Consider the following 115343-nt stretch of genomic DNA (forward strand, 5'->3'; position numbering starts at 1 on the left):
CCAATGGCAGAAGACATTGGCTTTTTACCCGGTACAGAAGAAGAGAAAATGGCTCCTTGGTTAGCCGCTTTTGATGATAACTTAGAAATTTTACATGGAGCAGATGAGCACTCCTTTAGCAGTATTGACTATGTCAAACAAAAAGCAAACATCCAATTTAAATCATTAAACTTTATGCGAGGAAGGTCTTTTAACAACGCTCTGATTATCATTGACGAGGCACAAGGACTCACTCAATTTCAGCTCAAATCCATTATTACTAGAGTAGGTTCCAACTCTCGAATAATCGTACTTGGTAACCTAGCCCAAATAGATAACAAGTACATAAACCCACTCACATCAGGCCTCACCTATATAGTCGAGAACTGCAAAGCATTTAATTATGCCAGTGTTATGCACGTAAATGGCATTGAAAGAAGCCGATTAGCAGAATTTGCAGAAGAAAACCTATAAACACAAAAAAGCCTTCTAAACATTTAATTTAGAAGGCTTTTAATAATAAATTTATCTTAGATCATCCGTTGCTTACTGATTTCGCTAGCTCGGTAATTTCATCCCATTTTTCGGCTTTCACTAAATCTGTCGGCACAATCCAAGACCCACCAACACACAAAACATTAGGAAGAGCCAAATAATCTTGGTAATTCTTCGCGCCAATTCCACCCGTTGGACAAAAACGAATATTTGGTAGAGGACCACCAAACGCTTTCAACGCTTTGACGCCTCCATTCACCTCAGCAGGGAAGAATTTAAAATAATCATAACCGTATTCCATTCCTAATAAAATATCAGAAATTGTTGCTACAGCAGGTAGGTATGGGACTGGATACTCTTTGCCAACTGACAGTAAATCAGGCGTCATACCTGGACTAATAATAAACTGAGAACCCGCTTCGATTGCCTGAATATACTGTTCACGACTACAAACTGTTCCTGCTCCAACAATCGCCTCAGGCACTTCTTTGCGTAAAGCCGTAATAGCCTCTAAAGCCACTGATGTACGTAGCGTCACCTCTAAAACAGGAACGCCTCCAGCAACGAGAACTTTACCAAGCTCTACAGCTTCTTTAACATTATCAACAACGATAACCGGAACAACCGAAGTTGCTGTCATTACTTGTTCAGGGGTTAGATAAGTCGTCATACCATAGTCCTAATAATAGTTGGATAATTTAAGTAAAAATACTTCACTTAATAATCGTGCCAATTTTTTCCGTCTTTAATCGGTAACGCCATAGAGGCTGCGGGGCCCCATGAACCAGAAGCGTATTCTTTTGGACGCTCACTGGTTTGCTTCCAAGCATTCATAATGCCATCTACCCATTTCCATGCTGCTTCAACTTCGTCATAACGCATAAACAACGTTGCATCATCACGCATTACATCCAGTAATAGACGCTCATAGGCCTCTGGACTACGTTTATTTTGAAACGCTTCAGTAAGACTCAAGTTTAAATCGACAGGCTGAAGGTTCATACCCTCACTCGCACCAGGCACTTTATTCATTACGGTTAACGAGATTTTTTCCTCTGGCTGAAGTCGAATAATCAACTGATTTCTCTGTAACTGGCGATTACTCTCGTCGCGAAAAATACTGTGCGGTACGGCTTTATATTGAATAACAATTTCCGAGTAGCGTTGCCCTAAACGCTTCCCAGTTCTCAGATAGAAAGGCACACCGGCCCAACGCCAATTATCAATATCAGCCCTTAAAGCGACAAAGGTTTCAGTTCTTGATTCAGGATTACTCCCCTCTTCATCAAAATACCCCTGAACCGATTTTCCATTCACTACGCCTTTCGCATACTGCCCTCGAACCGTCTTGTTATACGCATTTGCACCAGAAATAGGGCGCAATGCTTTTAACACTTTAATTTTTTCATCTCGAACCGAATCCGCATCCATTCGGCTGGGGGGTTCCATCGCAACAAGACACAATAACTGAACAAGATGGTTTTGTACCATGTCTCTCAAAGCGCCAGCTTTATCGTAATAACCCCAACGCCCTTCAACACCAACCATTTCAGAAACCGTAATTTGAATATTATCGATATGCGCACTGTCCCATAAAGGCTCAAACAATGTATTACCAAAACGTATAGCCAATAGGTTTTGAACCGTCTCTTTTCCTAAATAATGGTCAATACGGAACACTTGTGGCTCACTGAAATTTTGCATTACTTCCGTATTGATTGCTCTAGAAGAAACCAAATCTCGACCTAACGGCTTTTCTAGCACCACTCGCATTCTGTCTTGATTCAATCCATGAGTAGCTAAAGATGAACAAATAGACCCAAACAAATCAGGAGAAGTTGCCAAGTAAAACACAACATCACGACCATCACTCCCAACGCCATTATCATTAAATCGCGCGAAATCTGACACTTCTTGAGCATCAACAGAGACATAATTTAAACGCTCTTTAAAACGAGGCCATGTATCATTATCACCAACACTCGATGGTACAAATTCATCTAACGCAGTGCGAACTTTAAGCTGATACTCTTCCGCCGTTAACTCTCTTCGAGAAGCGCCAATAATACGCGTTGTTGGAGCTAGCAAGCCATCCATATCAAGATGATACAGTGCAGGTAGCAACTTACGCATTGCTAAATCGCCTCCTCCGCCAAAAATCACAACGTCGCAGGCTTTTAAACTGGACTTATTCATTATTTTCTCCGAAAAATTAAGCGTTTACGACAAACCATTAAAATATAAATTAAACTATTCAGCAGCTAAATAAGACGCATAATTAGCGCATCCCATTAGACCCGGATACTCTGCTGTTATTACAAATACAGGAATGTTACCTACAAAATCAGACATCCTGCCTTTCTCTTGCATAACTTGTCGAAAATTACTGGCTTGAAATTGCGCCAAATACCTAGGCACAATTCCTCCAGCAATAAACACACCGCCACGAGATTCGACATTTAAAATTAGGTCGCCGACAACTCGCCCTAAATACATAAAGAATTGCTCAAAAGCGGCACAGGCCAATGGGTCTTGATTTAAAAATGCATCGCCGACTTCTTTAGCGGACAACCTTTGATCAATGCCTGAGCGTTTCGCCAAAGCTTCATAAATATTTTCCAATCCCATACCAGACAGCACTCTTTCTGCCGAGACACGGCCATGGCGCTCACGTAGGAATGCTAGTATGTAATCTTCTTGTGGTGTGCAACTTGCAACATCAACGTGCCCAGCTTCACCGGGTAAAATAAGATTAATATTAGTTTGCGGCACAACACAAGCAACACCCAATCCAGTTCCGGGGCCAACTACCCATGCTGGAGACATTGCATCGACCGGTTGGCCTTCTCCAATTTGGATGTATTCATTCGTTGAAAGTACATCTAACGAATAACCAATTGCATCAAAATCATTTAACAAAGCAACTTGTACTGTTTCACCAAAAAATGACTCTATGTCTTTTTTCGTAAAGCTCCATGGGTTATTTGAAAACTTGATAATTTCTTGATTTACAGGACCCGCTATTGCCAAAACAACAGCATCAAGATCCTTAATAGATAAAGAACACACATCCAAATACTGAGATGCTGCCGAAAAAAAAGAGTCAAACTCATTACAAGCAAATACCTCTACTTTCTGAGGCTGATACTCATTAAGAGAAACAACAGCAAACCGTGCATTTGTTCCACCTAAATCCGCAATTAAGGCATGAGACATATATAGGACCTTGAATAATTTAATGAAATTTTACAACAAAAATGACTTCGAAAATACTCTAAATACAATATAAACACTTTCATTTTGTAATTAAATTACAAATCAGCGTATTCTATTCAAAAATTTAAGAACTTTGGTAGGCACACTTCTTTTTCTATTATTTTTGTAGTTATAAAGGCGCTCATCAGCAAGTTTTAATAATTGCTTATAAGACCCAGGATTATCCGAATTGACACTTGCCCCGCCATAACTGACGGTAATAGAAACTAAGTTTGTTTTGTAACGAAGAGGGTTGGACTGTAAATAATTATGTAAGGATTCGGAAACTTGCAACGCTTGTTCTAAGCTTTTCCCAGGCAATACGAAAACAAACTCATCACCAGCAAAACGAAAAGCGAGCCCTTGTTTCTGAACATGCTTTAGCAAGCGTCTCGCAATGTATTCTAACACTTCATCACCGCAGTTATGACCTAAGGTATCGTTAATTGCTTTAAATGCATCGCAGTCAATAAAAATAGCCGTCAAGTCACGGCCAGTTTGTTTTGACCGAGTAAACTCCCTCTCTAGCATCAGTTCAAGCTGACGACGATTCAAAAGCCCCGTCAAAGGATCTCTCGTTGCTAAATACTCAAGCTTTTCTCTAGCGGTAACATTACTTAAACAAATAGAAATTTTTATCGCCAATTGGTCAAGAAGGAATGTATCTTTTGTTCCTGGGTTATAACGGTCTGCATTGGCATCTGCCTGACAAAAAAGCCCAACTAATGCACCATCAATAGTTAATGGCGAAATAGCAACAGAACTCACTACATCACGGTAAGATGAAGGAATAATTTCTTTGCAAGCATGGATACCTTCATTGATGAGAATGGTTTTATTAGAGGACTTAATAATATCAACGATTACGCTACGTCGAGTAAACAATACTCTGTCTTTAAGGTCTGTTGTTTTTTCAAGACTTTCAATAACATGAGATAGAGGCGATTCGTTTATTAAATTAATCCAAACATAGGGAACGTTGAATTGCTTTTGAACCTCCCTAGTCAAAGTAGAAACAAATTGATCACAACGGCCAATCGATAAGATACAACGTTCGATTTCAAAGAACTTCAGAGCAATTCGCTCGTTCTCTCTCACGTTTTCAATCAACAGTTGTATATCATGCATGAACTTAAATCCACTTTTATATAGAGGGTAGAAATGACAATGCTTTCATCTGAACTAAGTACAATTCTAAATCTCTAACGGCAACTTATCTATCACTTATAGCTGAAAAGACTTTTTATTCTTTGATAACACACTCAAAAACACCGTTAAATTACATTGAGACCTTTGCACGAAGTCATGAGCAACGATAAGACGAGGCAAAAGCAGACGAAAAAGCGGACTTTATGAGTTATAAATGAGCATTTTAAGTCTGTTTTTAGCAAAGTATTAGCAAGCGTAGTAATCATGCAAAGGTCTCACATTATCCTTAAACCATAATACGATAGATAATAACACCCAATTTTAAGCAGATAGAAATCTTTCTCTTTTATATTAAAACGAGATAGGTGGAAAGCTAAAGAATTCTTCATTTAGCTCGATAATATAGGCATATCAATAAACTATGCGGATAAGATGAATATTAGAGACGTTGCTGAAGTACAGATTACACAGGCTACCCAAAAGGGTAAATCTGTATCTGGCAACGCTCAATTCGCATTAATGATGAGTCTATTTTCACAACCAGGTCCATCCATTCAAAACACACCTGACACTCTCACTCATCAAGAGGTTCACGCGGTAAATCGACCTATCAGTTTTTCCCATAATATCTCCATCAACCCTGAAGCGAACATTGCTCTGCTAAAAGCGTTAGGAGAGGAGCCTTTAGCAGCAGGTACAGGGCTAGAGTACGACCCTGTTAAAAGTATCGACTCTCTATTACCACCAACAAAAGCTTAGCCATTTGAAGGATTATTCCTCTGCCTTATTGATCACTTGATTTAATGTAACACTGCACTTTTGAAACAATCCATTCCAAGAAAGAGCATGCCTTTTAGAAGCTTCTTGATACGCTTTCCACTTAGAAGATGACGATGTCATTGACCATTGAGCCAAGAAATCATTAAAACTCCCCGTCAACGGCTGTGTTTGGGCTTTAAATTGATTTATTACCGGTAAGACTCGAAATGCAACACTGTTTACCCTCGCCATATAGGGCTGTATTTTATTAAGATAATGGGCTTTAAATTGCTGCTTTAAAAATTGAATCGGTTTATCGCAAAACTCACCTGAAACATGAATAGATTCTAAACCTTCCGATACGTCATTCAATTTCTTCGTTAACATCAACAGAGTAAGAAGCAACTTCCCAGCATACTCGCTTTCATAAATGTTTTGAAAATGTCCTTCTAGACTATTAGATGAAACCTTCGGAACATGATGTAAATTACTCATTAGTCCAGCTAAATAATTGAGTGAATTTTGTAGTAGGGTAAACGAGGATCTGTCGGGAGACATAGAAATAAGACCATTAGATAAGCTAAAAAACGCACTGCTCTCTCTTCCTGCCCACAAACTATTTGAAAACGCTTTGATCAACTCACTTTTTTTCACATTTCGAGCAGCAAACAGTTCCGACCTCAAAGAGTCAGACTCGATATGACAGGAATCAATCGCTCGAATTAAATTCAATTCATACAATAAACGCTGGCTGTCTGGCATCACTTTGCCTAAAATACTATTTTTATGGCCAACAACTGCACCAACATCACACTGTTGCAATGATAAAAAATCCAGTATTCCAATATCAAACTGAGCCAATTCGAATCTTCTATCTCTTACAGACGGTATTGGTAACAAATCAAGTGACGGTTCTTTGATACGAATATCAACCCAAACAGACCGATTTAGATCATTAATGTAGCTTTCGAGACTGCTCTCCACCGCATTTTGAGCGCTGCACCCAAAAAGAAGAACAAAACTAGAATAGAAAATTATGTTCAAAATTTGATTTGTTTGTTTCACATAGTCAAACTTGTTTTTAAGATAAGTTTCACAAAACAATAGAATAGACCTCTTTATGTCACAACAAAATAATCCATTACACGGAATAAAGCTTGAACAAATCCTAACTGAGCTTGAACACACATTGGGGTGGGAAGGTATGGCCTCATATGTGCCAATCAATTGCTTTATCAAAGACCCTAGCATTAAGTCTAGTTTAAAATTCTTACGACGCACGCAATGGGCGAGAGACAAAGTTGAAAAACTGTATATAAACACGATTTTAAAGGCATAATGTAACTTGAATTCAAGTCACAATGGCCTTTCATTTCGATAAGAAAGAGTAAACCATAGTAGGTATGGTTTACTCTTTTTTCAGCTATCGACGACGCTTTGCAATTTCATCGGCTAATTCATCAAAACTCTTTTCAGCTTGAAACTTTTGAAACAAGGCTTGTTCATTATTCATTGACGTTCTTAATAGCTCTTTGGCAATAGAATCCACACCTGCAGGATCTAAACCCACCAATACAACAATACCACCGCTTGGCGTAGGCATTTGTCGAATAATTTTAGAACCTATTAAGGTTTGATTGGTGATTTGTTTCGTTACCGCCGTGTTTACACGATCAACGGTTTCCAAGTCACCTGCACCTGTCGTTTCAGCATACTGCTTAATCATATTTTCGATGTCTAAACTTAGCACTTGTGCCAGTTCTACACGAGCTGCTGTCGAAGCCATTTGTTTCATGAAATTAGGACCAGCACCCGATTTATCACTATAACCCACAGCTGATAACTCCACACCCTCAATTGGCGCACCACAAACCCATGCAGGCGCTTCCCTATTAGATCCATCTGCAAACAAACACTCTGCTATCGACGCTTTATCTGGTGTAGAGCTACAACCAGCTAAAATCAAGGCACCACAAAACACAGTTGCAAGCGTTGCTTTCATATTTCGAGCCATTGTTTTTCTCCTAAAAATATACTAAAACAATTAATATCATTGAAAAGGCTAACAGCAAATCACAAAAAAGGCATCAATATAAACATATTGATGCCTTTACATTATTCAAGAACAGTACTTACTCTGCCGCGGCAAAAGCCACTTTCTCTTCTTCAGTTACGTCTTTCATAGAAAGCTTGATACGACCACGTGCATCAACATCCAAGACTTTAACAATAACTTCTTGGCCTTCTTTCAAGAAATCCGAAACAGCACGAATGCGTTCATCAGCGATTTGAGAGATGTGAACCAACCCGTCTTTTCCAGGTAAAATATTAACAAAAGCACCAAACTCGGCTAAACGAGCAACCGTGCCTTTGTAAATCTTATCAACTTCAGCTTCAGCCGTAATTTCGTAGATACGAACAAGCGCAGCGTCAGAAGAAGCTTTATCAGCAGCAAAAATACGTACGGTACCGTCATCATCAAGATCGATTGATGCGCCAGTTAATTCTGTAATAGAACGGATTGTTGCGCCGCCCTTACCGATAACATCACGAATTTTTTCAGGATCAATTTTAATGCTGGCCATAGATGGCGCATTCGGTGAAACTTCAGGGCGCGCATAACCAATAACAGTCGCCATTTCACGAAGGATATGTATACGAGCGTCACGCGCTTGAATCAACGCGATGTCCATAATCTCTTCATTAATGCCTTCTATTTTAATGTCCATTTGAAGTGCTGTAATACCTTCAGAAGTACCAGCCACTTTAAAGTCCATATCACCTAGATGATCTTCATCGCCCAAGATATCCGTCAATACAGCAAAGCCATCGTCTTCTTTAATAAGACCCATCGCAATACCAGCAACAGGCGCTTTAAGCGGAACACCTGCATCCATCATAGATAAACTCGCACCACATACAGAGGCCATTGAGCTTGAGCCATTCGATTCTGTAATTTCAGAAACAACACGAATAGTGTATGGAAATTCATCTTCGCTTGGCAATACAGCTTGAACACCGCGACGAGCTAAGCGACCATGACCAATTTCACGACGGCCAACGCCGCCCATACGGCCACACTCACCAACAGAATATGGAGGGAAGTTATAGTGCAACATAAAGCTGTCTTTACTTTCTCCAATTAAACCGTCTGTCATTTGTGCATCACGACTAGTCCCTAAGGTACAAGTAACGATGGATTGAGTTTCACCACGCGTAAACAAAGAAGAACCGTGTGTTTTGCTTAACAGACCAACTTCAACCTTGATTGGACGAACTGTTTTATTATCACGGCCATCAATACGAGGTTGACCATCAATAACACGACGACGAACGATACGTTTTTCTAATTTAGAAAAAGCACCTGTCACATCCGCTTCAGTGAATTCGCCTTCTTCAGTAACCAATGCAGCAACAGCCGCATCACGTACTTCACCAAGCTTCGTATAGCGAGACATTTTTTCACTGATGCCATAAGCTTCTTCAATTTGAGAAGCGTAGCCCGTTGCCAATGCATCTGTTAAAGAAACATTCGCAGCTTCAGCTTCCCAATCCCAACGAGGCTTACCCGCTTCGGCAGCAAATTCAGCAACAGCAGAAATGGCGACTTGCATCTCTTTATGAGCAAACAAAACCGCACCTAACATTTCATCTTCAGTGAGTTCTTGAGCTTCGGATTCAACCATCAAGACAGCATCTTTAGTACCAGCAACAACCATATCCAATAACGAAGAGTCTAAATCGCTGTAACTTGGGTTTAAAACATAACCAGACTCATCATTAAAACCAACACGTGCCGCACCAATAGGCCCATTAAATGGAATACCAGATATTGTTAATGCTGCAGACGTTGCGATCATTGCCGCAATATCAGCATCTAGATTCGTGTTTGTAGACATAACAGTACAAACAACCTGAACTTCATTCATGAACCCTTTAGGGAACAATGGACGAATTGGGCGATCAATTAGACGAGAGGTCAGTGTTTCTTTTTCGGAAGGACGACCTTCACGCTTTAAGAAACCACCTGGAATTTTACCTACCGCGTAAGCACGTTCTTGGTAATGAACAGACAGCGGGAAAAAATCTTGACCCGGTTTTGCTGATTTAGCGCCAACGACAGTAGCAAGCACCTGTGCATCGCCAATCGTACAAAGAACTGCACCTGTTGCTTGACGTGCAATTCGACCTGTTTCTAAAACAACAGTATCGCTACCAAATTGAAAAGTTTTTGTCGTAATACTCACACATATTCCTTTTAAAAAATTAAATGTATTGCTCCCAAAGACAATCTTTTTAAGCCAGTACTCAAATTATTTCTTTTGTAATAATCGAACTCTCAACGTTTCGATGAAAAAACAATATGAAGTACAGGCTGCCCTCTGGGAGATCTAATAAAAAAAGGCCATAGTAAAACTATGGCCTTTTCTCAAGTCTTAGCGACGTAGACCCAGTTTTTTAATCAAACCAGTATAACGTGCTGCATCTTTACGCTTTAGGTAATCCAACAATTTACGACGTTGGTTTACCATACGGATCAAACCGCGACGAGAATGATGATCATGGATATGAGCTTTAAAGTGGCCTTGTAGACCTTCGATGTTCTTAGTCAACAATGCAACTTGAACTTCTGGTGAACCAGTATCACCTTCAGCGACTTGAAACTCTTTTACTAATGCTGCTTTTGCTTCTGCAGTTAAAGCCATAATCTTATCTCCAATTATAATATGCTATTAAATATATAGGGTGACCGAGCATATTTTCAGGCATCCTAAGGCTGGCATTATATCACTATGTTTATGTCAATTCACTGGTATTAATCAAACGATGAGGCTTAATTATAAAACCACTTATCGAACCTAGACCAAGAAAACGACGGTTATTTTGCGAAAATAAACGAACAAGACTCCCTGTTTCGTATTCTTCTTCGATAGATACAGACCTTCCAAATAACATATCACGCGTTTGTGATTCCGACAGATAGAGAGGAGCAAGATAATCTACGGCTGAATCCATAGGCAGAAGACATTGATCTAGAGCATCTTCACCTCCTTCTTCTAATACAAACTCAAACTCTTCTAACGTCATCATCTTTTCAGGCTGATACGAAGCACTTGAAATACGATGTAAACTATCAAGATGAGCTCCACACCCAAGTGCTTCACCAATATCTTCACCAATGGTTCTAATATAAGTTCCTTTTGAACACGAAATATCCAACGTTAATGAATTTTCGTTTCTTTCAACAAGGGTTAAATCACGAATATGAACAGATCGACGCTTTCTTTCAAGCACAATCCCTTGCCTTGCATATTCATATAAAGGCTTACCTTCATGCTTTAAAGCGGAATACATAGGAGGGATTTGTTCAATATCACCACGAAAACGATCTAGAAAAACATTTAAATCATCATCAGAAATAGGGTCAACATGTTGACGAGTCAAAACGTCGCCCTCCCGATCACCCGTTGTCGTACGGATACCTAAAGAAATGCGAGTTAAATAACGTTTATTTGAATCTAAAAGAAATTGTGAAAACTTAGTTGCCTCACCAAAGCAAAGAGGAAGCATACCGGTTGCTAGAGGATCTAGCGCACCGGTATGCCCTGCTTTTTCAGCTCGAAATAAGCGCCGAACTCGCTGTAATGCTTGGTTAGAACTAAGGCCTAAAGGTTTGTTTAATAGCACAATACCATTAACGGTTCGCCATTCAGTTTTTGCCATTTAGCTACTTACTCATCATTACTGTTTTCATGTTTATTATCAGCACGAACCGCTTCATCAATTAGAGCAGACATTCGAGCTCCATTTAAAACACTATTATCATAATGAAAACGCAAATGGGGCATAATACGTAATTTTACTTCTTGAGCCAAACGACGACGCAAGAAGTTTTTTGCGCTGTCTAAAGCCGCTTGATTACCTGCTAGCTTATCTGGCTTGTCATCCATTCCCAATACAGTGTAATAAATATCAGCGTATCCTAAATCTTTCGCTACTCTGACTTCATTAATTGTCACTAGACCTAGCCTTGGGTCTTTTACTTCGAATTGTATAATAGAGGCCAACTCCTTTTGGAGTTGGTCACCAATCCGACTAGTACGACTAAATTCGCCTGCCATGATCTAATCCTATTAAAGCGTACGAGCCACTTCGATGGTTTCAAAGACTTCGATTTTGTCGCCTTCTTTTACATCGTTGTAATTCTTAACGCCGATACCACATTCCATACCTTGACGAACGTCATTAACAGCATCTTTAAAACGACGTAAAGATTCAAGCTCGCCTTCATAGATAACAACGTTATCACGTAATACTCGAATTTGCTTATTACGATAAACCGTACCATCTAATACCATGCAACCCGCAATTAGACCAAACTTAGGAGAACGGAACACATCACGCACTTCAGCCGTACCAAGGATTTCTTCACGCAGATCTGGAGATAACATACCGGATAGAGCGGATTTAACATCATCAATAATGTTATAGATAATGCTGTAATAACGTAAATCGACACTCTCACGTTCAATCAATTGCTTCGCCGATGCATCAGCACGTACATTAAAGCCGAAAATAACCGCACCAGAAGCCAAGGCCAAAGAAGCGTCTGTTTCTGTGATCCCACCAACACCATTAGAAATGATATTTACACGAACTTCATCAGTACTTAAATCATTTAGGGATTTAATTAACGCCTCTAGAGAGCCTCGTACATCTGCCTTAATGACAACATTTAGAGTACGAACATCACCTTTACCCATTTCAGAGAAAAGATTCTCAAGCTTCGCAGAATGTTGACGAGCAAAACGCACTTCGCGGTACTTACCTTGGCGGAAATTAGCTACTTCACGAGCCTTACGCTCATCCGCAACAACAATAAATTCTTCACCGGCTTCAGGAGTACCATCTAAACCAAGAATTTCCACAGGAATCGATGGGCCAGCCTCTGAAATTGGCTTGCCGTTCTCATCAAGTAAAGCTCGAACACGCCCCATCTGCAGACCAGCTAGAACGATATCACCTTTATTCAAAGTACCATTCTGAATTAACAGAGTCGCCACTGAACCACGACCACGATCTAAGCGAGATTCAACAACAACACCTTTTGCTGGAGAGCTTGGAACAGCTGTTAACTCTAGAACTTCAGATTCAAGTAAAACCGCTTCTAAAAGCGCATCAATACCTTCCCCTGTTTTGGCAGATACACCAATGAACTGAATGTTGCCACCCCATTCTTCAGGAACCACTTCTTTTGCAACTAGTTCATTCTTAACACGATCAAGGTCTGCACCTTCTTTATCAACTTTAGTGATTGCAACAACCATCGGAACGTCAGCAGCTTTGGCATGCTGAATGGCTTCTTCAGTTTGCGGCATGACACCATCATCTGCAGCACAAACAAGAATAACAATATCCGTTGCTTTAGCACCACGTGCACGCATGGCCGTAAAGGCAGCATGCCCAGGCGTATCTAGGAAACTAACCATGCCATGAGGTGTTTCTACGTGGTAGGCTCCAATATGTTGTGTAATACCGCCAGACTCACCTGCTGCTACACGAGTTGTACGAATATAATCAAGTAACGATGTCTTACCGTGGTCAACATGACCCATAACAGTCACAACAGGCGCTCTTTTAATAGATTCACCTTCGTAATCAATCGCTTCGATCATGTCGTTCTCAACGGCATTCTCATCGATTAGTTTTACAGTATGACCCATTTCTTCAATTATTAATGTCGCTGTATCACGATCAATGGTTTGGTTAATGGTTGCCATTGCACCCATTTTGAACATAACCTTGATAACTTCAGCACCCTTAACAGACATTTTTTCAGCAAGGTCTGCAACTGTAATACTCTCAGGAATAGCAACTTCATGAATAATTGGTGCTATTGGTTTTTGAAAACCATGTTCCTGTTTAACTGGCTTTTTACGCTTTAGCTTACCACCTCGCCGACCAAACTCGTCATCACGAGACAGATCAACCTTGTTGGAACGTTTATTGTCATAACGCCCTTTTGACTTATCCTGCTTCGCTGGGCCTTTTTTAGCCTTAGAAGCCGAATCATTGCCTCCGGTTGGCGCGCTTACTTTTTTAGGTGCTGGCTTAGATTTTTTAACTGTTTCCACGGGCTCGTCCGCTCCTGTTTTGGAAATGTACATCTCCGGTGCATTTCTTACTTGAGATTGAGAGTTAGCTTTTGCTTTTTCGGCCTCAAGTCTAGCTCGTTCTTCTGCTTCAGCCTTCGCAGCCGCTTCCGCCACTTTCTCTGCCTCTGCTTTTTGCTCTGCCTCTTTGCGAGCTTGCTCTTCAGCTAAGATACGCACTTCTTCAGCTTGTCGCTGCGCCAACAATTCCTGTTGAATATCTTCGTCGCCTTCATTACGTTTAACATAGGTGCGTTTCTTACGAACTTCAACATTTACTGTCTTGTTATCACCGCCCTTTAATGTGCTGGTTTTTTTACGTTGTAATGTAATACGTTGTGAACCTTCGTCATGCTCACCATGTGAACGCTTCAAATAATTTAATAGTACCTGTTTTTCAACGTCAGACACTTCTTGCTCACCACTCGAATGAGGAAGACCAGCTTCCTTCATCTGAGTAAGTAGCTTCTCTACTGGTGTTTTTACCAGCTCTGATAGTAATTTTACGGTTTGAACTGTCATTAAGTTCCCCCTCTACTCAGATTATTCGGATTCCGCAAACCAAGGTGCGCGTGCTGTCATGATTAATACAGAAGCTTTTTCTTCACTCATTTCTTCAATATCGATCAAATCATCAACAGACTGCTCTGCCAAATCTTCCATTGTAATAACACCTTTTGATGCTAAAACAAGTGCTAGATGATTATCCATGCCTTCCATTTCAAGAAGGTCAGCAGCGGGTTTTGCGCCGTCTAACTGTTCTTCAGCTTGAAGCGCGATATTAAGAAGTGCTTCTTTTGACCTTGTACGTAACTCATTTATTAAGTCTTCGTCAAAACCATCAATATCAAGCATTTCTTCCATTGGCACATAAGCAATTTCTTCTAATGTAGCAAAGCCTTCACTAACAAGTTGTTCAGCCAAATCATCTTCAATATCTAAATGTTGTATAAACAAATCAACGAGTTTATTCGACTCTTCTTGCTGTTTAGCAACCGCATCTTCACTCGTCATGACATTTAATGTCCAACCAGTTAAAGCAGAAGCCAATCGAACATTTTGACCATTACGACCAATAGCCTGAGCTAAGTTATCTGCATTCACCGCCACATCCATTGAATGTGCATCTTCATCAATGACAATGGAATCAACTTCAGCAGGCGCCATTGCATTGATAACCAATTGAGCTGGATTATCATCCCATAGAACAATATCAACACGCTCGCCATTCATTTCATTTGATACCGCTTGAACACGCGCACCGCGCATGCCTACACAAGCACCAATTGGATCGATTCTGCGATCATTTGTTTTAACTGCAATTTTTGCACGTAATCCTGGATCACGTGCAGCACCGCGAATATCAATAACTTCTTCTGAAACTTCTGGTACTTCCAAACGGAAAAGTTCAATTAAGAAGGCGGGCTGATTACGAGTTAGAATAAGCTGAGCACCACGGCCCTCATCTCTAATTTCTAATAGCAAAGCACGAACACGATCATTAATTCGGAATGTCTCACGACCAATCAACTGATCTTTAGGAATAACCGCTTCAGCATTTTCACCTAAATCAACAATTAGGCTATCACGGGTAACTTTTTTGACTTGCCCATGAACTAAACGACCAACCTTTTCAGCGTATCGAGCCACCATTTTTGCACGTTCAGCTTCGCGTACTTTTTGTACGATAACTTGTTTTGCTGTTTGAGCAGCAATACGCCCAAAAGATTCAGATTCGATTTCTTCTTCATAGAATTCACCGATAAGAATAGGAAGATTACGCTCTTCCATATCATCAATCGTTAATTCATTTACCGGATCAGAATAGTCCTCATCAGCAACAATTGACCATTGACGGAACGTTTTATAATCACCCGTACGCTGATCAATAGACACTCGAATAAACACTTCGTCTGTAAAACGACGTTTTGCCGCACTTGCAAGGGCGATTTCAACGGCTTCGAAAATGACTTGCTTAGGCACATCTTTTTCATTTGAAACAGCTTCAACCACCAAAAGAATCTCTTTACTCATTCTTTCAGCCTCTCTTAAAAAAGTTAATTATTAAAATTGTGGAACCAAATTTGCTTTTTCAATTAAATCGATTGGCAATAGGTATTCTTCTTGATCAACACGAACGACAACGTCATCATTTTCTAGAGCCGTTAATTGCCCTTTAAATTTCCGTCTACCGTCAAATGGAACGCGTAAACGAAGCGATATGATGGAGCCAATGTATTTTTCATATTGACTCAAATTAAATAAAGGTCGATCAAGACCCGGAGAGGAAACCTCTAGGTTATACTCTCCTGTAATAGGGTCTTCAACATCTAAGATAGAGCTCACTTGACGGCTCACCTTGGCGCAATCTTCAACGCCAATACCACTCTCTTGATCTGTTTCTATGAAAATCCTTAATACAGAATCTTTACCTTGAGCCAGGTACTCCATTCCCCAGAATTCGTATCCCAAACCTTCAACGACTGGGCGAATCAAATCTTCTAAAACCGTGTATTTTCCAGACAATCACTTTCTCCGAAAACGAGCTAAATTCAGAAACAAAAAACGGGCTCTAGGCCCATTTATCACTGTACAGATAATAAAAAACCCCATAAAGGGGTCTCTTAATTCGCTAATAATTCATTAAATCATCAGCTTCATAAACATAAATAACAGATTTTACTCATGTTATTCATTCAACAATCACTTAACACAACGTTAACTGCATTTAAGCCATTCATTCTTGTGCGACATTATACACACAAAATGAAATTGTACAAATGGTACCGATGGCCGGACTCGAACCGGCACAGCCTTAGGCCACCACCCCCTCAAGGTGGCGTGTCTACCAATTCCACCACATCGGCATCACAGCTCTCTTTTCACGAGAGATTTACTACATGCCTAATTTACGGATGGTAAATCAGACCCTTCATTAACTTGATTTGTTTCAAGTTGAGGAATATCTACTGACTCTGTATTTTCAATCGCAACAGGAATAAAGTCCACAGCGCCAGATACATTACCCGCTTTCTCACTTGCTACAAAAGCAAGCGCAAAGCTTGTCAGGAAAAACACTAATGCACAAAACGCAGTTAAACGACCAAAAAAGCTACTTCCGCCTTGACTGCCAAATACAGTTTGCGATGCACCACTACCACCACCAAAGGCAGCACCAGCATCGGCACCTTTTCCTTGCTGAAGAAGCACAAGAACAACAATCGCTATAGCAGCCAATACGTGAACAATTAAAATTAAAGATTCCATTATATTAACCTGCGGCCTTAATAATACCAACGAATTCGTCAACTATGAGTGAAGCACCACCAACCAACGCACCATCTATATCAGGCATTGAAAACAGTTCTTTACTGTTATCGGCTTTAACGCTACCACCATAAAGGATTTGAACTTTTTCAGCGACACTAGCATTATGAGTTGCTACGTGTTTTCTAATAAATTCGTGCACATCTTGTGCTTGCTGAGCTGTTGCTGATAAACCAGTACCAATAGCCCAAACAGGCTCATAAGCAACAACTATATTTTCAAAACTTGAAACATCAACTGCATTTAAAACAGCATCAATTTGCTTTGCACAAACATCCAACGTTTGTTCAGACTGCCTTTCTTCTAACGTTTCTCCAATGCATAAAATAGGCCTCAAACCTGATTCAAGCACGGCTTTTGTTTTTTCCGCTATCACAGAATCGGTTTCGTTATAATAAGTACGTCGCTCAGAGTGACCAATTAAGACATATTCAACCGAAAAATTCTTCAGCATTTCAAGAGAAACTTCACCAGTATAAGCACCCGAAACATATTGAGATACATTCTGAGCAGCTAAAGATATTGGCGATTTTTTAATAAGCTCACTCACTTGCCCTAAATAAGGAAACGGAGAAGAGACAATCACTAAGGAATTATTAGACTCAATTTTCGCAAAAATACCTTCCAAAAGTGCTTCATTAGACTCTAATGAACCATTCATTTTCCAGTTACCTGCAATAATTTTCTTACGAGCCATCTTAACACCCTTAAATTTGAGGCGCTCATTCTAAGGAAAGGCGCGATGAGTTTCAAGCATTACTTAACAGCATTTTAAAAATGATGATGTTTAGTCATCCGATTCAACCACCATTTCAACTTCTTTAACAAGATAATCTACCAATTCATCAACCATATTCGCGTCTCTGCCTTCGACCATAACTCTGATTAATGGCTCAGTTCCTGAAGCCCTCAACAAGACACGACCTAAGCCATTCAACCTTTCATTAGCTACAGCAATTGCTTTTTGCAAAGCAAGCACCTCTGTTGGTTCAAAGCGTTTTTTAACACGGATATTTTTTAATTTCTGAGGGAATTTTGTAAGGCCAACTAACAACTCATCCAGACCTTTACCTTCCTCAACCATAGCTTGAAGAACCTGCAAGGCAGCAATAATGCCATCTCCAGTAGTCGTAATAGAACGACATACAATATGCCCAGACGTCTCTCCTCCCAAACTCCATCCATGCTGAGTAAGTTTTTCATTAACGTATCTATCACCAACTGATGAGCGACTGAACCCAATGCCTTCTTTCGAAAAAGACAGTTCAAGACCAAAATTGCTCATCAAAGTACCAACAACACCACCACTAAAACGACCCGTTGCCATTAAATGCATGGCAATAATATAAAGAATGTCATCCCCATCACGAACCTGACCATTTCTGTCAACCAAAATCAGTCGGTCGCCATCGCCATCTAACGCAATACCAATATCGGCTTTTTCAGATACAACCTTCTGCCGCAATAACTCAGGCTTAGTCGCACCACTGTATTCATTAATATTAAAACCATCTGGCGAAGCACCTATTGCAATCACCTCAGCACCCAATTCGTTAAACACCCGAGGAGCCACATGATAGGTTGCGCCATCAGCACAATCCACAACCACCTTTAAACCCGACAATTGCAGGCCAATAGGAAATGTCCCTTTACAATACTCAATATATCGACCCGCTGCATCATCTATACGTTTAGCTCGACCGATTAAACTTGACTCAACAACCTCTAATGGTTGTTCAAGGTAATATTCAATTTTCTCTTCAAGCTCATCTGACAGCTTAGTTCCTTCTGAAGAGAAAAATTTAAATCCATTATCTGTATGTGGGTTATGAGAAGCACTAATTACAATGCCCGCACTTGCACGAAAGGTGCGAGTTAAGTAAGCGATGGCAGGCGTTGGCATAGGCCCAACTAAACGCACATCCACACCAGCAGCCACAATCCCAGCCTCAAGAGCGGATTCAAACATGTAACCAGAAATGCGCGTGTCTTTACCAATTAAAATCTTTTGACCATGCTCTTTAAACGCTTTCCCAGCAGCCCAGCCTAATTTCAAAATAAATTCAGGAGTAATAACACCCTCACCCACTTTACCGCGAATACCATCCGTACCAAAATATTTACGCATACTAAGACTCTTGTTTAATTCGATACATCATTGTCAATACGTCTGCATGAGACTTAACATCATGAACTCTAAAAATAGATGCTCCACGCTCCATTGCTGATGCATGAACACCGAGTGTGCCAAAAAGCCTTTCATTAACAGGCCTATTTAGAACATCTCCAATCAAGGTTTTACGAGAAGCACCAATCAAAACAGGCCATTTTTTATTAACCAGTGTTCTGAGTTGATTTAATAACTGAAAGTTGTGTTCTTTGGATTTACCAAAACCAATACCAGGGTCTAAAATAATGTTTTCTGACAATATGCCGGAATCGATACAAGCTTGGGCACGCGTTTCTAAATACCCAACAACTTCATCCACAACAGAATCATAAACTGGGTTATCTTGCATATTCATAGGCGCGCCTTGCATATGCATTAAGCATACAGGCAGTTTAGCGTCAGCGGCGGCGATCATAGCACCACTTTTCTCTAAAGCCCTCACATCGTTAATTAACCCAGCTCCTACTGATGCGGCTTCAGTCATAACCACAGCTTGACTCGTATCAACAGACACAACCACATCAAAGCGAGACTTAATCGCCTCAATGACAGGTATTACTCGATCAATCTCTTCCGATAAGCCAACAAGTGCAGCACCCGGACGAGTCGATTCACCACCGACATCAACGATCGTAGCACCATCCTCAATCATTGAGTCAACATGCATTAATGCCCGATCAATATTTGAATACAACCCACCATCAGAAAACGAATCCGGAGTGACATTTAGTATCCCCATAATATGAGGAAGGGATAAGTCTAACGACTTATCCCCAAAACGCATCAATGACATGCGACAACCTTAAAAACACATTGCTACTGACTACTACTTAGGCTCATGACCAGTAATATTAGCCACATTTGGTGGAGGCGTTGAACTGTCTGGATTAGAAACCTCTGGGTTAACACCATCAGCCGCGCCTTCATCAGCCCTAGAATTACCTTTTTGTGACGCCTCTTGCACAACTTCTCCCCCTTCGTCCGAATCCTTGTCGACAGGATCAGACCAACCTTCAGGTGGAGACGGTTTTTTACCATCCATTATTTCTTTAATCTGCTTCGCGTCAATCGTCTCATATTGCATAAGCGCATCAGCCATAACATCTAGCTTACTGCGATTGTCTTCTAATATTTGAGTGGATTTCGCGTAACAACGACTAATAATACCCTGCACTTCTGCATCTATTATCTTCCCCGTTTCAGGAGAAAAATAATTTGCTTTACTGCCCGTCGGGGCAGCAATAAAACCACCATTATTATCGTCTTCTTCGTATGCAAATGGGCCAAGCGTTTCTGACAAGCCCCACTTAGTTACCATATTTCTTGCAATACTCGTCGCTCGCTCAATATCATTCGATGCGCCAGTCGACACACCATCAAAGCCGTGAATCATCTCCTCAGCGATACGACCTCCATACAAGCTACACACTTGGCTTTCTAAGCCACGCTTGCTTATGCTGTACTTATCTTCTTCTGGTAAATACATAGTGACGCCTAAAGCACGACCACGAGGAATAATCGTTACTTTATAAACTGGGTCATGTTCAGGCATTAAATAACCAATGATTGCATGACCTGCTTCATGATAAGCCGTATTCAACTTATCTTCTTCTTTCATTACCATGGTCTTACGCTCAGCACCCATAAGAATCTTATCTTTGGCCAGCTCAAGCATCTCCATATTCACAACACGACGATTCGAACGAGCCGCAAACAATGCCGCCTCATTAACTAGATTCGCCAACTCTGCACCAGAGAAACCAGGCGTACCACGAGCTATATTTTTTGGTTCAACATCATCATCACAAGGCACTTTACGTAAATGCACCTTTAAAATTTGTTCACGTCCGCGAATGTCAGGCAGACCAACCTGTACTTGACGGTCAAAACGGCCCGGCCTCAATAGAGCCGGATCCAACACATCCGGTCGGTTTGTCGCGGCAATAACAATGATGCCTTCATTACCTTCAAAACCATCCATTTCAACCAATAACTGATTCAATGTTTGCTCACGCTCATCATTACCACCGCCCATACCAGAGCCACGATTACGACCAACAGCATCGATTTCATCAATAAAGATAATGCACGGGGCATGTTTCTTCGCTTGTTCAAACATATCGCGTACACGAGACGCACCAACACCAACAAACATCTCGACAAAATCAGAACCAGAAATAGTAAAGAAAGGCACTTTTGCCTCACCTGCAATGGCTTTCGCCAGCAATGTTTTACCAGTACCAGGAGGGCCACACATCAAAATACCGCGTGGAATCTTACCACCTAAGCGCTGAAACTTACTTGGCTCACGTAAGAAATCTACTAACTCTTTGGTATCTTCTTTCGCTTCATCGCAACCTGCAACATCTGCAAACGTTGTTTTGATTTGATCTTCAGGTAATAAGCGGGCTTTTGATTTACCAAATGCCATAGGGCCGCCTTTGCCCCCCCCACCGCCTTGCATCTGACGCATAAAGAACATAAAAATCGCTAGAATAATTAATATAGGGAAGCTTGCAACTAACAACTGAGTCCAAATACTTTGCTGCTCAGGCATACGACCTTCAACAATGACATTATTACTTAACAAATCATCCATTATTTTAGGATCAGAAGCCGCAGGGCGAACCGTATCAAACGTATCACCACTCGTACGACTACCACTGATGGTATAACCATCAACAATAACTCTGGCAATTCGTCCATCATGAACTTCTTTCACAAACTCAGAATAAGTTATGCGATTTGTATCAGGTGTAGCATTAAAGTTATTAAACACGGTTAATAACACAGCGGCTATAACCAACCACAACAGTATATTTTTAAGCATATCGTTCAAGAGAACACCTCTTAACGGTTAGAATCAAACCCCAAAAAAATCGGGATCACATTAAATTAACCTTTGTATTGCCTTCCAAGTAAATACACTTCACGACTTCTTGCCCTTGAAGCATCTGGTTTACGAGTAACGACACTAGCAAATTCTGATTTCATCGATTTTAAATATTCATCGAACCCCGCCCCTTGAAAAACCTTCACTAGAAAATTTCCCCCGGGCCTTAACACCATTGTCGCCATTTCAAGTGCCAACTCTACAAGATACATTGCCTGAGGCTGATCTGAAGCAGCATTACCACTCATATTGGGGGCCATATCTGAAATTACAAGATCTGCTTTCATATCTCCTATTTCAGATAATATCTCTTCATAGACAGCTTCTTCAGTAAAGTCGCCTTGAACAAAGCGAACTCCAGACAAAGGCGCCATTTCTAATATATCTGAGGCAACAATAATACCATTATCGCCAATTAATTTTGCAACAACTTGAGACCACCCACCGGGAGCCGCCCCCAAATCCACAACGTTCATACCTGCTTTAATCAATTTGTCTTTTTCATTGATTTCCAAGAGCTTAAAACTTGCTCGAGAACGATAGCCATCTTGTTGCGATTTTTTCACATATTGATCGTCGAAATGCTCTTTCATCCAACGTTCACTACTTTTTGATCTAGCCACTATGTCATAATACCTAAATTAGATTATATTCCGCTATAATATCCCGTAACCTCGAAAGCCTCCAATAAAGAGGATCAACTAAATATGAGAAAATTTAACTATGAGTGTAACAAACGTACAAAAAAAGCAATATCGCTTAATTGGTCATGCTCTTAATCCTGTCGTAACGATTGCAGGTAATGGCTTAACCGAAAACGTACTGGCAGAAATCGACAGAGCATTAGAAGACCACGAACTGATTAAAGTACGTTATAGCATAGTCGATCGCGAAATGCGTGACGAGCTAATCAACCAAACCAGTAAAATAATGAAATGCGAAATTGTTCAAACAATCGGTAAAGTTGCACTTCTTTATCGCGCAGCACTAAAACCAAATCCAAAATTGTCTAATTTACTCAGATAACGCCAGTAGTTTGACAGGCCTGTACTGCGACAGCCCTATTCGACTTTTATTCAATAGGGCTAAGCTAACCAAAAATCAATTCAACGACCTCCGCGCTTCACCGCTCAGCGACATTCCTCCCTAGAAAAGAAAAAACTCAACTAGAGCGATTATGTACCGTTAACATTGTATCTGACATTAAAAAAGTAGCAGGTGCATTTATTATGATATTCATCGACCCTGTCAATAAAATGCGTCCTAGGAAAGAGTTAAAATACTTTTTAAAAAATGCACCTAGGAAAGACAACGCTGTTAGCCAAGAATCCTTAGAGCTGAGTGATCAAGTAGACTACAGCACAGAGTTCACTCTCACACCTAAACGTATGTACTCACTTACCGCCCAGATGAGTGTTACCGTACTTATCTTGCAAACGGCAATAGAAGAACTTACACAAACTCAATTCTTAGTATCATCCCTTAATGAATTAGACTGCATTACCGAAGATTGGCAGTTAATCATTCAGCCACCTCCTGTAGAAAAAAAGTCACCATCCCCCCTCTATTCAGACAAACACCCACCTAAAAATACAGATGGGCTGCACTACAATCTAATCGTGCCGATTTTGTGTTCAGATAATACCATTCATGAATTTACCGTAATCCTTCACTGTAACCGTTTCTTTGCCGAAACCCACCTAGGCAATACACAGCTTTCACCACAGATCACTACTTGCACCACTCCTGCTCCCTACACATCGTCATTTTTATCAGAATTGCCTCAGATTATGGAGTTTGCACTTGATGCGGATGGAGAACCAGACCAACTAAGGGCTCTGTCCGACACAACCCAATCAATACGCACTCAACAAAAACACAACACAGCTTTGATTAGTGGGTTAAGAATTTGGCGAATCCAAAATGGCCGGATGCGTTTACATATAATGGGAGATGAAAGTGTCGGAGCCATATTTATTGAAAACATCTTGCCTATTAAAAACACGCACCATGAGGCAACGAAAGGCGATGAGCGCTACGACAATCTAAATTCACACTTTGATATTGAAATTTAGGCCAAACAAAAAACAGAAATAAAACCCCTTAAAGGACGCATCCTTTAAGGGTTTAATATCATTGATCTATTCAAATAATCAGTACAGTTAGATGCTATATACTAAAGCTCGCACCGCAACCGCATGTTGTGGTGGCATTTGGGTTTTGCACTGTAAAACGAGACCCTTCTAAATTTTCTTTATAATCCACTTCAGAACCCACTAAGTATTGAAAGCTAAGGGGATCAACAACCATTGTCACCCCATCTTTCTTTACAGATGTATCGTCTTCTTGAAACTCATCATCAAAAGTAAAGCCATATTGGAAGCCAGAGCAACCACCACCCGTTACATAAACACGTAACATCAGCTTTTCGTTTTCTTCTTCTTCAATCAAAGCCTTAAGTTTTGACGCCGCAGCAGAAGTAAACTCAAAAGGTTCTGATGATTCAACATCACTCATTTCTACAACCACAATTGTTACCTAAATTAGTTTTACTAGAATCAAACAATCTTATCCCAGTAATTTAGTCAAGTATAGAGGCTCTTACTTATTTCAAGCAACAATAACGCAAAAGCTAGTGCTCTCTTGTTGCTCTAAAACGCACTTCTGGCCACTTCTCTTCTGCCATCATTAGATTCACACGAGTCTGAGCCAAATACGTAAGGTGACCACCACCATCAATTGCTAAGTTGTCGTAACATTTACGCTTAAACTCTTCGAATTTTTTCGTATCGTCACACTCAACCCAACGGGCGGTGTTTACATTTACCGCCTCATAAAGGCATTCCACTTTGTATTCATCTTTTAAGCGATAAGAAACTACTTCAAACTGCAACTGACCTACTGCACCAACAATCAACTCATTATTACGTTGTGGCATAAACAACTGAGTCGATCCTTCTTCAGAAAGCTGTTGAAGCCCTTTCTGTAACGCTTTCATTTTTAATGGATCGGTTAAGCGTACGCGACGATACAATTCGGGAGCAAAGTGAGGAATACCTGTGAATTTAAGGTCTTCACCCTCTGTAAAAGTATCACCAATCTGAATGGTTCCATGATTGTGCAAACCAATGATGTCGCCAGACCATGCTTCATCCACGCTATCACGGTCTCCAGCGGTAAAAGACACAGCGTCGGTTACTTTTACATCTTTACCTAAACGACTATGACGCATTTTCATACCTTTTCGATAGGTACCAGAACAAATACGCATAAACGCCACACGGTCACGGTGTTTTGGGTCCATATTCGCTTGAATTTTAAAAATGAAACCGGAGAAAGCCTCCTCTTTCGCTTCAACATGACGCGTTAAGGTATCTCTCCCCATTGGCGATGGAGCCCATTCAACAAACCCATCTAGCATTTCACGAATACCAAAATTCGACAATGCCGTTCCAAAAAACACAGGGGTAACACGTCCAGCCAAATATTCATCGAGATCAAACTCATGGCTTGCACCTCGAACCAACTCAATTTCATCAACAAAGTCGTTGTATAAATCACCCAAATGCTCACGAGCTTCATCAGAGTCTAAACCTTGAATACGAATATCATCCATCAAAGTATGACCTCGACCGCGAATAAAGACATGAATAGTATCGGTGTACAGGTTATACACACCTTTAAAGAAAGTACTCATGCCAATAGGCCAAGTAATGGGTGCTGCTTTAATCTTTAAAACTTCTTCCACTTCATCAAGCAACTCAATTGGATCACGAATATCACGATCCATTTTATTAATGAAGGTCAAAATAGGAGTGTCTCGTAAACGACAAACATCCATTAATTTAATGGTTCGATCCTCGACCCCCTTAGCACCATCAATGACCATCAACACAGAATCTACAGCGGTTAAAGTACGATACGTATCTTCCGAGAAGTCTTCATGTCCAGGTGTGTCCAATAAGTTAACGATTCGATCATTATAAGGAAACTGCATCACAGAAGAGGTAATCGAAATCCCCCTTTGTTTTTCCATTGTCATCCAGTCAGAGGTAGCATGTTTATCCCCTTTTCGACCTTTTACCGAGCCAGCTGTTTGAATCAATTGCCCTAATAACAGCAACTTCTCCGTAATGGTTGTTTTACCGGCATCCGGGTGGGAAATTATCGCAAAGGTGCGTCGTTGTTCGACTTCTTTTAAAAGTTCAGTGTTGGACATGAATTAGTATCTTCTGAGTTATCGGCAAAGGCTCTCACTAAAAAAACCTTCTAAAAATGAATTTGAATGGCGCTATTTTCCATTATCTTGGGTCGATACACAATCGATGCTTATTCAATCAAGTGTATTTTGTTAAGCGCTCTCTTCTTCGCCATCTGAAAAACACAAAAAATCACCACCTTCGATAAATATTGGGAAATTCAGACGACCCGCTTATTTGCATTAAATAGTCCTCAAAATTGAGGCCCGATCTTTGGCTTTTAATTCATGCAGGTCTATATACGATGCAACTCAACTCAGCTTTCGATGACCTCACTGGAGAAAAAATATTTACGAGTGGTTCGAACACGTAAGCATTATGCTTTCAACGCTAACACCACCCCAAATAGAATTAAGCCCATGCCACAAATCTGATTTATCCTACGACCAAATCGTTGAAAGACATCCGACGCGTAGTTAGATGTAACAAACAACGAAACAAAAGAAAACCAAATACCATGCAGCACCGCAATGTACAAACCATACACAATGACAAACGTCCCGCTGTCATTGTCCGAAGAAATTAACTGACTAAACACACTCAAGAAGAACAACATCGTTTTGGGATTTAAGACATTACAAAGGAGCCCTTCTGTAAAATAATTCAGTTTATTCGTTGTGTTTTTTTCTTCAGTTTGATCATTCACATTAAGCTTAGAGCTAAAAAACCCACTCACACCTAAGTAAATTAAGTAGGCTGAGCCTGCGTATTTCACCAAATCAAACAACACGTCATTCTGTGAAATGAAGTGACTTATTCCAACAATAGAATAAGTCACATGCACACACACGCCTATTCCGATACCAAACGCAGTGAGCAGACCGGCTTTTCTCCCATATTCCACACTGTTCTTAAAAACCAATACAAAGTCAGCTCCCGGGCTGATTACAATAAGCACCCCAAAAACAAGAACACTGATGAGTTCCATAAATCTACCTTTTAGATCGTTAGTTTCGATCTATTGTAAGGATTGACTAGTAAGTTATAATCGAAGAAAACACACACAATACGTGAGAAAAAATCACATATGAGACACCTCAAAGCATTCTATATTTTCCATATTGCAGCAGAGTCATCCAGTTACAGTAACGCCGCAGACACGCTGCATATCACTCACGGGGCGGTGAGCAAACAAATAAAGCAACTAGAAGAGCACTTGTCTCAATCCCTGTTTTACAAACAAGGAAGGAGAATGCATCTCACTAAAGAAGGAATACTGTTAAAACAACACACAGACATTGCATTTAACGCCCTAGAAGTCGGTGTTAATAAACTAAAAAGAACTCAGCAAAATCACATTGAGGTTTCTTGTGAACCCACACTAACCATGCGTTGGCTAATGCCAAGACTATCCAACTTTTATCAGTCATCAGGAATTGATGTAAGGCTTTCTACGGCAGGAGGTCCTATCGTATTAGGTGAAAATAAACTGTCTATGGCAATTAGACGAGACGATTTTGAAATACCCTCTCATTACAAAGCACACAAATTAGTTGATGAATGGGTGGGGCCTGTTTTTGCACCTGAATACTGGCAAAAGATGAAACATAATGTAGAAAAAGTAACCTTACTTCACAGTAAAAGTAGGCCCGAAGCATGGAGTGATTGGTCACACAACGTAAAGGAATTACTCCATTTAAACCAATCCAATCAATACTTCGAGCATTTCTACTTTTGCCTGCAAGCCGCTGCCGATGGGTTAGGTGCAGCACTAGGATCATACCCATTGGTCATGGACGATATAGAGAAAGGACGGCTTGTTGCTCCCTTTGGCTTTTCCCTATCAAAGAAAGCGTATGTGCTTCTGTACCAATCGATCGAACCAGAGAGCAATGAAGCACAGTTTCAGCAATGGTTAACCTTAAATATGGCCTTTTGTCGCCCTGAAAAAATCAGCTAAAGACCACGGCAAGAAACTGGCCCCAATAACTCATCTAACTGGATCTATGCCCCTCCACTGTTTCTTTCTATTCTGATCACCAAACAAAGTCAGAGTAATGCGAAAGTGGATGTAATTGAGTTATCCCTCCTCAATCAAATATGGTTGTCGTTAGAAATCACATTGGCCTCAATGATTACCTCCATTACTGGAATGGCGGGTGGCGTGCTTATGTTTGCTGCCATGAGCGTGTTCATACCTGTTCGCTCACTAGTCGCCATCCATGGCACAGTACAAATATTTAATAACGCTGCGCGTAGCTGGTTTTTACGGCATCACATTCGTTGGGGAATGTGCTTACCGTTTGCCATCGGAGCCGTCATTGGCGCCATAGTCACCACGCTTTTTATCGTTCAATACGTCGGTGAATTTTTTCCTTTATTACTGTTAGTTGGTTTGATTGCCTATACCTTGTTCAAACCCAAACGTATGCCCTCTTTTAAAATCCCTGATAAACACTTTTTCTGGGTGGGCATTGCTACGGGATCTATGGGTATTATTGTTGGAGCAATCGACCCCTTGCTAGCGGTTTTCTTTTTACGCGATGACCTTACAAAAGAAGAAGTCGTCAGTAACAAATCCATGATGCAGCTGTTTGCACACCTCACAAAAATACCTGCTTACTTATTCCTTGGTTTTTCTTTTATCGATAACGCTTACCTCATTATTGTCCTCAGCCTTGCCGCTGTAATTGGGGCTAAGCTTGGTATAATTGTTCTCCGCTATATCAATACGCGCGTCTTTTTCATTTTGATGAAACTGGCATTGCTCATCGCAATGGGACGTCTAATTTATCAACTTGTTCAAATGGGAATGTAACCATGAGCCAGACTTATTCGTTAGTCAATCCGTACAACAATGACGCCTTAGGTGAATATGAATACACAAGCTGGGAGCAGATTGAGCAGCAATTAACACTGCTCGAATCAGGACAAAAAACTCAGCGTAAAACAGCCGCCTTTGAACGAGCAAACACGCTGATGGTATTAGCGGGGTTGTTAAAAGACAACGCTGAAAAAATGGCTAAACTCATTACCATTGAAACAGGTAAGACTATTTCAGACTCACGCGTTGAAATGGTACGCGCAGTCAATGCAACCATTGCCAGCGCAGAAGAAGCACGCCAAATAACAGGTGAAAGTTTAGACTCAGACGCTTATGCATCCGCTGGTGGTAAAATTGGTGTGGTTTGCTGGCGACCACTAGGAACCATTTTTTGTATTACACCATTTAACTTCCCGATTAACATTGCGATGCATAAAATTGGCCCTGCTTATGCTGCGGGAAATGCCATTTTATTTAAGCCTGGTCCACAAAATACAGCGTCGTCTTTGTTCTTGGTTGAGCTGTGCTACCAAGCAGGCATCCCTAAAGATGTATTACAATTCTGTATGCCCGCCATGTCTGATCTTGATCGTCTGAACGGTCACTCTAAAATCAATGCAATCAATTTTACGGGCGGTACAGCGGCCGCTAATGCCATCGCCGCTGCGGCAGGGTATAAGAAATTACTTTTAGAGTTGGGTGGAAATGACCCTTTAATTATTATGGATGATGCGGATCTTAATAAAGCAGCCACTTCCGCTATTAATCACCGTTTCGCTACCGCAGGGCAACGTTGTACTGCAGCGAAACGTCTCTTTATCCACCGCTCTGTTTACGACGCTTTCCGTGACATTCTTGTAGAGAAAAGCGCCAAGTTGAAAGTCGGCAATCCAATGGAAGACGATACCTTCGTCGGCCCGGTGATTCATCAAGCGGCAGCAAATGAAATTCGTCAGCGTATTGAATCGGCCATCTCAGAAGGCGCAACCGTTGCCCTAGGCAATCAATACGATGGAGCGTTTGTTTACCCTACTATTTTAGAAAACGTTAGCGCTGACAGCGAAGTGATGATTGAAGAAACATTCGGCCCTGTTATGCCTTTATATAAATTTGATGATGTGGAAGAAATCATCCCTATCATTAACAATACAGCCTATGGTCTACAAGCGGGTATTTTCAGCAATAACTTATCGGTTATCCGTCACCTGTTTGAAGAGTTGGATGTCGGCACATTGGCCACAAACGATGGCCCTGGCTTTCGCACAGAGCATTTTCCATTTGGTGGCGTCAAAGAAAGTGGTGTCGGCCGCGAAGGCATTAAGTATGCCATCCGTGAAATGAGCTACACCAAGACACTTGTAATTTAGTCATTTCTACCTGCATCAAAACGGGGCATTTTAGAGAAAGAATGCCCCGTTTTTTTCGTTGTTCATCCTTTTATGTCCCTCAAAAAAATCTTCTTTAAATTCAATGTTCTTGGCCTCAATATTAGCCGCAATCTGGTTCTAACAGACACCTCCATAGAAGCGTAATTTTAATGGATTGATTATTGATCGTTTTTTACCTTTTGTTTTTCGTTTTGGCGGCCCTCTATTTCTTGCAATAAAGCTTAATTAGATAAACTGACAAGTATAACGAAAGCCCAGTAGGTAGAATTTGGAATTTACATTTTCACTTTTTAATGGGGCACATATGTCTTACAACGTAAATGATTTTGACTCTTTAGAAGTAACAAACAACGACCGTCAACATGTTTGGCACCACTTGACACAGCACAAACCATTTGAAAAAAATGATCCAATGGTGATGGTGAAAGGTGAAGGCATGCGCGTTTGGGATGCAAAAGGAAACGAGTATTTAGATGCCGTATCTGGTGCTGTATGGACAGTCAATGTGGGCTACGGTCGCACAGAAATTGCCGATGCGGTGCGCGATCAATTAGTCACATTAAACTACTTTGCTCAAACCGCAGGTAACGTTCCGACTGCATTGTTTTCAAAAAAACTTATTGAAAAGATGCCAGGTTTAAATCGAGTTTATTATTCTAACTCAGGCTCTGAAGCCAATGAGAAAGCCTTCAAAATCGTACGCCAAATTGCCCATAAAAAATACGGCGGCAAAAAAAATAAAATCTTGTATCGTGAGCGCGATTACCACGGCACAACCATCACGGCATTAAGTGCAACAGGACAATTTGAACGTCGTGAGCAATACGGTCCTTTTACTCCAGGCTTTGTTCAAGTTCCTCATTGCTGCGAATACCGCCCACAAGAAGGTGCTGATACAGAAAACTATGGCGTTTGGGCTGCAAATCAAATTGAAAAAGTCATTCTTGAAGAAGGCCCTGAAACCGTTGGCGCTCTTTGCTTAGAACCCATTACAGCAGGCGGCGGCGTTATTGAACCACCAGCAGGTTATTGGGCACGTGTTCAAGAGATCTGTAAACAATACGATATTCTATTGCACATCGATGAAGTGGTTTGTGGTTTAGGCCGCACAGGCAAGTGGTTTGGCTACCAACATTATGACATTCAACCGGATATCGTCACAATGGCAAAAGGTGTAGCATCCGGTTATGCCGCGATTTCTTGCACCGTTACAACAGAAGAAGTCTTTGAAGCGTTTAAAGACGATGACCCTCGTTCAGGTTATTTTAGAGACATTTCTACCTTTGGTGGTTGTACTGCTGGGCCTGCGGCAGCATTGGTTAACATGCAAATCATTGAAAATGAAAACTTGTTAAAAAATACAGAAATTCAGGGGAATTATCTAAAAGAGCGTTTGTATCAACTAATGGATAAACACCCTCTAATCGGAGACGTTCGTGGTAAAGGTTTATTTGTGGGCTTTGAGTTAGTAGAAGACCGTATTACGAAAAAACCTGTCGACGAGAGTGTTGTGATGGCCATCGCAGGTCATTGTATGGCTAACGGTGTTATTATTGGCCGTACCAACAGATGCTTCAAGGAATACAACAATACTATTTGTTTAAGCCCATCACTAATCGCAACGAAAAAAGAACTTGATATCATTATCAATGCACTTGACGAAGCGTTAACAGAATTAGGTAACGTATCGTAAATCACGCAGCATAACCAAACGCGTTATTTACTACCATTTCAACTGGGATGGCTATGCACCACTGCCCTCTATAATATCGACCTCCTACTCTTCATGCCATATAGGGGGTTCTTTGCCATTCCAGCTTTTTATTTTGTCTATATTTAAGGAAGGTGCGAATAAGTCTACTAAGACCCGCAGGCATGGTCTAAAAGCCAGTATTCTTTGTTGAGTATCTCGAAAATAGGCCAGCTATTCACATTCGATACTCGCCTCGAATAGCCGGCTTTTATCCACATGCTGAGACAAGAGGACTTATTCGCACCTTCCTTAACTATATCTGCACATTATCAATGTGGCTTAATACTTGCTTTTTGTTGCATAATGTCGAATGTCCTCGGCTTTCTTTTCCACATTAAGGCGTTTCATATGTTCCAGCTTTTTCATCTTATTCAAGGCCAAGGCAGTAGTTTACAGAAACAACTAAGGGAACAAATAGCCACCGCCATTTTGAATGGCAATATTCCATTAGACAAACCCTTGCCATCTAGTAGAAAGCTTGCTCAACAACTAGCGATTGCTCGTAATACTGTCGTCCTTGCCTATGAACACTTGCTTGATGATGGTTATTTGATTGCACGCGAACGTCGCGGCTATTTCGTTAACCCAGATATTTTGGAAGGCCAAGTAAAAGCGCTCGTTCGCCCCATCGATTTAGAAAAAAAACTGCCCAACTGGGAACAACGCTTCAAAATTCGGCCAAGCACTCAAAGCAACATTATCAAGGCGCAAGATTGGCAAACTTATGATTATCCATTTATCTATGGGCAGTTTGACGCAAAAATTTTCCCCAGCGTTAATTGGAGAGAGTGTTGTCGAGATGCGGTCAGCGATTCCGCTGTAAATGACTGGGCTGTAGATAGCCTTGACAATGACGACCCTCGACTAATCGAGCAAATTCGTACACGCTTGCTGCCACGCAGAGGGGTCTGGGCCTCATCCAATCAAATTCTGGTTACCGTAGGATCTCAGCAGTCTTTGTTTATATTAGTGCAACTCTTACTTGATAAGAAGTCCGTTTTGGGTATTGAAGACCCTGGCTATGTGGATGTGCGCAATATTGCCGAGTTGCATCAATGCCCCATCAAAACCTTATCCATCGATCAAGGTGGTCTTATCATTGATGATCAACTCAAAGACTGTGACTTAATTTACACAACACCTAGCCATCAATGCCCTACCACCGTAACCATGCCTCTTCAACGCCGTTATGAGTTGTTACGTCGCGCCTGCGATGATGACTTTTTAATTATTGAAGATGACTACGAAAGCGAAACCAACTTTGATACAAAACCCAATCCTGCATTAAAAAGTTTGGACAATAATGACCGAGTTATCTATATCGGCAGTCTGTCTAAAACCCTCGCTCCGGGTTTACGATTGGGCTATGTTGTAGCATCAGAACAGCTTATTGAAGAGGCTCGTGCATTACGACGCTTAATGATTCGTCATCCAGCGGCAAATAATCAACGCGCCGCCGCCTTTTTCTTAGAGCGAGGCTACCACGACGCGTTGATTATGAATATTGCGCGGAATTACCAATCACGCTGGCGTGCTATGGATGAAGCATTGACCAAACACTTACCAGGCAGTCATGATATTCCAACATTTGGAGGGTCTTGCTATTGGGTGCAAGGGCCTAAAGATTTAAACGCTCAAGATTTACAAAAAAGAGCAAAACAAGAAAGCATATTAATCGAACCAGGGCACATTCACTTCTACGATTCGACCAGTATGAACAATTACTTTCGCTTAGGTTTCTCCTCTATTTCTACCGATAAAATTGAACCAGGTATTGAGAAATTGGTTCGCATTATAAAAAGCATGGTTTAGCTCTCGTAATACCCCACCCTGTTTTGTATTCTTATAAATCGCCTCTTGATTGTAAAGGCACAACCAAAACAAGGATACGTGTGCGACTCAAAACATTTTTTTGCCACGCTACCAAGGAAAGTATGCATCATGCCCTTTTCATGCGTCCCCATAACAATCAAATCTACCCCCTGATAGAATTACTCAACACATGAAAACCACTAAACGTCCAACCCAACATACGAACACCAGAATCTCTGATTCTATTCGCGGATAAATCATCCCCAACAGGGGACATTACCGTTTTAGCTGCTTGATCTACGTTTTCAAAGATATACAGTAAAGAAAGAATGCCCACCGCTGTGGAGAAAGGCGCTAGGTTATCACTCGTTAATTTAGAGAAAACCAAAGAACCCAAAGGAAGTTTCATTTCTTGATCTATTATGGTGAAAACTTTAATTGGTAATTAAATACAGTACTGTATTATCTAAAAAATAGAAAAATTCCGCACCAAAAAAGCGCTATCAAAAGACGCATACAGCATAATAAGACTGATAACTGATAACTGATAACTGATAAGTATAATGAATAAACAGACTGACGTATTTCTCGTTTACGAATAACAGGAATCATTTGAAAGACGCATTCTTCTAGAAGAGGGATTAAAGGCCGTTATTTTAATTATGAATGTTAAATTGTAGAGGGGTAAAAAAGAAAAAAGCCTCTAAAAAGAGGCCAAGAATAATAGGAGGTAAAATAGCTGGCTTGGTAATTTAAGGAAGCCAGCTCTTATACACTCACATTAATGAAGCAAGAGTGAACGGTATTTCAGCTTAACGTTTCAGTGCATTAATGCCAGAGAAACGGAACGCTTCTTTTTGCAAAGCATCCAATTCACTGTTGGTCATCTTGTCATGGGCAACCGTGATACGGCCTAAGAAAACCAGAGGTAATTCATCTCGACGACCTTCAAGATCGGCTCGAATGGCTTCTGCGGTTGCTGCGCCTACATCATCACCCATACGCATAGGTGTTGCATTCAATTCACCACGGCGAATCGCATCCAACTCAAGGCCTGTTCCACCCCAACCTGTAGAGAAGATCTCTTTGTGCTTATCAGCTGCAACCAGGGCCTCAGAAGAGCCCATTGCCATCGCCGTATTCGCATTATGAATAACCGTTACTTCTGGATAAGCTTGAACAATACGACTTGTACCATCAAATCCACCAGAGTTCTGATATTCACCGTAATGTTCATACGCTGTCTTCCATCCACCACGCGTATTTACACACTCTTTAAAATCACCAGAGCGTTGGTTATCAGTAATGCCCGGAATGCCTCGGACTAACGCATAAGTAACATCGTTACCTAGACGATCTAACATGTATTCACAGATCTTGATCGCACCATACGCAGAAGAGAAATCAAACCAGCCAGCGGGTTGCTTTTCTAAAAACTTCAACGGGGTATGAAATGCCCAAACATAAGTAGAAAACCCCTCTGTTTTAGACAATTTTTCAATGTTATCGCCTTGGATAGCCAATTCAGATGGGCCAAAAATCACATAATCATAAAGATCCGCATCTTGAACAATTTGCGTTGCATAAGTTGATTGCAATGAATGCTCAACTTGACGAGATGCAAATTCAGTCGTGTTGTAGTTAATACCCAACTGATCCAAACGCTTTGTCATCGCCAAATAGTTACGTGCCCAAAAGTCAGATGTATCCGCTGACGGATAAATCAGTGCAATTTCAAGAGGCTTGTCTTGTGTACCTTGGTACTTCACCGCAGGTCTGCCTGTCACGTCTTGCAAGGCTTCAAGTCGGCCCGGTACATTCACTTGCTCTGGTAGCCAATGCTCACGATCCTCATCATCGGGTAATACTTTTAAAGGTAAATCAACCGCCATTGTAGAAACGCTGAACACGAAGACACCTAAACCAACAATCGTTGAAAGCTTTTTCATTATATTTTCCTCAATTTTTATTTTTGATGTTGCAGAAAACCACATTAAATAAAGCTGCGCTGCTACACGCCGCTGGTGGAGAAACCTAAACCGAAAAGTAAGAGTAGTGCCGCAATTAATAAACCCGAGAGTCGAAGTAGCCGCATATTGTCTGGAGTGCTCATGGCCGCCAAGAAGCCCTTCGCACCGTCACGATCTTTTTTCTGAATCCAAGTATAAAAAGCAACCGATAAGATAATCACCACACCCGATGCAACCGACTGCCAGAAGAACTCAATGCGCAACGTAACCAGAGCATTGATCATCATAGAAAGCAGTAAGACACCAATAAAGGAACCGAATATGGATGCACGACCACCAAATAAAGACGTCCCACCTACAACAACCGCTGCAATGGTATGCAGGTTAAAATACGGTGCCGATGTCGCTTGCACAGCATTTAACTTCCCGGTCAGCATTAATCCCGCCAAACCCGCCATCGCACCCATTAACATATAGGCATAGATTTTATGTCTATCAACCGCAATGCCCGTCATCGCTGCTGCATCAGGGTTTGATCCAATAGCAATCGTATAACGACCAAAGTACGTACGCTTCAATAAGAAGTAGCCAATCGCCATGGCTAGTATACCGATAACAACCGGGACAGGTAAGAAACCAGAGATTTCACCACGACCAATATCGGTGATCAAATCTGGGAATCGTGCCAGTACTAATCCTTTCGCGATCACCAGTGCAAAGCCACGGTACACAAGATCCATCGCTAGCGTACCAATCAAATCAGGCACTTTTAATTTAGTAATTACCAAACCGTTAATTAGACCAAACATACCACCTAGAAGCAGAGCCACTAACACAGCAATCAGTGGGCTAAAATGGTATTGCTTGATCATAAAGGCCATAATGATGGCAGTTAGCGCCGCAACAGAACCGATGGATAAATCAATGCCTCGTTGCGTGATCACAAAAGTCATTGCCATCGCCATTGGCATGTATAACGCCGCTTCTAGCAGAATAATATTGATATTGGACGGTCTGAAATAACGCGCTGGATCCGCGACGGCCATAAAGGCCATGATCAATCCGATCATTGCAAGAGGCCCTAATATCGCCATATACGGCTCAAGTCGGTCACCTATCGTTTTATTGTTATTTATTGCTGAAGGCATGAAATCATCTCCTCGTTATGCCGCCGCATCGTTCGATGCACCAACGATTAAACCCAATACTTCTTGCGTGGTTGACTCGCTGGTCTTAACTACACCAACACACTTACCACGACGCATCACATGCACGCGATCCGATATGGCAAACACATCATCAAGGGAGTGAGAAATTAAGATAACCGCCAAACCTTGTTCACGAAGTACTTCGATCAATTTGAGGGTACGCGCAGTTTCTTGAGGACCTAACGCCGCTGTGGGTTCATCCATCACTAACACTCGCAGATTTTCGTGATAAACCACTCGTGCAATCGCAATGGCTTGGCGCTGCCCACCAGACAGACTGTCTGTTGGTGCGTCGATATCTCGTAACACCACACCCAAACGCTCTTTTAATACCCGCTCGGCTTCGCTTTTCATTTTTTCATTATCAAGGTACTTAAAGCCCATAAATGACTTAGTTAACTCAGTACCCAAAAACATATTCGCAGCAGGGTCAAGATAATCGGCTAATGCCAATGTTTGATACACCGCATCAATACCTTTTTCTATCGCTTCAGAATGGTCATTCATCACCAAGGTTTCACCGTCTAAAGTAATCTCACCTGTTGTTTGTTGATGAACACCCGTTAATACTTTTATGAGCGTCGATTTACCCGCACCGTTATCGCCAACAATGGCCAGCACCTCACCGGCATAAGCGTCAAGGTCAACGCCCTCTAACGCTTTCACACCACCAAAATGCTTGGTAATTCCACGCATAGTGATCAATGGCTTTTTATCTGACATACCTAGTTACCTCGTTCTTATAATTCTAGTAGCACTACACTACTTGGTACGTTAAGAAGGTTTTTAGTCTTTACTCAACATGAAAACTCAATCGCTTTTCTTGTTTATCGACAACCAGATTTTCACCTACACATATCTCAGTAGGAATTAATCCGTTTAAGCTCCCTGTCATAAAGAAATACTCTTTGCCTGTGTAATCACGGCGCATGCACTCCAATACACCCGATTTTAAAAGTGCTCGTTTTTCTGAACAAAGGTCATTATCACGCAGCGTAAAGTCGTATTCTGTTGAACCATTTCCCACTTTCAAGGTGAAGCTGCCCTCTACTGGTTGCTCGGAAACAATGATTCCATAGTTAAAATAAAAATCGCACGCTAAGTAGCTGTTTGGATTAATTTGAGGTCTGAGCATTTCGATGCTGCTATGTGGTGATTGGTTCTCAATCGCCGCATCTAACGCAGCATCGGTTTCAAACGCTTCGTCTGTAGTCGGAACATAGAATGGAAAACACAGCTCCATTTCGATGCCCGATATATCTCGTTGTCTGATTTGCGTGCTGTTAGGAGAAAAAACTTGAAAGTCAAAGATCGGAGACAAAATAACAACACCACTGTCTTCCACTATTTTCCATCCAGCGATTTGCGCACCTTGTTGGCAAATATCTGCAATCAAATGGTCTTGAGACTCACAAATTGCCTGATAATTTTCTCGAATTGACGGGAAAACACCAAGTTCAAAGCGAGTTAATGCCTCAGAATATTTTTCAAAATTCATAAATTAAATACCTATTTTATAAAACGCTAGACTGCTAAAAACTAACGACTTGCCAAAGAGGCTTTGGTGTTTAGTCGAATACGATAAATAGAGGTAGAGGCGGTCACATACAAAGTATGTCCGTCATGATTACTAGAGTGATCTGCAGCAAATGTGCAGTTAGAAACTTTTTCAGGTACGTATATTTTGCCTAATAAAGTACCATCCTGATGATAAATTTGGATGCTGTCTTCTGAAGAGGTGTATAACCAACCCTCATTATCCATTCTGAAGCCATCCGCTAACCCAGGAGATACGTCAGCGAACCGTCTTTCATTTGTTAATTGATACCCATGCACAACATCAAACACATTAATATGGTGGTTGCCAGAGCCATCTTCTCTTAATGCCGCCGACGTATCGGCAATGTATAACAGAGATTCATCTGGAGAAAATGCTAAGCCATTTGGCTCTTCAATGCTGGAACAAACAACCGTCAATTCTTGCGATTGAGGATCAAAACGAAAAACAAAATTTCCCTCTTGCTCCGACTCCGCTTTAAAGCCCTCATCATCCGATAAAATGCCATAAGGTGGGTCTGTAAACCAAATCGTTCCATCGGATTTAACAACTAAATCATTAGGTGAATTCAAACGTTTACCAAGATACCGATCAACTAAAGTAGACACTTCGCCAGTTTGCAGATCTGTTTTGATAATAGACCGCCCACCATGACTGCAATGCAAAAGATTTCCATCTAAATCTAAATAATGCCCATTGGTAAAATTAGAGGACTCTCGCCACACGGCCATACCCTCATTCGCCGTCCAACTTAATATGCGATTATTTGGGATATCACTCCAAAGTAAAGTTTGTTGTGACTCTAGCCAAACAGGGCCTTCACTCCAGATAGCTCCTGTGCATACTTTTTCAAGTTTAGAGTCAGGAAGTAAGATCCGCTCAATTCTTGAATCAAATGTTTCAATCGATAACATCACATACCTTCTGTATTTGTCTGTTATAGAAAAGCTTCTGACACGCTTTACATCAGCGTAAAACGTGTCTTAGTGAAGGGCTTAGATTATTTCCAAATTGCTCGATAATGTTCACGATACTTATTATCTGGATCGAAAATATCTTGATCACCACCATCAAATTGGATGTTCTTCGGTGTGACTAGATGTACAGGTGTTGAGAAACCACTATGATCAACACCCGCAAAAGCACGATTAAGCTCATCCACAATTTGCCATCCATGTAGATTCAATGGCTCTGGCACGGTACCTGTTTGATTGAAATTTGCACGGATACGAGCGTACGCTGATTGGCTACCATCACCTGCTGATAAGTTTCGTGGCAATTCATCCATAGGCAAACCGGAAGAGTTTAACGACGATCCAATGTAGTCAAAATACAGATCGTTAATCCCTAAAGAGTGTGTCCATTTTCCATGGTTACGTTGCAACAAGGACGTCGTTAACTGAGGCATACGAGTAGACGTATCAGAAAGCGGTGTGTCCTCTACTGAAATTAAAGTACAGCCTGTACATTGCTTAATAATGTCAGCCATCGCGTCCGACTTAGCAATCGCCACGGAATAAGCAGAATCAGTAAAGATCACAACACCCGCTTTGCCATCTGATTCAGCAATCGCTGCCAATGCCGCAATTTCAGCCACATCATCAGCATCTGTCGTTATATTAGAGAAAATGTTCTTCTCAGGTATAGGACCCGGTTTAGAAGCCGAATGCCAACCCACTATTTTAATGCCTTGAGACGCTGCCGTTTCGATTGCCGCGGCTTGTTCTTTAACATCAAAACCACCTAACACAATGCCATCTGGTTTTAATGCCATTGCTTGGTTAAACGCCGAAGTACGACCAGAAACAGTGCCCTGACCATCCAGCACACGGACACTCCACCCTGTCCAAATAGAGGCCTCTTGAACACCGTTACTAACACCTAATACGCCACCATTCCTCATATCTGACGCTAGAAAAACAATGGTCTTACCTGCTTCAGCTTTTGGCCCTGTTGTTGGCCCATCCCATTCAGTATAAGGAACGGTTGCTGCTTGAACTTTTGCTTTAGCCATAGCGACAAAGTCATCTGCTTCTGACGCTTGAGCGCCTACAGCCATTAGAACGGATAGAGATATCGCACTGTATTTAAGAATTGATGTATATTTTTTCATCATAACCTCATTTAGTTTATTTTTTTTATTACTTAAAAATAGATTAATTCGATTTATCGCTTACGTACTGATTAATACGCGTGTGTGTTTCAATTCATCTTACTCGTCGCTTTTTTTAAGCATCCTTTTAATTTTTCCTCCTCGACGTTGGGCATAACCCGCAATACCAATGGATATCAGTAAGGTCGCACCATTAAACAAAGGCTCAATATAGAAAGCCCCTCCTAGTTGCTGAATACCTGAAATACCGACGGCTAAAATAGCCACACCGATAATCGTTCCTAATACGTTTACACGTCCTGGACGAATGGTGGTTGATCCAAGGAATGCACCGACTAAAGCAGGAAGTAAAAACTCTAACCCCACATTTGCTTGCCCAATTCGCAACTTCGCAGCCAAAATTACACCCGCTAAAGCGGTCAGCAGACCGGAAGTAACAAATGCACCAATTACGTATTTACGAGAAGGGATGCCATTTAAATCCGCTGCTCTAGGATTAGCACCGATAGCATAGAGGCAACGACCAAGTGGCAGACGTTCAGTGATAATCCAAAGGATGACCGAAATGCCCAATACATAGAATGCAGGAGCGGGCAAACCAAAAATAAAGGAGTTAGAAATAGCGTAGAAATCGGCCTCTAAAGAACCGATTACCTGACGACCGCCTGTGTACCAAAGTGCGACCGAATAAATCACGGTACCTGTACCTAACGTGGCAATAAAAGAATCAATTTTTGCCATTTCAACCAAAAGACCATTTAACAGTCCAAATACCATGCCGCAGATAAGCACTACTCCAACCGCCGCTTGCCAGCTCATTCCAAATTGAGTTTGCAAGCTGATTGCTAAGATATGCCAAAGCACAATTCCGTAACCCACTGTCAGGTCAATTTTTCCTGTTAGCATTGGCACCATTGCCGCTAAAGCCAAAATGGCGATAATGGATTTATCACTAAGAATGGACCGTAGATTAAGTAACGTAGGAAAGGTGTCTGGTAATAAGACAGAGAAAAATACGATCAATAATAACGTTAGAACAGGCAAGCCATACACAGCTAGATAGCGACCAATGTTGAATAATATGCCGCCTTTATCCTCGTTTTTATCGTTGTAATCCGGCTCTAACGCCGTCGACTTAATTGAAGTACTCATTGTATGCTCTCTTTTGATTATTATTTTTAAAGTTCGTCATCAATTCAACATCAGTAACGACTTTTATTCGCCATGCGCAGACGCCACTTTCAACATGTTTGCGAAAGTGATTTCATCCGAAGCCAGCTCTTTGTGAATATTGCCTTTACTAAATACGTAGCAACGATTACAAATTTTTTCGACCTCTTCAAAATCCGTTGACACAACAATGACCGTTAACCCGTTATGCACTGCCTTTTTTAACAAATCGTAAATTTCTGATTTTGCGCCAACATCGACGCCAGCCGTTGGCTCATCTAGTATTAAGACTTTTTTGTCTAGGTTTAGCCAACGAGCCATAATCACTTTTTGCTGATTACCACCGCTAAGATTTTCAATCGCTTGGTCAGGGTCGCTTGGACGGACATCAAAACGCTCTATCAATTCTTTTGATCGACTCGTTTCTTTTACGTGACCATTAATAGAAAAGAATGGTGTTTGACCTAATAAAGGATTAACAAATAGGTTGTCTTGCACCGACATAGACATGGCAAGATTTTCAGATCGCTCCCCTGCTACGTAGCCAATGCCCGCATTGATTGCGGCTTGAGGAGAGTCGAGTTCGAGTTTTGTACCTTCAAGAAAAAGTTCCCCTCCAAAAACAGGGTAATCACCAAACAACGCTCGGCCCACTTCACCTTGACCACCACCACGCAACCCAATCAACCCTAAGATTTCGCCTTTTTTGACGTTAAAGTTCACTGGGCCAACATTGCCAGCTTCAAAGTTCGTTACTTGCAGTATCGTTGCGGCATTTTGGTCGACACCTAAACGCTCAAATTCCTTTTGCTCGTTACCCACAATCATCTCCACCAGCTCTTTGGTTTCAACGCCTTCTGTCTCACATTCCGCTACTAAAAAACCGTCACGCATGATGACCATGCTGTCGGATATTTCCATCACCTCATCAAGACGGTGAGAGACGTAAATCATCCCCACACCTTTTTTACGTAACTCTCGAATGACAACAAATAAACGCTCAACATCTGCCGCTGGGAGGCTGGCCGTTGGCTCATCCAAAATTAGGATTTTAGCGTTGCAATACACAGCCCTTGCAATAGCAATCAAAGATTGCTCTGCACGAGACAATCGAAACACACGCGTTCTAGGATCAATGTCAGCATTTACTGTGGCCAATGCCGCCGCCGCACGTGCATTGGTCGCTTTCCAATCAATGAGACCCATTTTTTTACAATAGCCCATGGAAAGCGCCATATTTTCAGATACGGTCATCCAATCAACTAAACCAAGGTCTTGGTGGATGAAAGCAATTTCATCATGTTGACGAGCTTTTTTATCAAGACACTCACCCTGATACCGAATCTCGCCTTCGCTTTCCTGATGGATGCCTGCCAGTGTTTTAATCAGCGTCGATTTTCCAGCACCATTTTCACCTAGCAAGGCCACCACAGAGTGGGAATACACATCAAATGAAACATCATTGACTGCAATGCTATTACCAAATTTTTTAGTGATATTTCGAAATTGCAATAATGCGGTTTCCGTTTTTTTTATTTTACTTTTAACGGTCATGAGCAAACCTCACTAAGATTGTTTTTATTATGTTCGACGCCTTAAAAATCCCTTTAAACTAAGAAGCTGCCTTCATCAATCCAGTTATCTGTGTCCAAATCTGTTCGTGTACTTCAATACCACCGGCATTTTTATGCTTGTCTATGTAGGTTTGAATCTTAGAACCCGCAATGGACACATCACCTGTTTCAGCAGGCTCAGAAGACAGAACGTAATCCCGAATACGCTTCATTTCAGCAACATACTGACTTTGTTCCATCGTTTTACTTAAGTCGATTGCAATCAGAAACTGAGAAACACCGAATTCACCATCTTGATCTTCGGTAATAGCAGGGACAGAATTACCACCAGTAATCGCGGTAAGCATCATGTCTAGAACAATTGACATTGAAGATCCTTTCCAAAAACCCATTGGCAAAATACGTTTATTTTCCCACAGAACTTTTGCATCCCTAGTAAGTTCACCGTTGTCATCATAGCCACCCACTACTGGTAGCTCTTTATCTGCCAGTACATAATTTTGTAGCTGTCCATAAGAATACTGAGACATCGAACAATCCACTACCACAGGTGGGTCACCTGCAATCGCCATAATTAGTGGGTTAGTACCAATTCTATGATCTTTACCACCCCACGCTGGCATAACGGCAATGGAGTTGGTCGCGGCAATACCGGCAAATCCTTGACGGGCCATACGCAGTACATACGCACCACCACGCATCCAATGGTTTGAATGACGCATGCCAACCATACCAATACCATACTCTCGTGCTAATTCCATTGCACGATCTGCACAAATTAATCCATTCAACACACCAGGACCATACTGACAATCCCATTGCTCTAGAGCGCCCATACTGTTCACGCACTCTGGAATGGCATTCAACTGAATTTGACCTTTGTCTACTTGACCAATAAACACAGGAAATCTATTTATTCCGTGCGAATAAACCCCTTCATTTGCCATTTCAACAAAACCACCCGCTAGACGAGACGCCATATCCGCAGGCATTCCACGACTCACTAAGATTGTTTCATATGTGCTGTGTAATTCTTCTAAAGAAACTATAGGCATTTTGAGGACCTTTATTTGATTCCGTATTACGGAATAATTAATTATTGTTTTTCCGTATAATGACATAGAAAGAGAGAATGTGAAGCTTTTTTAGGCAGTTTTTTCGTTTTTTTTCAAAAAAAGCAGAGTGACCGACTTAAGTTCCTTAATTTATAAGCAAAAAAATCGTAGCGAAAAAATATCCCTATACAAGCGTTTATATAAAAGGCAATGGGAATGAGAAGATAAAGACGTGAGAACATGCAGAGGAAATAAAAAACGATGACGCTATCAAAACCAAAAACATGATCGTTTATGACGGTCTCGACATGAAAATTCCAAAGCTGTTAGAGCAATTTGATAGTAATGTTTCCAAAACGGCTAAAGCCGCTGGAGTTAGCCGTAATACAGTCTATATATACACTCACTAACGTATGCTTTTTATCGCTTTATTACGTATTTAAGACCTTATATTCAATGTTTAACGAAGGTGCCATGAAACCCTGCTGGAATCACATAGGGCAGCTCTATTACAGCATCGGGGCCTTCAGTAAAGCGTTCATTGGTAAAAATATTAACTTTGCTAATAGATCGTTCGAAGTCAAAGGATACCCCAATAAACCAACCGTTCAGTTCTTTATCCGATTGTAAATTAGGAACGAATATGTGCTCTTCAATCACTTCATTTTTAGGGTAGTCGTAATGAATATGCTGTCCCTGATGTAAGTCGATTCTCACTAAACGATTCGCACCGAATAGACGTTGATGATCGTGATTACAGATAGACAGAGTGTATCGGTTATTTTGTCCTACGAATCGTTCGTCATAGACAGGGAACTCGATATGTTTATAAAGAATCTCTTGTTTAAATTGCCCTGTTTGAGTATTGACGCTGACGCGCACAGAATTCGCAGATTGGTTAGCATTATCGATTCCTCTCATTATGTTACGTAGGCCATCGGTCATGATGCTCGTATCGTCGTACCGGCACATATCAAAGTAAAGCCAACGTTTGTCTTCCCACGCATTCCCAAAATGAAAAGACCAACTCGCAGGTAGGTCAAATCGACGGTAATGGCTAAGGTCATCTTTATCAACAATAAGCAGCCAATTAGATTGCTTTGCATCCCATTGGTGCAGATCAAGATAGCTTACTGAATTATTCGATTCAGCCAGATCGCGGTTAAAACGAAATGGAGATAATACAAAAATTAAATGATGCTCGGTAATCATAAAATCGTGCACCATTCGCGATTCAGGTAGTGTTATATAATGTTGTTTAAGTAATTTTCCTGTTGAACTTAAATGATAAAATATAAGACCATTAAACGTTCCAATTGCACCAAAATTCCACATGGAACCGTCTTTATCTATTTTTGGGTGAGCACTGAAGGGAAGTCCTTTGCTTTCTTGAGACCATGCAATAACACCTCGGGTTTCAAGGTCTCTCGGTCCTATTTCGTATGCTGACCCAGCTTCCCATAATGCCATTAATTTTCCACCATGATGACGTACGCTGATATTAGCGGCATTGATTGCATCTACATGAGTAGTATGCTGCATTTGAGGTAACGCTGTGCCAAATGTCGCCGTGCTGATTTGATTGTGCTGTAAGTCTAATTGTCTTTTTTGAGTATTAACGAATTTTCCGATGTGGGTAGCTGTTTGCGCCCTACCATCAATCAAAAAACGTTGGATCATGCCATCAGCATCAAAAAGGTGGTGATACCGTTGACCTGCGACTTCGTGTTGGGCTGGCCCATTTCGATAAAACTGGCCAGAAAGAGCTTCTGGAATGCGACCTTTGACGATCAGTTTTTTTGTCGATAAAGACTGACTGATACCCGTTAGGTTAATAAGCCAAGGTTTACTGTCTAATGCCTTCTTAAATTGATCTCTCCATCTATCAAGATTAGGCTGAGCAGCAATGGCCTTGGGTAATAACAAGCCACCTAATGATGTGTAAGTAAGTGCTTGAATGAATTCTCGACGCTTCATAGTGGCTTCCGATTAGACAAGTTAAAGATATTTAGATCTAGGGAAGGTGCGAATAAGTCTACTAAGACTCAGTCTTTCAGAGAAACCGTCAAATAAGGCACGATTCTGCAGGAATGTTAATACCTTTCAAAGAGTCGTAACGAAATGTGGCGTTTTCTCTGAAAGACCCGCAGGGCATGGTCTAAAAGCCAGTATTCTTTGTTGAGTATCTCGAAAATAGGCCAGCTATTCACATTCGATACTCGCCTCGAATAGCCGGCTTTTATCCACATGCTGAGACAAGAGGACTTATTCGCACCTTCCCTAGTAGGCTTATGTTTTTTTATGAGCTTTAATTAGACAAAAAATCGATGGTCATGGATTTGTTTGTTGTAGGTAAAAATGCCATTTGAGAGTACTTAGGCGGTCCATATTGACCACGAGCGTTATTAGAAAATCCATACGGCTCATTCGGAATTCCAATTAAGTTTGTATCAAGTTTGTTGTTACCATTCACATCCTGATAACCAGTAAATATGATCATACTATTAGGTAAATCAGTCAGGATCACGTCGACAGAATCTGACGTGACTGGAATGCGCAAGTGTGAAAAACCATTGCTGCGAGATTTATAGTCTTCTTCCGATTGATAAAAAACGCCCATTACATTCCCTTGCCCAGAAATAAGTCCATTGATGTTCAAAGTGAATGTTTGATGAGAGGCATCGGCAAAACAAGCTGTCGAGCCAATGATGGCGGCTATGTTTACTAGATAGCCTAAAGTGAGTTCCTTACCGCATTTTCTTAAATTTAAAGCTCGCATCTTATTGTTCTCCATATTGATTGGTTTCGTTTATTATGGCGTTAGCCTGCTAGAGGCCCAGCAAAATTACGCCGATGTATAAACAATTTCGTCAATAACGATGTTTATCAGTTCACGAATCGTGAAATGAACATCAATTTATTGCTGAATATGAAATGGAATAGAGTTGAATAAGAATATGATCGTGAAAAATAACTATCGTAAATGGTTAAGGTTTGTATTTGTGTGTTTAGTGATCGGATTAGTGGTCGCTATTATTGGGCCATTTGGCACTTTTTCCGAACTGACTCTTGTTGAACGAATTGTCTATTGGCAGGTTGCTATCACAGTTATTGGGCTAGAAAGTCTCGTCGTTATTTTGATGTTGTTTCATTACCCTGCAACGGCTCATTGGCATTATTCTAAAGTGATGTTAGCAAGTTCGGCTATCATCGTTTTACCTGCAAGCATGCAAATTCATTGGTTAAACCAAAGCTTGATGACATCGAAAAGTGAGACAAACCTTATTCAGTTGTCTGCACATGTATTTTTAATATTACTAGTAATTCTTTTACCTATGGGTAGGCGCATTCAAAATCGCTTTATACACAATGTAAATTTTGCTTCAAATGACAAGATTGATTCCGTTAAGGCGCTAGGATCTCATGCAACGAATGAGGACATTAAACAGGAAAGAAAGTTCGTGAACGAACCAGATATTCGTCAAATTTTAGGTATTGATATACAAGGAAAATTGATTTGCATTACGGCTGAAGATCATTACATCAATGTCATGACAGATTGTGAAAGTCAGTTAATTCTTCGTCGATTTAGTGATGCCGTCACACTTTTAAAACACTATTCTGGATTACAAGTTCATAGATCTTGGTGGGTAGCGTCTGATGCTATTGTTAAATTAGAACGCAAATCTAACAAGTGTTGGTTAGTTATGGAAAATAATATACAAGTCCCTGTCAGTAAAACATACAGGGATAGTGTAGAGAGTTATTTAGGGAATAAACACGCTCCCTAGTTGCCAGTTAAAGCGTGTTTATCTACAGGAAAAAGCCGTAGAAAGGGGTGTTAAGACACGCCAATGCACAACGAAAGCCGTACTAAAGATCCAATCCGGCTTCATGCGCAATGGTCGTTAATCTTTCTTTGGCCGTTTTAATGTCTTCAAACCAATTATCATTTTGCGCCCACATTTCTATAACAAAAGGAGCGGCGTAACCTATTTCGGCCAAGGTCTTGAAAATGGCGTGAAAGTCCACTTCGCCTTCCCCTATGACAAGGTCTCGAAATTGTCCCTTGCAATCAGGAGAGACTCTTAAAGTGTCTTTCAAATGTATTTGTACAATATGGTCTTGCCCTAGCTTTAATTCTGTCGGAACGTGATGGTTCCACCCAGAAATATTACCCACATCCGGATACGCCATAAAAAACGGTGAGGGTATTTCACGCTTAAGCACTTCAAATTTGCTGAGTGAATTTAAATAAGGTGTGTCCATGATTTCCACACCCAACATAATACCTGCACGCTCAGCCATTTTGGTTGCTCGTTGCATGCCTTCAATAAAACGTCGATGCGTCTCGTCTGATTGCTCTTCATAATACACATCGTAACCTGCCATTTGGATACAACGAATACCGAGTTTAAATGACAGCGCAATGGCCTTTTCCATAATCTCAAAAGAACGTTCTCGAATGGCATCGTCCATGGAGCCAAACGGGTATTTGCGATGCGCACTCAAACACATGGATTGCAGAGGCATATCGTATTCGATGCATAAATCCCTTAACGCATAGATCTCTTCGTCACTCCAATCGAGTCGGGCTTGTCTTGCGTCCGTTTCATCAACGGAGATTTCAAGAAAATCAAAACCCAACTCTTTTGATTTAGAGAGCCTTTCACGCCAACTAAGATCAGTAGGTAACGCCTTTTCGTAGATGCCTAAACGGAATTTATTCTCGAAATGAATCATTCTTTCACCTTAAAGAGTTTCGCCTTAAAAAAGTTTGTTTTCAATTTGTACGGCGGTTTCTCTGAGGCGTGTTGCTAACTCTGAAAAACCTAGCCGAGCCATTTTAGGCGACAAGGACGACACACTGATCGCATAAATTGGCATTTTGTCTTTATTAAACACAGGAGTGGCAACACAAGAGATTCCCGCTTCATTCTCTTCATCATCAATAGCAAAACCCTGTTCTTTAACTTGCTCTAGGACATCAAAAAATGCCGTTTTTTCAAGAATTGTGTTTTCAGTCAATGGTTTCATAATGTGGGTATTACGTTGCCAGTACGCTTCTCTAATTTGATCCGATGCAAAGGCTAAAAAACACTTCCCTGCAGCAGAGCAATAGGCAGGGGAATGCAAACCGACATAGGTTCTGGTACGAAAAGACGCATTGCTAGGCTCTAACTTATCTTTAAAAATAATGTTGTCCCCATCGAAAGCTAAGAAATTCACCGTCTCTTCAATGGAACCTAACAACTGAGTCAAATACGGCTTAACAATTCCCGTGACGTTTGAGTTAAGCGCACTTTGCCCGACATGAAGTAGCTTCATGGTCAAACGATAATCTCGTCCACTCGAAAGTTGAGTAACATACCCTGCGCTTTCAAATGTTGATAAAATACGATGGACAGAGGATTTTGTCATGCCCGTTTCTTGAGCAATATTTTGCAATGATACGCCGTTTGGATATTCCCCCAAAAACTCCAGAACGCTTAATGATTTTAACAGTGACTTAATTTGTTCACTCATTATTACCTACCAGTATTTAGCGATTTGACTATGGAACGATTCAGCAATCGTTACCCCTTGTTCACTCGCCAATGCCCGCCCAGCAATAAAAGATTTAACGTTAATGTCTTTAAATAGATGCAAATCTTCTGGCACAATCCCTCCAGTGATCGACAATTCAATCCCTAGATCAGATAACGCTTTCATCTTTATAAGGTCGCTATCTGTCCAAGTGACGCCAGCTAATTCTGCATCTCGTGAGCGGTGATAAATGGCTTGTGTGATGCCCATATTAACCCATGCATTCGCATCCTCTAACGTCCAGTGCCCATAAAGTTCAATTTGGACTTCCCCTTTATAAGATTGGGCAACATTTTGTGCAGATCGAATGGTTTCAATATGAGCAGCAGCACTGACTGTAACCCAATTAGCACCTGCTTCTAAAGCCATTTTGGTCAGAATGGCGCTGGCATCCGTGATTTTCATATCACAAACAATAGTATGGTTCGGATATTTCTCTCTTAATAAGGTGACGCTTTTAACCCCTTCACCAAACGCTAGGATGGTTCCCACTTCGATGACATCCACAAATTCAGCGATGCTGGCTACAGAAGCCAGCGCGGTCTTCATATCAGTCGCATCAAGCGCAATTTGCAATAATGGTTTAGTCATTTTTTTGTTCCTCAAATTCTTTTAAAAAGCCCACCAGTTTCAAATAGTTTTGGTATTTTTTCTGGTATTGATCGAAATACTCAGGGTTTGCTTCAACACGCGTTGCGTCAATATTCATAGCAGCTAGCCCTTCGTTGATAGAGCGGTATTCCTTTGCTCCTACCATGGCAATCAATGCCGCCCCTAAAGACCCTGTTTCATCAATGCTTGGAATTTCAATAGACATGCCAGTCAGATCCGCTAACATTTGCATCCAGGTTTCAGATGCGGTTGATCCCCCTGTTACTCGTAACACATCGGCTTCGGGAAAACGGATACGCATACGATCTAAGTGCAGGTTATGACAGAAAAGAATGCCTTCCCAGATCGCTTGTATAAGATGACCTTTTGAATGATGAGACTGAAGTCCATAAAAGCCCGACTTAATGCCGAGCCCCATATTAGAACCATAAAGAAAAGGCACAAAGTACAAATCACTTGCTGCTGGCGGTAACTCTGCCACCAGTTGCTGATTCGCTTGATGATCAAACGCCCCATCGACACCTAAATAGTCGACAAACCATTCATAATTACTGGCTGATGTCGGGCTGGCTTCATGAATAATGTATTGATTCTCTAATGCATAATGCCCATAAACATAGAGGTGTTCCATTGGCTGAATTTCGCACGCTATTCCTGATGTTACTGCCCACGTTCCCATTACGTAATTTAAGGTATTCGATGACGCCGTGATTCCCGAACAAATCGCCGTTGAAACCACGTCAAACAATCCACCAAATACCGGTGTCCCTACCTCCAGCCCAGTTTCTTGTGCGACCAACTCAGTAACATGACCAGCGAGTTGATCTGGCTTAATAATAGGCGGTAATGCCGACCAGGCCTCCTCTATCTCAAAAATCGCCAATAACCTTGAATCGTACTCGCCACTAAGCGAATTGAAGAAATTACTTTCTGAAATATTGGTTAATTCAGCGTATATCTCACCTGTAAGTCGGTATCGAATATAATCATGGGACATCAATATAGAGCCCAAATTACGATAGTTCTCAGGTTCGTTTTCTTTGAGCCAACGAATAATAGAAACAGGGTGCCCTGTCCAGAGCGTTTGTAGTGTCATTGGATAAATCTGTTCTGGGACTTTTTTCTTTTGCCATTCTTTTACAATGTCGAGAGAACGAGAATCGGAAGAGACAATACCGTTACGTAAATTGCCGCCTTGTTTATCCAATAAATACGCTCCCTTACCTTGAGCAGAAATACTCAAGCCTTTTATTTGACTAGCAGGAACATCAACGGATTTAAGCAACTTTTCGATGGCGTATTTTGCATCGTCCCACAATGCATCTAAATCTCTTTCAACCCAGCCCTGACGTGTATTTAACACACTGGCAGGCACTTTTGATATGGCTAATTGACGACCATTGCTGTCGATCAAAGCCGCCTTCATAAAGGTTCCGCCTGAGTCCAGTCCAATAAAGTAATTCATAGTATTTCATACCAATAAGTAGTGTTGTTTTTAGCCGCGTATTTACGATTTATCGTTAATCAAAAAATGTGTCAATGATCCCAGCAAGCACATGATCGTCATCGTTTGTTGCCGCCGTCACCATATTGGCGTGCTCTTTCACCGCTGCGTCGGCATTTAACATAGCGACCCCAACGCCAGCTCGTTGCAGCATACTGATGTCATTATGATGATCTCCCACCGCCACAATTTCGCTAAAGGTGAAGCCTTTTTTAGCCAGATATTCAGCCAATGCGGCCCCTTTCGTATTACCTTTATTAGAAAAATCGATTCGATCTGACCATGAAAACTCTCCATTGAAGTTATTTTTCACAAAAGGTAAATCTAAGAAGTGAGCAACCTGATCGCCTTCTACAACAAACTTCCAAATGTGTTCGTGTTTTTCTAATTCGTCATGGAAGCTGTCTACTTTTTGAATGCAAGGCTTGATGTCATCCGCAAATGTGTCTGCCCATAAAGACAAGGCATTTACATAATTCAAAGGGCGATGGACGGAATGCAACATGGCATCTTTCACGTACATCACCGCTTTCATATCATGCAGTTCAACCAGCTCAATAAATTGTTTGGCACTCTCTTTAGAGATGGCGTTGTGTTGTAGTACGGCTTCATTTTGATAATCGTAAACATAGGTGCCGTTACAGCAAATAATAGGGGTCGTTAGTCCTAGCTGAAGATAGTAAGGACGTGCCGCTGTGTGGTGCCGTCCAGTGACAATCACTACAGGTACTTTTTGAGACAGTTGTTGTATTTTATCAATCAATACAGGGCTAATCGTATGATTCGATTTTAAAACTGTGCCATCCAAATCTAGCGCTAATAATTTATACATACGTGGCCCTACTTCTGTCCGTAATACGCATTTTTACCGTGTTTGCGAAGGTAGTGTTTATCCAGCAGTTCTTTTTGAACACGAATGTCTTGATTTAACGTGCGAGTTCCAATAGCCATAGCGGAAATTTCTTCCAACACCACCGCGTTATGAACAGCATCAAAAGCGTCTTTCCCCCATGCAAATGGTGCATGCCCTGAAATAATGGCTCCAGGTAAAGCCGCCGCACTAATTGCACGCTTTTGAAATTCTTCAATGATGACGGAGCCGGTGTTTTTTTCGTAATCCGTTTCAATTTCTGCTGCTGTCAACATTCGAGTACAAGGAATGTCGCCATAAAAATAATCGGCATGGGTCGTACCTAAAGCAGGAATGTCCATTCCAGCTTGAGCCCAAATAGTTGCATTCCGAGAATGCGTATGAACAATGCCACCAATCTCCACAAACGCTTTATAAAGCTCGACGTGGGTTGCTGTATCACTAGAAGGATTTAAACGCCCTTCTACTCGCTGACCCTCTAAATCAACAATCACAATGTCATCTGCCGTCATGTTTTTATAACTCACACCAGACGGCTTGATTGCAATAACACCTTTCTCACGATCGATTTCAGACACGTTGCCCCAAGTGAACGTAACCAGTCCATATTGAGGTAACTGTAGATTCGCTTCTAAAACTTTTTCTTTTAATGATTGGTACATGATGATTCTCGACGATTATTTTTATAAAGAATGACAGTCTTAAATGAAGCCATAACCAAGAAAACGAATTCCGCAATTCGGAAAATATAGCCACATAATTTCCGTATAATGACACAATGATTTGATATGTGAAGCTTTTTTAACCAAAATCTACACATTTATTCTGTTTTTCTCATAAAAAACACGTCCCTAACAAAAAAAATCAAAGAGAAAATTAAAAAGAATAAACCACCTTATCGAAGACAAAGATAAGATAAACACACTAGAAATCAGTAATAGGCAAAGTATTTGAATATCAAAGAGAGCTCTATTATGATTGCGCTTACTCTTGGGGAAGTCGCCAACTTACCGCATTAAAATAGGTAAAAAGCATGTCAACATAATCGAGCAACAGTTCGTGGCAAGTTTTTGATTGCAATGCAGTTACTGGCAAGACCTAAAGCAAATAACCATTTTCAGACGGGACATGGCCATATGTCTTTGGTTTGCAATCCCGCCAAGGACACCTCTATGGAAGCCTTAATTACCTCCACCATCACGGTTGCCATTGCCGAAATCGGCGATAAAACTCAATTCCTTTCGTTATTACTCGCCGCTAAATTCCGTAATAAACTCGCTATTATCCTCGGTATTCTCGTAGCCACATTATCAAACCATGCGGTTTCTGCTGCTTTCGGGGTCTGGCTCTCTGACTTTTTGATAGGGTCTTGGGGAGGGTGGATAATAGGCGGTAGCTTTATCCTTGTAGGGCTATGGTTATTGGCTCCAGAGAAAGACGAAGCAACCAATAACCAATTTGATCGGTATGGGGCATTCATTGTCTCTGCTCTGCTTTTTTTTATTACTGAGATTGGCGATAAAACACAAGTTGCAACCGTATTATTAGGCGCTCAGTTTCAATCAACACTCATCGTAACGCTCGGCACAACATTGGGGATGCTCATCACCAATGTTCCCGTTATCTATGCAGGACAAAAACTCATGTCTCAAATCCCATTAAATTTTACTCGGATGGTCGCTGCGTTTATCTTTATTTGCGTTGGTTTGCTCTCTATCTTCGTAAATAAATGACAGACTATTTGTTGTGAATTACCAACGGGTAATAAAAACACCAAGTGAACAGGGGAATTCACTTGGCATTCTCTATCTTACTCGTACAGGCAATTAGTATGGCTTTGCTATACCCATTTAAATTGTTGTACTTGAGCCGATAGTTGATCTGCTAACAACATTAATTCTTTACTGGTACCCATAATTTCTTTGGTGCTTTGCTCTGTTTCATCCGATACATCATTAACTTCTAACGTCTGCTTACTGATGTCTTTGGACGCCTCTGATTGTGGCAAAGTGGCATTTGCAATTTCGACGGTTGAATTTTGGGTATTCTGCGCCAACATTCTAACTTCATCTGCAACAACAGAGAAGCCACGCCTCACCCGCTCTTGCTGCTTCAATTGCCGCACTCATCTGAGCCATTGCAGTAGCAACTTGATCCGTTGCACTGTGTTGACGAATCATAGTCTGATTAGTTTGCTCCATAATAACGGTAAGTTTTTTGGATGAAATGGTTTGTTGCTCCGCTGATTCTGCAATGTGTTCAATCATGGTTTTTAACTTATTGATCATATCTTGCATAGATTGTTGCAACCTACTCAATTCGTTGGGCTGGTTCACGTCGATGAAGACGGTTAAATCCCCTTCAGATACTCGCTGAGCAACCTTTGAAGACAATACAATAGGTGTGCTGATACTGTTAGAAATCCATAAGGCAAAAACCACAATCACTAATATCGTTACTGTAATCAGTCCATACGACACATTTGCGAGAGTATGTGCGGCATCAAATGCTTCTACTTCATCAACTTCAGCAATTAAAGCCCATTTAAAATCATCTATATCAAGGGTGGTAAACGATGACAGCACTCGGTTGCCGTTGTAATCAATAATGATTCGATTGTCTGTTTCACCGTTAAATACTGCAATAACAGCATGCGTATCCACGCCATTATTTGCGACGTTACCCGCAAAAGAAGCTATGACGGAATGGTTCTTCGGGTCAAGATAAGAATCGGAGCGCATTAATTTATCTTGACCCACCAAGTAAGTTTCGCCCGAGTCCCCCATGCCATCACGCTGTTGCATTATGTGATTAACCCTAAATGTCGCTCCATAGAACAATTCCTGAATGTATTCCAACCATTAAAAAACCATCAAAAGTATCTCTTATTATTGATGCTCCCTTGCTGCAATCCCATAAAACCGCACTGGGGACACAACGTTTAGCGGAACTGATTCTCCTATTCGGTGAAAGTAGCTTTATCGCTATTCAACAACTAAAAACCGCATTAGAAAATCAAGACAATTACAAAATAAATGAAGAGGCGCATCGATTTGCCGATAATGAAGAATCCATTGGCGCTACTGTATTGGCAGAGAAACTAAGAAAAATTGAAGTAGCATGCGAATCAAACCAACCCATTTGTCATATCATGCTATTGATTAAATCAATGGAGTCCATTCACAAGAAAACATTAGTGGAGCTTAAATTCTATTCTACTTAAAAAGACCTCTGTCTATACTTTTAAATATCTTTTAGAAAATCGAGGTTTTCTACCACACTGTCCATAGAACGAGTCAACTCTTTCATAGAGTCATCAATGGCTTGATTGTAAATGTCTGGGCCGATCTGCTTGATAATATGTTCAACTAAAAATTGCACCTCGAATTTCCCTAAAGAGACATCTAACTCATCCAGCAAATACGTTTGTGTTTGCTCAATAACCTTTTCAAGAACTTCTGCATTCAACGCTTGCTTAGCCATCCTTCCCTCTATCCTTTGATCAATATTCAGAGTAACCATTATAACGAAAATAGAAACAACACCCATCACATTCAAGTACAAGCTGCATCCATTCACTTAAGGAAGGTGCGAATAAGTCTACTAAGACCCGCAGGGCATGGTCTAATAGCCAGTATTCTTTGTTGAGTATCTCGAAAATAGGCCAGCTATTCACATTCGATACTCGCCTCGAATAGCCGGCTTTTATCCACATGCTGAGACAAGAGGACTTATTCTCACCTTCCTTAACATAAAAAAACGCCTTCTCTCAAATAGAAAAAAGGCGTTCAATTTCATAGTTATATGGTTCTAGCGTTTTTTTGAGTCTTCCATCAAAAACTTAATAAAATTACGAATAGTCGCTAAGCTTACTTCCGCATTTTGCATATGATGGTCTAAATCCATGATCTCATGCTCTTGCTTCACTTGCTCACGACGGATCATTTCTTCTTTCAATTCTAATAATGTTTGCTGCGTTTCATCAATAAGCTTGGTTAAGCGCTCAGTTGTTAATACCTGTAAATTGCTCATTATATTATCTCCAAATTCAAATTAAATAAGGTTGCTAACACCAAGACAAACGGCAGGAAGAACAAAGAAAACACCTAAAATATAGCCCAATGCGGCAAATTTATTTTCAGATGCCGTGTCACCTAACGATTCGGCTGCACGAATAGGTAAATGGCGTAATGCAGGAATACCGTAAATCACAACCACACCTACAATATTATACACCAAGTGAATAAATGCAATTTGCAATGCTGCTTCCGCATTACCAGTGACGGCTGTTGCAGCTAACACAGCAGTTACGCAAGTGCCAATGTTTGCGCCTAGCGTAAATGGGTAGATCTCTTTCAGTTTAAATGAACCCGATCCCGCTAAGGGCACCATTAAAGATGTCGTTGTTGATGACGATTGCACCAACACAGTAACCAAGGTACCGGAAGCAATTCCTGACAGAGGGCCACGACCAATAGCTGTATGCATAATGTCTTTTGCTTTCCCTACCATTAATTTTTTCAACAACTTGCCTACTAATGTGATCGCAATAAAAATCAAGACAATACCAAGCAATATCATCATCACACCACCAGGTTGATCACCCATTGATTTCGCCACACCTTTAAACGTATTCACCACAGGTGCGGTCGCTGCTTTGACAAAATTGTACCCTTTTATGGAAGAATCCCCTGCTCCATAGAATAAATGCGCAAAGAAATAACCCATTTTTTCTAATAAACCAAAGACTATTTCCAACGGTAAAAAAATTAATACTGACAACAAATTAAAAAAGTCGTGAACCGTTGCTGCTGAGAACGCGCGTTTGAACTCTTCTTTTGCTCTAACATGTCCTAAAGACACAATGGTATTCGTAATCGACGTACCAACGTTGGCCCCCATGACCATAGGAACAGCAAGTTCAACCGGTAATCCACCAGCAACTAAGCCAACAATAATTGAAGTCACTGTTGAAGATGATTGGATTAATGCGGTTGCAACAATACCAATCACCAGCCCTGCAAAAGGGTTACTTGCGAACGCAAACAGTTCTTTAGCTTGCCCTCCTGCTGCCATTTTAAAGCCACCACCAATCGTGCCAACAGCACAAATCAGTAAGTAAATCAATACAGCAACCATAACCCATTGAAGGGTATTTTGATACGAACCTCTATCGGGTAATATCGCTTGAGCATCATTTGACATAACAAAACTTCCATCAGTTGATTTGTACGTATCAATATACAGATCAATCCTTACAAAAATATGACACAGGAAGAGTTAATGACAGAGAAAGACATAAATGTTATTAATAAAGAAAGTGTCCAATACTCTACTTAGCCAGCCGTATCTCACTAAAATTTTTTCGTAATGCACGAGATCTCCTATGCGTTTTTTTACCTATCCAATTCGTAATTGTTGTTACACGGTACTTTTTTTCTTTTTGCACTCATCCGCTCATGCCTTTGAGCAGGAAGGTAAAATCCATGTTGCTGGCGATCAAAGCTACCCACCTTATGAGTTTATTAACGAAGACGGCGAACCTGATGGGTATAACACAGAGCTGACACGAGCGATTGCTGAAGTAATGGGAATGGATATTGAAATTCAACTCGGTGATTGGGATGCTATGCGCAGTAAACTCGAAAAAGGAGAGATCGACGCATTGCAAGGTATGGTGCAATCCAAAGAGCGAAGCAAAACCTACCAATTTTCCCCACCTCACGCCATTATTCACCAATCCATTTTCACTCGTGAAGGCAACCCAAAAATCACAAAAATTGAAGAATTAGAGAATAAAGAAGTCATCGTTCAGAAAAGTGGCATAGTGCATGATTATCTGACTCAAAATAAAACACAGCCAACACTTATTCTTGTAGATACGCATGCGGCTGCATTGAGATTATTAGCATCAGGAAAACACGATTACGCTATCGTAGCGAACCTACCCGGAATGTATCTTGGGCGTGAACTAGAGCTATCCAATATTATTCCTGCTGGTAAACCTTTTGGCTCCCAACATTATAGCTATTCTGTATTACAAGGTAACGATGCATTATTGGCTCAATTCAGCGAAGGATTAGCTATTCTAATCAATACTGGAAGACAACAAGCACTTTATGATAAGTGGTTAGGACACCTTGAAAAACCGGGGGGAATTTGGCAAACAATAGGTAAAATAACAGCCGTAATTTCCGCTTTTTTATGCATTATTCTTGGTGGTATTGTCATTTGGAACAGGATGCTATCCAGGGAGGTTAGTCGACGAACAGAAGAATTAAAACTACAACAACAACAGCTAATTCAAGCAGATAAAATGACCTCTTTAGGTGTTCTCGTTGCGGGGGTTGCCCACGAAATAAATAATCCAATCAGTTTGCTCTTACTAAACTTGCCAGTTTTAAAAGAAACGTATCAGGATCTTGAAGAGTTACTAGAAGATCATTACAAAAATAACGGTGAGTTTTATCTAGGGGGTTTGGAGTACAGTAGAATACGCGAAGAACTCCCCTTAATGTTGGATGACATGTTAGTAGGCACCGCCAAAGTCCGTCGTATTGTTGACGATTTAAAAGATTTTTCTCAACAAGAGCCTGGTCGCCAAGACGACTCCGTAAACCTCAACATAATCGTATCTACCGCCCTTCGCTTAGTCGATAACACTATCAACAAGCACAGTAACCATGTCAAGGTCACATACAGTAAAAGCTTACCTACATTTAAAGGCAACGCTCAACGTATTGAGCAGGTTATTATTAATCTAATAGTCAATGCCTGTCAGGCTTTGGAATCTAAAGACAAAAGTATTTCAATTCAAACAACGTATATTCAAAAAGACGATATTATCCAATTCTCTATTGCAGACGAAGGCTGTGGCATAGAAGAAGACAACTTATCCCGTTTAAGCGATCCATTTTTTACCACTCGTAGAGAAAAAGGTGGAACAGGGCTAGGCTTATCCGTTTCTGAACGTATTGTTCAAGAACACAAAGGCACCCTACATTATCAATCCACTGTAGGTAAAGGGACATTAGCCACACTTTCACTCCCAATAATGAAGGAAAAACAGTGACATGAACATTAATCGCTATCCAAGTTTCGGTATTTTATTGGTAGATGATGAACCCTCTTTTTTACGTAGTTTAAGTATTGCTCTGGAACGTGGCGCTGGCTATAACCATATTTACCGTTGTGAAGACAGCCGAGAGGCCATGTCTATTATTGAAAACGAACCTATTGGGCTCGTTCTATTAGATCTAACTATGCCCCATCTATCGGGTGAGGAGCTACTGAAAAAAATTGTTCAAGAGTATCCAGCAGTAGGCGTAATTATCATTAGTGGTTTGAATCAATTAGAAACAGCCGTTCATTGCATTCGTCTTGGTGCCTATGACTATTTTGTTAAAACAACGGAAGAAGATCGTTTAATGGAAGGCATTCGTCGTGCGGTTCAAATGCAGGAAATGCGCCAAGAGAACCAAGAAATGCGCCGTCGTTTTTTGTCGGATACATTAGAAAGGCCCGATGTATTTTCCAAGATCATCACCCAAAATAAAGGGATGCGCTCTGTTTTCCAATATTTGGAGTCGGTTGCAGGCAGTAGTCAACCGGTATTAATCAGTGGTGAAAGTGGTGTAGGTAAGGAACAGATCTCTCAAGCAATTCATACTCTCAGCAACCAAGTTGGCCCTCTTGTTAGTGTCAATGTAGCAGGATTAGATGACAATGTTTTTGCCGATACCTTATTTGGACACAATCGAGGCGCTTTCACTGGAGCCGATCGATCCCGATCAGGAATGATAGAACAAGCGGCAAACGGCACTCTGTTCTTAGATGAAATTGGAGACCTTAGTCTAACCTCTCAAGTGAAACTTTTGCGGCTATTACAGGAAGGTGAATACTACCCTCTTGGGAGCGATCGCCCAAAAAGAATGAGGGCACGCGTTATTGTTGCCACCCATCAAAACCTTGAAGAAAAGCTTAAAAAAGGGGAGTTCCGCAAAGATCTCTACTATCGATTAAGGATTCATCAAATTGAAATCCCCGCACTTAGAAAACGTAAAGATGACATTCCCCTGCTCTTGGAATATTTCTTGGCCGAAGCCGCAGCAGAAATGGGGAAAAGTAAACCCACAATTCCTAAAGAACTCACCATATTATTAGCCAATTATGCATTTCCCGGTAATGTGCGTGAATTAAAAGCGTTAGCGTATGACGCGGTCAGTCAGCATCAGTCTAAAATTCTCTCTATGGATGTATTTCGCAGAGTCATAGACCCTAACCAGCACGTTGAGACGAGCAATCAAGGACACAACTCACTCTTCAAAGCAGAACAAACCCTGCCAACTCTTCAAGAAGCCGGAGACCTGCTGATTGAAGAAGCCATGCACCGCGCTCAAGGCAATCAATCCCTTGCCTCTCGACTTCTAGGAATCTCACAACCTGCATTAAGTAAAAGACTCAAAAGAAAGACAAAAGAACCCCTATAACTTATGTCCTTCCATAACTTTTATCATAAATCTTTATCTATTTGAAAAATATGAATTTTATTTGTTTTCTATTAGATAACCATGAACTTTGTTATACCCTTTAACAAATCTAGAATACCTCTAAAAAACATAAAACCTATTTAAAATCAAACAATTACAAAAAAAAATTTTCTGGCACCTCTCTTGCTGTATCACTCTTTGAATTAAGTCATAGCACCAGAATACACACGGCTTTCATTTGGACAGCAGCGCTTAATAGACTCTGTTGCAAACTAAACGTGTTGGACTCTGCTCAAGGTAATTAAAGAGGATTCAATGGGAACGTTAACACCTCGCAAGAAGTTAAGAACAACAACTTCGTTCGACGAATATTCTGACTAAATTAAACATAATCAAAACAACATGAAAAAAGGAAACTGCTTTATGACAAATACAGCAACAACAAGCGTCTGGGGCGGTCTTGCGCTCTGGAAAAAAATTCTTATAGGTATGGCATTAGGCGTCATTGTTGGCGGCATAATGGGACCCAGTGCGGAAGTGCTAAAGCCCATTGGCACCTTGTTTATTAATGCCATTAAAATGCTCATCGTTCCATTGGTTTTTTGCTCTCTCATTGTGGGCGTAACTTCAATGAAAGACACAACCAAGATGGGCAGAGTGGGGATTAAAGCCATTGCGCTGTATTTAGGAACAACGGCTGTCGCAATTACTATAGGTTTGGTATTAGCCAACATATTTCTTCCAGGCGTTGGTTTAAATATGACGGTTTCTGATCCAAATACTGTGGGTAAAGAAGCTCCTGCTTTCATTCAAACCTTGCTAAACATGATCCCTAAAAACCCAATCAGTGCTTTGGCTGCAGGTAATATTTTGCAAATTATTATTTTTGCATTAGGGCTTGGTGTCGCATTGACGTTATGTGGTGAGAAAGGCGAACCAGCAATTAAAGTATTTGAAAGCTTAGCAGAAGCAATGTACAAAATGACCGAACTGGTTATGAAACTTGCCCCTTACGGTGTTTTCGGTTTAATGGCGTGGGTTGCAGGTAAATACGGTGTAGACATTCTATTACCGCTTATCAAAGTCATTGCTGCGGTTTACATTGGGTGTGTAGTCCATGTATTGGTTTTCTACTCTGGTTTAATCAAAGTTGTTGGTGGCTTAAGCCCTGCCCGCTATCTAAAAGGATTAGTGACCCCTGCGGCTGTTGCCTTCACGACAACAAGCAGTTCAGGTACATTACCTGCAACAATCAAAGCATCTCGTGAAGAAATGGGAGTATCAAAAAGCATTTCCAGCTTCGTACTGCCTTTAGGTGCAACCATTAACATGGATGGTACTGCTCTGTATCAAGGTGTGTGTGCATTATTTATCGCGCAAGCGTTCGGTATCGACTTAGAGTTTTCTGACTACATCGTTATCATTTTAACCTCCACTTTGGCTTCGATCGGCACTGCGGGTGTTCCGGGTGCAGGCTTAATCATGTTGTCTCTTGTTTTATCCACAGTAGGCTTACCGCTAGAAGGTCTTGCTATCGTTGCTGGTATCGATCGTATTCTTGATATGGCTCGTACTAGTGTCAACGTATGTGGTGACATGATGGTGACAATATTAGTGGGTAAAAGTGAAAATGAGCTGGATGAATCTGTTTATAACAAAACAACAGCCAGTTCTCATAAAACAGCGTAACCAATACAACTAGATAAATCTCTCGTAGGGTCTTCCTCTTCTATATATTGTCGTAGAGAAGACCTTTCGCTCTCTCTTAAGTCCATTCTTGCTTTAACTGTACATGCATTACAAAACCAACCAGTCAATGACAAGTCAACCTTGCCCACTTAAATTGATGAAGATTTAAATCAATCGTCGTAGAATCAATGAGCCTTACCATCTGGTTGGCATCACTTTTAGTGAGTTTTGAGCGAACTTTTTCGAGTAAATAATAGAATGTTTCACAGAAAACAGCAGCTGGGCAATTGCTGTTGGCATCGGCCAAAGATGAGAGATTGATTCGACTCGCACCTAGATGATAAAGCTTAGAGCTTTGGCTATTAAATGTTGTTTCAATTCCTCTTAATGCACTTTGACTATTTATAATTTCTTAATTGAAATAAATAGTTATCATTGAGCATATTATTATAGCAGTGATGTTAGTGAAAGAAGGTATCAGATGTAACTATTGCCAGGGATCGCTAACATGATTCTGCTTTAACCATTGGCTAAAGAAATCAATAAAGAGCCGTACTTTAGGTGGTGTGAATTTGCGATCAGGGTATACTGCAAATACTGATAACTGCTCTGATTTATGGTTTGGGAATACTCTTACAAGCTTGTTTGCTCTGGCGTCTTCTTTAATAACAAAACCCGCTAAATTAGAAATTCCACGGTGTTGCAACATAGAAGCTTTAACTATCAAACTATTATTAGCGCGCATATCACCGCTGACTTTTACGGTCACACTTTCATTGTCGTTTTCAAGCGTCCAAGCATCGGCATTGGCAGCGTGTACAAAAATCAAACAATTGTGATTAGCTAAATCAGCGGCATTTTTAGGCGTGCCATGGCTTGATAGATATTGTTGTGTCGCACAAATAAAGAGTGATATTTTTGCTATTTCACGGGCAATTAAACTAGAGTTTGGTAACTGTGGGTCGGCAATTCTCACCGCTAAATCAAAACCATCTCTGATTAAATCAGGTGGGCGATCATCCAGCGTAATATCAACGGTAACATTTGGATATTTTTGCATAAATGAGGGGATAGCACGAGCAAGTTCTAATTGGCCAAATGTCATATTACAAGTGATTTTTAAATTGCCGCTAGTGTTTGATTGCAAGGTGGAGACAAGGCCTTCTGCCTCATCAACTTTATCTAAAATTGCTAGGCATTTTTGATAGTACACTTCCCCTAGCTCGGTGACGGACAAACTCCTTGTAGTTCTGTGTAACAATTTTGCACCAAGATGTTTTTCAAGTTGAGACACTTGTTTACTCACGAAAGAGCTGGAAATATTTAACTCAATAGCCGCCAGTGAGAAACTTTTTAGCTTAACTACACAAGTATAAACTCGCATTGATGTCAGTGTATCCATCGAATCCTCTAAGTACGGCGTTGAGCTAATATTATTTGTATTATCACAGTATGATAACGATTATTGACCAATCAAGAAACTTAATAACACTAAAGCTTGATTAGATGTAGTGTTATTAAGCTACGATACTAACGATATAAAAGCTCAGGTAAGAAAATAGAGACTGGGACAACCAAAGTGATGAGTAATAGACGGATAATGTCGGCACACCAAAATGGTGTTACCCCTTTAAAAATAGTACCCGCAGGCACATCTTTTAATACCGCACTTAATACAAACACATTCATACCTACGGGTGGTGTGATTAAACTTATTTCTGTGACTACAACCACGACAATACCAAACCAGACCATATCAAAACCTAAGCTTTGTACTAATGGAAAGAAAATAGGCACAGTTAGTAGCAGCATTGATAAACTTTCAAAAACCATCCCTAGCACTAAGTAAATACCTAAAATAATGAAGATGACGGTCAACGCAGATACGTTTAAATCAGTAACGAATGTTAATAGCTCATCAGGTAGTCCTGCACGGTTGATGAAATTAGAAAAAATCAATGCACCAATTAATATGGAAAACAGCATGGCGCTGGTTCTAGCGGTGTCTGTTAAAACATCAAAAAGGTTGGCAAAGTTAAGCGAGCGTCGACATAGGGCAATAATAAAAGCACCACCAGCACCAATACCAGCAGCTTCCGTTGGTGTGAAAATACCAAGATAAATACCGCCCATCACGATAGTAAAAAGAATTAAAACGCCCCACACCCCTTTAAGTGCTGCGATTCTCTCTTTAAATGTGAATTTTTCGCCACTAGGTCCGGCGCTTGGGTCACGCCACACTACATATCTTACAGCCAGTAAATACAAAGCAATCCCTAAAATACCTGGAATAAGACCTGCAGCAAATAGTTCACGAATACTGGTTTCTGTTAATAAACCGTATATGACTAAGATAACACTCGGTGGAATTAAAATTCCTAAAGTACCACCAGCGGCAATTGATGCACTCGCTAATGAGTCTGAATAACCGTATTTGCGCATAGGTGGCATGGCCACTTTAGCCATAGTGGCAGAGGTAGCTAAACTTGAGCCACAAATGGCAGAGAAGCCACCGCAAGCAACCACGGTTGCCATTGATAATCCGCCTTTACGATGACCTAAAAAGGCATAGGATGCACGGTACAAATCTTGTGATAACCCAGATTTAGTCACTAAGTTTCCCATCAAGATAAACAGAGGGATAACCGATAAGCTATATTCTTGCGCAGTATCTATCACTCTTTTAGCCGCCATACTTAAAGAGGGTTTCCAATTAAAATCGATAAAATTATCAAAGCCTAAACCTTGTACGCTAGCGAAACCAAAAAAACCGACAATACCCATTGCAAAAGCAATAGGGACACGCACAATCAATATTAAAAACAATAAGACGGCAAAGCCAATTAATGCAATAGTCATAATAAAACCCAGTTACTTTTTGCCTATTAAAATACGATAGATACCATAGCTGATCATAAATGCAGCGGTAGCCCAGCTCATTAGCGCGATATATTGCACAATGTGACCTACAGGTAATTCTAAGAAATCAGTTATTTCGCCACGTCTAATAGAGCGAGCTGCGAGTTCAAAAACTCTGATGCCTAGCAGATATAAAGTAGATGAAATAAGCAGTGCAGATAACAAACTCAACGCGGTAATAATTTTTGACGAAAATAGGTTGTCAAAAATATCAACCACAACATGGCCGCCTCGCCAAGTAACAATTGGCAGTACTGAAAAAATCATAATAGCGATCGCCATTTCAGTGAGCTCTGTTGTACCATCGACAGAGTTGGCGAATAAATAGCGTCCGATAACATCGGCGCAAGTGAGTAACATTAGAGAAAATAATGTAAGGGCGGCAATTGCTTCTAAAACAAAAGCAATATACATAATAGGCCCACGTTCAGAATAATGGTCTTTAAGCCAATGGGTAAATGACACGAAATATCTCCTTTAAAGAGAAGGGGATCAGGTGTAAGCGCTGAGGTGATAAAGAATATTACAGCAATGCTAAGCAAGTCTAATCAATCATAAATACCTAACCAGTACCTAGCAGGCGATATCATTGTACTGGTTAGGCTGAGCGTTAGATTATTGTGCAGGTTTGTAGTTGCGAGCAATTTCTCTAATTTCAGCTAGTGCAGCTGGCGCATCAACGTCAAATTCTTTAACAAGCTCAAACCATTCTTCATCCATGCCTTTAGCCAGCTCGATGAATTCGTTCGCCATGGTATCACCTGGTTTAACAATAGTGACATCAACATCCACATCCTTCGCCGCTTGCAAGCCTAACTCATCCGCTTTATCCCAAGCAGCGCCTGCTAAGACAGCTAATTTTTCACCTGATACAGCGCGAATTGCCGCTCTGTCTTCTTTACTGATACGGTCCATAAAATCAGGAGAGATAAACATAGCAAAACTACCTAAATACATACCGCCTGGTAATACAACGAGGTTTTTAGTGACTTCATTTAAACGCAGTGTTTTTTGCTCGCCCGTCGGCATAAAAATACCATCTACTACACCCTGTTGCATGATTTCGTATACTTTAGGGGCAGGTGCACCAACAGCAGTTACACCCATACGCTTACCAACTTCACTTTGTACACCACCGCCAAGGCGAACTTTTTTCGATTTTAAATCGCCAAGGCTATTAATAGGTTGTGCAAGGTGCATTTGACCTGGGCCATGGGTAAACAATGTGAGCACTTCTAAGCCTTCGTGTTCATCAGACTTTGCAAAATATTTGTTAAAAACTCGCCAATGGGCAACAGAAGCTGCTTCTGCATTAGTACCTAATAGCGGTAATTCAATGGCTTGCGTTAATTTAAAACGACCAGGTACCGAGCCGTGATAACCAAAACTTGCATCAATGGCGCCATCTTCTACTAAATCAAACATGGTTTTAGGGTTACCTAAACCATATTCCATTTTAATTTTTACTCTGCCTTGTGTCGCCTCTTCAACCCAGTTCGCCCAAGTAGGCCAAACAATGTCATTTTGTACATGAGTAGGAGGTAACCAAGCACCTATTTTTAAAGTGGTGTCAGCAACAGCGACTTGTGAAAGTGATAAAGCCAAAGTGATTGCAGATAATATTTTTATCTTTTTTATAATTATCATTTAGTTAGGTCCTTAAATTTAGGTGGTTTGTCATTAGATAAACATCAATATTAGACATAATTAAAATGTCAAAAACCATCAGCTGAGTGCTAATAAAATTTAAATCAATAGTATCTATAAGTAGAATTTTGTCAGTTGAATGCCCTCGTTGTTTAGACTGTTTTTATTTTTGTTATATTAATGTACTGCAATATAGCGTATCTATTTATTTACATTATATAGGTTATTGGTAAAAGGTTGTTTCCAAAATGGAATCAATAGTATTTAAACAAGATAGTGCAAATTCATCATCAAAACAGATTTTTTATCTCTGTCCGAAATCCAATCTGATATTAGATTATCAAGCATAAATTAAAACAATTGCTTAAAAAATTATTTCTCATTTAGGACTATTTAACATTTACTCTTTACCCGTTGCTCAACTCCAAGTAACTTCATTCACTCAAAAAACGATTGTATTTAAATACTAAGGACATATGCGATGTCATACTTTATCGGCGCTTATGCATCTTCACCATGCGGTGACCAATGGAAACCAGAATTGGAAGCGACGTTTTACACTGAGATCAAAAAAATGCCGAATGTACAGGGACTTGAACACCCTTTTTTAGGCTCATTGCACCCACATGACGATCAATGGTTTTTAGACAATATCGATCCAAATTGGAATTATGTTTTCACCTGCATTCCTGGCACAATGAGCGAGCTTAGCAAGAATCCCGATTTTGGTTTAGCTTCATCTAACGAGGCAGGTAGACATGCGGCTTTAACATTCTTAGACAATGCAAGAATCGCGATAAAAAAGTTAAATTCATTTGTTGGTCGAAACGCAGTAAGCGCAATACAAATTCATTCTGCGCCTAATCAGAACTACGCATCGTCATCAAAAGAGCACTTTCAAGCCTCTCTAGAGGTTCTCTTAAATTGGGATTGGTATGGCACAAAAGTGGTGATTGAACATTGCGATACGCTAACGACTGAACATGCACCCGCAAAAGGCTTTTTAACCATTGAAGAAGAGATTGAGGCGATAAAGAAAGCCAATACCGTGTCTAAAAATACGGCCGGTATCATCATCAACTGGGGGCGCTCCGTTATTGAAACACACCATGTTAATGGAGCCATTGAACACATTACCCAAGCGAAAGACAGTGGTCTATTAAGTGGTATTATGTTTTCTGGAGTATCCGATCAAGAAACGGAGTTCGGTGCATGGCAAGACACACACATGCCACCATCGCCACTAACTGAATCGTCAACAGGTGAACCGACTTCGTTAATGACCGCACAAGAAATGCACCGCTGCCTTAATATTGCTCAAATAGAGCAAAAAACCGATTTACTTCTTGGAGTAAAACTGGGTATTCGCCCGAGCTCAGCAACCATAGAAGATCGAATCGCCTACAACACCAATGCTTTGGCTATTCTAGGGAAGGTGCTCTAAAAAACAAGAAGGAACAATTAAAGTAAATTAACAGGGGAAACAGTGCACAAATCTTCTAGCTTTTTCCCCTTTGGCTCACTTATGGTGTGTTTTTATCAGCACACTTCTAAGGAGGCAAGGTCTCATGCCAGATGACAGTTGGATAGATCTTAAAAAAGATGCACGAACAGGCATAGAAACCCTGCGAGCGCATTTTACAGGCCATGCCTACGATTTGCATTGGCACGACTCTTATCTTATTGGCTTCACTGAAACAGGCGTTCAACAATTTAATTGTCGTCGCCAATTATGTACGTCCCTTGCTGGCGGCAGTTTTTTACTTGAGCCGGGAGAGATTCATGATGGAAACTCCCCTCTTAAAACGGGATTTACCTATCGTCAGCTTTATATTCCCGCTAACTGGTTACAAGAAAATTTAGCCTCGTTGTTCCACGATTTACCAGACAACTTTGAACTTAATATTGATAAAAACTTAATGCAAGACAAGCATTTAACTGCCAGCATTGCTTCAGCTTTTAATGCCTTATATCAGGAAGAAATAGACATTGTTCGAGAAGCTTGTTTAGATCAAATGCTACATCGAATCATGACGCACATTTCATTAAAGAAGCGACATCCTCCCTTCGAAAATACGCTAAACGAAGTGGGTTCGTTATCAGGGTCTTATATTGCATTGCAAACCAAAGAATACTTACACGCAAATCTTCATCAAGACATACGCTTAGAAGAACTTGCTCAAATCATAGGGTGTGATCGCTTTCGCCTGAATCGTTTGTTTAAAGCCAACTTCGGTATCTCTCCTCACGCCTACTTAATTCAATTACGCTTAGTAAAAGCACGAAGTCTATTGGCACAAGGAATATCACCAATAAATGTTGCCAGTGACCTGTGTTTTTCGGACCAAAGTCACTTGGGCCGATGGTTTCGAAGAGCCTATCGACTCACCCCTGCGGACTACTATAAACGCTGTTCTCCAAGCAATCACACGAATCGCACAAAACGTCCAGACATGACTGTTTAATACACTCAAAATAGCACGACTTTTATTGGAGTATGGTTATGTTAAGTTTGTATTTTGGTTTTTCTGTTTTTTCTTTTATTGCCTCGATCACTCCGGGGCCAACTAATATTTTAGCCTTAAACCAAGGCCACTTATTAGGGATGAAGTCTACCCTTTCTTTTATTATCGGAGCTTCTTTTGGCACAGGCCTTATTCTATTAGTCACTGCTCTTGGTCTTTCAGAAATCATTGTGCAGTTTCCTATTATCAAATCCATTTTGGCTTTCATCGGCACAGGTTGGTTGACGTTTATGTCTTGGAAACTGTTTCATACTCCCTCTATTTCTATCTCGAACGACACGATGGAGCATCACGAAAGCAAGACGGGCTCTTTAGTCACTCGTCTTACTGGAAAACACGGTTTTTCATTGCAATTAGTCAATCCTAAGTCTTGGATGATGAGCATAACCGTTTCCAGTTTGTTCCCAGCTCAAGCATTGGATTTCGTTTCCCATTATATTTTATTGGCTTTCCTCTTTAGCCTAATAGCTATTCCTTGCATTGCTGTCTGGGCGTTTATAGGCGCCATTTTGCATCGGAACGCTTTTTTCATGAAGCGTTTTCCGATAAATCAAGCGTTAGCTATATTGCTCGCTATTAGTGTGTGGTGGGCGCTGATTTATGATTACCTTTGAATAAGTTCTGTATAAGATTCCTTTTTGTACACATACAAAAAAAGATTAAGCAGCACATTCTGTATTAGTTCTATTGCTAAATAAAAGAACGTGCTGTTGATAACGAACGTATCCTAGAACAAACTCATCATGAATAAGGTGATCTCACGATGTAACATCAAAGCCATAAACAGGATCCAGCTTAGCAGAGACAACTGAAGGCAATGCATTAGACACCATACCAATCATTTTTAAATGCAGCAGTCCTAATGGTCCGCCTTTCATATGGTATAGATCTGCATTCGAGCTAGACATTGCTTGTATCTTGCTTGTTCTAGGAAGCCGTATATTTGTATAGTGCGTTAATGCGTTCTCAAGAGTCTGAGGGCTTTCCATTCCAAAAGAGGACAGCGTTTTAGCCAATACAAAACCGTCTTCCAATGCCATTGCAGCACCTTGTGCCATAAACGGCAGCATGGGGTGACAGGCATCTCCTAATAACACAACCCCCTTATCATGCCACTTAGTCAACGGTTTACGATCAAACAATCCCCATAAAAACGTATTGTCTACAACCTCTAACAACTGAGTTACTTCTGGGTGCCAGTCAGAAAAGGCATTTTTTAATTGATGAACATCTCCCGGAGTATTCCACGACTCTTCAGACCACTCTTTCCGTTCTTCTACTGCGACAAAATTCACCAATTCACCACCACGTAGATAATAGGTAACAAGATGACGACCCGGCCCTACCCATACTGTTGCATCCGGTTTAATCAAATTCTTAGGCAGTTTATTTGCGGGTACTGTCCCCCTCCAAGCTACTTGTCCAGTGAATCTAGGAGGTACTGCATTAGGTTGAAAACTGGGAAGAGCTTGCAATTGCTCTAATACTTTAGAACGTATGCCATCCGCACCAATCAGTAAGTCTCCAGAGTACGATTGCCCATTCTCTAACGTCACTGTGACTTGAGATTGATCCTGTTTAACACTTTGATCGAATTGGACAATTTTTGAATTCAAATAACACTCAGTGCCCAGTTTTTTTGCTTCGTCAAATAATATCTTGTGGAGATCGGCACGATGTAAATGCAAATACGGTGATTGATAACGCGCCAACGCCGCATTCCCTAATGCCGCGTTTAGAAAGTAACGACCTGTTTGGTAATGTCTAAGAGCAGCATTACCCGGAGAAAAAGACACTCTCTTTATCTGTTCTGCAATGCCCAACGCCTCTAACACCTTCATGGCATTTGGGCTCATTTGCAGCCCAGCGCCGACTTCCCCCAAACGATCTGCTTGCTCGAAGACAGATACCGAAAAACCTTGCTTCACTAATGACAAAGCAGCACACAAACCACCAATCCCTGCACCTGCGATCAAAATTTTTTGTTTCATTGTATGGGCCTGATTATTCGCTCAATAAGATATTAATGAAGAAGAGTATAAGATTTTTACAATCAAGAACGTTAAGTAAGGTGCGAATAAGTCCTCTTGTCTCAGCATGTGGATAAAAGCCAGCTATTCGAGGCAAGTATCGAATGTGAATAGCTGGCCTATTTTCGAGATACTCAACGAAGAATACTGGCTTTTAGACCATGCCCTGCGGGTCTTAGTAGACTTATTTCGCACCTTCCTTAATAATTACCATAATTTGACTTCTTTGGGCTACAAAAAAACAGGGTTCACTTAAGATGAATCATCAGTGTAATTTAACCCATTTTTTCTATGCACAGCATATTTCTAGAACATAATCCGTTTACAAAAAATAACATAAAAAAAACAACATTTTTACGAATAAAGAGTTATTAATATTAAGATTCATGATACGGACTAAATATTAGTGTTTTTTAATTACATTTTCCTTTAAGAAGAAAACTTTCATCTTTTATATTCAGCAGGTAGCTTATGAATAACCAATCCCCCTCGACCAGCTCAAATGATCTTTTTGTATACTGGATGTTAATGGCTCAAGCACCCGTATTATTTGCTAGTGGCTTGATCGGCGACGCCTTATTTTTCTTTTCCAGCATTGCAGCCGCCACTACTGTCATTCTTACACAAGTCTGTTACAGCGCATTTAAAAACACCTCTACCTTTAGCTTAACTGCTGCGTTTATCATGATGCTAACATCTGCTTTTCTTATACAAAGCCAAACGGGCATGATAGAAATGCATTTCCATATATTTGTCACCATGGTGGTATTTCTTATTTACCAAAGGTGGCAACCTTTGGTCGTTAGTTTGCTGACTATTACTCTCCATCATGTCGTTTTTATGATTCTACAGAATAATCATGTTTCTATTGGTAGCATGCCTATTACACTCTTCCCCACAGCAGATCACAGCATGGGAGTTATGATTCTCCATGCAGTATTTGCACTAATGGAAACGGCTATTTTAATCTTTATGGCTCGTCAAATGCTAAAAGATTCTTCTACTAACAAAAAAATTGCTGATGCAATCGAAAAAATCTCGGCGGATAACAACTTATCAATTCGCTTAGACAACCCACAATCCTCTATTGAACTGTCTTTCAATCAGTTTCTAACCCAATTGTCTGAACTGTTTAAAGACTATCAAAGCATCGCTGTAAAACTGACAGAATGCAGTCAAATTGTTTCTCATATTGGCGAACAAGCAAATACTAAAGCTCAAGAAAGATTAATCAGTTCACAACATATGGCAGATTCAGCGAAAAACATTACTCAGAAGATGCAAGCTGTAACAGAAAGTGTGAATCATTCTTCCAGAGAGGCACATGACGTTGAGACGTCTACCATTGAAGATAGCCAACAAGCGCTCCGAGTCATGCAAGATATGGAGCTGCTGGAACAAGATACCACCAGCATATCCAAGTCTCTTAATGAGTTAACGTTGGATGTTGCCTCTATTACCAACCTCCTTCAATCGATTCGTGGCATTTCTGAGCAAACCAACTTATTGGCACTTAATGCGGCAATAGAAGCAGCTAGAGCAGGTGAAACGGGTCGAGGCTTTGCGGTTGTAGCAGACGAAGTAAGAACACTGGCACAACGCTCTAGCCAATCAACAGATGAAATAGAAGAAGTACTGGAGCGATTAAACTCCAGTGCTAAGAAAACTGTAGCATCAATGGAATCGGGGAAAAAAAGAACGTCTGAGAATGTCATTAACGCCAAAGCTATCTCAGAAGGTTTGATACAACGCTCTCAGCAAGTTAGCCAAGTAGCCCAAACCAGCCAAGATGTTTCAAAAGAAACTCAAGAGCAAGAAGTAGCATTAAGTTCGATTTATGAGGAACTGAGTGAAAACGCTTCAACCACTCAAAAAATGGCTGAGACAATGGAAAAATTGGCCAATACCTCCAAAGACATTTTATTAGTTACAGAAGAGTACCAAAAAAAGTCATCCATCTTTAAACTTTAGAAAGCGCATACGGGCTTTACATTTTCAAATTTGAAAAGAGATCAAACCATGTGGGTTTGATCTCTGTATTCTAGAATCACTCTTTGAACATTCCATTTAGTGATATTTTGATCTTCTTCTCGAATCCCTTTGAGATTGTGTTATTTCCTCGCCTCTTTCTCTCACATCATCCTTAATTAATAACTAAGCCGTCATCCATTTTTCGCATTGATCGCTTTTTTGGAATCGGTAGCAAAACGCATCCAGAAGGCAGTGTTGCAGCAGGATTAGGTGTTTGGGCAGAAAGAATGTTCTCTTCATCAGCATAAAATCCCCCTTAACATTATAAAAGTGGAGCGCTATAAGCCGCTCTAATGGGGTAATGCTGGTCGAATGTAGCACAATCAGGTATGCTGCACCCCCACTTAAAACGAACGCAACAAGTGGTTGTTTCTTCCTTTGATATGAGAATTCCCCTATGAGTTTTGCTGCCTTGGGCTTAAGCGCCCCTCTTCTAAAAGCCATTAATAAGCAGGGTTACAACACCCCTACGCCAATCCAATCACAAGCAATTCCAGCAGTGTTGGACGGCAGTGATGTGATGGCAGCGGCACAAACAGGGACTGGCAAAACGGCTGGATTTACCTTACCGTTGCTTGAACTGCTTTCTCAAGGCGAGCTCGCTAAACCAAGCCAAGTTCGTTGCCTTATACTAACACCAACACGCGAGCTTGCCGCACAAGTCGGTGAGAGCATTGCGGCTTATGGTCAGAACCTTCCACTGCGCTCTACTGTGGTTTTTGGTGGTGTAAAGATCAACCCTCAAATCGCGTTATTGCACCGTGGCGTAGACATTTTAGTCGCGACTCCTGGTCGTTTGCTGGATTTATATAACCAAAAAGCATTGAAATTTAATCAATTAGAAATTTTGGTACTGGACGAAGCGGACCGTATGTTAGATATGGGCTTTATCAACGACATTAAAAAAGTGTTGAAAGTGTTGCCTAAGCAACGCCAAAACTTACTGTTTTCAGCCACGTTTTCTAATGACATTCGCGACCTTGCAAAAGGCTTGGTACATAACCCTGTAGAAATCTCTGTAACACCAAGAAACGCGACAGCAAACACAGTAAAACAGTGGATTCATTGTGTTGATAAAAAAGAAAAGGGAGACTTGTTAGTTCAATTAATCAAAGACAACCAGTGGAAACAGGTTCTTGTCTTTACTCGTACGAAACACGGTGCGAATAAGCTTACCAAACAGCTTAATGAAAAAGGCATTACCGCAGCGGCAATTCACGGTAATAAAAGCCAAGGCGCACGAACGAAAGCCCTTGCAGAATTCAAACAAAACGTCACACGTGTTCTTGTCGCGACAGACATTGCAGCACGTGGATTAGACATTGAGCAACTGCCTCAAGTAGTCAACTTTGAGCTGCCTAACGTAGCGGAAGATTACGTTCACCGTATCGGTCGTACAGGCCGTGCAGGTGCAACAGGTAATGCCGTATCTCTGGTTGCTGCCGATGAGGTGGATCAACTGATCGCGATTGAACGTTTAATCAAGCAGGTATTGGAACGTCGACATATGGATGGGTTTGAAGCCAACCACATTGTTCCTGTTACCACCTTGGATTCGCGTCCGATGAAAAATAAGCCGAAAAACGCTTCTGGTGCTAATAGCTCATCTCGTTCCAATGCGCCTCGCTCAAGCAGCAACAAAGGGCGTGGACGTGGTGGTAATGGCAGTAACTTACCGACACAAAACAAACCAAGCCGTAATAGCACAAATAACACAAACAAAAAGCCGACGGCTTCCACTCCGAAAGATGGCCTTCGTAGTCAGCCGATGTCACCTAAACGACGCCCTAACGGTTAGCAGGCGTTCTTATAACGATTTATAAGAATGGCGTTTTTTTATGCCGTACGTTTATCGAGTCATAATGACTTTCAGACCCAAACCAATCATGGCAGCACCCATAACACGATCAACCCAATGAGAAGCCGCTTTAAATCGGCTATAGACAGGCGGTGATGACAACAACATAACAATAACTGAAAACCACCCCATCTGAATGATCATCATCCAAGCACCGTAAATAGCCAATTCCAAGAAGCCAATATTAGGGGAAAGCACCACAGTAAACAAAGAGACAAAATAAATCGGTGCTTTGGGGTTAAGCGCATTACATAAAAAGCCAACACCAATACTTTTTAGGGCTGAATGTTGCGCTACAGGCCCTTTCACTAACTCTCCAGTAGACGCTTTTGCACGAATGCCTTTCCAACCTAAATACAATAAATAGCCACCACCTAAAATCTTAATAGCCCACAACGCCGTCACTGAATTCGCTATGACCGCCGCCAAACCAAGTCCAGAATATAAAATGTGAATCGACAGCCCTAACGTAATTCCAAAACTTACGAGAAACCCTGCTCTTTTACCATTCACCAACGTTTGTTGAGAAGCCAGCACAAAATCTGGCCCTGGTGACATGGCCGCCAATAAGTGGATTGTTGTTATTAATAACACCCCTTGCATAATATCCATTTTATCTTCCTCTTATGTATATTAATTAAACCGCTATTAGGATGCTGTTAAACAAGTAAATAGAGCCTAGTAGCCGCGCCTTATGTAAGCGCGATGTCTACAGCACTTTCCGCATGAATCTGAGTGGTATCATAAAGCGTAACGAAGGTATGATTCTGCCGAACTAATAACGCAATTTCAGTACAACCTAGAATAACCGCTTGAGCGCCTTGTTCGTACAATCGATCGATAATAGTAATATAAGTCTCTCTTGATGCACTCTCAACCCTTCCTAAGCACAATTCCTTATAAATAATGTTATGAACAGATTGCATGTCTTCCTCATTGGGAATCAATACATCAATACCATGCACGCTCTGTAGACGATTTTTATAGAAATCCTCTTCCATTGTAAAACGTGTACCTAAGAGACCCACTTTATGTATGCCATCTTCTTTCAGTTGTTCAGCAGTTGCATCCGCAATGTGTATTATCGGCAAGCTTGTTTCTGCTTGAATTTGATCGTACAACTTGTGCATTGTATTTGTACAGATGACAATAAAATCCGTCCCAGCCGCTTCTAAACGCTTCGCAGCATCAATTAAAATAAGTGCGGCTTCATCCCATTTATTCGCATGCTGTAACGCTTCTATTTCCGCAAAATCAACGCTGTATAAGCCTATTTTAGCCGAATGTAACCCGCCTAATTCTGCTTTCACTTTTTGATTTATTAGTGTGTAATAACTCGCTGTGGATTCCCAACTCATGCCACCAATTAAACCAATCGTTTTCATTTTGATCCTCTACATTAATGTGTATTGAACCTCAGTATATGAATGATTTTTTAAAGAAAATAGGGGCAGATCTCTAGAGAGAAAAGATACAGATTCGGCTTAATTCACTCCCAAGACCACTCGCCGCCCTCTTCACAAAGAGGCGTTATTTCAATTCGATAATTGAGTGTATCTAGGACACTTGCTTTAATAAGGCTAAAAGACAATAAACTGGGGATTCATATAATAAGTGCGACACTCATGGATAAGTTGAGGTGAGTGGCCAACCGTTGATAGTGGTAGTGTTTAAAAATCTGTGTCATTATCATCACCTTGGTTAAACGACAGGACGTAATAAGGCAATCAAATATAAGTCATCACTCAAGCGATAATGGTATGGACGACTACCTATAATAAAACGAATAATATATGTGCAAACAGGAGCATAATGATAGACATTTTCACTACGCTTTTCGACATTCCTCATGATGCCAATCAATTTGTCTATGGCAGTCTTGATCCACTTATGGTCGTGATCTCTATTATCATCTCTATTGCTGCCTCTTTTGTTGGCTTCAATGTCGCTCACCTTGCTGAATCCAGCAAATCATTTAAACGTCGTCATTTTCTGTTATTTTCAGGAAGCCTCGCTCTCGGTATTGGCACTTGGTCCATGCATTTCATTGGTATGCTTGCCTTTGACCTTGGTACACACATTCATTACAACGCCTATATCACCATGCTCTCTTTCCTTCCTGCAATGATGGCATCATGGATTACTCTCAATATTTTAATGCAGACAAAGGTTGGTTTTAACACGGTTCTCATCGGTGGCATATTGGTGGGCTCTGGGATTGGCTCAATGCACTATATTGGTATGGCCGGAATGGAAATGATGATGTCGCTGCATTACGACTTTGTTGTATTCTGTATTTCTATCTTTGCTGCAATTACACTGGCAATGCTATCTCTATGGATTCGATGTGAACTGGAACGGTTTAAATATTATCGTTTTACCCATCGTTCAACCATGATCATTACAAGCTGCTTTATGGGAATGGCTATTTCAGCAACCCATTATACAGGCATGTATGCCGCCAGATTTACCATTCCAGAAGGCATGGAACTGGCTCCTCCTGACACCAATGTGTCGTTATTTTTAGGACTTGGAATTGCTGTCGTTACGTCGGTTATTATGGGTTTTGTCAGCATGATGATCATGATGTTCCGGTATCAAGACATCTCTCAAGAAGCTAAGGCGAACGAAAGTTATTTAAAAGCCATTACAGATACTTCAATTGACGGTGTTCTTACCCTCAATGCTGATGGTTTTATTAAGAATACGAATCAAGTCATGAGCTCGTTATTTGGTTGGACAAAAGAAGAGTTCTTAGATAAAAGTATCCATGATTTATTGCCCTCTTATTTGACTCAGAATACGGATGGCTCTCTAAGAGAATCTTTCCTTCTTGAAACATGCTTTACGATTGGTCGAGAACAAGATGTCATTGCCACACACAAAAACGGCAATCAAATACACATACGCCTTGTGATTGGTCACGTTGTCATTCGCAATGAAGGCGTCTACGTTGCGTTTTTCTCTGATATCAGTGAACGCACAAAAATGCAGTCTGAATTACAAGAAAATGAGGAAAAATTCCGCTCTCTTGTGAGTAATATTCCTGGCATTGTCTTTCGCACTAAAGACTCTCGTAACAGCCAAATGCTATTCATTAGCGACGCCGTAAAAAAACTCACTGGGTATGCAGCCCATGAATTCTTATCACCGTCTGCACCTCGCAAATTTATTGACTTACTCCACCCTGATGATGTTTCTATATTCTTACAAAAAACACACGAAGACCTATCTATCTATTTCACTGAGTATCGAATTATCACAAAGGCGAACGAAATCAGATGGCTACTTGAGCACGGTCGGCGTGTCCAAAACATAGGGACTCATAGTCTTTATATTGATGGATTTATTATGGATATATCCGAACGTAAAGTCATGGAACAAGAATTGATATATTCCAAAGAGCAAGCCGAACAAGCCGCCTCTCGATCCGCTTTTTTCGCCAATATGAGCCATGAAATTCGGACACCGATGAACGCGATTATCGGTTTCAGCGATTTTATATTAAACGAAAAAACCACCTTAGAAAAACAGCAAAAGTATCTGAAGACCATTAATAAATCGGCAAAATCTCTTCTGCATTTATTAAATGATGTGCTCGACAGTGCCAAGCTGGATAAGGGTAAAATGGAGTTGGAATTAAAAACCTTCTCACTGATTGAGGAAATTGATACCGTCATTTCAACGCTCTGGTTACAAGCAAAAAATAAGGGGTTAACACTTGATCTAAAACTTGATCATAATCTGGCACCTTATTACTGGGGAGCGCCAGACCGCATTCGACAAGTGCTCACCAATATTATCGGGAATGCGATTAAGTTTACGTCACAAGGCCATGTTAATTTAACGGTCGAAATCGAGCCAAATAATGAGTCTGTTCTTTTTACAATAAAAGACTCAGGAATTGGTATGACAGACAAACAAATTGAACAAATTTTTGACCCTTTTACTCAAGCTGATACTTCAACGACCAGAAAATTTGGTGGTACAGGTTTGGGAACAACGATAAGTAAGCAACTTATCGAACTCATGGGAGGAGATATAACCGTTACCAGTCAACTGGGTGTTGGAACGAAATTCTACTTATCCATCCCTCTCAAGAAGTCAGAAATAGCCCCTCTAACTAAAAAACATGAGACGGTTCAACTGCCTCTTTTAAAGGTATTAGTCGTAGACGATATACAGCAAAACATCGATTTACTGACTCTCTTACTCACTCGCGATGGACATTCTGTTACTACTGCTTTAAACGGTGAATTAGCTCTCATGCAAATGCAAGAGTCTCAACCAGATATTGTTCTTATGGATATCCAAATGCCTATCATGGATGGATTAATGACAGCGAAGAAAAGACGAGCATTAGAAATTGAAAAAAATTTAGAGTACATCCCAATTATCGCGTTAACGGCAGGCGTCTTAGAAAAAGACAGAACCGAAGCCTACGCAGCAGGTATGGATGGATTTAGCCATAAGCCCATCGATTTCTCCTTACTTAATTACGAGATTGCAGACGTACTGGGCATCGAGTATGAAAAAGTGGTTTTACCTTCAATCAAAGTTAGTAAAAGTGATCCGTTAATTAATGAAGAGAAAGGAGTATTGCTATGGGGTACTAAAGAGCGTTATTACGCAGAATTGTTCAACTTTGTCGAAAAGCATTCCCAAGACATTCTTACTATCCACCTTCATACACAAAAAGAAAGTCCCAATTGGTCCAAAGCAGTGCATCTAGCCCATACACTAAGAGGCGTTTCTGGAAATTTGGCACTCTCTCCATTTATGTTGCTTTTTTCTAAACTAGAAACAAATTATAAAGATCAAAATACGGAAGAATTACAGGAAATACACGCTCAATTGATCCATCATCTAAAAAAACTTTCTTCTGCACTCAGTCACCATAAAAAGCAGTTAGAACAGAAGCCTACAGAAAAAAACAACAGTACAGAACAAGCAGACTTACCTGATTTTATCATTACCGTAAATAAGTTATTCGCACTTATCAGCCATAATGAATACAATGAAGAATTATTGAACACATTAATTGAGCTAACACCCGAAACTCAAAAAGAAAACGTTACAACAATTGTAAACGCTCTTAATGATTTCGAATTTAAACTTGCTATCAGTAAACTCCAAGAAATAAAAGAGTATTATGACAAATTCTAAGTTGTTTACCTCTTCAACAATACCGGATGAAGCACCCAAAATAGTAGTGGTTGATGACGAATCCACCAACTTGCGAGTCCTTAAACACATCCTAAGTGATCATTACCGCTTATTCTTTGCCAAAAACGGCCTTGAAGCACTACGTATTGTTGAATCAGAAAAGCCCGATTTGATTTTACTCGATGTGATGATGCCTGATCTTTCTGGTTACGATGTATGCATTCAATTAAAGCAGTCTGATGACACCAAACACATCCCCATTATTTTTATCTCCGCACTCGATGAAGAATCTGATGAAGAGAAAGGCTTTGCACTCGGTGCTGTTGATTACATAACCAAACCTATTGCTCCTGCTATTGTCAAAGCGAGAGTGAAAACACATTTATCGCTGGTCAAAGCCGACGAATTAAAACGCACTCGTTTACAAGTGATTCAACGCTTAGGCAAAGCCTCTGAATACAAAGATAATGAGACGGGTAAACATGTCATTCGCATGAGCTTTTATGCGAAAACATTAGCGCTGCAATATGGTTTATCAGAATTTCAAGCAGACAAAATTTTCAACGCAGCGCCAATGCACGATATTGGAAAAATAGGCATTCCTGACCATATTTTGCTGAAACCAGGAAGGCTCACCGAGGAAGAGTTTGAAGTAATGAAAAAGCATCCTAAAATTGGTGAAGAGATTTTAGGTGAGTCGGATTCAGCGCTCATAGGGTTAGCAAAATCCATAGCAATAAGCCACCATGAAAAATGGGATGGTACGGGTTATCCATACGGTTTAGCGGGCGATGACATTCCATTAGAAGGTCGCATTGTTGCTATTGCCGACGTGTTCGATGCATTAACTACGGTAAGGCCGTACAAGCGAGCTTGGACACTTGAAGAAACAACCGACTACATGTATTCACAAAGCGGTAAACACTTCGACCCTGCGTTAGTAAGATGCACTCCAGAAGTGTTAGACACCTTCATTGAAATAATGAATAAATGGAAAGACGACTAAAGACAAAGCACGATTTAAAAATGGCTATCAGTCAGGTTATATCTAAGACTGCACACTTAAAAAAACTACATATAAAGTCGCACGATACCGGATGCAGCTGACATGTCACCAACGATCCATATTTGATCAAAAGGATGGTCTTCAGGCACTTCTATTAAATGTTGCAATGCAACGATTTGATCCGCTGTCCATGCAGGGTGGGCATTACGTAATATAAGCCAAACCCGTTCGCTCTGATAATGCTTCTGTGCTTTGTTCTGTAAGATTCGGTTAAGTGCACTTAACAATCGGTCATCCACAGAAATGTCTTCTAACGCAGTTAATGCGGCGCGTGTTATCTCTGTTAGCTCCCTTCCTAAAATCATCATGGCTTCCGCCTCACTGCCATATAAATGTGCGATTTCAAGATCCAATCGAGCACCTTCAAACTCACAAGATACATCAGGTCGCATTGGTCGGTTATGCCAAATATGACGAATTTCCTTCCCCGTATCATGTTCATAACAACGCATAAACAGCTTAGCTGCCTCATGCTCTAGACGAATTTTTTCTTCTTCACTTTCAGACAAATTATCCATAACGCCCCCCTTTCGTAAAAACAAAACCATCCTTATTTAAACGCCCTTCAAGAGTCATTAGCTGCTCCAATAAATCCATAACGCTCGTATGCTATTGGTTACACCTCTTCTATGAGGGTAGACAACATGCAGATCAACTGCAATCACCTTATATTCAGCCCACACTAACGAACCATGCTTTGCATCTACCTAGCCGCAACAATAGAGGTTAACGCACCACATTAACGCCCAATTATTAACAAAAAATTAAAACTGATTGATAATAATTAGAGATAATAAAATTATAAGGAATAATTTATTATGCAAAAACTCACTTTAGCTAAGTGTTTTACACAATATATCTATGTGTTTTATCTCGAATCACATTATTACATGAGGAATAAACAATGAAATATGAAGGCTTTCAAACTTTCAGCACTGAGCAAAAAGAAGGAATTTTAACGGTTACCTTTGATTATGGTTCAGTCAATGTACAAGGTCAGGAAATGCTTGCTGATCTTAACAGCCTTGCTATGCGACTAGAGCGTGATCGCAATACTAAAGTGGTTGTTTTCCAATCAGCCAACCCTGAAATTTGGGTCTGTCATTACGATACAGAATTGCTTAAAGACATGTCTGAGGAGGCCGTATCTCGTGAAGAAGTACAGCTGCTTGATCTTCAGTCTGTGTGTGAGAGACTCAGCAAAGTACCTCAGGCAACTATTGCAAAACTTGAAGGCTTTGCTCGTGGTGGTGGCCATGAATTAGCACTTGCATTGGATATGAGATTCGCAGCTCGCGGTAAATATAAGTTTATGCAAATGGAAGTAGGTATGGGGATTTTACCATGCGGAGGCGGTGCATCACGTATGGCTCGTCAAGCAGGTCTAGGTAGAGCGCTTGAAATCATTTTAAGTGCTCGTGACTTTGACGCAGACGAAGCTGAAGCTTATGGCACCATCAATAAAGCTTTAGAGCCTGATGAAATAGGCCCATTCGTAGATAACCTAGCGAAACGAATTTCTCAATTTCCAGCAGAATCAATCAATGCTTGTAAACAAGCCGTATATGAGTCCATTGACAAACCAATTGATGAAGCACTTAAAGCAGAAGCTTACTGGTTATACCAAGCAACAAGCAAAACGCCTGCGATTAAACGCTTTACCGTGGCAGATGAACAAGGTCTTGAACATGATATTGAGAACCAACGTAATTGGAATGAATTAGTAATGAAAGTACAGGAAATTAATTAATCATTATTAACATAAAACCAATACGTTTAATCAATGAGGCATAGTAAGGTTTCTCCTATGTCTCATTACTACTATTAGGTAAAGGTAAGACGAATGAATAAAACGATATTAATAACAGGCTCAACAGATGGCATTGGTTTTGCGACAGCTAAATCATTACTAAAACTAGGGCACACTGTGCTTATTCACGGTCGCAGTACCGATAAATTAGAGTCCGCTAAAAAAGAATTATCAACAGTAGCAGGCCCGGAAAAAATACAAACTTATAAAGCCGATTTGTCTCATTTTAGTGATGTAACAGACCTGGCTTCTAGCATAAAAAAAGATCATAGAAAGCTAGATGCTCTGATCAATAATGCGGGGGTATTTATTGTTCCAGAGACGGTATCAGATGATGGATTAGATATTCGCTTTATGGTCAACACCATTGCGCCTTATTTATTAACTAAGAGTCTTTTACCTTTACTAGGAGACAATGGTCGTGTGGTTAATTTATCTTCCGCTGCACAATCCCCAATTAACCCTAAAGAGTTAACACAGCCTAGTGAGCTATCTGACAATGCCGTTTATGCAAAAAGTAAACTTGCATTAACCATGTGGTCTCGACAAATGGCTCTTTCACTCAATTCACAGGGTCCGATCATTGTCGCAGTGAACCCGCAATCTTTTTTAGGCAGCAAAATGGTTCAAACAGCTTATGGTGTTGCAGGCAGTAATTTGCAAATAGGTGCAGACATACTGGTTAAAGCCGCCGTCTCTGATGAGTTTGCCAAAGCATCAGGACTGTATTTTGATAATGACATTGGCCAATTTGCTCAGCCACATAAAGACGCCACCAATGTCGATAAAACAACACGACTCTGTCATGTCCTGGAAGAAATTCTCAGTCAACACACATAAAAGTTAGCGAAACACTCCATTAGATAGACGACAAAACTAGACGGATAATCCAATGAACAAAGTACTGATTAATTTTGCTCATCCGGCAAAATCTCGTTCAAAAGTAAATAAAGCATTACGCAAAGCAGTTGAGGGGCTCGATGGCATAACCATAAATGATTTATATGCTACCTATCCAGATTTTATGATTGATATTGAACGTGAAAAACAGCTGTGCGAGGATCACGATATCATTATTTTTCAACATCCACTCTACTGGTACTCAACACCCGCCATTATTAAAGAATGGCTTGATTTAGTATTAGAACATGGATGGGCATACGGCTCAGATGGTAAAGCCTTGACCGGAAAAATCCTGTTTCAATCCATATCGGCTGGAGCGGATGCCTCAACATATCGAACAGATGGATACAACGGCTTTAGCCTCAGAGAGCTAACCTCCCCCCTTCAAGCAACAGCTAAATTATGCGGTCTTGTCTGGCTTCCACCCTTTGCTGTCACCGGTGTTCATAGAGGGCTTGAGGTTGAAAAAACACAAAGTCACACGGAAGATTACCGTCGAATAATAATCGCGTTAAGAGACTCCACCATCAATATAGAACACGCGAAGCAACTTGAGCTACTCAACACAGACATTAACCAACTAATAAAAGGTAATTGATATGGAAGCTTTTTTACTGCAATTCTTCATCTTTTTAGCAGCCGCTTCAATATCAGTACCGATTGCCAAAAAACTGGGGTTGGGTTCCGTACTGGGTTACTTAATCGCAGGAATTATCATTGGCCCCTTCGGTGCCGCCTTAATTCACGACGTTGAAGAAATCATGCACTTTACCGAATTTGGTGTCGTCATGATGCTTTTCCTTGTAGGGCTAGAATTAAAGCCTTCTTTACTATGGAAGCTTAAAACGTCCATTTTAGGGTTTGGTGGCTCTCAAGTTGTTATAACCAGCGTCATTATTACAGCAATAGGCGTCGCCTTTTTACCTTGGCAACAGGCTTTGGCTATCGGGCTTATTTTGTCTTTATCCTCTACGGCTATTGTGCTTCAAACCTTACAAGAAAAAGGAAAAATGAAGACAGAAGCAGGTCAATCTGTTTTTGCTGTTTTACTTTTTCAAGACTTAGCAGTCATTCCAATGTTAGCGATTATTCCTTTGTTGGCAACGCTACCACTGTTAGGAAGTGGGCACCATAGCTCAGAGCTCATTGACATCAGCGGTTTACCTAACTATTTGCAAGTCATTGTTACTTTATCTGCAATCGCGTTTGTATTGCTTTTAGGCAAATATGCATGTCGTCCAATCTTTCGAGCAATTGCCCAAACAGGGGTTAGAGAAATATTTGTGGCTGCGGCCCTGTCTCTTGTCATTGGTACTTCCTTGTTAATGATGACTGTTGGCTTATCTCCCGCACTAGGGGCATTCCTCGCTGGCGTTGTACTCGCTGACAGTGAATTTCGCCATGAGTTAGAGAGTGATATAGAGCCCTTTAAAGGATTACTTTTGGGCATATTTTTTATTTCGATTGGAGCAAGCCTCAACTTTTCGCTTATTAGCAACAGCATCACCTTGATATTAGGCTTAACCATTGGGTTAATTGCTGTCAAATGGCTCGTTTTACTTGCTGTAGGATTTGTATTTCGTATCACTAATACAGAACGTTCTCTATTTGCTATCGCTCTTGCTCAAGGAGGTGAATTTGCCTTTGTGTTATTTCAACTGACAAAAAGCAGTGGCGTTTTATCCATCGATATTATTGAACCATTAATTTCTGCTGTCGCAATTTCTATGTTCTTGGCACCTATTATGTTTCTGTTACACGATAATCTAAGCAAAAGCTCAACCAATGTACAAAACGATGCAGAGGAAGATGTTATCAGTAAAAGTGACCACAAAGTAATACTCGCAGGCTTTGGACGCTTAGGCACTGACATTGGTAGGTTCTTACTATCGGCAGGGATAAACCCCGTCATTCTTGACTACGACTCGAAGAACGTAGAAGTGTTAAGAAAGTTAGGTTTTGAAGTGTATTACGGTGATGCTACTCGGCTGGATTTACTTGCATCCGCTGGTGCAGAAAATGCTGAAATACTAATCGTCAGTTTTGGTGATATGACCTCCGCTCAACATTTAATTGAATTGGTCAAAAAACACTACCCTCATCTGAAGATAGTAGTTAATGCTAAAGATAGAGAGTCAACATTCGAATTTATGGATCTAGGAGTTAATAACATCGATCGTGAAACCTTTGGAACGGCTTTAAACATGGGGCAGTCAGCAATGACACAACTCGGCATTGACCCCTATGAAGCCCATAGACTGAAACAAATTTTCCGCAAAAAAGATTTGGAAATGCTGCCAGATTTATACAAAAAACGTTGTGAAGAAGATAACTACATTTCTCTTTATAAAAAGCACCATTCTCACCTCGAAGAATTAATGCAATTAGACAATAACAAAAATCTGACCGCACTTGATAAAGCTTGGACAGCAAAAAATCCTGAACTCTAACCCACAGAAAACAGGTTCAATTAAGGCGTAGTAATTGGCTCACTTTATCGTTGCTAAAGTGAGCCAATTGATAATAGCAGCAACGCATTATGCGTTTAATTAATAAAACTAAGGAGTCAATATGTTAGGTGAAAACCATTCGTTAATTAATGAATTTCCTGAGTATAGAGAAAAGATCACTCAGCTAAACCAATCCAACCCAACATTTACAAAAAACGCTCAACGCTATCATTCCATTGATGAAGAAATTCGGGCATTAGAACTTGATAACGCACCAATAGGTGATGATGCATTACATAAACTCAAGCAAGAACGCGCAGTATTGAAAGATACGTTATATCGCGAATTAATGAAGGTGTAGTCGGTAACTAAACCTTCATTAAAGTGGATAAATAGAAAAAACGCTTTGATTCCCTTATAGGAATCTAAAAAAATAGCAGATCTTATTTTCATAAGTCTGCTATTTTTTCATAAGTTCGACGTAAACAGGTTACTTAAAATGGTGCGATATCATCCTTTTTTCCTACCGGAGCGGTCCAACGCTTGTGTGCATCAATGACAGGACTCTGATTGGTATGTTGCGGTATTTGCATACCCTCTCCATATAACCAAAGCACAATATTAGAGCGCTCTCCACTGGTAATAGGTAATGCGGCATGAGCGACATGACCACGGTGGATCATGGCGGTTCCAGCTTCAAAAGACACGCGCTTTACCTTTCCAGTATTAGGATCATAAAAGTCAATTTCAGACCCCGTAAAGTCTTCACTAGGTAAGTTCATATTAATGTTCATCGTTACGGCTGAAGCATCTGTATGAAGGCGAAGAGAAGTATCCATACCTTCTTGCCACTTTATTGAAAAACCAAACGTTTGGGTATCGTATCCCATGACTTCTGGAAACAATAAGCGCGCAACGGGTCTCATATATTTATCTAGTAGCTGATCGTAAAACTCTTGAAATGCTGGCGCCCCTAGAAAACCTTCAGAACGAGGATCCAGCATCGCCCCATAACGGTTTAGAGAAATACCATAAGGTGGTCTAAGTGGGATTCCTGCATCGACAGCACTCTCTAGATACTCTCTTAGGCTCGCTACACGTTGCGGATCAAAAAATTGTGTTTGGTATACACCTGGAGCAACCTCTTCCCACAAATCACGTACAGCTTGCTCTGTTGTAGGCTCTACCCACGCTTGACTCACCGAATGACGTAACCTGTCATCGATTACTGACTCATCAAGGCTTACAACACTATTTGACGTGTCTTGACCCCATTCTTTCCATGCATCCGCAAGCAAGCTTCGGTTCTTAATCCAAAACGACTGAGCTGATGGTGATCGGGCAAGCATTTCTTTTCGAGAAGGTAACACTAACTGACGAGCGCGCTGTAACGAATTACCAGACTCCTGATTCTTAAACGTATCTAATTTTGACATTTTGTTCTCTCCTAACTACAGCAGGTTACCGAACACTGCTTTATTAAGAGCACAATTTATTACACCAATTTTTATAAATAAACACCAAAAATAAAAACACAGAATTAATTTTATATTAATAATTTATTTTTCCCAATACGGTACATCACCATAATATTTGATAAAAAAATCGATAAACGCTCTTACTTTCGGAGCAAGTAATCTAGAACTGGGGTACACGGCCCATATATCAGCATCCGATACTAAAGGGTAATCCTTTAAAATCTCCACTAGCTTGCCCTCTTCCAACGCCTTATAGGCACACCAAATTGAAGAAATGGTTATACCCACACCGTCAATACAAGCGTCTCTAGTAGACTCACCATTATCAATCCTAACCTCTCCTTTTGCTTTAATTTTTAAGATGCCTTCTGGTGTTTGAAAATCCCAGTGATCAATACCAATCAAATTAATGCAGTTATGCTTTCGTAGGTCTTGGGGAGCGTTAGGTTCACCAAATGCTTTAAGATAATTAGGAGAAGCACAAATAATGCGTTTATCTCGTGCAAGTTTTCGAGCAACAAGGCTAGAATCATTCAATGATGCATTTCTAATCGCAATATCAAATCCACCTTCAACCATGTCAACTATGCTATCACTTTGTCTAAGATCAATTTTAAGCTGTGGATGCTCTTTTATAAATCGCTTTAATGCAGGCACAATGTGCATTCTTCCAAAAGAAGAAGGAGCGGTTACTCGAATAGTACCTTGAGGAGTAAAACTCCCAACACCGATGGCGGCTTTTGCACTATTTACTGCATTTAGCACTTCTTCAGCGTGAGGTAGAAACTCATGCCCTTCCTCTGTTAGTGACACACGCCGAGTAGTTCGGTGGATCAACTTCACCCCTAAAGACTCTTCTAATTTATTAATATGCATACTGGCGACAGGGGGTGATAACCCAAGCTCGCTTCCCGCCAAACTAATATTATGAGTTGCCGCTACACGAACGAATAGTTTTAAGTGTTCATTGTTCATTTTAAACACCAATTATTAACAAAAATTTAAAACTGATTATAGCTTTGAGTTTATTATCAAACATAGTCTTTGTAAATATACTTCCATCATCAACTTAAAAAGGTATTTATTATGAAAGCAATGATAGTTAACCAGTTCGGTGGAAGTGATGTTTTTACAGTCGCTGAAATTAAGAAACCTGAAGTAAAAGCAGGGCATGTTGTAGTGAAAATAGCCGCAACAAGTGTCAATACGGTAGATACAATGATACGAGAAATGGGAGAAGATTTAGCACCTCTCTCTCCTGCCTTACCTGGAATACTGGGTATGGACTTTGCTGGTACCATTGATGAGATTGGCGAAGGTGTTACTGAGTTTGCAGTAGGCGACGAAGTGTATGGCTGTGCGGGCGGTTTAGCTGATTTACAAGGTACGTTAGCCCAATACATGTTAGCGGATGTTAAGCTTATCGCACACAAACCTAAAACGCTTTCAATGCGTGAAGCGGCTGCAATCCCATTAGTTGGTATTACCGCCTATGAAGGATTGGTACGTGCTAACGCGAAAAAAGGCAATAAAGTACTTGTTCACGGTGGCGCTGGTGGTGTTGGCCATATTGCAGTACAGCTTGCTAACTATTTTGGCTGTGACGTTTTTGCCACTGGCAGTGGTGTAAGTCAAGCAAATCTAATTGAGCAATTAGGCGGAACAGCCATTAATTATAAAACAGAAACCGTTGAAGATTATGTTCAAAAACACACCCAAGGCACAGGATTTGATGTCGTTTATGATTCGATTGGAGGCTCCAACCTACTTAACTCATTTAATGCAGCCGCACTCAATGCGCAGATAGCCACGACCGTTTCTATGGCGGAAATAGATCTAACTGTCGCTCATTTTAAAGGACTGTCTTTACATGTAGTATTTATGTTGATCCCTATGCTGCATAATTATAAGCGCGAGCAACATGGTAAAATTTTATCTACGTTAACAAACATTGTAGATGAAGGACACCTAACGCCTATCGTAGATAACCGAGAATTTAATTTAGAGGATGTGGGTAAAGCACATGATCACCTGACAAGTGGCCAAGCAATTGGAAAAGTAGTCGTTTCTATTTAATTCTATGCCCACTGACTATTATCTAGAGCCTAAATTAGGCTCTAGATTTCCCCTGTAATACTCAGTTAAATCCCTTTACTTCAGGTTGCTCATGACGTTCATCACGCTCCCTCATTTCAAAACCTTATATCAACAAACAATGCCCATGTTGATAGGTTTGTTTTCAATAATGGGAGGTCAACTCATCGACAGCGCTTTCATTGGTCAATTAGGTGAAGAGCCATTGGCTATTGTAGGCGTTTCAATCCCAATATTTCAATTAATTATCGGTATCCAAGTCGGTATAGGCATTGCTGCAACCTCCTGTATATCTACTGCTATTGGCGAACAAAAGCTCACTTTTGCAAAAAACTTAAGCGCCATAATTTTAGTACTCGGCAGTCTGCTTGTTGCTTTGTTATGCACCGTTTTATGGCTTTTTAAAGGGGCCATTTTATACGCTATTTTTGAAGAGGCGTCCTTACTCGACCTGCTACGAAGTTATTGGTTTCCTTGGTTGCTCAGCTGTTGGATGGGAGCCGTTCTGTATTTTGGTTATAGTATTTGCCGTTCATTTGGGCAAACTCTGATCGCGGGGAAAGTAATGATCATTACAAGTGTAATAAACATAGCGCTTGACCCCATTTTTATCTTTACCCTCAAACTGGGATTAGCTGGCGCGGCTTGGGCAACATGCATAGCTTATATAATAGGCTTACTGATCATTTTCAAATACATTCAAGAAAAAAACTACGTTGCTTTTCCAAACAGCCTCTCTATTGTGAAAAAAGGAACTCATTTAATTAGCCGATTTACGACTCCTGCTCTACTAAGCCAATTCCTTCCTCCCATTTCAGCTATCTTGGTGACATCAATCGTCGTTTCATATGGAAACGCAGCCATAGGGGCATGGGGACTAGCAAATAGAATAGAATACATTCTTATTATCCTGATATTAGCGATCACGATGGCGCTTCCTCCTATGATAGGGAAATTAAAAGGAAGCAATAACTACATAGAAATAGAACAAATCACAAAAACAGCGATTATATTTATTATAATGGTTCAAAGTGTCTTAGCTGTCATAACAATCATTGCATCTCCATCCTTTACAAGCTTATTAACAACGGAAGCCCAAATTAAAAACATACTAATTCAGTACCTTTTTTTAATTCCCATTAGCTACGGTGCTTTAGGTATTTGTATGATCAGTGTTTCTGCCTGTAACGCTATCGGAGAACCAACCTCTGCGCTGGCAATTTCTATTTTAAGATTGTTAGCGTGTTACTTGCCTTTAGTTTGGATAGGTTCTGAAATTTATGGATTAGAGGGCATATTTATTGGCGCTTCGATTGGAAACTTTATTTCAGGTATTGTTGGTTGGAAACTCTTTATAAGAAAATTTAATCAACTTCGTTACAATAGTAATTCAGAAAAACAGTACTCATACTAATAGGAACATACATCCTCTAAAGGCCTAGGGAAGGCTGACCGTCTCGTCGATTGAATAGCCAATGACACGATAAAATGCCTGTACCTTATCGTTACCGGAACGCACTTGTAAATTAGTTTTAGGGCAGCCCTTTAAGGAAGGTGCGAATAAGTCCTCTTGTCTCAGCATGTGGATAAAAGCCGGCTATTCGAGGCGAGTATCGAATGTGAATAGCTGGCCTATTTTCGAGATACTCAACAAAGAATACGGGCTTTTAGACCATGCCCTGCGGGTCTTTCAGAGAAAACGCCATATTTCGTTACGACTCTTTGAAAGGTATTAACATTCCCGCAGAATCGTGCCTTATTTGACGGTTTCTCTGAAAGACTGAGTCTTAGTAGACTTATTCGCACCTTCCTTAACTTAATAAGCCATTCAACTTCTTCCATTATCTGCCTACCATAAGATCGTTTTTGTGCATCAGGTTTAACTGCAAGATAATTGATCCAGCCCCTATGGCCTTCGTAGCCCCCCATAACGGTTGCAACCAATTCTCCTTGATCGATTCCCACTAAAAATAAATCAGGATCAACGCTCAATTTTCGGTCTATATCTTTGTTCGGGTTATTTTGAGGTTTCACAAGACCACACTCTTCCCAAAGAGCAACAACACCCAATCGATCTTTTTCAGTAAACACCCGAATTTTCATTACGTACTCTCTGTCTATTAATATGGTCTTGCGATTGCATTTTGTTGTTAATCTATCACTCTGAATCAAACTCGATGTGGTTTTACAATCGGTTTACCCAACGCATCATAAAAAAGATTGGGGGCTCCCCATCCCATAATTTTCCAGGCAAGTATTTTTCGTATCATACGAAAGACAACTCGTTTTTCTGACAATTGACCCCGCAGGTCACTAGGTAATGGCGTGCCTAATTGTTTGACAAAAACATTGCCCAGAGGGACTCCTATTATTTCATCAATGTTCTGATTTTTCGCGATAAAAGATTGCAAGATGCCAACCATAGGCACCTTTGAGTTTACCGTATTGCCAATAGGCGTATTACAGCAACCGGCGTACCAACGGCATACCCCTTTATCGGTTAATTTTAAGGACTTAATGTGTTCAACACCTTCCTCAATCGACAAAAAAGAGGGCGCTATTTGAAAAACATCGCTGCCACCATGCGTATTTAATACATCGGAATGCAAATAATTCGCAAACTTTTGACAACTGCCACAATAACATACAAGGCGATTACCACTTGATGGAGCAATTCCATGCACCTTGCCTTTCACCGCCTTACACTGGCACTGTAGGATTAAATCGTTCACATCTTACTCTCTTTTAGGCGCTAATTTAGCCGATTAAACAGGCGTTTTCAGATCTACTTCTGATCTAATAAGTGCGATTATAGCCAACGTCTCACTCTGGCTTTATATCGTTCAAAGTCGTTCCCAAATATCTCACCTAATGCGGTTTCTTCAGGCATGATATACAGACGATTTGCCATAAAAATAAACAGAGGAATAAACACAACGTTTAACAGATTTTCTGACACTATAAAAAAAGAAGTAACAAACAATAAAAAACCCACGTACATTGGGTTTCTTGAAAGCGAAAAAACCCCAACCGTAACCAACGAAGACGTCAATTCCGGTGTAGCTGGATTCACTGTCGTGTTTGCCTTTTTAAACGAGTACCCTGCCACTAAAATAACAACCGCCCCTAATAGGAATACACCTACAGATAACCCTTCCTTTTTTGGTATTTCAACGAAATAACTCAGCCCAATAATATTAAAAACAGTCATTTTAATTCCAAATAAAATGACTAAAGTAATAGGAAACTTCATCATGGTTGTTAGCACTTTACTACTCCTTAATTTTACGTTCTCGAACATTTTTAATGTGAACACATGTTAAATTTATATACAATCAAAGCCGAGATAAAGTTTAACCGTGCATTACATGGCAGTTACTTTGATCAAATATTGGTTTAGATCAAATCAATATTTCAAATGAAAACCACGACCCAATTGCAGCTTAAATCCAAGCAATACGTGATTGGCTCTTTCGCAGGACAGAAAAATGGAACCTATACTAAGTTTACTTATCACTTGGCAGACCGCGTTATTTATTTTTATCATTTTAGTGCTCAAATCATCTATTAAGTTTGTTCCTCAAAACAGTGCTTGGGTGGTAGAGCGTTTTGGGAAATTCCACTCTACTAAAGAGGCAGGGATTAACTTCATCCTACCTTTTATTGATAAAGTGTCAGCTAATCGCTCACTAAAAGAGCAAGCCTTTGACGTTCCAAGCCAAGCCGCTATTACTAAAGACAACATATCGTTAACTGTCGATGGCGTGCTGTATTTTCGAGTACTTGACCCTTATAAAGCGACCTACGGTGTGGAAGATTATGTGTTTGCCGTAACACAACTGGCTCAAACCACCATGCGTTCAGAAATTGGCAAAATTGATTTGGATAAAACGTTTGAAGAACGAGACACGCTAAACATTCAAATTGTTGCTGCAATCAATGAAGCCGCTGACTCTTGGGGTGTTGCAGTATTACGTTACGAAATAAAAGACATTGTTCCACCTAATTCCATTATGAATGCCATGGAATCTCAAATGAAAGCCGAGCGAGAGCGTCGTGCCAAAATTTTAGAATCCGAAGGGGAAAGACAAGCAGCTATTAATATTGCAGAAGGTGAAAAACAATCGCGAGTGTTGGCCGCGGAAGCAGAAAGGCAAGAACAAGTTCTGCAAGCAAAAGGGGAAGCAGAAGCCATCACAGCGATTGCAGCGGCACAAGCAAAAGCCTTGAAAGTTGTCGGAGAATCCGCGTCCACAGAAGAAGGTCAAAAGGCAGTACAACTTGATTTGGCAACCAAGGCCATTGCTGCAAAACAGGCTATAGCAAAAGAATCTAGCATTGTATTACTCCCTGATAATGCCACTGATGCCAGTTCCATCGTTGCTCAAGCGACGGCTATTATTAATTCATTAAACACAGCAAATTAAGATGATTGATTTAATCTCAGACTTCATTCCTCACAGTATGATTGCCATGGGAATCGTACTGCTCACGATAGAGATACTCGTTTTAGGTTTTTCTACCTTTGTGTTATTTTTCTTAGGAGTATCACTCATACTTACAGGCAGTCTTATGTTTGCAGGTGTGCTACCCATTACCCTCAGTAACATTCTTTTATCAAATGCACTCATCTCTTTCTTATTGGCTATCGCTTTGTGGAAGCCTCTCAAAAAGATGCAGAACCATACAGATACTACGCCAGTAAAAAGCGATTTTACTGGGCTTCAGTTTATGATTACTGAAGAAATTTCTGATATGTCTGCACCTGTTTATAAATATTCAGGTATTACTTGGAAGCTGATGAGTGAACAAAAAATTCCAGCAAATTCTAAAGTGGAAGTCGTAAAAGCAGAAGTGGGTGTGTTTTGGGTAAAACCTTTCTAGTCTCCTTTTTTAATTGATAAAAATAAGGCAAAAAAAACGCCGCTCCTAATAAAAAGAACGGCGTTTTTTACTGATTTGGAGTAATTACAAACCACCGGAGGTATCTATAAATGTGCCGGTAACAAAGGAGGATTTTTCAGACGCTAGCCACAGTATGGATTCCGCCACGTCTCTTGCTTCCCCTCCTCTTTGCATAGGGATTTTTGTCTTTAATCGGTCCACTCGTGCGGCTTCACCACCGGATGCATGCATCTCAGTATAAATCAAACCTGGCCTCACTCCGTTGACGCGAATGCCCTCTGCCGCAACTTCCATAGCGAGACCTTTTGTCATGGTATCCATTGCGCCTTTGGAGGCGGCATAGTCCACATACTCATTTGGTGAACCTGTTTGGGCAGCCCGAGAGGACACGTTCACAATCGCACCACCCAGACCACCGTGTTTCACAGACATGCGCTTAACCGCTTCCTTTGAACATAAAAAACAGCTCATGACATTTACTCGAAAAATATCGCCAAAGCGTTCTTCACTGATGTCTTCAAAACGGGATTGCGTTTTTAGAATGCCAGCATTATTTACTAATACAGAAACACAACCAAGTTCTCTATCCACTGTTTCAAAAAGGCGCTCTACATCTTTTGATACAGACACATCGGCTTTTACGGCGATACATTGCACACCTTGTTGCAATATAGCCTCTTTCACCGACTCAGCGGCATCACTATTGGAAAGATAATTAATACAAACCGCATAGCCATCCTCAGCAAAAAGTTTCGCCGTTTCCGCTCCAATACCACGGCTTGCTCCAGTAATAATAACAACTTTTTCACTTTTCATAGCGTGCTACTTTTGATTCATGGGTCATCGTTTATAACCATTCTAAGCCATTATAAGGATCTTGTTTCAGGCTTTGTAGACGCTCGTTTAACGAACCTGTATGGATTTCAAGCTTATGCCCATCTGGGTCTAATATGTACATAGAATGGCCTTGACTACGGTTTTCTTTCCATTCAATGATTCCCTTGTACCTTAATTTCTCTACATAGTTATCAAAAGCTTCATTACTGATGCTAAACGCAATATGAGTATAATCCTCTTTTCCACAAGGCTTATCAAGCGACAAACATAGCCATAATGAGCCAATAGATAGATACGCACCTGAGTCCCACTTAACCTCTCCTTTAAATCCCAATACTCCACAATAGAAATCCATAGACGTGTTCAAATTACTTACTGCCAATGTAATATGATTCAACCCAGTAATCATACAGTTACCTCTTACTTCCAGTAGAAATCACTTCTCTAAGTTAACCGTTTGATTAAGCCAATCCAATACCGTTGATAAAAACTCTGGTGACAGCGCCTCTTCTTCTAACCACAACATGGCTAGCCAGTTCATAAAGCCAAACTGCTGAGTGTCAAACGTAGCGGATTTTAATAGGCCGTGATTCGCACCTTGAATCAATTTTGTGGTAATGATTTGGCGATTATTAGAGTGGTTTAAATGGTACTTTGTATTCTCACTCCAAAGCGAAAATTCCATTTTTGCGTCCACATTTAAATCATCTTCACCCCATAAGAACAACGCGGGTTTAGAAAGCTTTTTGTAATCATCGGTTGAATCAGACCTCATATTCTTCACCACGAATGCAAAACGATCTTCAGGCATGCCACCGTCTCCAACACGTTCTTGATAAGACTCATAGGCAGGGGAAGACAATAAAAAATCAATTTCATTTTGATAGGTTATTAAAGCCGTTTGTTTTTGCTCTTCACTTGCTCCCGACTCAGATAAACGAATATTCGTATAATAACGACCTTGATCAATCCAATTCGTTGCAAACCCAACACCTATAATAAAGCCAACTTTATCAGATGCATTCGCGACCGCTGGAACCACCCAACCAGCCTGACTAAAGCCAATAAGACCCGTCTGATGAGCAGTAAACCCATATGTTTTTTGCACAAACTCCACCGCACTGAGAGTTTCTTGTTGGCGATCCAACATAGATTGATTTAACCAATTACCTGATGAGTCACCCACTCCCATTTTGTCCCAACTCAATACAGCGTAGCCATGCTCTCTTAAGCGATTCCATACTAACGGGTAATACCCTTCGGCATCATAAGGCAATGCACTGTCTCCATGGACAAACAACAATACGCCTTTTGCAGTTCCTTCGTTAAGGTTTTCAAGATAATGACCTGATAAGGTATTTTCTCCATTCTTAAAACGTATTTCCTCTGCATATGTGTTGTGAAAAACAGCGCAGAAAACCAATAAAAATACACAACTCTGTTTCAATATACGCATGTCACTCCCCCCCTACTATCAGATAATTGATAGGGCCTTCATTGAAATAAACTTAAGGCACAGCAAGTACAGCACCATTGCACAAGTCATCGCTTTCAAACGCCGTTAAGTCGCCCGCATTTAAACCCGGAACAGGAAAGGCTCGCACGGTTAACGGTTTATTCAAGCGAAATGCCATCGTACCCGTGTCTCTCATTATCGCGGACATCTTCTCGATCGAAGTGCTGCCCGGTATTGGCACCGTATCTAATCCAATACCGCACACCGAGCTATCGATAAATTAGCCGTATTTAAATACTCACCAAAGGGGTTGGTTACTATTCTAATAGACGAAACGAGGTACCTTCGGAGGAAAACGAGCAGCTAATGTGTTACAAAAAGTAGACGCTTTTGCAATCTCTTCTTGCCATTTTGTGGTGTCATGCTCTAAGGATAAAAATGTGGTAGTGGTTCTTACTTTACACAGTAATTGATCTTGTTGGTTCATTAAAGCATGTATTCGACACTTACAAATCATCACTAAAACGGCCTTCGTATAACGCTAAAATCTGTATCATGCCATCACGGTATTGCTGATACACCTTGGGATCAGATACATTTAACCCAACCAATCTTTCAAACATGCGACAATCCTTAGAGCTAGCTTTTCAATTATTAACAAAGTTAAACAAAACCAATCATCTAAAGTTGTTTATCAAATACCTTAACTTTATCAGGTATTTGAAACCAATCTTGTTTCTCGCTGACCCAAATATGAACGCTTGGCTGTATCAAGCTGGTATCTGATAAGTTAGACGGCTTCAACTTGATGTTCTCTGGTTCAGTAGGGTTAAAGTGGTAAATGCGATTGCCACAGGTCGGGCAAAATGTCGCGGCGCTAATATTACCGCTGTCAGCCACCCGGCTCCATTCTTTCATTTCTCCCTCAAATACAACAGCATCGGCATCAACCATCGCGGTTAAGCTAAAGGCACTCGTTGAAAGCTTCTGACACTCTTTACAATGACAAGCGACAACTAATTTTGGCTCAGATAAAAGCGTATATGTCACACCACCACACTGGCAAGAACCGCTGACTGGATAGGTCATTTTATTCTCCTTTTTTGACTAAATTAATGTAACTGATTCACAAGATCTACACCACAGAATTTAAACCACATTGAAGCCCTAAAGCACGCGTTCCATAAACACACTGTTAGGGTCAAGCGTGTAATCCGAAAAAGGGCCACAATAAGTAAATCCGTATTTCTCGTACAACTTACGAGCCGGTATAAAAAACGCCATCGAACCCGTTTCCAAACTCAATTTTTTATAACCTCTCTCTTTTGCAATACTCAAAACATGAGTCAATAATTGTGAGGCCACGCCTTTATTCCGTGCGGCTTCACTGGTTCTCATCGATTTCACTTCCGCATGGTTACAATCAAGCTCTTTAAGCGCCACACAGCCTATCACCTCACCGCCTTCATTCGCAGACCAAAACGATATCGACGGCTGTTTTAAAGACTCAGGATCAAGCGCATGCACGCTCTCCGCAGGGGACGTGGCATACATGTCTTTTAAATGCGCTTCTAATAACGGCAATACTGCGCCACTTTCTAAGTGATCAAGGGAAATAGTAAGCATGATTACGTCTCCTTCTTCAGGTATTGATGTCCATCAATTGTTTATTCAACATTAATCTATCGTCACAGACTCTGACGATTTACGGAACATTTCAAGCTTCAATTCATAAGATCGCCCTAACCAGCTCGCTCCTTGTGTATGATCAAGGTAGTCGTCCCCAGTTACTGGGTGTAAAAACACATCCGTGTTGCCTCGGTTAAGAATAAGCCAAGGAATAAAGTCACCGAAGGTCACCGCAGCAAAGGACAATTGGCAACTCCATGTTGGATGCGGCCCAACTGGTCGTTGGTGAAATCGTCCAATACTGATCGGAAAATCCGCTTGTGCGGCACTCGCCACCTTCATCGCCGCCTCCATACTCGCTTCATCATGGAAATAAAGATGGGCATGATACGCTTTTATGCTTTCAGTGCTGGTAGACAACATCATTGGTTTTCCTTGTGCGCTTTTGATACGTTAAAACATTCAATGATACACCAGCCAAAAACGCAAGCATTCATGGAATTCCGCCTTACAGCTCCTTATTTTTTTCTATTTTCATATAAAAAAACGTCCCATAAGATCGCTCTTAAAAAAGTGTTATTTCAAAGGTATGTTTCTTTTTCTTTTGCCATGTTCTTACTGTTACAAAAGCTTAGACACATCTGAGCTGAGACTATACACTGGCGTTGACCATGTCTCTAATAATCGTAGCCTTCACAAAATGGTCTAATGTATGCGTTTGAATCCACCATGTGGCAACTTCCATTAATAATTCAGGCTGGTCATTTTTGTTCGCAAAAAAAGCATAAAAAGACACGCCGACATTGTCACCTTTTGTGGCTATTTTTTTGGTCACAAACACCGATGATTTTCGCTCTTAATTCCTCTCTCATTTTTTATTTTCCCGTAGTTCGTGACACTTTTAATAGCTTGCCAGAGTCCGTCCCGATATACAGTATGCCTGTTGAATCCTGAGCAATACTGCGTAGCCTTTCTTCCAATTTTTCTAAATAACGCCTTTCTGTTGTTTTACCATTACGATCAATCGTCACTCGATTTAAATGACGTCGTGCCAAAGCAGTCGATAAAAAATCTCCGTTCCAATCAGGGAATAAATCACCACGATATCGAATTAAGCTGCTGGGTGCGATGGAGGGAATAAATACCTTCATAGGGCTTTCTATGCCTTCTTTTTCTTGTCCTTCGCCGACACTAATTGGTGCCCAATATTCCTTACCATGGGAGACAATGGGCCAACCATAATTTGCACCTGCGCGAATTAAATTGATTTCGTCCCCACCTCTTGGACCATGCTCATTCGACCAAAGCGTGCGTGTTTCTAAGTCGTAAAATACGCCTTGAGGATTACGATGTCCATAACTCCATATTTCATCCTTGATACGATGGTCATTAACAAAAGGATTGTCGACAGGTACACTGCCATCCAGATTTAATCGAATTATACTGCCTGCATGGTTCATCAAATTCTGAGAGTTTTTTCTAGTGCCTCTTTCTCCTACCGAGAAAAACACATGATTTTCATCATCAAAAGCAATACGCCCACCATAATGTTTGCTTGTTGAACTTGCTGAATCCGTAACCAAAAGGTCTTGCCATTGATTTAAATCATTCCCCGACAACGTTGCTCTCGCTAATGTCGTCGCTGAGCCTTGATGTGTTGGCTTAGCATATAAAAAATACAACCAAGTATCCTCTTTAAAATGAGGCGATGCCGCCACATCCAATAATCCACCTTGCCCTCTTGCATCCACTTCTGGAAGATTACTTAAAACGTGTTGCGTTCCATCGCGTAAATTGACTTTATAAGCTTGTCCCTTTTTAAGAGTGACGATGGCCTCCTTATCATTAAGTAAACTAATGCCCCATAGAATCCCATTAAATTGAGTCACTTGGTCTAATTTCATCATCTCATTGTCAGTAGGCCTTTCAAGTCGACCCTCTAATACACTATTTGATTCACTAAAAGAATGCGTACTTATAGTCATCAAAGCCGCTAAAAACAATAACCTCTTTTTCATAACGTGTCGCTCCTAATCGTTATATAGTGGATACGTAAAAATATTAGCTATATAGAGCACTAATAGCACTCAACTTAAAACATTAATATCGATTACTATTTACTGAAAAAAGTGATTCATGTTAGCCCAAGAAAAAAACACACCAATCTCTTTTCTCTTTGTATCTATCATTATCATTTACAGAAAAACTTGAAGCCCTGCGACATAAAAGTGCCATTTATTAGAATTGGCTCTATCGAAATGCACCCACACGTATTAAAATCAGCGCAAATTCCCTATCCCTTAGTTAAGGATCTTGCATGCCTCTGTCGACCGGTCAGCCAACTAATGTCGTAGTTGTTAGTAACTCTTCTGATAATCCATTTGCTATTGATATTGCTTATGCAATGGGCCAACACGATGACATCGCTGATTTGATCAGTATGAAACAATTCATGAATTCTGAATTTTGCCCTCGGTTTATTTCTGATGAGGCCGATTTTGATAACATTGGGCGCAAACTTAAAGGCAAATCAGTCATTATTGTCAGTACTGGCAGCCACGTAAAAAGCCGTCAAGAGCTGGCGATGACAAACCTGATTATTGCCCGTGCAGCCAAAGAAAATGGCGCTGAGCGAGTTATTCTAGTTGAACCCGATTTATTCTACAGCGCACAAGATCGCGGCCCACATCAAGGTTTAGGGGAAACCAGTTTTGAACGTGATGTGAACGACGTTAAAAAATTCGATGGTCAGCCCTTTACCGCCAAGCTTTATGCTCAGTTATTAAAGCTTTCCGGTGTGGATACTGTGATGACCATTCACAACCATTCCGACTCCGTTCAAAAAATGTTTGCTGACGTGTTTGAAGGGGATTTCCACAACTTAATCCCTTATGAGATTTACGGACACTATTTATTAAACTCAGACATTTTACACTATGGCGAAGATGGCGAAGGGTTAGTACTTTGCGCTCCAGATAAGGGAGCACGTGATTTTGTCCAAGAAATGTTTAATCGACTTGGCCTAAGTAAAGCCAAATTTATTATGCTAGACAAAGAGCGCACGGCTGAACGTAATGTTGAAGTCACGCTACATAAAGAAAGCGAGCACACATTCGACGGTTTAGACGGTGCCAGCATCATCTTATTCGACGACATGGTCCGTACTGGCTCTACGGTTGTAAAAGCTTGTAAGTTCTTACAACAAATCAACCCACAGCGCATGGTTTTTGCCGTATCGCATTTTTATGCCAGTGATGAAGGCCGTGAACGTATGGCCCACCCGGCTATTGGCGAGATCTTAACGCTAAACACATTGCCGACTATTTTGAATCGTGATGAACAAGGTCGATTACGTAAAAAAATGGTCGTGTTAAAGGTCGAAAAATGGCTTGCTCAAGAGTTATGCACGATTCTTGATTTTCCACAAAGCCAAGAAGAAAATCCGTATAAAATTGATATGTCGTCTAAAAACCCTCGTTTTAAACGTAAAATTTGGTATAGCGAAGAGTTACACGAACTGAAACAGCAACAATCTAATAAATAACGTCGATAATTAAGTATGGCCTATTATTAATAAATGGTTGTTGTGCTTATGCAAATCGCACCTTTAGGCCGACAAATTTACCTCTTTAATCCAATTCATCTTGGAACATACAAGCCTTCGTCTTTTCTACTGTCGTCGTCAGCGCAGAAAAAACGAAGGCTTTTTATGTGAATATTTCAAATTACACGATTTCAAAAGAATGTGGGCAACTTCAAACTAAACTGTATGAATACATAGTTTATTTGACTGGTGACAATATCTAAAGACACTTCGGAACTTGTTGTAGCTATAAAAGATACCTATGAATACCAAGCTTAAAGGCAGACATATACTGAAAAAGAGGTAGGGGTTACGTTTGCCAATGGATCCGCTTGCTACAGTTAGATCTAACCAAAACACTCAATAAAATAAAAAACGAAGTTTTTTTGTACTACAAGGTAGTTTTATTTACGGTTCGATATTATCAACCTAGAAAGAAAGAAGGTAGGCACACTTTACCAATCACGTCCGGTAACATAAAGGCATTATTACCGATCTGATGAACATCAAGACATAGCTGTGAAATGTCACTGTACATTGAATTAATATTATGGATCACAGATAATGACATCGTTAATTAATGAAGGAATATAATTAATAGCTTTGAATCTTAAAAAAGATTTTTTTATTTTCTTTCCTCATTATAGATGACAAAATTTTTTACATGTTAAAAGGTAATAAAATGGAAATAATCAAATTAATCACTCTATGTTCATTATTACTATTAACCGCGTGTGGTGGTGGCAGTGACAGCACTGAAGATTCAACAGACTATGTGTTAGATCAATTTTTATTATCTACTTATGATGAATTTGAGCTATCAAAAGATATATTTGAATCTACTGAGGATTATTATGCTAGGATCGATGAAAAGCGAGACTCAGTTAGAGATACAAGTTTGACTTTATACGGTAGTGCTCTTGGAACTCAGTATAGGCGCCTCTCCTTTAATTACAATGCAGACACAAACACAGGAATAATCTCAATAAATTTTTCCCGTAGAAGTCAGTATTCATATAATTGGACCCCAGAGCCTTCCTTTACTGGGATATCTTACATTCTTCTGAAAACAAAAACTCGATCAGATAAAGAGAACGGAAGACCAGATGAAGAAGTAGACAATCCATATATAATCACACCTTTAGCCACAGACTACGGGAGATTGGAGTCTACTCACGAATATGTTTTCGACAATATATCATCTGTAAGCGATATACGACTAACTGAAAATGATGATGGATATTGTGAAGACACCCTCTCTTCTTTTAAGTGTACTATTGTGTTTTTTGCAGAACCTGAAGAAGCACAATCAATTTTACTCGAAGCACAGCTAGACATAACAATTAATGAATTATTGCGTGAACGTGAATGGAATTACACAAAACCGACCAGCAGTGAGGAGAGATATTATACCTATGAATGGTATTATCCCGCTTCTTTCAAAGAGCTTACAATCAAAGATAAGTTCACAGGCAGGCTTTTTGGAAAAATAGCAATAAAGTAAACAATACTATTAGTTTAAAACTAGGATTAAAACGCAGAAAGAAAGCATCGCTGTACCGATACAGCGATGCTTTCTCTGGCGATATAGATTTTAAATTAATCGCTTATGGATATTTACTACAACAATTTCAACCACAGTAACGACAACAAAAATAGCCAATAACGCAATAGCAACACGCAGCCATTCAAACAAGTTCATCGAATCGCTTAATACCACCCCGATACCGCCAGCACCAACCAGATCAAGCACTGCGGACTCTCGTACGTTAATGTCTCATCGAAACAAAACCAAAGCCACAGAAAATGAAAGCAAACACTATCAGAGAGGGCATTAACTATGAAAAGCGAATATGACTTATCCGCAATGAAATATCGTAAAAACCCTTACGCAAAAAAGCAAAAACCACCAAAACAGAGTGACTAATCACCCTGTTTTAGGTTGTGATTATTATTCAAACACTTTCTTTAACAAGTCCGTTGTACGTGCCACAGGATCTTTACGGATGCTTTTTTCTTCAGCCGCTAGAATAGAAAACAAGCCATTTAATGCTTCTTCGGTGACATAATCATTCAGATCAAGATTAATTTTATCCCCAACATAGGGAATGTCTTTAGCCTTTTTAGCCAAGTCATTGTAGTAACGAGTTGCGCCCACGTCGCCTAATGATGACTCAACACTCGGTTTAAACAACTCCCTTAACTGGCCACTGGTTTTCTCTTTGAAGTATTGAGTGGCTGCACCGTCAGAGCCAGAGTAAATCTTCTGCGCGTCTTCAAAGCTCATGTCTTTAATAGCAGAAACAATCAATGCAGTCGCTTGTGGCGCTGCTTTCTCCGCCGCTCTGTTCATACTTTCTTCAAAGGCATTTACTTGGCCTTCTAAGCCGTATTGTTTCAACAAAGACGCCACGGAGTTCACTTTACCCGGTAAAGGAATGCGTATTTTTTGATTATTAAGATAACCACCTGGTTGGCTGATTTCTTCAATCGCTCGTCGACTACCGACTTCAAGAGCTTCTTTCAAACCTTCAATCACAGTTTCAGTGCTTAAATTACTGACTTTTCCAGAAGTGCTGATACCAGCAACGTTATCCAATACTTTTTGTACATCTTCACCTTTAACAACGTCTTTGAGTGCATCAGACCAGCCTGCGTAAACGACAGAAGAAGAGATCGAAGCGACTAATAGTGAGGCGGCTATCAATGGCGCAGTAACATACGTTTTTTTCATTTTCCTAATTCCCTATTTTCAATTGAGGTAAGCATATCAGAAAACGACGAATGAAACGCATTGCGTACTCTAGATTTTTCACAATGCTATGCGTCATTTTTCTTTAGACAACGTCCTCTTGGCTCATCCCCTTCATGCAATACAATGTCAGAGTGTAGAAACTGTGCCGCCTCGGCGGAGCCTGTTACTTTGGACGCACTTCGTGCTGACATTTCTGCTTCAAACTGAGTGAGCACACTCTCCCTCACACCAACGTCTTTCCATTGAGAGTAAGGGCCACACCCTTTTGTAATGCGTCGAGCTAGAGACAACGCATCCAGCAATGCTTGATTTGCTCCCTGACCTTTAAATGGACTCATCGGATGAGCCGCATCACCAATCAAGGTAGTTTGAGCGTTTTTAGATAACCATTCAACATCAAGTAATTCTCTATCGTATACGGGATAACCTGACACTTGCTCACTTGACGTCCCTGTTAATATCTGAGGAATGGGATCGTGCCATTGAGTTCTACGACGGGCTTCTTCTTTGAGTGCTTGCGCCCCTTGAGCACTCAATGACTTAGCCTTCTCTTCTAGCATAGGAAAACTCAGTTGCCACATAATCGAATCGGCGTCATACGGCATCATATAGATCCTTTCATTGCCATTGGCGGTTTGAAAGACGGTAGCCGAATCCAACAACTCACTTTCAACATCAATCTTCTGTAGAGGACAGATACCTAAAATCACAATACAACCAAGGTAACGTAAAGGCGCGATATCCTCACCGATTAGCAACCTTCTTACTGTGCTACGAATACCATCGGCTCCCACAACAATGTCAGCCTTGGCATGTTTCACTGCGCCTTCTACTTGAAAACTCAAATCAACCGAACGGTCACCCGCTTCAAAATTTACGAGTTGATGACCCCATTGCACAGCATCATGACCACCGAGTTGATCAAGTAATGCCAAACGCAAGGATTGTCGAGCAATGTGTACATTGGTTCGTTTAGGCGACGCTTTCACATCGGATGGCACCCATTTTCTGATGCCCCACTCTCCGATCACTTTTCCTTCCGTTGTATGCACCACATGACGAGTTGAGACCACACCTTTTGCTAAAGAAACAACACCCAATCCTTTGATCGCATTACTGGCCTGCTGTAAAGTCAATCCATAACCCTGAGATCGTGCCTCAAAACCACTGTCTCGTTCATAAAGTGTAAACGGAATACCTCGATGCAAACACGCCACGGCCAGCGCGACACCACTAATGCCACCGCCGATAATCGCAACATGAGGGTAATGCTCTGTATTTGCAATAGGATGACTCTCAGAGAGCAATAACCCAGATCCGGCACACGCCAAACATGAAGACAAATGACCTTTAGGCCTCACAGGTGCTATGCCTTTACTCCCTGTTTTTTCGAAGATTTCAAGCGCTTCCAGATAGCGGAGCCTTACTTTTTTACGCAATCTCTGACTCTTTTTACCACGCCCCTGACATTCCTTACAGACAGACCAACTCGTTTCTTTACTCGACACGTTATTCACACCCTCATACGCTTTTACTGATCATCGCTTTATTTGAATCAGCCTTAGACGACGGAATCAAAGTAAAACCAGTCGCCTAATTCAACACTTAACCTAAAGTACCCACTATACAATACATTGGCTGATTTACCTGTTTTCAGATGGCTGAAATTACGAAATTGCGTTTTCCGTTATTCCAACAAAAAAGCCCCTACTAAACCGCAGAGGCCTTCAAATCTTATTGAATCGGTTATGTTTTATACTGGCAATCAAGAGCACCCGAACTCAAAGCCAAATTGATTCAATACAAAAAGAATGCACTGAAGTTGAGCCTGGCCTTAGTACAGTGCAAGAAAAACTTCAAGGTGGTTTAAGGTTATTGGGTGATGAGACAGGAGACTGCTTCATATTTTGTCAATATTTAAAAAATACGTGTGAATCGCTGAGCGTTAAATTCATGTTCAACACCAACATTGAACGCATTAATATAAAATCAGAAGCAGTAAATGGTGTAACGACATTTCAAGGAGAACTTGAGTTTTAAAAAGTGCGGGGGTATTTAGGTAGTTATTACACAAAATTAATGCGTGACTGAAGGTTTCTATCCCTGTCTACCCTGTTAAAGGCTATTCATTAAACGTTCCTGTTGAGGACAATATTCGAGCGGCAGGAACCGCCGAATTAAATGGGCTTAATTTGTCTTTGCCTACTTCTCGAACAAAAACAATCCAACATGTGGTTCATGATTTTTTTGGACAGGGCTGCAATTTAATTATTAGCTAGTTGGTGTAAAGCAGGTTGACACGTTTCACTTTAGATCCAAATATTCAACGTTTATCTTTCTATTCCAAATTTATCTGTATTTTATTCATTTCAAATAATTATTTAGCCTTGGAGTCAACTTAAACAACGTTAGGTATCAACATGTCTATATCAAATCTCGCTACTGTGCTGACATCACAGTCGGAAAACATACTTATCACCAATGATCTTGAAAAATGGCACTTAGATGGTTTGTTTAACCGAACAATTGATGCAGTACGAGTACCGAAATACTTCAATACAAAAAATGATAAAGATATCTCAAATAAGATTAAACAAAGCGCGTTTTTTGGCAACTATGTTAACGCCCCAAAAATTGGGCGTATTGGACAAGCCTTTTTTGAATGTCAAAACGATGAAGTATCTTATGACAACATTTAAATACTTTTCAGACACCTATTTAGAAGAGTTCACTACTCAGATTATTCATGTAATGACAATGGATGACTCTGTCGCTGTATATTGTGACGACACCATTTTCTATCCACAGGGTGGCGGTCAACCCTGCGACCTAGGAGTCATTATCATTGATGGTTGTGCACATCGAGTACATCACACAGAAACCACAGAAAAAGGCATTGCCCATGTCTTAGAGTCACACCCTTCACTTCTAACAAGTATTGGTAAACAATGTATCCAGAAAATTGACATACCCCGTCGCCTGTTAAATGCAAAACTGCATACTGCAGGACATTTGCTATCTCATATTTTCGAGGAACTAGACCACAACTTGTCTCCTGCAAAAGGGCATCATTATCCCGACGATGCCTACATTGAGCTGATAGAAAGTGAAAGAACCCATGATACCTTCTCAGCAGAATTAATTAATTTAAAAATCAACACCTTAGTTAATAAGTCACCTAGAAAGATACTGTCATTTGAGCTGAATTTATCAGAAGTTCAATCTCTTCGACCCCAATTAAGTACATTCATACCTCAGAGCACTCTAATGCGAATGATTGCTATTGATGGATTTACACCTGTCCCATGTGGAGGTACACATATTAGTAATACTACAGAATTAAAAGGATTGCAGGTCACACGTATTAAACGCAAAAAAGATCGCATCAAAGTGAGCTATTCAATTAATTGAGGTAAGACATGGATTTCACAACCGCATTATTTTCTATTTTAACAATTCACCTAATGGCATCGATTTCACCAGGTCCAGACTTTGTGGTGGTATCGCAAAAAACTTTACTCCAAGGTCGAAAAGCCGGTATTTTTTGTGGTATTGGTGTTTGTGCTGGATTATTAGTTCATATTAGTTATTCTTCTGCAGGGCTAACAGCCGCGTTTAGTCACTCTGCCAATTTCTCTCACGTTATAGGTATCTTAGGTGGAAGCTACCTTATATTTATTGGCTATAAATCCACAAAGAGCTCTTTCTCAAAACAAAAAGAGTCACAGGCTAACGAAAAGAGAAATGTTTCCACTCAATCAGCTTTTTGGAATGGCTTCATTGTAAATGTTTTCAATCCAAAAGCCGCAATATATTTCGTTTCTTTATTTTCAATTATTATTTCACCGTCCATGAGTACGGAAAAGCTATTATTCGTTATTATTTCGATAATTTTTGTACAAATGACATGGTACCTAATATTTATTTTTATTGTGACGATTCCAAGTGTCAGAATTAAGTTTGATAATAAAGTCTACTTAATAGACCGTATATTGGGAGTATTTATGATATTGATGGGATTTTACATGATTGTTACCTACATTTTTCAATAAAAACATTCAGTAGAGATCTTAGATAATTAGCATAATAAAAATTAAACACTAAATTTATTATTCATAGAATGGAAACTCATGAAGAACATTAAAAAAATTGCCATCATTGGCGCAGATCCAAGTGGAGTTTCCTCTTATTTACAGCTCATAAAAGAGTTACATAATAACTTAATTTCTATCACCATATTTGATACGCTTGGCATAGCAAAAAGCTTCAGCTTCAATACAGATTTAGCGTCCTCTCTGAACAATACAAGTATCGGAGTCTCTTCTTTATACGCGGATGATAAGCTAGACTATTTTAAATGGTTACAAGACAAAAAGCCTAATTTAAACGTTTCCTCATCTGATTTTGTCAGTCGTTATTATTTTAAAGAGTATTGTCATGATCGCTTCTGGCAATCAAAAAAATATGCTGATTCATTTGGATGATCAACCTTTATTGAAAACTCAGATGTTAAGGTTGCAGTCAAGAACAATAGAGTTTCAGTTAGAGAGGAAGCAAAAGATTTTGATGTCGTTATTAATGCTTCGGGAATAATCCCGAAACCAATTGATGACACCTTAATCCAATATTTATCTAAGTTTTCTGTTACTAAAAATCAATCCGGAGGATTGAAAATTAATTCAAGTTCAATGAAAGTTATTTCTGATAATAACACTGTACCTTTGTATATAATGGATGGGCCAACTATGGGTGAAATACCGATAACGAATTATGTACGATCTTCTGTCATTCAGGCTAAGAAAATTGTCTCTGACATCGCTAATTCATCAAATCACTCAAAGAAAGGGCTTCTTAGTTATCATGCTTAAATATAAAGAAATTGTCGCATTTTGCGTATTTTTTTCATTATCGTTTGTATTTATGTCAAAAGTCGTGAAAAACGTAGATCCAATTGTATCCACATTTATTACTTATGGGTTAGCCGCTATTTTCTTTTTCACTATCAATATAAAGAGTCGAAAAACCATACTGAACATTCTACTTAAAAATAAAAAACTTATTTTTAAAATTAATTTATCCACATTCGTTAATACATTATTAGCATTTTACGTTCTACTACATATTAGCCCGATTGCTTATATAATGGTATTTTTTTCAGGGTTGTCGTTTTTTAATGCTCTTTATAATTACAATATGATAGGGAGAATTGAAAAGTCTATAAATATTCTAACGCTTATGCTTGCTATTTCTATATCCTTTTTAGTGTCAGGAAGTGGAATATACGAAACAATAATGGGTCTAAGCCTGACGCTCATATCAACGCTCTTTGGCGCATTCTACATGAGAGAAAGTGCTCACCTTCATCAAGAAACCGGAATTTCCGCTTCACAAATTCTCTCCATCCGTTTTTTCATGGTCACCATTTTATGTGGCATCTATAGCATTTTTTCTATTGAACAATCAGAAATTCACTTTCATGACCTAGTATTACTGTCTGTCATTTCGATTACAGTCTGTATTGTACCGATGTTTTTAATGCAAAAATCAATCAAAACATTAGGAGCAAAAACCACCGCTCAATTTACACCACTGACTCCAATTCTTTGCTTGATATTTATGATATTAATTGAAAATAAGCATTTTTCAGTATTGGAAGTCAGCCTAACTCTGCTTATGGCATTAGCAATGCTCTTCCAAACAAGGCTTAAAAAAGCATAATATCAAGGACGTAATAAATAAACACAGCAATTCTATTTCTTTCTACAAGACAGCTAACACAAGTTGATTTTTCAATGCCTCTCCTTCATAAAAGTGACTTAATACTTGTCGCATCAAAGCAGGAACTGGATCAATTGGAAAATAATATTTCATCATGTTTTTCCCTTCAGTTTCCTGTAGATATTTCATCCAATGATGGTGTACTTCTTGAATACGATTATGATGAAATTAACGAGATCATTACTTCTATCAGACAATCTTATTCAGTTGTTGATTTGATCTGTTTTGATGAGGGTAATGTTGCATTGGCCAGTTCTCTACGCAAGGGTAAAAAAAGCGCAAAAAACCTAGAAAGATTTAGATACAAAGTAGTAATGAAAAAGTGGTTACAAACAAGAAGCGTCCCAACTCCCTTGTTTCTAGATACTCTTTCTGAGCATCACGAAGCTAATGAAATCAGTACACAACTAGGAATGCCGTTTGTTGTAAAACCAAAAAAATCTCCAGGTTCAAACAACATACATATTATTCGGAATGAAAAGGATTTTTTAAAGATAAAGAAGATTGGTTCTGAGACTCTACGTTGCTACGAAGCAGAAGAGTACATTGATGGAGATCTATATCACTGCGATTAAACATATGAGCAAATTTGAGCCGATCAAGTATGCATCTTAATCAAGTAAGGTTACTGCTTGTTTTATCTGCCTGAGAAGGATCTGTAACTCATTATGGTAGTCTGATCGAAACTTCACATCAGTCAGACTATCGCCTACCCGCCAATATATTGCGTAAAGAAGGACTTTTGTTATTTTCTCTCTTAACTCAAACAATTCGATACTGTTTCCAGGGGCGGAATATCGATTTAAAAAAGCATGATAACAATCATTCATACGACGAAAGTGCTCCAAGGCAATATCTTGACTGGGTTTAATAAAAGCTAACCCACTCTGATCCTGAATGATCTCCACTGATTCGCTATATGCAATACAATCTTCAATAATGCCGGTAATTTCCTTTAGAAAAGCGTTTTTATTTTGTTCGTTCCGTTTTTCTTCTGAAACCAGCAACCATTTATTAGAGACTTTATACCCTAGCCCTCGAACAGTAACAATAAAATCATCGACTAAAACGCTTTTTAAAGCAGCTCGGGATTTAAAAACATACTTATTCGCGATGATACTATCAGGGCTATCTTCCATATGAAATGTCGATTTCTGATCCCTGACGATAGTACCGATATCACAGTAACTAATTAAAGATGTTTTTTGCGTAAAGAGTTGATGAAGGAGAATAAACACTGCAGAGTCTTGTATAAACATCTCTCGGCCGGAAGATGTCAGGACTTTCAAATTAACATTAAGAGTAACAAGTTTAGCGGTTTCTATATTTTTAAAGGTAAATTGACTCATTGTGACTTCTAGCTCCCTTACACCACAGACATTAATCAGGCTTTAAAATAATTCGTTACACCTTCACAAAATGATACATGGCAGACAACAAACAAAACAGCGAATTTAAACCAAGTTTCTCCAGTCGGTTTTTAACGTAATAACTCATTTCTTTCGAATTGCTGTAGAGACTATCCATCATTTTTCCCATAGTAGCATTTTAAATTCGCGAGTAATAACTATGACCACCATACAATCTATCCATGTAATTAATCAATCTAATACACATGCAATACAAGCCACCTATAAATTTAATTAAATAATTTCAACTAGTTAGCCTTATCTTCCTAGGATAATCATACCAAAAGCACAATGCCTTCGCCTTTTCTGCGCTGACGACGCCAGTGACGCAAGCAGAAAAGACGAAGGCTTTTTGCTTTACGTTTTACATACCGTCTCAAGCCGTCGGAAGGCGTTTGTGTCTTTTACGATTTACCTCACAAGGTAAAAACTCCCTATACGTCAAATGACGTATGCCTCTGCGTTAATCAGCGAATACCGCGCATTGCGTTTTTTATGAATACTGAAGTGGCTTAGTTATCTAAAGGCGCAGCGAGTAACGGCTCCGTTCTTTAGGAGAATATGAACTCTTTTTTATTCCGTTTTTTCACTTAAAGGTACAACACTATGAAAATGAAAACGCTTGTTTCGTCAATTGCTCTAGCGGGTGCCACCTTGGTTGCGGTGAACATTCACGCAGCGGACACCATCAAAGTGGGTGTGTTGCATTCCCTATCGGGCACTATGGCAATCAGTGAAACCACACTGAAAGACACCGTGTTAATGATGGTTGAAGAACAAAATAAAAAAGGCGGTTTGCTGGGCAAGCAACTGGAAGCAATTGTGGTTGACCCTGCATCAAATTGGCCTTTGTTTGCAGAGAAAGGCCGTGAGTTGTTAACGCAAGAAAAAGTGGACGTTATTTTCGGTAGCTGGACATCGGTTTCTCGTAAATCAGTGCTGCCTGTACTAGAAGAATTGAACGGTTTGATGTTTTACCCAGTGCAATACGAAGGCGAGGAGTCGTCTAAAAACGTCTTTTACACAGGCGCTGCGCCAAACCAACAAGCCATCCCAGCGGTTAACTATTTGAAAGACGATCTAGAAGTAGAGCGTTGGGTATTGGCTGGTACGGATTACGTTTACCCACGTACCACCAACAAAATCTTAGAAGCGTATCTAAAAGACAATGGCGTTGCCGCCGAAGACATCATGATCAATTACACGCCATTTGGTCACTCTGATTGGCAGTCTATTGTTTCTGATATCAAAAAATTCGGTAGCGAAGGCAAGAAAACAGCGGTTGTTTCCACAATCAATGGGGATGCCAACGTGCCTTTCTATAAAGAATTGGGCAACCAAGGCATTTCAGCAGAAGACATTCCAGTCGTTGCTTTCTCTGTCGGTGAAGAAGAATTGTCTGGCTTAGATACCGCGCCATTAGTGGGTCACCTAGCCGCTTGGAATTATTTCCAAAGTG

At 40.4% G+C, this 115343-nt stretch carries 112 protein-coding genes and 1 tRNA gene (2 of these 113 cut by a window edge); 41 read left to right on the forward strand and 72 right to left on the reverse strand.

Annotated features, from left to right (window positions below; all coding sequences use genetic code 11):
• On the forward strand, window positions 1-453 hold the 3' portion of the coding sequence (locus ACMUMJ_RS06305; protein ID WP_414677955.1) for a PhoH family protein. The gene continues 948 nt to the left of window position 1, outside the view; only the last 453 of its 1401 coding nucleotides appear in the window; its start codon lies off the left edge, out of view; the stop codon is at window positions 451-453.
• 61 nt (window positions 454-514) lie between these two features.
• Here ACMUMJ_RS06305 and ACMUMJ_RS06310 read toward each other — a convergent pair whose 3' ends face one another.
• The 4 genes from ACMUMJ_RS06310 to ACMUMJ_RS06325 form a co-directional block, all read right to left on the reverse strand.
• Window positions 515-1144, reverse strand: coding sequence for a bifunctional 4-hydroxy-2-oxoglutarate aldolase/2-dehydro-3-deoxy-phosphogluconate aldolase (locus ACMUMJ_RS06310; protein ID WP_414677956.1), 630 nt, complete (start codon window positions 1142-1144; stop codon window positions 515-517).
• A 47-nt stretch (window positions 1145-1191) separates the two neighbouring features.
• Complete coding sequence (zwf, locus tag ACMUMJ_RS06315) at window positions 1192-2670, reverse strand: glucose-6-phosphate dehydrogenase (RefSeq protein WP_414677957.1); 1479 nt, start codon at window positions 2668-2670, stop codon at window positions 1192-1194.
• Window positions 2671-2724: 54 nt separating this feature from the next.
• A complete protein-coding gene (gene glk / locus ACMUMJ_RS06320) occupies window positions 2725-3690 on the reverse strand; it encodes a glucokinase (RefSeq protein ID WP_414677958.1) in 966 nt (321 codons plus the stop codon).
• A gap of 102 nt (window positions 3691-3792) precedes the next feature.
• A complete protein-coding gene (locus ACMUMJ_RS06325) occupies window positions 3793-4857 on the reverse strand; it encodes a diguanylate cyclase (protein ID WP_414677959.1) in 1065 nt (354 codons plus the stop codon).
• Between the two features lie 453 nt (window positions 4858-5310).
• Here ACMUMJ_RS06325 and ACMUMJ_RS06330 point away from each other — a divergent pair, with 453 nt between their 5' ends.
• Window positions 5311-5637 (forward strand): hypothetical protein, encoded by a 327-nt coding sequence (locus ACMUMJ_RS06330; protein ID WP_414677960.1) that lies wholly within the window; start codon window positions 5311-5313, stop codon window positions 5635-5637.
• A 12-nt stretch (window positions 5638-5649) separates the two neighbouring features.
• On the opposite strand, the gene ACMUMJ_RS06335 is transcribed toward ACMUMJ_RS06330, so the two are convergent.
• Window positions 5650-6702, reverse strand: a complete 1053-nt coding sequence (locus ACMUMJ_RS06335; RefSeq protein WP_414677961.1) for a DUF3080 family protein — start codon at window positions 6700-6702, stop codon at window positions 5650-5652.
• 55 nt (window positions 6703-6757) lie between these two features.
• Here ACMUMJ_RS06335 and ACMUMJ_RS06340 point away from each other — a divergent pair, with 55 nt between their 5' ends.
• Window positions 6758-6976: a VF530 family protein gene (locus ACMUMJ_RS06340; protein WP_414677962.1), complete on the forward strand. Its 219-nt coding sequence runs from the start codon at window positions 6758-6760 to the stop codon at window positions 6974-6976.
• 84 nt (window positions 6977-7060) lie between these two features.
• On the opposite strand, the gene ACMUMJ_RS06345 is transcribed toward ACMUMJ_RS06340, so the two are convergent.
• From ACMUMJ_RS06345 to rlmE, 15 genes are all read right to left on the reverse strand, one after another.
• Window positions 7061-7651, reverse strand: coding sequence for a hypothetical protein (locus tag ACMUMJ_RS06345; protein ID WP_414677963.1), 591 nt, complete (start codon window positions 7649-7651; stop codon window positions 7061-7063).
• Between the two features lie 118 nt (window positions 7652-7769).
• On the reverse strand, window positions 7770-9884 hold the full coding sequence (pnp, locus tag ACMUMJ_RS06350; protein ID WP_414677964.1) for a polyribonucleotide nucleotidyltransferase: 2115 nt from the start codon (window positions 9882-9884) through the stop codon (window positions 7770-7772).
• A 189-nt stretch (window positions 9885-10073) separates the two neighbouring features.
• Window positions 10074-10343 (reverse strand): 30S ribosomal protein S15, encoded by a 270-nt coding sequence (gene rpsO / locus ACMUMJ_RS06355; protein ID WP_414677965.1) that lies wholly within the window; start codon window positions 10341-10343, stop codon window positions 10074-10076.
• Window positions 10344-10434: 91 nt separating this feature from the next.
• Entirely contained in the window at window positions 10435-11361 is a 927-nt protein-coding gene (truB, locus tag ACMUMJ_RS06360; RefSeq protein WP_414677966.1) for a tRNA pseudouridine(55) synthase TruB, read from the reverse strand.
• 8 nt (window positions 11362-11369) lie between these two features.
• Window positions 11370-11759 carry a 30S ribosome-binding factor RbfA gene (rbfA, locus tag ACMUMJ_RS06365; protein WP_414677967.1) on the reverse strand — a complete coding sequence of 130 codons (390 nt, stop codon included), beginning with the start codon at window positions 11757-11759 and terminating at the stop codon, window positions 11370-11372.
• A 12-nt stretch (window positions 11760-11771) separates the two neighbouring features.
• On the reverse strand, window positions 11772-14312 hold the full coding sequence (infB, locus tag ACMUMJ_RS06370; protein WP_414677968.1) for a translation initiation factor IF-2: 2541 nt from the start codon (window positions 14310-14312) through the stop codon (window positions 11772-11774).
• A gap of 21 nt (window positions 14313-14333) precedes the next feature.
• Complete coding sequence (gene nusA / locus ACMUMJ_RS06375; RefSeq protein WP_414677969.1) at window positions 14334-15824, reverse strand: transcription termination factor NusA; 1491 nt, start codon at window positions 15822-15824, stop codon at window positions 14334-14336.
• 30 nt (window positions 15825-15854) lie between these two features.
• Window positions 15855-16316: a ribosome maturation factor RimP gene (rimP, locus tag ACMUMJ_RS06380; protein WP_414677970.1), complete on the reverse strand. Its 462-nt coding sequence runs from the start codon at window positions 16314-16316 to the stop codon at window positions 15855-15857.
• Window positions 16317-16571: 255 nt separating this feature from the next.
• A tRNA-Leu gene (locus ACMUMJ_RS06385) sits at window positions 16572-16657 on the reverse strand.
• Window positions 16658-16694: 37 nt separating this feature from the next.
• Window positions 16695-17057 (reverse strand): preprotein translocase subunit SecG, encoded by a 363-nt coding sequence (gene secG, locus ACMUMJ_RS06390; RefSeq protein ID WP_414677971.1) that lies wholly within the window; start codon window positions 17055-17057, stop codon window positions 16695-16697.
• 4 nt (window positions 17058-17061) lie between these two features.
• Complete coding sequence (tpiA, locus tag ACMUMJ_RS06395) at window positions 17062-17814, reverse strand: triose-phosphate isomerase (RefSeq protein ID WP_414677972.1); 753 nt, start codon at window positions 17812-17814, stop codon at window positions 17062-17064.
• A gap of 90 nt (window positions 17815-17904) precedes the next feature.
• Window positions 17905-19245 carry a phosphoglucosamine mutase gene (gene glmM / locus ACMUMJ_RS06400; protein WP_414677973.1) on the reverse strand — a complete coding sequence of 447 codons (1341 nt, stop codon included), beginning with the start codon at window positions 19243-19245 and terminating at the stop codon, window positions 17905-17907.
• Between the two features lies 1 nt (window position 19246).
• Window positions 19247-20080 carry a dihydropteroate synthase gene (gene folP / locus ACMUMJ_RS06405; protein ID WP_414677974.1) on the reverse strand — a complete coding sequence of 278 codons (834 nt, stop codon included), beginning with the start codon at window positions 20078-20080 and terminating at the stop codon, window positions 19247-19249.
• Between the two features lie 33 nt (window positions 20081-20113).
• Window positions 20114-22117 (reverse strand): ATP-dependent zinc metalloprotease FtsH, encoded by a 2004-nt coding sequence (gene ftsH / locus ACMUMJ_RS06410; protein ID WP_527195816.1) that lies wholly within the window; start codon window positions 22115-22117, stop codon window positions 20114-20116.
• A gap of 65 nt (window positions 22118-22182) precedes the next feature.
• A complete protein-coding gene (gene rlmE / locus ACMUMJ_RS06415; RefSeq protein WP_414677976.1) occupies window positions 22183-22803 on the reverse strand; it encodes a 23S rRNA (uridine(2552)-2'-O)-methyltransferase RlmE in 621 nt (206 codons plus the stop codon).
• A gap of 100 nt (window positions 22804-22903) precedes the next feature.
• Between rlmE and ACMUMJ_RS06420 the strand changes: the two genes are divergently transcribed.
• Together ACMUMJ_RS06420 and ACMUMJ_RS06425 are read left to right on the forward strand one after the other, a co-directional pair.
• Entirely contained in the window at window positions 22904-23206 is a 303-nt protein-coding gene (locus tag ACMUMJ_RS06420) for a YhbY family RNA-binding protein (protein ID WP_414677977.1), read from the forward strand.
• A gap of 203 nt (window positions 23207-23409) precedes the next feature.
• A complete protein-coding gene (locus ACMUMJ_RS06425; RefSeq protein WP_414677978.1) occupies window positions 23410-24255 on the forward strand; it encodes a hypothetical protein in 846 nt (281 codons plus the stop codon).
• 94 nt (window positions 24256-24349) lie between these two features.
• Here ACMUMJ_RS06425 and erpA read toward each other — a convergent pair whose 3' ends face one another.
• From erpA to ACMUMJ_RS06440, 3 genes are all read right to left on the reverse strand, one after another.
• Window positions 24350-24697, reverse strand: a complete 348-nt coding sequence (gene erpA / locus ACMUMJ_RS06430) for an iron-sulfur cluster insertion protein ErpA (protein ID WP_414677979.1) — start codon at window positions 24695-24697, stop codon at window positions 24350-24352.
• Window positions 24698-24812: 115 nt separating this feature from the next.
• Window positions 24813-26399 (reverse strand): peptide chain release factor 3, encoded by a 1587-nt coding sequence (locus ACMUMJ_RS06435; protein WP_414677980.1) that lies wholly within the window; start codon window positions 26397-26399, stop codon window positions 24813-24815.
• Window positions 26400-26755: 356 nt separating this feature from the next.
• Window positions 26756-27367: a LysE family translocator gene (locus ACMUMJ_RS06440; RefSeq protein WP_414677981.1), complete on the reverse strand. Its 612-nt coding sequence runs from the start codon at window positions 27365-27367 to the stop codon at window positions 26756-26758.
• A gap of 99 nt (window positions 27368-27466) precedes the next feature.
• On the opposite strand from ACMUMJ_RS06440, the gene ACMUMJ_RS06445 reads away from it, so the two are divergent.
• The 5 genes from ACMUMJ_RS06445 (at window position 27467) to pdxR (ending at window position 34156) form a co-directional block, all read left to right on the forward strand.
• Complete coding sequence (locus ACMUMJ_RS06445; RefSeq protein WP_414677982.1) at window positions 27467-28339, forward strand: LysR family transcriptional regulator; 873 nt, start codon at window positions 27467-27469, stop codon at window positions 28337-28339.
• Window positions 28340-28444: 105 nt separating this feature from the next.
• Window positions 28445-29197, forward strand: a complete 753-nt coding sequence (locus tag ACMUMJ_RS06450; protein WP_414677983.1) for a sulfite exporter TauE/SafE family protein — start codon at window positions 28445-28447, stop codon at window positions 29195-29197.
• A 2-nt stretch (window positions 29198-29199) separates the two neighbouring features.
• A complete protein-coding gene (gene safD, locus ACMUMJ_RS06455; RefSeq protein WP_414677984.1) occupies window positions 29200-30570 on the forward strand; it encodes a sulfoacetaldehyde dehydrogenase SafD in 1371 nt (456 codons plus the stop codon).
• Window positions 30571-30895: 325 nt separating this feature from the next.
• Complete coding sequence (locus ACMUMJ_RS06460) at window positions 30896-32284, forward strand: aminotransferase family protein (protein WP_414677985.1); 1389 nt, start codon at window positions 30896-30898, stop codon at window positions 32282-32284.
• A gap of 408 nt (window positions 32285-32692) precedes the next feature.
• Window positions 32693-34156 carry a MocR-like pyridoxine biosynthesis transcription factor PdxR gene (gene pdxR, locus ACMUMJ_RS06465; RefSeq protein WP_414677986.1) on the forward strand — a complete coding sequence of 488 codons (1464 nt, stop codon included), beginning with the start codon at window positions 32693-32695 and terminating at the stop codon, window positions 34154-34156.
• A gap of 163 nt (window positions 34157-34319) precedes the next feature.
• Here pdxR and ACMUMJ_RS06470 read toward each other — a convergent pair whose 3' ends face one another.
• The 12 genes from ACMUMJ_RS06470 to ACMUMJ_RS06525 form a co-directional block, all read right to left on the reverse strand.
• Window positions 34320-34565, reverse strand: a complete 246-nt coding sequence (locus tag ACMUMJ_RS06470; protein ID WP_414677987.1) for a type 2 periplasmic-binding domain-containing protein — start codon at window positions 34563-34565, stop codon at window positions 34320-34322.
• Between the two features lie 403 nt (window positions 34566-34968).
• On the reverse strand, window positions 34969-36105 hold the full coding sequence (locus ACMUMJ_RS06475) for a substrate-binding domain-containing protein (protein WP_414677988.1): 1137 nt from the start codon (window positions 36103-36105) through the stop codon (window positions 34969-34971).
• A 62-nt stretch (window positions 36106-36167) separates the two neighbouring features.
• A complete protein-coding gene (locus ACMUMJ_RS06480) occupies window positions 36168-37274 on the reverse strand; it encodes an ABC transporter permease (RefSeq protein ID WP_414677989.1) in 1107 nt (368 codons plus the stop codon).
• Window positions 37275-37289: 15 nt separating this feature from the next.
• Window positions 37290-38057: an ATP-binding cassette domain-containing protein gene (locus tag ACMUMJ_RS06485; RefSeq protein ID WP_414677990.1), complete on the reverse strand. Its 768-nt coding sequence runs from the start codon at window positions 38055-38057 to the stop codon at window positions 37290-37292.
• 70 nt (window positions 38058-38127) lie between these two features.
• Window positions 38128-38832, reverse strand: a complete 705-nt coding sequence (locus tag ACMUMJ_RS06490) for a hypothetical protein (protein WP_414677991.1) — start codon at window positions 38830-38832, stop codon at window positions 38128-38130.
• Window positions 38833-38873: 41 nt separating this feature from the next.
• A complete protein-coding gene (locus ACMUMJ_RS06495; RefSeq protein WP_414677992.1) occupies window positions 38874-39806 on the reverse strand; it encodes an SMP-30/gluconolactonase/LRE family protein in 933 nt (310 codons plus the stop codon).
• An 86-nt stretch (window positions 39807-39892) separates the two neighbouring features.
• The gene (locus ACMUMJ_RS06500) at window positions 39893-41005 is read right to left on the reverse strand and encodes a substrate-binding domain-containing protein (protein ID WP_414677993.1); all 1113 of its coding nucleotides are present in this window, start codon (window positions 41003-41005) and stop codon (window positions 39893-39895) included.
• A 99-nt stretch (window positions 41006-41104) separates the two neighbouring features.
• Complete coding sequence (locus ACMUMJ_RS06505) at window positions 41105-42157, reverse strand: ABC transporter permease (RefSeq protein WP_414677994.1); 1053 nt, start codon at window positions 42155-42157, stop codon at window positions 41105-41107.
• Window positions 42158-42220: 63 nt separating this feature from the next.
• Window positions 42221-43729 (reverse strand): sugar ABC transporter ATP-binding protein, encoded by a 1509-nt coding sequence (locus tag ACMUMJ_RS06510; RefSeq protein WP_414677995.1) that lies wholly within the window; start codon window positions 43727-43729, stop codon window positions 42221-42223.
• Window positions 43730-43787: 58 nt separating this feature from the next.
• Window positions 43788-44804: a 3-dehydro-L-gulonate 2-dehydrogenase gene (gene yiaK, locus ACMUMJ_RS06515; RefSeq protein WP_414677996.1), complete on the reverse strand. Its 1017-nt coding sequence runs from the start codon at window positions 44802-44804 to the stop codon at window positions 43788-43790.
• A gap of 453 nt (window positions 44805-45257) precedes the next feature.
• Window positions 45258-46781, reverse strand: a complete 1524-nt coding sequence (locus ACMUMJ_RS06520) for a carotenoid oxygenase family protein (protein WP_414677997.1) — start codon at window positions 46779-46781, stop codon at window positions 45258-45260.
• Window positions 46782-47112: 331 nt separating this feature from the next.
• Window positions 47113-47583, reverse strand: coding sequence for a DUF2141 domain-containing protein (locus ACMUMJ_RS06525; RefSeq protein WP_414677998.1), 471 nt, complete (start codon window positions 47581-47583; stop codon window positions 47113-47115).
• Window positions 47584-47767: 184 nt separating this feature from the next.
• Between ACMUMJ_RS06525 and ACMUMJ_RS06530 the strand changes: the two genes are divergently transcribed.
• Window positions 47768-48595: a LytTR family DNA-binding domain-containing protein gene (locus tag ACMUMJ_RS06530; RefSeq protein ID WP_414677999.1), complete on the forward strand. Its 828-nt coding sequence runs from the start codon at window positions 47768-47770 to the stop codon at window positions 48593-48595.
• 82 nt (window positions 48596-48677) lie between these two features.
• Here ACMUMJ_RS06530 and ACMUMJ_RS06535 read toward each other — a convergent pair whose 3' ends face one another.
• The 6 genes from ACMUMJ_RS06535 to araD are packed head-to-tail and all read right to left on the reverse strand — an operon-like array spanning window position 48678 to window position 54039.
• Window positions 48678-49547 (reverse strand): L-ribulose-5-phosphate 3-epimerase, encoded by an 870-nt coding sequence (locus ACMUMJ_RS06535; RefSeq protein WP_414678000.1) that lies wholly within the window; start codon window positions 49545-49547, stop codon window positions 48678-48680.
• Window positions 49548-49571: 24 nt separating this feature from the next.
• Window positions 49572-50330: an IclR family transcriptional regulator gene (locus ACMUMJ_RS06540; protein ID WP_414678001.1), complete on the reverse strand. Its 759-nt coding sequence runs from the start codon at window positions 50328-50330 to the stop codon at window positions 49572-49574.
• A gap of 6 nt (window positions 50331-50336) precedes the next feature.
• Window positions 50337-50981: a 3-keto-L-gulonate-6-phosphate decarboxylase UlaD gene (locus ACMUMJ_RS06545; RefSeq protein WP_414678002.1), complete on the reverse strand. Its 645-nt coding sequence runs from the start codon at window positions 50979-50981 to the stop codon at window positions 50337-50339.
• On the reverse strand, window positions 50974-52467 hold the full coding sequence (locus ACMUMJ_RS06550) for an FGGY-family carbohydrate kinase (protein WP_414678003.1): 1494 nt from the start codon (window positions 52465-52467) through the stop codon (window positions 50974-50976). The genes ACMUMJ_RS06545 and ACMUMJ_RS06550 overlap by 8 nt, the downstream gene beginning before the upstream one ends.
• 55 nt (window positions 52468-52522) lie before the next feature.
• On the reverse strand, window positions 52523-53338 hold the full coding sequence (locus ACMUMJ_RS06555) for a Cof-type HAD-IIB family hydrolase (RefSeq protein WP_414678004.1): 816 nt from the start codon (window positions 53336-53338) through the stop codon (window positions 52523-52525).
• Window positions 53339-53346: 8 nt separating this feature from the next.
• On the reverse strand, window positions 53347-54039 hold the full coding sequence (gene araD / locus ACMUMJ_RS06560) for an L-ribulose-5-phosphate 4-epimerase (protein WP_414678005.1): 693 nt from the start codon (window positions 54037-54039) through the stop codon (window positions 53347-53349).
• 510 nt (window positions 54040-54549) lie between these two features.
• Here araD and ACMUMJ_RS06565 point away from each other — a divergent pair.
• On the forward strand, window positions 54550-55110 hold the full coding sequence (locus ACMUMJ_RS06565; RefSeq protein WP_414678006.1) for a TMEM165/GDT1 family protein: 561 nt from the start codon (window positions 54550-54552) through the stop codon (window positions 55108-55110).
• Window positions 55111-55217: 107 nt separating this feature from the next.
• On the opposite strand, the gene ACMUMJ_RS06570 is transcribed toward ACMUMJ_RS06565, so the two are convergent.
• Window positions 55218-55493, reverse strand: coding sequence for a methyl-accepting chemotaxis protein (locus tag ACMUMJ_RS06570; RefSeq protein WP_414678007.1), 276 nt, complete (start codon window positions 55491-55493; stop codon window positions 55218-55220).
• A complete protein-coding gene (locus tag ACMUMJ_RS06575; protein WP_414678008.1) occupies window positions 55444-56181 on the reverse strand; it encodes a HAMP domain-containing protein in 738 nt (245 codons plus the stop codon). Before ACMUMJ_RS06575 ends, ACMUMJ_RS06570 begins: the two co-directional genes overlap by 50 nt.
• Before the next feature lie 17 nt (window positions 56182-56198).
• On the opposite strand from ACMUMJ_RS06575, the gene ACMUMJ_RS06580 reads away from it, so the two are divergent.
• Window positions 56199-56600 (forward strand): hypothetical protein, encoded by a 402-nt coding sequence (locus ACMUMJ_RS06580; RefSeq protein ID WP_414678009.1) that lies wholly within the window; start codon window positions 56199-56201, stop codon window positions 56598-56600.
• Window positions 56601-56620: 20 nt separating this feature from the next.
• Here the strand turns inward: ACMUMJ_RS06580 and ACMUMJ_RS06585 are convergent, their stop codons facing one another.
• From ACMUMJ_RS06585 to ACMUMJ_RS06595, 3 genes are all read right to left on the reverse strand, one after another.
• The gene (locus ACMUMJ_RS06585) at window positions 56621-56941 is read right to left on the reverse strand and encodes a DUF2164 family protein (protein ID WP_414678010.1); all 321 of its coding nucleotides are present in this window, start codon (window positions 56939-56941) and stop codon (window positions 56621-56623) included.
• Between the two features lie 246 nt (window positions 56942-57187).
• On the reverse strand, window positions 57188-57409 hold the full coding sequence (locus ACMUMJ_RS06590) for a hypothetical protein (protein WP_414678011.1): 222 nt from the start codon (window positions 57407-57409) through the stop codon (window positions 57188-57190).
• A 21-nt stretch (window positions 57410-57430) separates the two neighbouring features.
• Window positions 57431-58582, reverse strand: a complete 1152-nt coding sequence (locus ACMUMJ_RS06595; RefSeq protein WP_414678012.1) for a Na/Pi symporter — start codon at window positions 58580-58582, stop codon at window positions 57431-57433.
• A 181-nt stretch (window positions 58583-58763) separates the two neighbouring features.
• Between ACMUMJ_RS06595 and ACMUMJ_RS06600 the strand changes: the two genes are divergently transcribed.
• The 3 genes from ACMUMJ_RS06600 (at window position 58764) to ACMUMJ_RS06610 (ending at window position 63555) form a co-directional block, all read left to right on the forward strand.
• Window positions 58764-60449, forward strand: coding sequence for a transporter substrate-binding domain-containing protein (locus ACMUMJ_RS06600; RefSeq protein WP_414678013.1), 1686 nt, complete (start codon window positions 58764-58766; stop codon window positions 60447-60449).
• A gap of 1 nt (window position 60450) precedes the next feature.
• A complete protein-coding gene (locus ACMUMJ_RS06605; protein WP_414678014.1) occupies window positions 60451-61866 on the forward strand; it encodes a sigma-54-dependent transcriptional regulator in 1416 nt (471 codons plus the stop codon).
• A 423-nt stretch (window positions 61867-62289) separates the two neighbouring features.
• Window positions 62290-63555 carry a dicarboxylate/amino acid:cation symporter gene (locus ACMUMJ_RS06610; RefSeq protein ID WP_414678015.1) on the forward strand — a complete coding sequence of 422 codons (1266 nt, stop codon included), beginning with the start codon at window positions 62290-62292 and terminating at the stop codon, window positions 63553-63555.
• Window positions 63556-64042: 487 nt separating this feature from the next.
• On the opposite strand, the gene ACMUMJ_RS06615 is transcribed toward ACMUMJ_RS06610, so the two are convergent.
• The 4 genes from ACMUMJ_RS06615 to ACMUMJ_RS06630 all read right to left on the reverse strand — a co-directional run bounded on the left by ACMUMJ_RS06615 (window position 64043) and on the right by ACMUMJ_RS06630 (window position 68121).
• A complete protein-coding gene (locus tag ACMUMJ_RS06615; protein ID WP_414678016.1) occupies window positions 64043-64957 on the reverse strand; it encodes a LysR family transcriptional regulator in 915 nt (304 codons plus the stop codon).
• Window positions 64958-65085: 128 nt separating this feature from the next.
• The gene (locus ACMUMJ_RS06620; protein ID WP_414678017.1) at window positions 65086-66414 is read right to left on the reverse strand and encodes a TRAP transporter large permease; all 1329 of its coding nucleotides are present in this window, start codon (window positions 66412-66414) and stop codon (window positions 65086-65088) included.
• Window positions 66415-66426: 12 nt separating this feature from the next.
• Complete coding sequence (locus ACMUMJ_RS06625; RefSeq protein WP_414678018.1) at window positions 66427-66939, reverse strand: TRAP transporter small permease; 513 nt, start codon at window positions 66937-66939, stop codon at window positions 66427-66429.
• A 150-nt stretch (window positions 66940-67089) separates the two neighbouring features.
• A complete protein-coding gene (locus tag ACMUMJ_RS06630) occupies window positions 67090-68121 on the reverse strand; it encodes a TRAP transporter substrate-binding protein (RefSeq protein ID WP_414678019.1) in 1032 nt (343 codons plus the stop codon).
• A gap of 481 nt (window positions 68122-68602) precedes the next feature.
• Between ACMUMJ_RS06630 and ACMUMJ_RS06635 the strand changes: the two genes are divergently transcribed.
• The 3 genes from ACMUMJ_RS06635 to ACMUMJ_RS06645 all read left to right on the forward strand — a co-directional run bounded on the left by ACMUMJ_RS06635 (window position 68603) and on the right by ACMUMJ_RS06645 (window position 71260).
• Entirely contained in the window at window positions 68603-69565 is a 963-nt protein-coding gene (locus tag ACMUMJ_RS06635) for a DUF4862 family protein (protein ID WP_414678020.1), read from the forward strand.
• A 124-nt stretch (window positions 69566-69689) separates the two neighbouring features.
• Complete coding sequence (locus tag ACMUMJ_RS06640; RefSeq protein ID WP_414678021.1) at window positions 69690-70586, forward strand: AraC family transcriptional regulator; 897 nt, start codon at window positions 69690-69692, stop codon at window positions 70584-70586.
• Window positions 70587-70624: 38 nt separating this feature from the next.
• Complete coding sequence (locus ACMUMJ_RS06645; RefSeq protein WP_414678022.1) at window positions 70625-71260, forward strand: LysE family translocator; 636 nt, start codon at window positions 70625-70627, stop codon at window positions 71258-71260.
• Between the two features lie 144 nt (window positions 71261-71404).
• Here ACMUMJ_RS06645 and ACMUMJ_RS06650 read toward each other — a convergent pair whose 3' ends face one another.
• Window positions 71405-72637 (reverse strand): FAD-dependent monooxygenase, encoded by a 1233-nt coding sequence (locus ACMUMJ_RS06650; protein WP_414678023.1) that lies wholly within the window; start codon window positions 72635-72637, stop codon window positions 71405-71407.
• A gap of 510 nt (window positions 72638-73147) precedes the next feature.
• Here ACMUMJ_RS06650 and ACMUMJ_RS06655 point away from each other — a divergent pair.
• Together ACMUMJ_RS06655 and ACMUMJ_RS06660 are read left to right on the forward strand one after the other, a co-directional pair.
• Window positions 73148-74647: a methyl-accepting chemotaxis protein gene (locus ACMUMJ_RS06655; protein WP_414678024.1), complete on the forward strand. Its 1500-nt coding sequence runs from the start codon at window positions 73148-73150 to the stop codon at window positions 74645-74647.
• A 457-nt stretch (window positions 74648-75104) separates the two neighbouring features.
• Entirely contained in the window at window positions 75105-76505 is a 1401-nt protein-coding gene (locus ACMUMJ_RS06660; protein WP_414678025.1) for a DEAD/DEAH box helicase, read from the forward strand.
• Window positions 76506-76556: 51 nt separating this feature from the next.
• On the opposite strand, the gene ACMUMJ_RS06665 is transcribed toward ACMUMJ_RS06660, so the two are convergent.
• Window positions 76557-77177: a LysE family translocator gene (locus ACMUMJ_RS06665; protein WP_414678026.1), complete on the reverse strand. Its 621-nt coding sequence runs from the start codon at window positions 77175-77177 to the stop codon at window positions 76557-76559.
• Window positions 77178-77257: 80 nt separating this feature from the next.
• Window positions 77258-77950, reverse strand: coding sequence for an aspartate/glutamate racemase family protein (locus ACMUMJ_RS06670; RefSeq protein WP_414678027.1), 693 nt, complete (start codon window positions 77948-77950; stop codon window positions 77258-77260).
• A 427-nt stretch (window positions 77951-78377) separates the two neighbouring features.
• Between ACMUMJ_RS06670 and ACMUMJ_RS06675 the strand changes: the two genes are divergently transcribed.
• Both ACMUMJ_RS06675 and ACMUMJ_RS06680 read left to right on the forward strand, forming a co-directional pair.
• Window positions 78378-81731 carry an MHYT domain-containing protein gene (locus ACMUMJ_RS06675; protein ID WP_414678028.1) on the forward strand — a complete coding sequence of 1118 codons (3354 nt, stop codon included), beginning with the start codon at window positions 78378-78380 and terminating at the stop codon, window positions 81729-81731.
• On the forward strand, window positions 81718-82737 hold the full coding sequence (locus ACMUMJ_RS06680) for an HD domain-containing phosphohydrolase (protein ID WP_414678029.1): 1020 nt from the start codon (window positions 81718-81720) through the stop codon (window positions 82735-82737). Before ACMUMJ_RS06675 ends, ACMUMJ_RS06680 begins: the two co-directional genes overlap by 14 nt.
• Before the next feature lie 65 nt (window positions 82738-82802).
• On the opposite strand, the gene ACMUMJ_RS06685 is transcribed toward ACMUMJ_RS06680, so the two are convergent.
• Window positions 82803-83315, reverse strand: coding sequence for a hypothetical protein (locus ACMUMJ_RS06685; protein ID WP_414678030.1), 513 nt, complete (start codon window positions 83313-83315; stop codon window positions 82803-82805).
• A 386-nt stretch (window positions 83316-83701) separates the two neighbouring features.
• On the opposite strand from ACMUMJ_RS06685, the gene ACMUMJ_RS06690 reads away from it, so the two are divergent.
• From ACMUMJ_RS06690 to ACMUMJ_RS06710, 5 genes are all read left to right on the forward strand, one after another.
• Window positions 83702-84547 carry an enoyl-CoA hydratase/isomerase family protein gene (locus tag ACMUMJ_RS06690; RefSeq protein WP_414678031.1) on the forward strand — a complete coding sequence of 282 codons (846 nt, stop codon included), beginning with the start codon at window positions 83702-83704 and terminating at the stop codon, window positions 84545-84547.
• A gap of 93 nt (window positions 84548-84640) precedes the next feature.
• Window positions 84641-85447, forward strand: coding sequence for an SDR family NAD(P)-dependent oxidoreductase (locus tag ACMUMJ_RS06695; RefSeq protein WP_414678032.1), 807 nt, complete (start codon window positions 84641-84643; stop codon window positions 85445-85447).
• A 52-nt stretch (window positions 85448-85499) separates the two neighbouring features.
• Window positions 85500-86108, forward strand: coding sequence for an NAD(P)H-dependent oxidoreductase (locus tag ACMUMJ_RS06700; RefSeq protein ID WP_414678033.1), 609 nt, complete (start codon window positions 85500-85502; stop codon window positions 86106-86108).
• 1 nt (window position 86109) lies between these two features.
• The gene (locus ACMUMJ_RS06705; RefSeq protein WP_414678034.1) at window positions 86110-87960 is read left to right on the forward strand and encodes a monovalent cation:proton antiporter-2 (CPA2) family protein; all 1851 of its coding nucleotides are present in this window, start codon (window positions 86110-86112) and stop codon (window positions 87958-87960) included.
• Window positions 87961-88081: 121 nt separating this feature from the next.
• Entirely contained in the window at window positions 88082-88321 is a 240-nt protein-coding gene (locus ACMUMJ_RS06710; protein WP_414678035.1) for an HP1242/YdcH family protein, read from the forward strand.
• Window positions 88322-88454: 133 nt separating this feature from the next.
• Here ACMUMJ_RS06710 and ACMUMJ_RS06715 read toward each other — a convergent pair whose 3' ends face one another.
• Together ACMUMJ_RS06715 and ACMUMJ_RS06720 are read right to left on the reverse strand one after the other, a co-directional pair.
• Window positions 88455-89396, reverse strand: coding sequence for a 2OG-Fe(II) oxygenase family protein (locus ACMUMJ_RS06715; RefSeq protein WP_414678036.1), 942 nt, complete (start codon window positions 89394-89396; stop codon window positions 88455-88457).
• 123 nt (window positions 89397-89519) lie between these two features.
• Entirely contained in the window at window positions 89520-90413 is an 894-nt protein-coding gene (locus ACMUMJ_RS06720) for a LysR family transcriptional regulator (protein WP_414678037.1), read from the reverse strand.
• A gap of 111 nt (window positions 90414-90524) precedes the next feature.
• Between ACMUMJ_RS06720 and ACMUMJ_RS06725 the strand changes: the two genes are divergently transcribed.
• On the forward strand, window positions 90525-91514 hold the full coding sequence (locus ACMUMJ_RS06725; RefSeq protein ID WP_414678038.1) for a zinc-dependent alcohol dehydrogenase family protein: 990 nt from the start codon (window positions 90525-90527) through the stop codon (window positions 91512-91514).
• Window positions 91515-91605: 91 nt separating this feature from the next.
• Window positions 91606-92946, forward strand: coding sequence for an MATE family efflux transporter (locus ACMUMJ_RS06730; protein ID WP_414678039.1), 1341 nt, complete (start codon window positions 91606-91608; stop codon window positions 92944-92946).
• 233 nt (window positions 92947-93179) lie between these two features.
• On the opposite strand, the gene ACMUMJ_RS06735 is transcribed toward ACMUMJ_RS06730, so the two are convergent.
• From ACMUMJ_RS06735 to ACMUMJ_RS06745, 3 genes are all read right to left on the reverse strand, one after another.
• Window positions 93180-93635 (reverse strand): GNAT family acetyltransferase, encoded by a 456-nt coding sequence (locus ACMUMJ_RS06735; RefSeq protein ID WP_414678040.1) that lies wholly within the window; start codon window positions 93633-93635, stop codon window positions 93180-93182.
• 65 nt (window positions 93636-93700) lie between these two features.
• Complete coding sequence (locus ACMUMJ_RS06740) at window positions 93701-94264, reverse strand: DUF6151 family protein (protein WP_414678041.1); 564 nt, start codon at window positions 94262-94264, stop codon at window positions 93701-93703.
• A 77-nt stretch (window positions 94265-94341) separates the two neighbouring features.
• Entirely contained in the window at window positions 94342-94800 is a 459-nt protein-coding gene (locus tag ACMUMJ_RS06745) for a methyltransferase family protein (protein WP_414678042.1), read from the reverse strand.
• 220 nt (window positions 94801-95020) lie between these two features.
• Between ACMUMJ_RS06745 and ACMUMJ_RS06750 the strand changes: the two genes are divergently transcribed.
• Both ACMUMJ_RS06750 and ACMUMJ_RS06755 read left to right on the forward strand, forming a co-directional pair.
• Entirely contained in the window at window positions 95021-95959 is a 939-nt protein-coding gene (locus ACMUMJ_RS06750) for an SPFH domain-containing protein (RefSeq protein WP_414678043.1), read from the forward strand.
• A 1-nt stretch (window position 95960) separates the two neighbouring features.
• Window positions 95961-96416: an NfeD family protein gene (locus tag ACMUMJ_RS06755; protein ID WP_414678044.1), complete on the forward strand. Its 456-nt coding sequence runs from the start codon at window positions 95961-95963 to the stop codon at window positions 96414-96416.
• 84 nt (window positions 96417-96500) lie between these two features.
• Here the strand turns inward: ACMUMJ_RS06755 and ACMUMJ_RS06760 are convergent, their stop codons facing one another.
• From ACMUMJ_RS06760 to ACMUMJ_RS06800, 9 genes are all read right to left on the reverse strand, one after another.
• Window positions 96501-97253 carry an SDR family oxidoreductase gene (locus ACMUMJ_RS06760; RefSeq protein WP_414678045.1) on the reverse strand — a complete coding sequence of 251 codons (753 nt, stop codon included), beginning with the start codon at window positions 97251-97253 and terminating at the stop codon, window positions 96501-96503.
• A 31-nt stretch (window positions 97254-97284) separates the two neighbouring features.
• Complete coding sequence (fos, locus tag ACMUMJ_RS06765) at window positions 97285-97683, reverse strand: fosfomycin resistance glutathione transferase (protein ID WP_414678046.1); 399 nt, start codon at window positions 97681-97683, stop codon at window positions 97285-97287.
• 27 nt (window positions 97684-97710) lie between these two features.
• Window positions 97711-98730, reverse strand: a complete 1020-nt coding sequence (locus ACMUMJ_RS06770) for an alpha/beta hydrolase family protein (protein ID WP_414678047.1) — start codon at window positions 98728-98730, stop codon at window positions 97711-97713.
• A gap of 52 nt (window positions 98731-98782) precedes the next feature.
• Window positions 98783-98995 (reverse strand): DUF711 family protein, encoded by a 213-nt coding sequence (locus ACMUMJ_RS06775; RefSeq protein WP_414678048.1) that lies wholly within the window; start codon window positions 98993-98995, stop codon window positions 98783-98785.
• 416 nt (window positions 98996-99411) lie between these two features.
• Entirely contained in the window at window positions 99412-99819 is a 408-nt protein-coding gene (locus ACMUMJ_RS06780) for a GFA family protein (RefSeq protein WP_414678049.1), read from the reverse strand.
• 78 nt (window positions 99820-99897) lie between these two features.
• On the reverse strand, window positions 99898-100356 hold the full coding sequence (locus ACMUMJ_RS06785) for a GNAT family N-acetyltransferase (RefSeq protein ID WP_414678050.1): 459 nt from the start codon (window positions 100354-100356) through the stop codon (window positions 99898-99900).
• A gap of 51 nt (window positions 100357-100407) precedes the next feature.
• Complete coding sequence (locus ACMUMJ_RS06790) at window positions 100408-100785, reverse strand: DOPA 4,5-dioxygenase family protein (protein WP_414678051.1); 378 nt, start codon at window positions 100783-100785, stop codon at window positions 100408-100410.
• Between the two features lie 226 nt (window positions 100786-101011).
• A complete protein-coding gene (locus ACMUMJ_RS06795; protein WP_414678052.1) occupies window positions 101012-101200 on the reverse strand; it encodes a DUF6500 family protein in 189 nt (62 codons plus the stop codon).
• Between the two features lie 34 nt (window positions 101201-101234).
• On the reverse strand, window positions 101235-102377 hold the full coding sequence (locus tag ACMUMJ_RS06800) for a PQQ-dependent sugar dehydrogenase (RefSeq protein WP_414678053.1): 1143 nt from the start codon (window positions 102375-102377) through the stop codon (window positions 101235-101237).
• A 299-nt stretch (window positions 102378-102676) separates the two neighbouring features.
• Here ACMUMJ_RS06800 and ACMUMJ_RS06805 point away from each other — a divergent pair, with 299 nt between their 5' ends.
• Entirely contained in the window at window positions 102677-103903 is a 1227-nt protein-coding gene (locus ACMUMJ_RS06805; RefSeq protein WP_414678054.1) for a ribose-phosphate diphosphokinase, read from the forward strand.
• Window positions 103904-104624: 721 nt separating this feature from the next.
• The gene (locus ACMUMJ_RS06810; RefSeq protein WP_414678055.1) at window positions 104625-105446 is read left to right on the forward strand and encodes a hypothetical protein; all 822 of its coding nucleotides are present in this window, start codon (window positions 104625-104627) and stop codon (window positions 105444-105446) included.
• A gap of 90 nt (window positions 105447-105536) precedes the next feature.
• Here the strand turns inward: ACMUMJ_RS06810 and ACMUMJ_RS06815 are convergent, their stop codons facing one another.
• The 3 genes from ACMUMJ_RS06815 to ACMUMJ_RS06825 all read right to left on the reverse strand — a co-directional run bounded on the left by ACMUMJ_RS06815 (window position 105537) and on the right by ACMUMJ_RS06825 (window position 108205).
• Window positions 105537-105695, reverse strand: a complete 159-nt coding sequence (locus ACMUMJ_RS06815) for a hypothetical protein (protein ID WP_414678056.1) — start codon at window positions 105693-105695, stop codon at window positions 105537-105539.
• A 198-nt stretch (window positions 105696-105893) separates the two neighbouring features.
• The gene (locus ACMUMJ_RS06820; RefSeq protein ID WP_414678057.1) at window positions 105894-106676 is read right to left on the reverse strand and encodes a DUF4197 domain-containing protein; all 783 of its coding nucleotides are present in this window, start codon (window positions 106674-106676) and stop codon (window positions 105894-105896) included.
• Between the two features lie 86 nt (window positions 106677-106762).
• On the reverse strand, window positions 106763-108205 hold the full coding sequence (locus ACMUMJ_RS06825) for an FAD-dependent oxidoreductase (protein WP_414678058.1): 1443 nt from the start codon (window positions 108203-108205) through the stop codon (window positions 106763-106765).
• A 912-nt stretch (window positions 108206-109117) separates the two neighbouring features.
• Here ACMUMJ_RS06825 and ACMUMJ_RS06830 point away from each other — a divergent pair.
• From ACMUMJ_RS06830 to ACMUMJ_RS06855, 6 genes are all read left to right on the forward strand, one after another.
• Window positions 109118-109396, forward strand: a complete 279-nt coding sequence (locus ACMUMJ_RS06830; protein WP_414678059.1) for a hypothetical protein — start codon at window positions 109118-109120, stop codon at window positions 109394-109396.
• Window positions 109383-110108, forward strand: a complete 726-nt coding sequence (locus ACMUMJ_RS06835; protein ID WP_414678060.1) for an alanine--tRNA ligase-related protein — start codon at window positions 109383-109385, stop codon at window positions 110106-110108. The genes ACMUMJ_RS06830 and ACMUMJ_RS06835 overlap by 14 nt, the downstream gene beginning before the upstream one ends.
• A gap of 8 nt (window positions 110109-110116) precedes the next feature.
• A complete protein-coding gene (locus ACMUMJ_RS06840) occupies window positions 110117-110749 on the forward strand; it encodes a LysE family translocator (RefSeq protein ID WP_414678061.1) in 633 nt (210 codons plus the stop codon).
• A 78-nt stretch (window positions 110750-110827) separates the two neighbouring features.
• Entirely contained in the window at window positions 110828-111181 is a 354-nt protein-coding gene (locus tag ACMUMJ_RS06845) for an FAD/NAD(P)-binding protein (protein ID WP_414678062.1), read from the forward strand.
• 376 nt (window positions 111182-111557) lie between these two features.
• Window positions 111558-112415: a DMT family transporter gene (locus ACMUMJ_RS06850; RefSeq protein WP_414678063.1), complete on the forward strand. Its 858-nt coding sequence runs from the start codon at window positions 111558-111560 to the stop codon at window positions 112413-112415.
• Between the two features lie 134 nt (window positions 112416-112549).
• Window positions 112550-113050: an ATP-grasp domain-containing protein gene (locus tag ACMUMJ_RS06855; protein WP_414678064.1), complete on the forward strand. Its 501-nt coding sequence runs from the start codon at window positions 112550-112552 to the stop codon at window positions 113048-113050.
• Between the two features lie 36 nt (window positions 113051-113086).
• Here ACMUMJ_RS06855 and ACMUMJ_RS06860 read toward each other — a convergent pair whose 3' ends face one another.
• On the reverse strand, window positions 113087-113824 hold the full coding sequence (locus tag ACMUMJ_RS06860; protein WP_414678065.1) for a hypothetical protein: 738 nt from the start codon (window positions 113822-113824) through the stop codon (window positions 113087-113089).
• Window positions 113825-114490: 666 nt separating this feature from the next.
• On the opposite strand from ACMUMJ_RS06860, the gene urtA reads away from it, so the two are divergent.
• Window positions 114491-115343 carry the 5' portion of an urea ABC transporter substrate-binding protein gene (urtA, locus tag ACMUMJ_RS06865; protein WP_414678066.1) on the forward strand. Its footprint extends 431 nt past the window's final position, so 853 of the gene's 1284 nt are visible here — the first part of the coding sequence; the start codon lies at window positions 114491-114493; its stop codon lies beyond the right edge, outside the window.

The sequence above is a fragment of the Marinomonas phycocola genome, from assembly GCF_047525455.1.
Classification (GTDB): Bacteria; Pseudomonadota; Gammaproteobacteria; order Pseudomonadales; family Marinomonadaceae; genus Marinomonas.

What these genes read in the sequence shown, in the direction of transcription:
- ACMUMJ_RS06310 (WP_414677956.1), bottom strand. Translation starts at nt 1,144, where the DNA reads ATGACGACTTATCTAACCCCTGAACAAGTAATGACAGCAACTTCGGTT.
- zwf (WP_414677957.1), bottom strand. Translation starts at nt 2,670, where the DNA reads ATGAATAAGTCCAGTTTAAAAGCCTGCGACGTTGTGATTTTTGGCGGA.
- glk (WP_414677958.1), bottom strand. Translation starts at nt 3,690, where the DNA reads ATGTCTCATGCCTTAATTGCGGATTTAGGTGGAACAAATGCACGGTTT.
- ACMUMJ_RS06325 (WP_414677959.1), bottom strand. Translation starts at nt 4,857, where the DNA reads ATGCATGATATACAACTGTTGATTGAAAACGTGAGAGAGAACGAGCGA.
- ACMUMJ_RS06330 (WP_414677960.1), top strand. Translation starts at nt 5,311, where the DNA reads ATGAATATTAGAGACGTTGCTGAAGTACAGATTACACAGGCTACCCAA.
- ACMUMJ_RS06340 (WP_414677962.1), top strand. Translation starts at nt 6,758, where the DNA reads ATGTCACAACAAAATAATCCATTACACGGAATAAAGCTTGAACAAATC.
- ACMUMJ_RS06345 (WP_414677963.1), bottom strand. Translation starts at nt 7,651, where the DNA reads ATGGCTCGAAATATGAAAGCAACGCTTGCAACTGTGTTTTGTGGTGCC.
- rpsO (WP_414677965.1), bottom strand. Translation starts at nt 10,343, where the DNA reads ATGGCTTTAACTGCAGAAGCAAAAGCAGCATTAGTAAAAGAGTTTCAA.
- truB (WP_414677966.1), bottom strand. Translation starts at nt 11,361, where the DNA reads ATGGCAAAAACTGAATGGCGAACCGTTAATGGTATTGTGCTATTAAAC.
- rbfA (WP_414677967.1), bottom strand. Translation starts at nt 11,759, where the DNA reads ATGGCAGGCGAATTTAGTCGTACTAGTCGGATTGGTGACCAACTCCAA.
- infB (WP_414677968.1), bottom strand. Translation starts at nt 14,312, where the DNA reads ATGACAGTTCAAACCGTAAAATTACTATCAGAGCTGGTAAAAACACCA.
- nusA (WP_414677969.1), bottom strand. Translation starts at nt 15,824, where the DNA reads ATGAGTAAAGAGATTCTTTTGGTGGTTGAAGCTGTTTCAAATGAAAAA.
- secG (WP_414677971.1), bottom strand. Translation starts at nt 17,057, where the DNA reads ATGGAATCTTTAATTTTAATTGTTCACGTATTGGCTGCTATAGCGATT.
- tpiA (WP_414677972.1), bottom strand. Translation starts at nt 17,814, where the DNA reads ATGGCTCGTAAGAAAATTATTGCAGGTAACTGGAAAATGAATGGTTCA.
- glmM (WP_414677973.1), bottom strand. Translation starts at nt 19,245, where the DNA reads ATGCGTAAATATTTTGGTACGGATGGTATTCGCGGTAAAGTGGGTGAG.
- folP (WP_414677974.1), bottom strand. Translation starts at nt 20,080, where the DNA reads ATGTCATTGATGCGTTTTGGGGATAAGTCGTTAGACTTATCCCTTCCT.
- ftsH (WP_527195816.1), bottom strand. Translation starts at nt 22,117, where the DNA reads ATGCTTAAAAATATACTGTTGTGGTTGGTTATAGCCGCTGTGTTATTA.
- ACMUMJ_RS06420 (WP_414677977.1), top strand. Translation starts at nt 22,904, where the DNA reads ATGAGTGTAACAAACGTACAAAAAAAGCAATATCGCTTAATTGGTCAT.
- ACMUMJ_RS06425 (WP_414677978.1), top strand. Translation starts at nt 23,410, where the DNA reads ATGATATTCATCGACCCTGTCAATAAAATGCGTCCTAGGAAAGAGTTA.
- erpA (WP_414677979.1), bottom strand. Translation starts at nt 24,697, where the DNA reads ATGAGTGATGTTGAATCATCAGAACCTTTTGAGTTTACTTCTGCTGCG.
- ACMUMJ_RS06435 (WP_414677980.1), bottom strand. Translation starts at nt 26,399, where the DNA reads ATGTCCAACACTGAACTTTTAAAAGAAGTCGAACAACGACGCACCTTT.
- ACMUMJ_RS06440 (WP_414677981.1), bottom strand. Translation starts at nt 27,367, where the DNA reads ATGGAACTCATCAGTGTTCTTGTTTTTGGGGTGCTTATTGTAATCAGC.
- ACMUMJ_RS06445 (WP_414677982.1), top strand. Translation starts at nt 27,467, where the DNA reads ATGAGACACCTCAAAGCATTCTATATTTTCCATATTGCAGCAGAGTCA.
- safD (WP_414677984.1), top strand. Translation starts at nt 29,200, where the DNA reads ATGAGCCAGACTTATTCGTTAGTCAATCCGTACAACAATGACGCCTTA.
- ACMUMJ_RS06460 (WP_414677985.1), top strand. Translation starts at nt 30,896, where the DNA reads ATGTCTTACAACGTAAATGATTTTGACTCTTTAGAAGTAACAAACAAC.
- pdxR (WP_414677986.1), top strand. Translation starts at nt 32,693, where the DNA reads ATGTTCCAGCTTTTTCATCTTATTCAAGGCCAAGGCAGTAGTTTACAG.
- ACMUMJ_RS06470 (WP_414677987.1), bottom strand. Translation starts at nt 34,565, where the DNA reads ATGAAACTTCCTTTGGGTTCTTTGGTTTTCTCTAAATTAACGAGTGAT.
- ACMUMJ_RS06475 (WP_414677988.1), bottom strand. Translation starts at nt 36,105, where the DNA reads ATGAAAAAGCTTTCAACGATTGTTGGTTTAGGTGTCTTCGTGTTCAGC.
- ACMUMJ_RS06480 (WP_414677989.1), bottom strand. Translation starts at nt 37,274, where the DNA reads ATGCCTTCAGCAATAAATAACAATAAAACGATAGGTGACCGACTTGAG.
- ACMUMJ_RS06485 (WP_414677990.1), bottom strand. Translation starts at nt 38,057, where the DNA reads ATGTCAGATAAAAAGCCATTGATCACTATGCGTGGAATTACCAAGCAT.
- ACMUMJ_RS06490 (WP_414677991.1), bottom strand. Translation starts at nt 38,832, where the DNA reads ATGAATTTTGAAAAATATTCTGAGGCATTAACTCGCTTTGAACTTGGT.
- ACMUMJ_RS06495 (WP_414677992.1), bottom strand. Translation starts at nt 39,806, where the DNA reads ATGTTATCGATTGAAACATTTGATTCAAGAATTGAGCGGATCTTACTT.
- ACMUMJ_RS06500 (WP_414677993.1), bottom strand. Translation starts at nt 41,005, where the DNA reads ATGAAAAAATATACATCAATTCTTAAATACAGTGCGATATCTCTATCC.
- ACMUMJ_RS06505 (WP_414677994.1), bottom strand. Translation starts at nt 42,157, where the DNA reads ATGAGTACTTCAATTAAGTCGACGGCGTTAGAGCCGGATTACAACGAT.
- ACMUMJ_RS06510 (WP_414677995.1), bottom strand. Translation starts at nt 43,729, where the DNA reads ATGACCGTTAAAAGTAAAATAAAAAAAACGGAAACCGCATTATTGCAA.
- yiaK (WP_414677996.1), bottom strand. Translation starts at nt 44,804, where the DNA reads ATGCCTATAGTTTCTTTAGAAGAATTACACAGCACATATGAAACAATC.
- ACMUMJ_RS06520 (WP_414677997.1), bottom strand. Translation starts at nt 46,781, where the DNA reads ATGAAGCGTCGAGAATTCATTCAAGCACTTACTTACACATCATTAGGT.
- ACMUMJ_RS06525 (WP_414677998.1), bottom strand. Translation starts at nt 47,583, where the DNA reads ATGCGAGCTTTAAATTTAAGAAAATGCGGTAAGGAACTCACTTTAGGC.
- ACMUMJ_RS06535 (WP_414678000.1), bottom strand. Translation starts at nt 49,547, where the DNA reads ATGATTCATTTCGAGAATAAATTCCGTTTAGGCATCTACGAAAAGGCG.
- ACMUMJ_RS06540 (WP_414678001.1), bottom strand. Translation starts at nt 50,330, where the DNA reads ATGAGTGAACAAATTAAGTCACTGTTAAAATCATTAAGCGTTCTGGAG.
- ACMUMJ_RS06545 (WP_414678002.1), bottom strand. Translation starts at nt 50,981, where the DNA reads ATGACTAAACCATTATTGCAAATTGCGCTTGATGCGACTGATATGAAG.
- ACMUMJ_RS06550 (WP_414678003.1), bottom strand. Translation starts at nt 52,467, where the DNA reads ATGAATTACTTTATTGGACTGGACTCAGGCGGAACCTTTATGAAGGCG.
- ACMUMJ_RS06555 (WP_414678004.1), bottom strand. Translation starts at nt 53,338, where the DNA reads ATGTATAAATTATTAGCGCTAGATTTGGATGGCACAGTTTTAAAATCG.
- araD (WP_414678005.1), bottom strand. Translation starts at nt 54,039, where the DNA reads ATGTACCAATCATTAAAAGAAAAAGTTTTAGAAGCGAATCTACAGTTA.
- ACMUMJ_RS06565 (WP_414678006.1), top strand. Translation starts at nt 54,550, where the DNA reads ATGGAAGCCTTAATTACCTCCACCATCACGGTTGCCATTGCCGAAATC.
- ACMUMJ_RS06575 (WP_414678008.1), bottom strand. Translation starts at nt 56,181, where the DNA reads ATGCAACAGCGTGATGGCATGGGGGACTCGGGCGAAACTTACTTGGTG.
- ACMUMJ_RS06580 (WP_414678009.1), top strand. Translation starts at nt 56,199, where the DNA reads ATGTCGCTCCATAGAACAATTCCTGAATGTATTCCAACCATTAAAAAA.
- ACMUMJ_RS06590 (WP_414678011.1), bottom strand. Translation starts at nt 57,409, where the DNA reads ATGAGCAATTTACAGGTATTAACAACTGAGCGCTTAACCAAGCTTATT.
- ACMUMJ_RS06595 (WP_414678012.1), bottom strand. Translation starts at nt 58,582, where the DNA reads ATGTCAAATGATGCTCAAGCGATATTACCCGATAGAGGTTCGTATCAA.
- ACMUMJ_RS06600 (WP_414678013.1), top strand. Translation starts at nt 58,764, where the DNA reads ATGCGTTTTTTTACCTATCCAATTCGTAATTGTTGTTACACGGTACTT.
- ACMUMJ_RS06605 (WP_414678014.1), top strand. Translation starts at nt 60,451, where the DNA reads ATGAACATTAATCGCTATCCAAGTTTCGGTATTTTATTGGTAGATGAT.
- ACMUMJ_RS06610 (WP_414678015.1), top strand. Translation starts at nt 62,290, where the DNA reads ATGACAAATACAGCAACAACAAGCGTCTGGGGCGGTCTTGCGCTCTGG.
- ACMUMJ_RS06615 (WP_414678016.1), bottom strand. Translation starts at nt 64,957, where the DNA reads ATGGATACACTGACATCAATGCGAGTTTATACTTGTGTAGTTAAGCTA.
- ACMUMJ_RS06620 (WP_414678017.1), bottom strand. Translation starts at nt 66,414, where the DNA reads ATGACTATTGCATTAATTGGCTTTGCCGTCTTATTGTTTTTAATATTG.
- ACMUMJ_RS06630 (WP_414678019.1), bottom strand. Translation starts at nt 68,121, where the DNA reads ATGATAATTATAAAAAAGATAAAAATATTATCTGCAATCACTTTGGCT.
- ACMUMJ_RS06635 (WP_414678020.1), top strand. Translation starts at nt 68,603, where the DNA reads ATGTCATACTTTATCGGCGCTTATGCATCTTCACCATGCGGTGACCAA.
- ACMUMJ_RS06640 (WP_414678021.1), top strand. Translation starts at nt 69,690, where the DNA reads ATGCCAGATGACAGTTGGATAGATCTTAAAAAAGATGCACGAACAGGC.
- ACMUMJ_RS06645 (WP_414678022.1), top strand. Translation starts at nt 70,625, where the DNA reads ATGTTAAGTTTGTATTTTGGTTTTTCTGTTTTTTCTTTTATTGCCTCG.
- ACMUMJ_RS06650 (WP_414678023.1), bottom strand. Translation starts at nt 72,637, where the DNA reads ATGAAACAAAAAATTTTGATCGCAGGTGCAGGGATTGGTGGTTTGTGT.
- ACMUMJ_RS06655 (WP_414678024.1), top strand. Translation starts at nt 73,148, where the DNA reads ATGAATAACCAATCCCCCTCGACCAGCTCAAATGATCTTTTTGTATAC.
- ACMUMJ_RS06660 (WP_414678025.1), top strand. Translation starts at nt 75,105, where the DNA reads ATGAGTTTTGCTGCCTTGGGCTTAAGCGCCCCTCTTCTAAAAGCCATT.
- ACMUMJ_RS06665 (WP_414678026.1), bottom strand. Translation starts at nt 77,177, where the DNA reads ATGGATATTATGCAAGGGGTGTTATTAATAACAACAATCCACTTATTG.
- ACMUMJ_RS06670 (WP_414678027.1), bottom strand. Translation starts at nt 77,950, where the DNA reads ATGAAAACGATTGGTTTAATTGGTGGCATGAGTTGGGAATCCACAGCG.
- ACMUMJ_RS06675 (WP_414678028.1), top strand. Translation starts at nt 78,378, where the DNA reads ATGATAGACATTTTCACTACGCTTTTCGACATTCCTCATGATGCCAAT.
- ACMUMJ_RS06680 (WP_414678029.1), top strand. Translation starts at nt 81,718, where the DNA reads ATGACAAATTCTAAGTTGTTTACCTCTTCAACAATACCGGATGAAGCA.
- ACMUMJ_RS06685 (WP_414678030.1), bottom strand. Translation starts at nt 83,315, where the DNA reads ATGGATAATTTGTCTGAAAGTGAAGAAGAAAAAATTCGTCTAGAGCAT.
- ACMUMJ_RS06690 (WP_414678031.1), top strand. Translation starts at nt 83,702, where the DNA reads ATGAAATATGAAGGCTTTCAAACTTTCAGCACTGAGCAAAAAGAAGGA.
- ACMUMJ_RS06695 (WP_414678032.1), top strand. Translation starts at nt 84,641, where the DNA reads ATGAATAAAACGATATTAATAACAGGCTCAACAGATGGCATTGGTTTT.
- ACMUMJ_RS06700 (WP_414678033.1), top strand. Translation starts at nt 85,500, where the DNA reads ATGAACAAAGTACTGATTAATTTTGCTCATCCGGCAAAATCTCGTTCA.
- ACMUMJ_RS06705 (WP_414678034.1), top strand. Translation starts at nt 86,110, where the DNA reads ATGGAAGCTTTTTTACTGCAATTCTTCATCTTTTTAGCAGCCGCTTCA.
- ACMUMJ_RS06710 (WP_414678035.1), top strand. Translation starts at nt 88,082, where the DNA reads ATGTTAGGTGAAAACCATTCGTTAATTAATGAATTTCCTGAGTATAGA.
- ACMUMJ_RS06715 (WP_414678036.1), bottom strand. Translation starts at nt 89,396, where the DNA reads ATGTCAAAATTAGATACGTTTAAGAATCAGGAGTCTGGTAATTCGTTA.
- ACMUMJ_RS06720 (WP_414678037.1), bottom strand. Translation starts at nt 90,413, where the DNA reads ATGAACAATGAACACTTAAAACTATTCGTTCGTGTAGCGGCAACTCAT.
- ACMUMJ_RS06725 (WP_414678038.1), top strand. Translation starts at nt 90,525, where the DNA reads ATGAAAGCAATGATAGTTAACCAGTTCGGTGGAAGTGATGTTTTTACA.
- ACMUMJ_RS06730 (WP_414678039.1), top strand. Translation starts at nt 91,606, where the DNA reads ATGACGTTCATCACGCTCCCTCATTTCAAAACCTTATATCAACAAACA.
- ACMUMJ_RS06735 (WP_414678040.1), bottom strand. Translation starts at nt 93,635, where the DNA reads ATGAAAATTCGGGTGTTTACTGAAAAAGATCGATTGGGTGTTGTTGCT.
- ACMUMJ_RS06750 (WP_414678043.1), top strand. Translation starts at nt 95,021, where the DNA reads ATGGAACCTATACTAAGTTTACTTATCACTTGGCAGACCGCGTTATTT.
- ACMUMJ_RS06755 (WP_414678044.1), top strand. Translation starts at nt 95,961, where the DNA reads ATGATTGATTTAATCTCAGACTTCATTCCTCACAGTATGATTGCCATG.
- ACMUMJ_RS06760 (WP_414678045.1), bottom strand. Translation starts at nt 97,253, where the DNA reads ATGAAAAGTGAAAAAGTTGTTATTATTACTGGAGCAAGCCGTGGTATT.
- fos (WP_414678046.1), bottom strand. Translation starts at nt 97,683, where the DNA reads ATGATTACTGGGTTGAATCATATTACATTGGCAGTAAGTAATTTGAAC.
- ACMUMJ_RS06770 (WP_414678047.1), bottom strand. Translation starts at nt 98,730, where the DNA reads ATGCGTATATTGAAACAGAGTTGTGTATTTTTATTGGTTTTCTGCGCT.
- ACMUMJ_RS06780 (WP_414678049.1), bottom strand. Translation starts at nt 99,819, where the DNA reads ATGACCTATCCAGTCAGCGGTTCTTGCCAGTGTGGTGGTGTGACATAT.
- ACMUMJ_RS06785 (WP_414678050.1), bottom strand. Translation starts at nt 100,356, where the DNA reads ATGCTTACTATTTCCCTTGATCACTTAGAAAGTGGCGCAGTATTGCCG.
- ACMUMJ_RS06790 (WP_414678051.1), bottom strand. Translation starts at nt 100,785, where the DNA reads ATGATGTTGTCTACCAGCACTGAAAGCATAAAAGCGTATCATGCCCAT.
- ACMUMJ_RS06800 (WP_414678053.1), bottom strand. Translation starts at nt 102,377, where the DNA reads ATGAAAAAGAGGTTATTGTTTTTAGCGGCTTTGATGACTATAAGTACG.
- ACMUMJ_RS06805 (WP_414678054.1), top strand. Translation starts at nt 102,677, where the DNA reads ATGCCTCTGTCGACCGGTCAGCCAACTAATGTCGTAGTTGTTAGTAAC.
- ACMUMJ_RS06810 (WP_414678055.1), top strand. Translation starts at nt 104,625, where the DNA reads ATGGAAATAATCAAATTAATCACTCTATGTTCATTATTACTATTAACC.
- ACMUMJ_RS06820 (WP_414678057.1), bottom strand. Translation starts at nt 106,676, where the DNA reads ATGAAAAAAACGTATGTTACTGCGCCATTGATAGCCGCCTCACTATTA.
- ACMUMJ_RS06830 (WP_414678059.1), top strand. Translation starts at nt 109,118, where the DNA reads ATGTCTATATCAAATCTCGCTACTGTGCTGACATCACAGTCGGAAAAC.
- ACMUMJ_RS06835 (WP_414678060.1), top strand. Translation starts at nt 109,383, where the DNA reads ATGACAACATTTAAATACTTTTCAGACACCTATTTAGAAGAGTTCACT.
- ACMUMJ_RS06840 (WP_414678061.1), top strand. Translation starts at nt 110,117, where the DNA reads ATGGATTTCACAACCGCATTATTTTCTATTTTAACAATTCACCTAATG.
- ACMUMJ_RS06845 (WP_414678062.1), top strand. Translation starts at nt 110,828, where the DNA reads ATGAAGAACATTAAAAAAATTGCCATCATTGGCGCAGATCCAAGTGGA.
- ACMUMJ_RS06850 (WP_414678063.1), top strand. Translation starts at nt 111,558, where the DNA reads ATGCTTAAATATAAAGAAATTGTCGCATTTTGCGTATTTTTTTCATTA.
- ACMUMJ_RS06860 (WP_414678065.1), bottom strand. Translation starts at nt 113,824, where the DNA reads ATGAGTCAATTTACCTTTAAAAATATAGAAACCGCTAAACTTGTTACT.